The sequence below is a fragment of the Streptomyces sp. JJ66 genome (genome assembly GCF_019303495.1).
GTDB lineage: Bacteria > Actinomycetota > Actinomycetes > Streptomycetales > Streptomycetaceae > Streptomyces.
On record NZ_JAEVFI010000005.1, the window covers coordinates 57672 to 172008 of the forward strand.

Below are 114337 nucleotides of genomic sequence, written 5' to 3' on the forward strand. Positions count from 1 at the left end.
GCGGCAGACGGCCCGGTGTAGACGCCGACGGCTGCCTTCGGGCCTCCCGGCGGTGGGTTGCCCCGGCCGCCCTACCCGCAGGTACCCCGGCCGGTGCCACCGTAACAAGGGCCACCGCACGTGCGCGGGGGGAGGCAACGTGCGCGGGCAGGCGCCCGGCGTGCGGATGCCTCAGCTGGCGCGCGAGTCTGACGGGTTATCGTTTCCGCCATGGCCGTGCCCGAGCTGATCCGCATCGTCTCCCGTTCCTCCCCGATGGCCCTCGCGCAAGTGGAGCGCGTCCGGGCCGAGTTGGCGGCGCTCCATCCCGGGGTGCGCACCGAGGTCGTACCCGTCACGACGGCTGGCGACCGCTGGATGGGGGACCTGGCCAAGCTCGGCGGCAAGGGCGCGTTCACCAAGGAAGTGGACGCCACGCTGCTGGCCGGGGACGCGGACCTCGCCGTGCACTGCGTCAAGGACATCCCCGCCGATCGCCCGCTGCCCGCCGGGACGACGTTCGCCGCGTTCCTCCAGCGTGACGACGTGCGCGACGCCCTCATCCACCCCGGCGGGCTGACGCTCGACGAGCTGCCGCCCGGCACCCGGATCGGCACGTCCTCGGTGCGCCGCATCGCCCAGCTCGCCGCCTCCCATCCGCACCTTCAGTGCGTGCCGATGCGCGGCAACGCGGGTCGGCGCATGGAGAAGATGCATGCCGGGGACGCCGACGCGCTGCTGCTCGCCGTCTCCGGCCTGGAACGCATCAACCGCACCGACGTCATCACCGACATCCTGTCCGTCGATGACATGTGCCCGCCCATCGGCGCGGGCATCCTCGCGCTCCAGTGCCGTGAGGACGACGCCGGCCTCATCGACGCCGTCAGCGGCCTCGGCCACCCCGACACGCACCGCGAGGCCACCGCCGAGCGCATGTTCCTGCACGTGCTCCAGGGGCACTGCAACAGCCCCATCGCGGGGTTCGCCAAGGCCGCTCGCGGTGACCTGTCCCTGCGCGCCTGCGTCTTCACCCCCGACGGCAAGACGGTGCTCAACGCCCACGAGTGGGCCGGTCCCCTGGACCCGGCCACCCTCGGCACGTCCGTCGCCGTCGCCCTCCTCCGCCAGGGCGCCCGCCAGCTGATCGACAGCATCGCGGCCCACTGACCCCCTCCCTGGTGGCCCGTCCCAGATGTGGGCGCCATCACCCGGCCGTGGGGGAGTGCGGGGAGCCGGTCGGGTGCGCGATGCGGACGGCCGTGTCCGGACGTACCCGTCCCAGTGGTGCGGGCAGGGGCGGGGCTCCCCGCGCCCGGAGCCGGTCAGCTCCGGCACGCGGGGTAACGTCCGGGAAGCGAGCACGTCGGGATCGGGGTCAGCGTGGCGGGCGGTAACCGCTGTCCACCCCCGCGAAGCTGCTCCACCCCGCGAAGCCGCTTCACCCGGCGAAGCCGCTTCACCCGGCGAGGCTGCTTCCCGCGAAGCTGCTGCCACCCCCGCGAAGCTAGGAGTCCGCATGAGCACCCTGTCCCTGGCCGCCGTGCTCGCGGAGCCCGCGCGGCGGCGCGGGCAGCACGTCGCGCTGGTGGAGGGAGAGCAGCGCATCACCTTCGCCGAGCTGTGGCGGCAGGCGCGTACGCAGGCCGCCGCGCTGGTCCGGCTCGGTGTGCGCCCGGGCGACAAGGTGGCGCTGATGGCGCCCAACACCGCCGCGTTCCCGCGCGCCTACTTCGCGATCCTCGCCGCCGGGGCCGTCGTCGTGCCGGTGCACCTGCTGCTCACCGCCGAGGAGGCCGGGCACGTGCTGCGCGACAGCGGCGCGGGCCTGCTGCTGTGCCACACCGAGTACGCCGAGGTGGGCGGGAAGGCCGCCGCGGAGGTGGGTACGCGCGTGTACACCGTCGGCCCGCCTGCCCGGGGCGCCGTGGGTGAGGGGCGGCTGGAGGACGTCGCCGGGACCGTCGAGCCGCTGCCGACGTACCTCACCCGCGCACCGCAGGACCCGGCCGTGCTCTTCTACACCAGCGGCACCACCGGCGCGCCCAAGGGCGCGGTGCTTACCCACCTCAACCTGGTGATGAACGCGACCGTCAACGCCTTCGACGCCAACGATGTGCGCCCCCACGACATCGTCCTCGGCGCGCTGCCGCTGTTTCACACGTTCGGGCAGACCGTCGGCATGAACGCCGTCTGGCGCGGCGGAGCGACGCTGGTGCTGTTGCCCCGGTTCGACCCCGGGGCCGCGCTGGAACTGATGGTGCGCGAGGGCGTCAACACCTTCTACGGCGTGCCGACGATGTACGTGCGCCTCCTGGACGCCGCCCGCACCGCCACCGAGCTGCCCCGGCTGCGGCTGTGCATCTCCGGCGGCGCCTCGCTGCCGGTCCCGGTGCTGGAGCGGTTCACCGAGGTGTTCGGCACGCGGGTCTACGAGGGGTACGGCCTGTCGGAAACGTCACCGACCGCCGCCGTCAACCAGCCCGCGCTCGGCACCCGCGCCGGTACCGTCGGCCACCCGGTGTGGGGCGTGGACGTCGAGGTGGCCCGGGCGGAGGTGGCCGAGCGCGTCGAGCTGCTGCCCGCTGGCGAACTGGGCGAGATCGTCGTGCGCGGCCACAACGTCTTCGCCGGCTACCACGGCCGTCCCGAGGCCACCGCACAAGCACTGGTGGACGGCTGGTTCCGCACCGGCGACCTGGGCCGCAAGGACGCCGACGGGTTCCTGACCATCGTGGACCGGGCCAAGGACCTCATCATCCGCGGTGGCTTCAACGTCTACCCGCGCGAGGTCGAGGACGTGCTGCTGCGGCACCCCCGGATAGCCGAGGCAGCCGTCATCGGGGTCCCGGACGACGTGCACGGCGAGGAGGTCTGCGCCGTGCTGATCGCCGACCCCCACGCGCCCGGGCCGCCGCTCACCGCCGAGGACGTCATCACCTTCGCCCGGCCGCTGCTGGCCAGGCACATGTACCCGCGCCGGGTCGAGTTCGTCGACGCCTACCCGCTCGGCCCGAGCCACAAGGTGCTCAAGCGCGAGCTGCGGCAGCGGTTCGCGGACTGAGGGAGCGGCGTGACGGTGGGAGCACGCGAGGGTGCGGCCGAGGGCGCCGTCAGCGGTTCTCGCCGGGCACCCACAGCACGTCGCCCTGCTCCTTGTTCGCCGTCCGGGCGAGGATGAACAGCAGGTCGGACAGGCGGTTGAGGTAGGTCGCGGTGAGCGGGTTCATGATCTCGCCGTGCTCGGTGAGCGCGGCCCACGTGGACCGCTCGGCGCGGCGCACCACCGTGCACGCCTGGTGCAGCAGCGCGGCGCCCGCCGTCCCGCCCGGCAGGATGAAGCTGCGCAGCTTCTCCAGCTCGGCGAGGAACCGGTCACAGTCCGCCTCCAGCCGGTCCACGTAGGTCTGCTCGACGCGCAGCGGCGGGTACTTCGGGTGCTCGGTGACGGGCGTGGACAGGTCCGCGCCGACGTCGAAGAGGTCGTTCTGCACCCGGGTGAGCACGCTCACCACGTCCTCGGGCAGACCGCCCAGGGCGATGGCGACACCGAGGGCCGCGTTCGCCTCGTTCGCGTCCGCATACGCCGCGATGCGGGTGTCCGTCTTCGCGGTGCGGCTCATGTCGCCCAGCGCTGTCGTGCCGTCGTCGCCGGTGCGGGTGTAGATGCGCGTCAGGTTGACCATGAGGCGAGCGTAGCCCGCCGCCTCCATTCCCTCGTGTGCCGTTCGCGTCCGCCCGCGCTCCCGGCCCGGGGTCCGTCCCCGCCTCGGGCACGCACGGCTTCGCGTCACGGGCACGCTTGGCTTCGCGTCTCGGGCACGCACGGCTCACGTCCCCAGTGGACGCGGGTCAACTCCGGCACCACGCCCGGATGTCGCCGGGATGACGAGCCGATGTGATGTCCATCTGATGAGAGGTGACGCGCATCTCTTCCCCGCCCACAGCGCTCTCACGGACGCTATGGTCCCGCTGAGAGCATGCACGCGCGATGGCTATCGAGGGGATCAGCACGTTGAATGGCGCCAGGAAGCTCGCCGTGATCGGAGCCGGACTCATGGGGTCCGGCATCGCGCAGGTATCCGCCCAGGCCGGGTGGAACGTGGTACTCCGCGACGTCACCGACGAGGCGTTGGCCCGGGGCCGGGGCGGGATCGAGAAGTCGTACGCGAAGTTCGTGGAGAAGGGCAAGCTGTCCGCCGAGGACGCCGAGGCCGCGCTCGCCCGCCTCACCACCACGACCGACCTGGACGCCACCGCCGACGCGGACCTCGTCGTCGAGGCCGTGTTCGAGAAGCTGGAGATCAAGCAAGAGATCTTCCGTACCCTCGACCAGGTGGTGAAGGACGAGGCGGTGCTGGCGTCCAACACCTCGGCCATCCCGATCACCAAGATCGCCGCGGCCACCTCGCGCCCGGAGCGCGTCGTGGGCACGCACTTCTTCTCGCCGGTGCCGATGATGCAGCTGTGCGAGCTGGTGCGCGGCCTGAAGACCAGCGACGAAACCCTGGCCACCGCCCGCGCGTTCGCCGAGAGTGTCGGCAAGACCTGCATCGTCGTCAATCGCGACGTCGCCGGTTTCGTCACCACCCGGCTCATCACCGCGCTGGTGGTGGAGGCGGCCAAGCTGCAGGAGTCCGGCGTCGCCACCGCCGAGGACATCGACACCGCCTGCAAGCTCGGTTTCGGCCACGCCATGGGGCCGCTGGCCACCGCCGACCTCACCGGCATCGACATCCTGCTCAACGCGGCGAGCAACATCTACACCGAGTCGCAGGACGAGAAGTTCGCCGCCCCCGAGCGGATGCGGCGCATGGTGGACGCCGGTGACCTGGGCCGCAAGAGCGGCGAGGGCTACTACCGGTACTGACGGGGCAGACGCTCCAGCACGAGCACGGCGGGAGCCCGGGCACGGCGTGAGCCATGCCCGGGGCGGCCCGATTCCACCCCTGCCCTCACCCGGTCGGGTGGTCTCCGTATCGATTCGGGTACGCTCAGCAACTTCACTGCCTGACTCAGGGTCAGGTGTGGTGAGACATTCGGATACGCGGGTGCGCGCGGCGTGAGCGGCGTCACCGCAGCAGGGACGAGTCGTCGGACACGCACGTCACACGCAGGGCACCGGGAGCGCGTTATGCAGATCAAGGGCGACCACGCAGAGCTGACCGTCGGGGGCCGCCTCGACGTGCGCAACGCGGCGGACGCCCGCACGGTCCTGCACCGTGCTCTGGACGGCGGCAACGGTGACCTCGTGCTCAGCCTCGCCCAGCTGGACTCCTGGGACGCGACGGGCCTGGGCGTCATCATGGGCGCGCACCGCCGCGCCGGGCGCTGCGGCCGGCGCCTGGTACTGCGGGACGTGCCGGAGCAGATGCAGCGCCTGCTGGTGGCCACCCGGCTGCACCGCATCCTGGCGATCGAGGGCGAAACGCTCACAAAGCCATGACGATTCCGCCCCCGCACCGGGGTCGGGCTGCGTCGCGGCCCCATCGGCGTCTAAGGTTCCCTTCACTGCCGGGAAGGGCCCAGGGAGTACGAACGCACCGCCGATGGGGGGCTTGACCCATGCACCCGCCGACGCACCGCGGTCCTGAGGACGGCGGCGGCCGCGAGAGCCACGACAGCGGCGCTCTGGCCCGCACGGTCCAGTTGGTCGCGGGCGACTACCTGCTGACCGTCAACCCGGTCGATGGCAGCGAGGTCGAGTCCTGCCCGCCCGACCGCCGTCCCGGCCCGGCCCGGCGGCGCACCGCCGAGGCCCGCGCGGAACGCGGGCGCGCGGCCGTGCCCCCGCCACCCATCGGTGACGCCGCGCTCGACCTGCCACTCCTGGAGCGCGACGAGGAGCGTGAACGGCTCGCCCGCCTCCTGGCCCGGGGCCGTTCCGTGCGGCTGACGGGGCCCTCCGGCGCGGGCCGCACCGCGCTGCTGGCCGCCGTCGCCGCCGACTGCGCCGACCTCGCGCCCGACGGCGTCATCCAGCTCAGCGGCTACCAGCGCAGCGTCGATGACCTGCTGTGGGAGCTGTACACCGCCGTCTACGACGCCTCCCGCTACCGCCCCGAGCAGGCCGAGTTGCTGGACGCGCTCGCGGACATCGGAGCCGTCCTCCTCCTCGACGACGTGGAGTTCGGCGGCGCCGCGCTGGACGAGCTGCTTGCGGCCACGCCCGAGTGCGCCGTCCTCGCCGCCGTCACCCCGCAGGTGCCCGCCCCCTCCCCGCACGCCGACCTGGAAGAGGTGTTCCTGCGCGGCATCAGCCGCCCCGCGTGCGTGGAGCTGCTGGAACGGGCCACCGGGCGCACGCTGGCCGAGTCGGAGGCCGACTGGGCCGGTGACCTGTGGTTCGAGTCCGAAGGGCTCCCGCTGCGCTTCGTCCAGGCCGGGGCGCTGCTGCGGCACCGTGACGCGGCAGGGGCCGCCACGAGCACCGACGAGGACGCCGCCGACGCCGACACCGGTGCCGGAGAAGACGCCGACGACGCTTCCGTCCCCGCGCTGTCCGTCGCCTGCCTCACCGCCGGGCGGCTGGCCGAGACGCTGTCCCCGCAGGGCCGCGAGACGCTGCGGTTCGCCGTCGCGCTCGGCGGCGAGGTGCCGCAGGCCGCGCACCTGCCCGCCCTGCTGGACGACCAGCGGGCCGACACCGCGCTCGCCGAGCTGACCGCCGCCGGGCTCGCCACGTCCGCCGGACCCCACTACCGCCTCGCCGAGGGCGTCACCGCCCAGCTCGCCGACGCCGGGTACGCGGAGGGCACCGACGCCGTCGTCCGCACCGCGGCTCAGCACTACGCCTGGTGGGGCGCCCACCCCTCCGTGACGCCCAAGCGGGTGGCCGCCGAGTCGCACGCGGTGCTCGCCGCCCTTGCCGCAGCGCGGGCCGCCGGTGCCGCCAGCACGGCCGTGCGGCTCGCCCACACGGCGGCGCCGGTGTTCGCCGCCGCCGGGCGCTGGTCCGCGTGGGAGCGGGCGCTGACCGAGGGGCAGCAGGCGGCCGCCGCAGCGGGTGAGATCGCCGAGGAGGCGTACTTCCACCATGAGCGGGGCGTGCACGCGCTGTGCACCGGCGCGCTGGAGCGGGCGCGCACGGAGCTGGAGCGCGCCATGGAGCTGCGCGGCCGCCTCGCCGACCGCCGGGGCCAGTTCGCGGGCCGCCGCGCGCTGGCGCTGGTCGCCGACGCCTCCGGTGAGCCGCTCGCGCCGGGCCTGGACGACGAGGAACGCGCCGCCGCCGAGGCGCCCACCTCCCTCCAGCCCGCGATCGCCGTGGGCGCTCCGGCCCCGGCCCACGACACCGCGACGCTCCCGGGCCCCGTGTCCGGCACCCCGGGCCGCCGCCTGCCGCTCACCGGCCCGCGCCGCAACGTGATGGCCGCCGCCGCGGGCGCCCTGCTGGCCGCGCTCCTCGGCACGGTCCTCACGCTCACCAGCGTCTTCTCGGACGGCGAGAACGGTAACCGTGTGCAGCCGGATCGTTCCTCCAGCCAGCAGGACGCGGACGACGACGGTTTCGAGGACGTCACGCCGCCGTCCTCCGAGAACGCCGACGACTCCGGTAAGCCGGGCCCCTCCGGCTCCCCCGAGTCCCCCGACGAGGTGAGCCCCGCCCGCCCCGGAGACACCTCGTCCCCCGAGGAGCCCTCGGACGACGGCACCACACCCGACGACGGTGCACCTGACGAGACCTCCCCCACGGAAGACGACCAGGACGACACCACCACCGGCGGCTCCGGCGGCAGCGGCGGTTCGGGCGGCGCCAGCGGCGGCACCCAGAGCGGTGGGACCGGCGACGACGACAACTCCAGCGGCCCCGAGGGCCGTTTCACCGACGGCGGCTCCGACACCACGGGCGCCAGCGGGGGCACCGACGACGGCTCCCCGAGCGGCAGCTCGAACGAGGGGAGCACGGAAGGCGGCGCGGTCGGCGGTACCGACGAGGGCGGCACGGATAACGGCGGCACCGAGGGCGGCACCGACGAGGGCGGTACCGAGGGCGGCGGCACGGACGGCGACGCCGACACCGGCGGTACCGGTTCGCCCACCGCGACCGGCCCCGCCCCGGCCACCTCGCAGAACAGCAGCGCGCCCGCCTCATCGGGCGCGGCCAGCACGCCCCTGACGATCTGAGGACCGCGCGGCCCCGGTTGGTGCCCACACCGCCCACGTGGCCCGGCACGCCGGGCGGCCCGGGCGGGCGTTGCCCTCGCCCCGGAGCATGCGCCCGCCGCCCCCGCACCACGTGGGCGCACCTACGTGCCCGCCGCCGGGGTCAGCTGGCCCCACCGCAGGCGCGGCGCCCGTCAGAACAGCCGCAGCTTGTCGTCGTCGATGCCGCGCAGCGCGTTGTAGTCGAGGGTGACGCAGTCGATACCCCGGTCGGCGGCCAGGACGCGGGCCTGCGGCTTGATCTCCTGAGCCGCGAACACGCCCTTCACCGGCGCCAGATGCGGATCGCGGTTCAGCAGCTCCAGGTAGCGCGTCAGCTGTTCGACGCCGTCGATCTCACCACGGCGCTTGATCTCGACGGCCACCGTGATGCCCTCGCCGTCGCGGCCCAGGATGTCCACGGGGCCGATCGCCGTCGGGTACTCGCGGCGGATCAGTGACCAGCCGGTGCCGAGTGTTTCCATGCGGTCGGCGAGCAGTTCCTGTAGGTGCGCCTCGACGCCGTCCTTGATCAACCCCGGGTCCGTGCCCAGTTCGTGGGACGAGTCGTGCAGTATTTCTGCCATCGTGATGATCAGTTTCTCGCCCGCCTTGTTGATGACCGTCCACACCCCGCCATCGGCCTCCTTGAGGGTGCACGGAGGGGACATCCAGTTGAGGGGCTTGTAGGCCCGGTCGTCGGCGTGGACGGACACCGATCCATCGGCTTTCACCAGGATCAGCCGGGGTGCCATGGGCAGGTGGGCGGTGAGCCGGCCCGCGTAGTCCACGGAGCAGCGGGCGATGACGAGACGCATGGGCGGCACGCTACTCGACCGCCGCCTCCGGGAGCGATTCGCCCCTGCTTCTCCCCGTTCCGGCATGGCCGGTTGTGTGCGCAGCCCTATGGCCGCGTCGTCCTCCTGCCCTTACGGTAGGTGAGGGGGCCATCGCCGAACGACATCCGGAAATACGGGCGGGGCCTCTTGTTTCGTCCGTGAGGCCCCGCACCCCCGTGGGGCCGCGAGAGGAGAACCCCATGTCGCTCGACGTCTCACCGGCCCTTCTGGCACAGGCCGAGCGAGGCGAGGTCGATGAAGCGGCCTTCGTCGACTGCGTCAAGAACTCCCTCCCGTACGCCTGGGAGATGGTCAGCAGCCTCGTCGCCCGACTCCAGGTTGACGGCGGGGACTTCGCCGACAACCAGACCCCGCCACCGGACGAGCAGGCGCGCGGCCAGCTCCTGCGGGCGCTGGCCAGTGACGCGATCCGGGGCGCGCTGGAGCGGCACTTCGGGGTCCGGCTCGCCTTCCAGAACTGTCACCGCGTGGCGGTGTTCCCGCTGGACGCCTCGGCGGACCAGCGGCTGGAGCGCTTCACCTCGATACGCGGCCAGCTCCTCAACCAGTCCCCGCTGCTGCGGGACTGCTGAGGACGCCCGCGCAGCCGTCATCGCTGCCGTTATCGCTGCCGTCAGTGCTGCCGCTCCCGGGTTCGCGCCCCCAGGAGCGGCAGCACCTCGGCGCCCAGCCGGTGCACGTTGGCCTCGGTGGCCGCCAGGTCGCCGGAGCCCTCGGTCAGCAGCGCGAAGCGCCGGACGCCGGTGCGTTCGGCCGTTTCCGTCAGCCGGCGCGCGCACAGCTGGGGCGGCCCGACCGGATGCAGCGAGCACAGCAACTCGGTGTAGGCGGCCGGGTCGCGCATGGTGCGCTGCCGCCCGTCCACGGTGACGTGCGCGCCCAGCCCCTGCCGCAGCCAGCCCGGCATGGCCTTCGCCAGTGTCTCGGCGGCCTCCTCGCGGGTGTCGGCGACCTGCGCCACCCCGGCGCAGACGTGCCCGTCGGCGAGCGTGTCCGCGTCGTGCCCGGCGGCCAGCGCCTCGCGCCGCCACAGCGCCGTCAGCCGCGCCTTCTCCTCGTCCCCGCAGTGCATGCCCAGCAGCATCGGCAGCCCGCGCCGGGCCGCGAGCCGCGCCGAGCCCTCCGAGATGCAGGCGACCACCACGGGCGGCCCCGCCAGCCCGCCCAGCCCCTCCGCCGGACGCGGCACCACGGCCACCTCGCGGAACCGGTAGCGCGGCCCGTCCGCCCCGACGCGTGGTTCGCGCAGCCAGCGCAGCAGCAGGTCCAGCGACTCGGGGAAGCCCTTCTCGTACGCCTCCACGCCCGCGCCGAACACCTCCAGGTCCACCCACGGCCCGCCCCGGCCGACGCCGAGCGTGAACCGGCCGCCGGTGGTCAGGTGCAGCAGCGCCGCCTGCTCCCCGAGCGCCACGGGGTGCGTGGTCGGCAGCACGCTGACAGCCGTCCCCACCCCGATCCGCCGGGTGCGCCCCAGCAGCAGCGCCGCCAGCGTCACCGCCGACGGGCAGGTGCCGTACGGCACGAAGTGATGCTCGGCCAGCCACACAGCATCCAGCCCGGCCGCTTCCGCCGCCTCCGCTGACCGCACCGCGCGGTGCAGTGCCTCCCCCTGCCCCTGGCCAGGGAACTGGGCAGCCAGCACGAAACTCCCCACACGCATCGCCATCTGTCTCCTCGCTCGGCCGACGCGGGTCCACCCCCGACGCTCCTAACGCATGACATGTGCCAAGGGCACGGTTACGCCAGCGTTTGGTGCGATGATCAGCCCATCGGGTGACGCTCGGCGGCTTTCCCCGACGTGCGTACGCTGGGATGTGTCCGTTTCCCGCCCGGGTGACGTCCTCCTCCGGGCCGTAGGAGTGAGGTGTGCGTGTCCCCGCGTCGTAACCGTCCGCGTGGCGGGCTAAGGGCCGCCGGGTCGTCCGGCTGGGCGGCCCGGGAGGCCCAGGAAGCAGGGCGCGGCATCGGGCTGGAGAACAGCGAGAGCTGGCGCGGCGAGGAGTGGGCCGTGCGGCGGATCACCGGTGGCGGGGCGGTCAAGCCCTACCGGTGCCCGGGCTGCGACCAGCTGATTCCGCCCGGGGTGCCGCACGTCGTGGCGTGGCCCGCGCACAGCGACGGCGAGGACCGGCGCCACTGGCACGGCCCCTGCTGGACGGCGCGCGACCGGCGTGGGGTCCGCCCGCAGCGCTCCCGCAACGCGCCCCGGTACTGAGGGCGTTGCGGGAGCTGGTCAGCGCGGGCGGGCCGGGCGGCGTCAGACGCCCAGGGGCTGCCGCGCGGCGCGGCCGGACCACCGAACGCGGGCCAGCCCCCGCCGGGGTGACTCCCCGGCGTCACCCGTCACCCGTCACCCGTCACGCGTCGCGCGTGCGGAGCGTCGCGTAGCCCGCGAGCAGGGCGGCGACGGTCCAGGCGACCATGATCGCCAGGCCGCCCCACGGGCCGTAGGGGCGGTCGAGCGCGACGACGGTCATGATCATCGTCCCGGCCTGGTCAGGGAGCCACTGGGCGACGTCCCGCGCGCCGGGAATAGCGCCCAGGATCGGGCTGACCAGGAAGAACAGCGGGACCAGGATGCCCAGTGAGAGCACCGGACTGCGCAGCACCCAGGTGATACCCATCGCGAACAGCGTGATCAGCGTCAGGTACAGGCCGCCGCCGAAGACGGCGCGCAGCACGTCGGGTTCGCCGAGCGACGTCGCCAGGTCCCCCAGCAGGGCCTGGCCCGCGAAGAACGACAGGAAACTGGTGACCATGCCGACGACCAGGACGAGCCCCGTGCCCACGAGCAGCTTGGCGGCCATGAACACCCCCCGCTGCGGCACCGCCGCCAGCGAGGCACGGATCATGCCGGTGCTGTACTCGCTGGACACCAGCAGCACACCGAAGGCGATCATCGCCAGCTGACCCAGCGCCATGCCCGAGAAGCTGGTGAGCACCGGGTCGAACGTCGCCTTCTGTTCAGGGGGGAGATTGTCGTAGTTGATCTTGAACAGCAGGCTCAGGCCCATCCCGCTGAGCACGGTGAGCAGCAGGGCCAGGCCCAGCGTCCACACCGTGGAGCGGACGGTGAGGGCCTTGGTCCACTCCGAGCGGAGCACCCGCGTCAGGTGAGCCATCATCACAGCTCCTTCCGGGCGTCGGCGGTCACGTCGGCGGGTTCGGCGCCGTGGGTGTGGAACTCCACCGACTCGGCGGTGAGCCGCATGAACGCCTCCTCCAGCGACGCCTGCTGCGGGCTCAGCTCGTGCAGGACGACGCCCTGGGCGGCCGCGACCTCGCCGACGCGCGCGGCCTCGACGTCGTCGGCCTCCAGCGTCCCGTCCGCGCCGGGGGTGACGGCGATGTCCGCGCCGCTCAGCGCGTCCCGCAGCCGCTCGGGCTCCGGCGAGCGCAGCCGCACGTAGCTGCGGGAGTTCTGCTGGATGAACTCCTTCATGGACGTGTCGGCCAGCAGCCTGCCCCGGCCGATGACGATGAGGTGGTCGGCGGTCAGCGCCATCTCGCTCATCAGGTGGCTGGAGACGAACACCGTCTTGCCCTCGGACGCCAGGTGCTTCATCAGGCCGCGGACCCAGCGGATGCCCTCGGGGTCGAGCCCGTTGACCGGCTCGTCGAACATGACGATCTTCGGGTCGCCCAGCAGCGCCGCCGCGATGCCCAGCCGCTGGCCCATGCCCAGCGAGAAGCCCTTCGGACGCTTGTTGGCGACCGAGCTGAGCCCCACCAGGTCCAGCACCTCCGGCACCCGGCGTTCGGGAATGCCGTTGGACTGGGCCAGGACGCGCAAGTGGTTGCGGGCCGTCCGCCCGCCGTGCACGGACGTGGCCTCCAGCAGCGCCCCGATGGAGGCCAGGGGGTCGCGCAGCTGGCGGTAGTGCTTGCCGTCGATGCGGACGTCACCTGCCGTCGGCCGGTCCAGGCCGAGCATCATCCGCATAGTGGTGGATTTTCCTGCCCCGTTGGGCCCCAGGAAGCCGGTAACGACGCCGGGCTGAACCGTGAAGGTGAGCCGGTCCACCGCCGTCGTGCTGCCGTAGCGCTTCGTGAGCCCGTCAAGCTCAATCATGGGCATGACGCTAAACGGTCCAAGTGCCCCCTGTCACACCGGGGGTCACCTGGACCGTCTCACCGTCTTCCGCCGGCCCGCCGGGCGGGCGCGTCAGCGGGACTGCTGGGCCGGCACGTTCGTGCTGGCGTCCTCGTCCTCCTCGGCGGGCTGGCCCGACGCGGCCACGGCGGCACCGGTGAGGGTGGCCAGCATCTCGCGCACGTTGGTCAGCTGCGCGTTGATGCTGTCGCGGCGGTTGGTGAGGGCGGCCAGCTCGCGCTCGGACTCGCTGCGCACCCGGTCGGCCTTGGCGTTCGCGTCGGCGACGATGTCCTCGGCCTGGCGCTGGGCCGTCTCCACCGTCTGGCGGGCGCGGCGCTCGGCGTCCGTGCGCAGCTTCTCCGCCTCCAGCCGCAGCTGCTCGGCGCGGTGCTCGATCTCCGCGAGCCGCTTCTCGGCCTTGGCCTGGCGGGAGGCCAGGTCGCGCTCGGACTGCTCGCGGCGCTTGGCCAGGTTCGTCTCGAAGTCGGCGGCGGCCTGCGCGGCCTTGGCCCGGGTGTCCTCGAAGAGGGCGTCGGCCTCCTCGCGCTTGGACTGCGCGTCCTTCTCGGCGTCCGAGCGCAGCTGCGACGCCTCGCCCTTGGCCGTCTCGACGATGCGCACGCCCTCGTCCTCGGCCTTCGCCTTGCGGTCGGCGGCGAACGCCTCGGCGTCGTCACGCACCTGCTGGGCCGCGCTCTCGGCCAGCTCCCGGTGCTGCTCGGCGGCGCGCCGGGCCTCCTCCCGCAGGTCCTTCGCCTCCTCCTCGGCGAGGCGGAGGATCTTCTCGACGCGGGCGCCGAGCCCGGCGTATGAAGGCTCGGCGTCGTTGACCTGAGCCTGGGCGTTCTGGGTTTCGAGGTGCAGTTCCTCGATGCGCTTTTCCAGTGACGTGATGCGGGACAGGGCGCTGTCACGGTCGGCGACGAGCTTGGAGATGCGGTCGTCCACCTGCCCGCGGTCGTAGCCGCGCCGCACGAGCTCGAAGCCGAAGGGGGAGGAAGTGTCGCTCATGGGGTTCCTGTCGAAGAGACCGGTATGAGGTTCGGGGTGAGGTGTCAGACGGAATCCTAGGGGCCAAGGCGGCGTGTCATCGAGCGGATCGGCTATTGATGCGATTTCATGGGGCCCATGTGCGCTCTTTCGGGTGGCTTTCGCCGGAAGCCCGCACCGCAAGCGGAAGCCCGCTCACGCTCGGAGAGGCGCGCTTACGGCTAACTCCGGGAGGGCTTCCCACCCGAACGAGCGCCCCCGGCAGCCGCGCCCGCCTTGACGCCGCCGGAGCCGCCGCCGTCCTCGCCGCCCTCGCGTTCCCGGCCACCGCCCTTGCCGCTCTTGACGCCGCCCGGTGACTCGAAGGACTCCAGTGCCTCCAGCACATCCTGCACCCGGGAAATCTCGGCGTTGATGTTCTCCTGGCGGCGCACCAGCGTCTCCAGCTCGCGCTTGCCCTCGTCAACGATCCGTTCGGCCTCCGCCCGCGCGTCCGCCCGCAGCTGCCCGGCCTCCTTCTCCACGGCGGCCTTCTTCTGCTCGGCCTCCTTCAGCAGGCCCTCCGCCTTGCGCACCGCGGAGATGCGCGCCGAACTCGCCTCGGACTCGGCGTCCGACACCAGCTTCGCCGCCTCCTCGCGGGCCTTGGCCAACTGCTCCTCGGCGGCCTTGACCAGCTTGTCGGTGCGCTCACCGGCCGACTTCATCGCCTCCGACGCCTCCCGGCGCGCCCGCTCGTGCAGCTCCTCGACCTCGCCCTCGACCCGGGCCCGCAGCTCCTCGGTGCGCTCGCGGATGGCGCTCGCGTCCCGGCGGGCCTCCTCCAGCATGGTGTTGGAGTCGGCGCGGGCCTTCTCCACCAGCTCGCCGCACTCCGCCCGGGCCTCGTTCTCCAGCCGCTCCGCCTCCCGCCGCGCGGCGCCCACCATGGTGTCGGCCTGCTCCTCGGCGTTCGCCGCCGTGCGCACGGCCTCCTCCTGCGCCCCGGCCACCAACTGGTCGGCCTGCTCGGCGGCTTCGGCCAGCTTGCGGGACGCCTCCTGACGTGCCTCATCGCGCACCCGGTCCGCGTCCCCGCGCGCCTGGTCCGCCTCGGCCTGCGCGGTGGTGCGCAGCCGGTCGGCCTCCGCGATCGCGTCGCTGACGGTCCGCTCGGCCAGCGCCTTGGCCGCGTCGGTCTCCTCGCGGGCCTCGCGGCGCAGCGTCTCCGCCTCCCGCGCGGCGTCCCGGCGCAGCGTGGCGGCCTCCTCGTCGGCCTCCTGACGCACCGTGCGCGCCGCGTGCTCGGCCGCCGAGCGCAGACCGGCGATCTCCTCCTCGGCGCGCTCGTGCAGCCCGGCCACGGCCTCCCGCACCTGCTGGGCCTGCTCCTCGGCCGCCGCGACGAGTTCGCCCGCGCGCTGCTCCGCCTCGCTGACCAGGCGCTCGGCCTCGGCGTGCGCCTCCTCCGCCCGGCGTCGCGCCGACGCCAGCAACTCCTCGCCCTGCTCCCGCGCCTGCGTGCGCTCGCGATGCGCCTCCTCGCGGGCGTCCGCCAGCAGCTCCTCGGCCTCCCGGCGGAGCCGGGAAGCCTCATCCCGGGCGGCGGCCAGCGCCTCGGCGGCCTCGGCACCCAGCCGCTCGGCCGCCGCCTCGGCATCCGCGCGCACCCGGTCGGCGCTCTCCTGCGCGTCCGTGCGCAGCTGTTCGGCCTCCGCCGCCGCCTCGCCCCGCAGCCGCACCGCCAGCTGCTCCGCCTCGGCACGGGCCTGCGCGGCCTCCGCCGCCGCCTCCTCGCGCAGCCGCTCGGCCTCCTCCTCGGCCTGCTGCCGCAGCGTGCGGACGCGCTCGGCGGCCTCGCCGCGCAGCCGCTCCGACTCCGCGCGCGCCTCCTCACGCAGCTGCTCGGCCGCCCCACGCGCCCGGGTCAACTCCTCCTGGGCGGTGGCCAGTTTCTCCTCGGCCTCACCACGCCGCCGGTCCAGCTCCTCGGCCGCCTCCGCCGCCGTCTGCGCCGCGGCCCGCTCGGCCTCCTCGCGCAGCGTGCGCGCGGCCTGCTCGGCCTCGGAGCGCGTCTGCCCGGCCTGCTCCTCGGCACCATCCCGCAGCTCCTCGGCCTCCGCGCGGGCCCGCTCCAGCAGCTCGTCCGCCTGCCGGCGCAGGCCGGTGGCGCGCTCGATGGCCTCGGTACGGACCCGCTCGCCCTCGGCCACCGCCGCGCTGCGGGTCTCCTCCGCGTCCGCCTTGGCCTGGCTGAGCACCTCCTCTGCGGTGGACGCGGCCTGCTCGATCTGCCGCACGGCGTCCTTGCGGGCCTCCGCGCGAATGCGCTCGCCCTCCTCGACCGCCTCGGCACGCAACTGCTCCGCCTCGCCGCGCAGCCGCCGGGCCTCCTCCTGGAGTTCGGCCGTCTTGGCCCGGTACTCCTGGGTGTCCGCCTGCGCCGACCCCTTCAACTGCTCGGCGGTGTCGTGCGCCTGAGCGCGCAGCCGGTCGGCCTCCTCCTCCGCCTGCCCGCGCAGCCGTTCGGCCTCCTCGGCGGCCGCCTTCGTGGTGGCCTGCGCCTCCTGGGACGCCTTGCTGAGGATCTCCTCCGCGCTGCGCGCCGCCTCCGCGAGCTGCGCCGCCGACTCCTCCGCCGCTGACGCCCGCGCCGTCTCCTTCGCCTCCGCCACCGCGCGCTCGGACTGCGCCCGGGCGTCCGCGCGCAGCTGCTCGGCCTCCGCCTTGACGGCGTCCGCCTCCGTAGTGGCCTCGCTCACCAACCGGGCGATCTGCGCCTTCGCGGTGCGGGTGCGCTGCTCGTTCTGCGCCTCGGCGTCCGCCAGCTGCCGGGCCGCCTGCTCCCGGGCGCTCTCCAGCACCTTGTCGGCCTCCGCGCGGGCGGTGCGCAGCGCCTCGTCGGCCTCCCGCATCCGCTCCTGGGCGCCGCGCGCCGCCTCCGCGGCCTCCCGGCGGGCGGCCTCCGTCTCACTGGCGGTCGTGCTGCGCAGCCGGTCCGCGTGCTCGGTGGCCTCCTCCGCCTGCGTGGACGCGGCCGACAGCAGGCGCTCGGCCTCCGCCCGGGCCCGGCGCAAAATCGCCTCCGCCTCGGCGCGGGCTGTGAGCGCCTCCTCGTTCAGGCGGTGCCGCGACTGCTCCGCCAGCCGCCCAGCCTCCGCCCGGGCCGCGCTCAGCGTCTGCTCGGCCTCCGCGCGCGTCTCCTCCGCCAGCCGGCGGACCTGCGACTCGCTGCGGGCACGCAGCTGCTCCGCCCACGCCACGTTCTCGCCCACGTGCGACTCGACGGTGGCGCGGCGCTCGGCCAGCTCCTGGTCAAGCTGCTGGCGGCGGCGCACCGCCTCCGCGTGCAGCTCCGCCTCCAGACGCGCCTGAGCCTCCGCCTGCTCCTGGTGCAACCGCTGCGCCTGCGCCCGTGCCTCGCGCAGCTCCCGGTCCGCGTCAGCCCGCAACTGCTCGGCCTGCACCTGGGCGTTGCGCAGCAACTGCTCCGCCTGCCCGGCGAGGTTGTCGTATCCGGCCGGGCGCGCGGCGAGGGTGCGGCGCGCCTCGTGCAGCTTGGCGCGCAGCACTTCGACCTGATAGCCGAGGTCGTCGGCGTGATCGACCGCCTTGTCCCGTTCCTTGCGCAGCCGTTCCATCTCGGCTTCGAAACGCGACAGGTGGTCCTCAGGCTCGTCGTAGCGGTCGTAGCCCCGCACTGCGCGGTCCCATCCGTCCCCTGGTCGGTAAGGTGAGCTGGCTGTTCCGTGGGGAACCTCCGGAGAAATGGTGTCAGATCATCCGGGGGACGCGGAACGGGCCGGCCGCCACTCTACCGACTCGCGCCGGGTCTTAGACGCCCCGCCAAAGGGCCTTTCGCCCTCTTGACCTCGGCCGCCCCGTGTGCACGCGCGCGCGACCGCACGGGCCGGGGCGGGCCGGGCGCGTGCCCCCGCCGGGGATGATCAGCTACGGGACCAGGCTCCGGCGGTGCGGGGTGCCCGGCGCGGGGACCACGGGGCGAGCGGCTAGCGCTGGTGCTGCGCGGCGGAGGTGACCAGTTCGGTGAGGACGCCGTGGCAGTCCTTGGGGTGGAGGAAGGTGATGCGGGAGTTCATGGAACCGGTGCGCGGCTCGTCGTACAGGACGCGCACGCCCTTGCCCCGGATCGCCTCGGCGTCGCCGTCCACGTCGGCGGTGCCGAAGGCGATGTGGTGCACGCCCTCGCCGTTCTTCGCCAGCCACTTGCCGACGGCCGAGTCCTCCCGGGTGGGCTCCAGCAGCTGGAGGTAGGACGCGCCGCCGTCGTCCGTCCCGTTGATCTTGAGCATGGCCTCGCGGACGCCCTGCTCCTCGTTGACCTCGGTGTGGAAGACCTCGAAGCCGTACGTGGCCCGGTAGAACTCCACGGTCTTGTCCAGGTCGAAGCAGGCGATCCCGATGTGGTCGATACGCGTCAACATAGAACCAGGACACCGCTTCGGAGGTGGTTACGCAACGTGCGCACGGTCACACCCACGGACCGGTGACCCGGCCGCATACCGCTCAGTACATTGGCGATTAACCCTCGTTCACTTCCTTCTCCGAAGGGGCCGCAGCATGACTGGCACGACCGGCACCACCTCAGTGATCGTCGCGGGCGCGCGCACGCCCATGGGACGCCTGCTCGGCTCGCTGAAGACCTTCTCCGGGGCCGACCTCGGCGGCTTCGCCATCAAGGCCGCACTCGACCGGGCAGGGATCGGCGGCGACCAGGTCCAGTACGTGATCATGGGCCAGGTGCTCCAGGCGGGCGCCGGGCAGATCCCGGCCCGGCAGGCCGCCGTCAAGGCGGGCATCCCGATGAACGTCCCGGCGCTGACCATCAACAAGGTCTGCCTCTCCGGCCTGGACGCCATCGCGCTGGCGGACCAGCTGGTGCGCGCCGGGGAGTTCGACGTCGTCGTCGCCGGCGGCCAGGAGTCCATGACCAACGCCCCGCACCTGCTGCCCAAGTCCCGCGAGGGCTACAAGTACGGCGCCGTGCAGATGCTGGACGCCATGGCCCACGACGGCCTGACCGACTCCTTCGAGGGCGTCGCGATGGGTGAGTCCACCGAGAAGCACAACACCCGCCTGGGCATCGAGCGCGCGGTGCAGGACGAGATCGCCGCCGCCTCGCACCAGCGCGCCGCCGCCGCCCAGAAGAACGGCCTGTTCGAGGCCGAGATCACCCCGGTGGAGATCCCGCAGCGCAAGGGCGAACCCGTCGTGTTCAGCCAGGACGAGGGCATCCGTGGCGAGACCACCGCCGAGTCGCTGGGCAAGCTGCGCCCGGCCTTCGCCAAGGACGGCACGATCACCGCCGGCTCGGCCTCGCAGATCTCCGACGGCGCGGCGGCCGTCGTGGTGATGTCCAAGGCGAAGGCCCAGGAGCTGGGCCTGGAGTGGATCGCCGAAATCGGCGCCCACGGCAACGTCGCGGGCCCGGACAACTCGCTCCAGTCCCAGCCGGCCAACGCGATCCGGCACGCGCTGGGCAAGGAGGGCCTGGACGTCGCCGACCTCGACCTGATCGAGATCAACGAGGCGTTCGCCGCCGTCGCACACCAGTCGATGAAGGACCTGAAGATCGGCCCGGACAAGGTCAACGTCAACGGCGGCGCCATCGCCCTCGGTCACCCGATCGGCATGTCCGGCGCCCGGATCGTGCTGCACCTGGCGCTGGAGCTGAAGCGGCGCGGCGGCGGCACCGGCGCCGCCGCCCTGTGCGGTGGCGGCGGCCAGGGTGACGCCCTGATCGTCAAGGTGCCGGGCAAGTAACGGCGCCCGGTACGGCAGCCGGAACGACAACGCGAGCGAGGAGCGCAGGACGCATGGCGGTGGACGTCCCCCAGCTGGTGGAGCAGGCCCGCGCGGGCAGGCCCCGGGCGGTGGCCCGGCTGATCTCACTGGTCGAGGGGGCGTCCCCGCAGCTGCGCGAGGTGATGGCCGCCCTCGCCCCGCTCACCGGCAACGCCTACGTCGTCGGGCTCACCGGCTCGCCCGGCGTGGGCAAGTCCACCTCCACCTCGGCGCTGGTCAGCGCCTACCGCAAGACCGGCAAGCGGGTCGGTGTCCTGGCCGTGGACCCGTCCTCGCCGTTCTCCGGCGGCGCACTGCTCGGCGACCGGGTGCGCATGTCCGACCACGCCTCCGATCCCGGCGTCTACATCCGCTCCATGGCCACCCGGGGCCACCTCGGGGGGCTGGCCTGGGCCGCCCCGCAGGCGATCCGGGTGCTGGACGCCGCCGGGTGCGACGTGGTGCTGGTGGAGACCGTCGGCGTCGGCCAGTCCGAGGTGGACATCGCCGGGCAGGCCGACACCTCGGTGGTGCTGCTCGCGCCCGGCATGGGCGACGGCATCCAGGCGGCCAAGGCGGGCATCCTGGAGATCGGCGACGTCTACGTCGTCAACAAGGCCGACCGGGACGGGGCCGACGCCACCGTCCGCGAACTCAACCACATGCTGGGCCTGGGCGAGGCGCGCGGGCCGGGCGACTGGCGGCCGCCGATCGTCAAGACCGTCGCCGCGCGCGGTACGGGCGTGGACGAGGTCGTGGAGGCGCTGGAGAAGCACCGCGCGTGGATGGAGGAGCGCGGGGTGCTCGCCGAGCGGCGCCGGCGCCGGGCGGCCCGGGAGGTCGAGACCATCGCCGTGACCGCCCTGCGCGAGCGGATCGCCGACCTGCACGGGGACCGGCGGCTCGGCGCCCTGGCCGAGCAGATCGTCACCGGCACCCTGGACCCCTACGCGGCTGCGGACGCGCTGGTCGCCGGGGTCACCGAGAGCCGCCGCGACGGCGCGTAGCCAGCGCGGCGCGGGTCTGGCGGGCCGGGTCCGGTCCGGCGAAACGGGCCGGGGCGGTGTCGCCCCGGGGAAGTCGCCCCGGGGAAGCGGTGCTTCGCGCCTACCGGCGGTCGCGACGGGAGCGCAGGTGGTCGGCCACCGGGGTGAGCGCCTGCTGGAGCGCGGCGAGCGCCTCCGGCTTCAGCAGGTCGATGAAGTGACGCCGGACGGACTCGACGTGGTGCGGTGAGACGTCCAGCATGGTGCGCCACCCGTGCGCGGTGAGCACCGCGTACAGCCCGCGCTTGTCGGTGTCGCAGTGCTCGCGCCGCACCAGCCCGGCGCTCTCCATCCGCGTGATCTGGTGCGACAGGCGGCTCTTGGACTGGAGCGTCGCCCCGGCCAGGTCACTCATGCGCATGCGCCGGTCCTCGCACTCCGAGAGGTTGACGAGGATCTCGTAGTCGTTCAGGGTCAGCCCGAACGGCTGGAGGTCCCGCTCCAGCTGGTGCATCAGGAGCTTGCTGACGTCGAGGTAGGTGCGCCAGGCCCGCTGCTCGTCCTCGGTGAGCCAACGCGGACCGCTGTCGGTGTCCATGGCGGCGACTCTACCGATCTGTTCGGGCCCGGCCACCCGCCCGCCGCCTGTCCGACGCTCACGCCCGGCCCTCGCCCCGGCCGTGGCCCCACCCCGGGACCGTGCCGCGTCCGGGGGAGTGCCACAATGGACGTGCTTGTGCGTGGCTTCACAAGGTCCACGCAGGCCCGCGTCCCGTATCTCCCGGAAGAGGTCCCGACCCGTGGATGCCAAGACCGCCCAGGCCATGCACCGGCTGCGCCTGGTGTCCCTGCCCGAAGCCCTGTCCTTCCCCGCGCTGCTGATCTTCGGCTCGCTGCTGAGCCGGGTCTCCGACATCGACTTCCTGATGATGCCGCTGGGCATGCTGCACGGCGTGCTCTTCGTGATCTACGCCCTGTTCCTGCTGGACGTGTGGAACAAGGCGAAGTGGCCGCTCAAGCGGGTCGCCTTCTTTTTCGTGCTCGCGGTGCTGCCCTTCGGCGGGCTGTACGGAGAGCGGGTGCTGCGGCGCGAGGAGCGGGACCAGGTGGTGGCAGCCCGCGCCCGGCGCGAGGGCGTGGTGAACGCTTGATCGCCTTCCCGTGACGCCGCTGGGGGTTGGCGCAGCGCCCGGACGGGGCTGGTCGCGGCTGGCCAGTGACGCACGGCCCCCCGATCAGCGTTCCGATGTGGCCCGGCTTGGGGGCGTCACAGATCAGCTCCGCTTGAGCGTCATCCTGTCCACGTGCGCATCACCCTCCCGGCGTACCGGCCCATGCCAGGGCGCCGTGCCGTGGCCGCTGGGGGCGTGGCCGTTGTGTGCCGGCCTCGTGCTGAAGGCTGACGGCCGGGAGGAGTCACGAATGGACTAGCCCGGAAGGGGGAAACGGCCGGGCGTTACCCCGCCTGAGCGCCCGCCCGCACACCTGGGGAAAGCCCCTGACCGCCGCTCTGCCGGCCGTTCCGGGTGTGTCAAACATGCCGTGCGGTACCGGTTCACCGCGTTCGACACGGCACGGAGGGTCCCGTCTGCTGGGACTGTCGGTGCCATCGAACGTGCTGTGGAGGGACCGTGCGGCCGCAGGGCTATGACTACGAGGTCTACAGCCGTCTCGCCGGTCCGCTCACCGAGCCGGAACCGGAGTCGGAGACCCGTCCGGAACCGCGCCCGTACCGGGTGCGCTACCGCACCCTGCTGTCCACCGAACCGCACCGCCTGCGCGCGCTGACGCTGATGACGGCGGCGCCCGCGCTGTCCGCGGTGCTGCTGCTGTGGCTGGTGTGGCCCACCCACTGGACCGACCGCGCCGGAGCCCCGGGCTACCTGGTGGCCGCCGACTGGGTCATGCTCGGCTGCATCGCGCTGATCGAGCTGTTCCGCCTGGTCAACGTCGTCTCCATCGCGCACGCCACGCTCGTCGCGCGCGACCCCGTGCCCGTCACCCCCCAGCCCGGCCTGCGCGTCGCCTTCCTGACGACGTACGTGCCGGGCAAGGAACCGCTGGAGATGGTGCGCGCCACGCTCGAGGGCGCCACGCGGCTGCGGCACGACGGCCCGCTGGACGTGTGGCTGCTGGACGAGGGCGACGACGCCGCCGCCCGCGCGCTGTGCGCGGAGCTGGGCGTCCGCCACTTCACCCGCAGCGGCGTCCCGGAGTGGAACCGCGAGAGCGGCGTCCACCGGGCCCGTACCAAGCACGGCAACTACAACGCCTGGCTCGCCCAGCACGGCCACGCCTACGACGTGTTCGCCTCCGTGGACACCGACCACGTGCCGCTGCCGAACTACCTGGAACGCATGCTGGGCTACTTCCGCGACCCGGATATCGCCTTCGTCGTCGGGCCGCAGGTGTACGGCAACTACCGCCGTACGGTGACCAAGTTCGCCGAGAGCCAGCAGTTCCTCTTCCACGCCCTCATCCAGCGCGCCGGGAACCGCTACGGCGGCCCGATGTTCGTCGGCACCAACAACGCCGTGCGGGTCGCCGCCGTCCTCCAGATCGGCGGGCTGCGCGACTCCATCACCGAGGACATGGCCACCGGTTTCGAACTGCACCGCAGCCGCAACCCGGCCACCGGGCGGCGGTGGCGCTCGGTCTACACCCCGGACGTGCTGGCCGTCGGCGAGGGCCCGGAGTGCTGGACGGACTTCTTCAGCCAGCAGACCCGCTGGTCGCGCGGCACCTACGAGACCATCCTGCGCCAGTACTGGCGCGGCCCGCACCGCTTCTCCCCGGGCAAGCTGCTCAACTACTCGCTCATGCTCGCGTACTACCCGATGAGCGCCGTCACCTGGCTGCTCGGCGCGCTCAGCTGCACCCTGTTCCTGTGGCTGGGCGCCTCCGGGACGCAGGTCACCGCAGCGGTGTGGCTGATGCTCTACAGCGACGTCGCCGCCCTGCAGATCGGGCTGTACCTGTGGAACCGGCGGCACAACGTCTCGCCGCACGAACCGGAGGGCTCGGGCGGGCTGGCGGGCATGGCGATGTCGGCCATCTGCGCGCCCATCTACGCCCGCTCGGCGATCGCGGCCGTGCTGCGGCGCGACTGCGGCTTCGTCGTCACGCCCAAGGGCGGCACCGCCAGCCCCGACCGGCTCAGCACCTTCCGCGTCCACCTGATGTGGATCGGCGTGCTGGGCAGCGGACTGGCCGCCTCCTTCGTCCTCGGCCACACCCACGTCGCCATGCGCACCTGGACGGTGCTGGCCCTGCTCATCGCGCTCGCGCCGGTGGCGATGTGGAGCCTGTCCGAGTTCCGCGACAGACGCCCGCGTCCCAAGCCCCGTGACGAGCGCGAGCCCGCCCTCGTCGCCACGTCCAGTGCCAGAGCCAGTGCCAGTGGGAGCTGATGACCCATGCCCTACCGTCCCAGCCAGCAGTTCAAGAAGACCCTGATCGGCACCGGCGTCACCTGCCTGCTCGCCGGACTCAACGCACCGGCCGCCATCGGGTTCGCCCAGGAGCGGCTGCACGAGTACCGAATATCGCGCCCCGCCTATATGGCCCGGTACGGCTCCTGGGAGATCATGGACGTCCCCTCCCAGTACCAGACCAACGCCATCCACGCCGCGCTGCTGCACACCGGCAAGGTGCTGCTCATCGCGGGCTCGGGCAACAAGCAGGAACAGTTCGACGCCGGGACCTTCTCCACCATCCTGTGGGACCCGGCCGACAACACCTTCCAGCGCATACCCACGCCCGAGGACCTGTTCTGCGCCGGGCACGCCCAGCTCGCCGACGGGCGGCTGCTGGTGGCCGGGGGCACCGCCCGCTACGAGGTCCTCGACGGCGACGTGACGCGGGCGGGCGGCGCAATGCGCGTCAAGAACGAGGACCCCGACCGGCCCCGCACCCTCCCCGAGGGCACCCGGTTCCGCTCCCCGGACGGCCAGGAGTACCGCTCCACCGCCCCCGTCCTCGTCCCGCGCGCGCAGAAGACCGAGGACGAGAAGACCGGCGAGGTCACCGTCACCGCCAGCGAGGCGCAGGTGTTCGTGGAGGCCGAGAAGGGGGGTCCTGCCTACGTCACCGACCAGCCCGCCCAGTATGAGATCGTCGGCCTGAAGGGCAAGGACGCCGACAACCTCTACGGCCTCGCCGAGCAGATCAACCTCGACAAGCAGGACTTCCAGGGCATCCGTGACTCCTTCGAGTTCGACCCCGTGGCGGAGAAGTACGTCCGCGTCGATCCCATGCTGGAGGCCCGCTGGTACCCGACGCTGGTGACGCTGCCCGACGGCCGGGTGCTGTCCGTCTCCGGCCTTGATGAGGTCGGCGAGATCCTCCAGGGTGACAACGAGGTCTACGACCCCAAGACCGAGTCCTGGTCCGTGGGGCCCAAGCGCTACTTCCCCACCTACCCCGCGCTGTTCCTCATCGAGGACGGCAAACTGTTCTACTCCGGCTCCAACGCCGGTTACGGCCCCGCCGACCAGGGGCGCGTCCCCGGCATCTGGGACCTGTCGGCCAACACCTTCCGCGAGATCGAGGGCATCAAGGACCCCGACCAGCTGGAGACCTCCAGTTCGCTGCTGCTGCCGCCCGCGCAGGACCAGGAGGTCATGGTGCTCGGCGGCGGGGGAGTGGGCGAGTCGGAGAAGTCCACCGCGCGCACCGCGATCGTGGACCTCACCGAGGACAACCCGGCCTACCGCGACGGCCCCGCCCTGCCCGAGCCGACGCGCTACCTCAACAGCGTCATCCTCCCCGACGACACCGTCTTCACCACCGGCGGCTCCCGCGACTACCGGGGCCGGGGCGACAGCGACATCCTGGCCGCCCAGATCTACGACCCGCGTACCGAGACGTTCACCGAGGCCGCCGCCCCGGAAGTCGGCCGCAACTACCACTCCGAGGCGCTGCTGCTGCCCGACGGCCGGGTCGCCACCTTCGGCTCCGACCCGCTGTTCGCCGACAAGGAGGGCACGCGGCTCGGCGTCTTCGAAAAGCGCGTCGAGGTCTACACCCCGCCCTACCTGCACGGGGACCGGGCGGAGAACCGGCCGGTGCTCGGCGAGGGGCCACGGCGGCTGGAGCGCGGGGAGACGGCGACGTTCCGTACGCCGGACGCCTCCCGCGTCGCGACGGCGAAGCTGATGCGGCCGAGCGCGGTCACGCACGTCACCGACGTCGAGCAGCGCTCCGTCGCGCTCGGGGTGGAGCGCGGCTCCGGCGGGGTCACGCTGTCGGTGCCGGACGACCGGTCGCTGCTGCCCCCAGGGTGGTACATGCTGTTCGTCACCGACGAGGAGGGCACCCCGTCGGTGGCCACCTGGGTGCACCTGCCCTGACCGCCCCGGCCTCCGGCCCGGGGAGGGGCCAGCGTCCGGGGCCGGATCGCTTGGTGAGACGGGTCTGACCGGTATGTGACCGCCCGGTAGGGTCGGAAACGTGCCCAAGCCGCTGAGCCTGTCCTTCGATCCGATCGCCCGCGCCGACGAGCTGTGGAAGCAGCACTGGGGCTCCGTGCCCGCGATGGCCGCGATCACCTCGATCATGCGCGCCCACCAGATCCTGCTCGCCGAGGTGGACGCCGTCGTCAAGCCGTACGGGCTGACCTTCGCCCGGTACGAGGCGCTGGTGCTGCTGACGTTCTCACAGCGGGGCGAGCTGCCGATGTCGAAGATCGGCGAACGGCTCATGGTGCATCCGACGTCGGTGACGAACACCATCGACCGGCTCCAGCGCGCCGGACTCGTCGCCCGGCGGCCCAACCCCCAGGACGGTCGCGGCACGCTGGCCTCCATCACCGACAAGGGCCGCGAGACGTGCGACGCGGCCACCCGCGACCTCATGGCCATGGACTTCGGCCTGAGTGCCTACGACGCCGAGGAGTGCGGCGAGATCTTCGCCCTGCTGCGCCCACTGCGGATGGCGGCCCACGACTTCGAGGAGTGACCGGTCGCGGGGCGCGCCCCAGCGCCGGGGTGCGTCCGAGCCCGGGGTGCGACCCGGCGCGGGGGCGGCGCCGGAGGCCGGGCGCCGTCCGGTTACGCTCGATGGACGACGCCGCAGCCCGCGCCGGGCTGCCCGATGCGAGGAATGCTCAGTGAAGCAGAAGGTGCTGACCCGTTACCGCGTGATGGCCTACATCACCGCGGTCTGGCTGCTCGTGTTCACCGGTTTCATCGTCGCCAAGTACGGCTTCGACACCGGCGACACCATGCTGGTCTCCCAGATCCACGGGGTGCTGTTCATCATCTACGTGATCTTCGCCTTCGACCTGGGGTCCAAGGCGCGGTGGCCCTTCGGCAAGCTGCTGTGGGTGCTGGTGGCCGGGTGTATCCCGTTCGCCGCGTTCTTCGTCGAGCGCCAGGTGACGCGGGACGTCGCGCCGCTGGTGGAGGCCGAGGAGCAGCCGGTCAGCGCCTGACCACCGGCCGGGGCGCAGACCCCCGCGACCTGCGACGCTAGCCAAATACTTGGACGTCCTAGTAAATTCGTCCCATGGACGCTGACGCCATCGCAGAGGGCCGCCTTCGGTGGCAGGCCCGGTACGACGCCGCCCGCACGCGCGACGCGGACTTCACCACCCTGAGCGGGGACGAGGTCGATCCCGTCTACGGCCCGCGCCCGGGAGACTCCTACGCCGGGTTCGAGCGCATCGGCTGGCCGGGCGAGTTCCCCTTCACCCGGGGCCTGCACCCCACCGGCTACCGTGGCCGCACCTGGACGATCCGCCAGTTCGCGGGGTTCGGCAACGCCGAGCAGACCAACGAGCGGTACAAGATGATCCTGGAGGCGGGCGGCGGCGGCCTGTCCGTCGCTTTCGACATGCCCACGCTCATGGGCCGCGACTCCGACGATGCCCGCTCGCTCGGCGAGGTCGGCCACTGCGGCGTGGCGATCGACTCCGCCGCCGACATGGAGGTCCTGTTTCGCGGCATCCCGCTCGGTGACGTCACCACCTCGATGACGATCAGCGGCCCGGCCGTGCCCGTCTTCTGCATGTACCTGGTGGCCGCCGAACGGCAGGGCGTGGACCCGGCCGTCCTCAACGGCACGCTTCAGACGGACATCTTCAAGGAGTACATCGCCCAGAAGGAGTGGCTGTTCCAGCCGGAGCCGCACCTGCGCCTCATCGGCGACCTGATGGAGCACTGCGCGCGGGGCATCCCGGCGTACAAGCCGCTGTCCGTCTCCGGCTACCACATCCGCGAGGCCGGATCGACGGCCGCGCAGGAGCTGGCGTACACGCTCGCCGACGGCTTCGGTTACGTGGAGCTGGGCCTCAGCCGGGGTCTGGACGTCAACACCTTCGCCCCCGGCCTGTCGTTCTTCTTCGACGCGCACCTGGACTTCTTCGAGGAGATCGCCAAGTTCCGCGCCGCGCGCCGTATCTGGGCCCGCTGGATGCGCGACGTGTACGGGGCGAGCAGCGAGAAGGCGCAGTGGCTGCGCTTCCACACCCAGACTGCCGGTGTCTCCCTCACCGCGCAGCAGCCGTACAACAACGTGGTGCGCACCGCCCTGGAGGCCCTGTCCGCGGTGCTCGGCGGCACCAACTCGCTGCACACCAACGCGCTGGACGAGACCCTTGCCCTGCCTTCGGAGCAGGCCGCCGAGATCGCCCTGCGCACCCAGCAGGTGATCATGGAGGAGACCGGCGTCACCAACGTCGCCGACCCGCTCGGCGGCTCCTGGTACGTCGAGCAGCTCACCGACCGGATCGAGGCGGACGCCGAGAAGATCTTCGACCAGATCAAGGAGCGCGGCCTGCGCGCCCACCCCGACGGGCAGCACCCGATCGGCCCGATCACCTCCGGCATCCTGCGCGGCATCGAGGACGGCTGGTTCACCGGCGAGATCGCCGAGGCCGCCTTCCAGTACCAGCGCGCGCTGGAGAAGGACGACAAGAAGGTCGTCGGCGTCAACTGCCACACCGGCTCGGTCACCGGCGAGCTGGAGATCCTGCGGGTGAGTCACGAGGTGGAACGCGAGCAGGTGCGCGTGCTGGCCGACCGCAAGGCGGCCCGCGACGACGCCGCCGTGCGCGCCGCGCTGGACGGCATGCTGGCCGCCGCCCGCGACGGCTCCAACATGATCGAGCCGATGCTGGACGCGGTCCGCGCCGAAGCCACCCTGGGCGAGATCTGCGGCGTCCTGCGCGAGGAGTGGGGCGTCTACACCGAGCCCGCGGGTTTCTGAGACCAGCACCCCCACGGGTGACGGCCGCGGCGCACCACCCGCGCGTCGCGGCCGTCACGGCCACGGCGTTACGCTACGAGCTCGTAGCGTAACGCCGTGGCCGGGTGCCTCTTAGGTGCTTCCCCGGGCGCGTGCGCGCGACAACCACACCGCCGGGTGGGGACCCGGCACACAGCACGGCGGGAAAGGGGGAGACTGGTCCCATGCAGCCACGCAACATGTCCATGAGCGGCGTCGTCGATCTCGCCGCGGTGAAGGCGGCCGGTGAGGCCAAGCAGAAGGCGGAGGAGGCCCGTGCCCAGCGGGGGCCGTCCGCCGGGCAGCCGGGCGGCGCGCCCGGCGGCGGGCAGGTGATCGTCGATGTCAGCGAGGCCACCTTCGAGCACGAGGTGCTCCAGCGCTCCGCCGAGGCCCCGGTCGTCATCGACTTCTGGGCCGAGTGGTGCGAGCCGTGCAAGCAGCTGGGCCCGGCCCTGGAGAAGCTGGCCCGGGAGTACGCGGGCCGGTTCGTGCTCGCCAAGGTTGACGTTGACCAGAACCAGGCCCTCTTCCAGCAGTTCGGGGTGCAGGGCATCCCGGCCGTCTTCGCGGTGATCGCCGGTCAGGCGCTGCCGCTGTTCCAGGGTGCGGCCCCCGAGGCACAGATCCGCCAGGTGCTGGACCAGCTCATCGAGGCGGCCAAGCAGCAGTTCGGCATCGAGGGCGCCCCGGTGGAGCCCGGCGCCGAGGAGGCGCCCGCCGCCGAGCAGGCCGCGCCCGAGCCGCCGGCCGACCCGGCACTGGCCGCCGCCCACTCCGCCCTGGACGCCGGTGACCTGGGCGGCGCGGTGCAGGCGTACCGCAACGTGCTGTCCGGCGACCCGGGCAACATCGAGGCGAAGCTCGGCCTGGCGCAGGCCGAACTGCTGGGCCGGGTGCAGGGTCTGGACGCGAACCAGGTGCGCAAGGACGCCGCCGACCGCCCGGCCGACGTCGAGGCGCAGCTGCGCGCGGCCGATCTCGACCTCGTCGGCGGTCACGTGGAGGACGCCTTCGGGCGGCTGGTGGAGACGGTGCGCCGCACGGCCGGGGAGGACCGCGAGGCCGCCCGCGTCCGGCTGCTGGAGCTGTTCGAGGTGATCGGCGCCGAGGACCCGCGCGTCATCGCCGCCCGCGGGGCGCTGGCCCGGGTGCTGTTCTGACCTTCCCCGGGTCCGCTCCGGTCCCGGCGGCCGAACACCGCCGCTTGGGCCGGAACGGCACTCCCTATTGACATGACGACAAACAGCGGCCGTGTTTACCAAAAATTGGTAAACGCGGCCGCTGTTACTTGCGGTAAGGCGATCACGGGCGATCGTTCCGATCTCAGCCGGTAAATCCGGCTATAGCGGTACAGGCGTGCGAGCGCTGTCCGTCACCACCCCGACATACCGGAAGCGCCGCCGACACGCGGCCGTTACCGGTAAGTAACGAGCCCCTTGTGCCCGCCCCCGTCCATAGACCACGATCAGCCACGCTCGGTTCGTCCCCCGCAGCCCGGCAGCCATCCGGTGCCCAGCGGCGGCGAAGTCCCCACCGAGCGGCCGGGGCTCCCCCACCGCCCCGGCGAAGTGTGGACAGGGGGGTCTTCGCCAGCCGGCGGAGCCTGTCCCGCGGCTGTGCGCCCGCGTGCGGCCCGTGGTTGTCGCTCGGGGTCGAACGCCGCCGTACGGCGCGGTCTACGCGCCAGCCGGACCGGCGCTCCTTCCCGAGGACGTAGCACTTCTCCCATCCCCGTCCGGGCCGCCAGCCCGCTCGGAGATGTACGTCCGAGAAGGAGGAATTGCATGGAGTCCCCAGTTCAGGGCGGGACGAGATGGAAGCGGTTCGCCGTGGTGATGGTGCCGAGCCTGGCGGCGACCGCCGCGATCGGCATCGGCCTGGCCCAGGGCGCGCTCGCCGCGTCCTTCAGCGTCTCCGGGCAGTCGTTCAAGGTGACGGCTGAACGCCTGGAGGGCTCGGGGTTCGTCCAGTACGGCGCTTACGCCGACGGATACACCCTCAAGGGCGACAAGGTACGTCACCCGGTGGCCGTCTCCGGTTTCAAGACCGCGACGATCAAGAACATGTGCCAGTCCGTGGTCACGCCCGACGTGCCGCTCATCGGCACCGTCAGCATGAAGCTCACGGCGGGCACCGGCGCCGACCTGGTGGAGGCGAAGAACCTCTACCTGGACGTCGCCGAGCTCGACGCCGACGCCGAGTTCCGCAACATCGACATCGGTGTCGCGGCCAAGGACGCCAGCAAGGGTCCGGGCATGCAGCCAGGCACCGAGGGCAAGGCCAACCCGAACGGCTTCGCGCAGCAGGCCGACACGGCCGTGCTGACCGACGTGGAGCAGCGCGCGTGGTCCACCACCGCGGGCACGTTCAAGCTCAGCAACCTGAGCCTGCGCCTGCACAAGGGCACCAAGGAGTGCTACTAGGCACCCCCGGGCGGACGGGCCCCCACCCGTCCGCCCACCCCCGCCCCCCTGACCCACTCTTCGCCCGGCACTGCCGGTACCAGGGAGCTGTTTGCCATGAGCGCCGAGTCTCCGGGGCCCCGCGGCCGCTTCACCCACGGACGGCTGCGTTTCCGCGCCTGGCGGCGCGGCCGCCCCTTCTGGGCCGGACTGCTGACCCTCCTGGGCGGCCTGCCCATCGCCTACTTCCCGTACGCCAACCTCCGGCTGGGGCACCTGACGCTGACCATGGCCACCACCGCTGGCGCGGGCTCGCTGATCATCGGCGTCCTGCTGGTCACGCTGGGCCTGACCATGTGGTTCCAGCAGGTCGTGCGGGTTTTCGCGGGCGTCGCCGCGATCCTGCTGGCCCTGATCTCCATCCCCGTGTCCAACCTCGGCGGCTTCTTCATGGGCTTCTTCCTCGCCCTCGTCGGCGGCGCCCTGTCCATCTCCTGGGCCCCCGGACCACCGGCGCCCGCCGGGGGAGTGGGCAACGGTACGGACCCGCGAGACACCCTTGGCACCGACCCGGACACCGCCGCCCCCGCGCCGCACGCCGACGCCACCGCTCCCACCGCCACCGGGGAGGACGGTGACGCGGACGGCCCCCACCCCACCCGGGCCACTCTCGAAGCGAGTGGGGGGCGGTCCAGTGCGGCGTGAGGATGCGCGCGGCCGGGGCGGGGGGACAGGCCCGCGCCACGCCGCACCGAAGAAGCCGCTGCTGACGCGGGTACAGCTGCCCGGAGGCAGGACGATCGCGCTCGCCGCGATGCCCAGCGCCCTGCTCGTCGGCCTGGGACTGGCCCCGGGGCCCGCCCAGGCCGAGGACCCCGCCATCCCCTTCGCCCCCGGCCCCTGCGTCAGCCAGCCGGACGAGGCGGAGGAGGAGGAGACCACAGCCGAGAAGGACGAGACGGCAGGGCAGGCGGACCAGGGCCGGAGCGAGGACCAGCCGCAGGACGAGGACGATGCCGGGAGGCCCGGCGACGCCGGGGAGCCGCCCGCGCCCGGGAAGTCCACCGGCCCCGGAGCGAGGCCGCCCGACGGCGACGGCGAGGCACCGGAGCCGAAGGAGCCGGAGCCAAAGGAGCCGGAGCCGGAGCGGCCGGACGGCGGCGGGAGTCAGCCGGACGCCCCGGCCGCGCCCGCACCCGAGCCGCCCGCCGGGAAGGAACGCGACCCCTGGGACCCGCTGGGTATCGGTGCCGCACTGGAGGACCTGTTCGACGGCCCGTTCGACGGCCCGGATGAGCCGGAACCGGCGCGGGAGGCCCGGGCGCCCTCAGCGGAGCCGTCCGCCGGGGACGGTGCGGACAAGCCGCAGGAACCCACGGCCCGCAATCCCGTCGAGGGGGCGGTCGAGGACACCAAGCAGGCGATGCGCGACGCGGCCGCCAGGGCCGGTGCCAAGGTCGAGGAACTCGCCGACGAGGTGCAAAGTCCCGCAGCGGCGACAGCCGAGGACGCCCCCGGGGAGGCCCACGACGCCGAGGATGCCGCCCCCGGGGACGCCGCCGGCACCGAGAACGCCGCCGAAGCCGCGCAGCCGCCCGCGACGCCGGACGGCAAGACGCCCTACCCCTGCCCCACGCGCGACCCCGAGGCGCTGGCCAACGCCGAACTGGAGCCGGGCCTACCCCTGCTGGCCGACGAGCCCTGGCGCCTGGAGGCCACCAGGCTCACCCTGACCGGGCTGGACTACCACGGCATCGTGGACGTCCAGACCGCCAGCGGCACGGTCAAGAAGGCCCTGAAGTTCACCTCGGACAAGCTGGACATCAAGGACCTGCACCAGATCGTGCCGGAGCCCGGCGGACCAGCCACCCACGTCACGGGCGCCCCCGGTTCGACGTCCACGATCACCGGCGGCACGACGCTCTACACCGAGGAACTGAAGGGCAACCTGTTCGGGCTGATCCCCATCACCTTCAGCCCCGACACCCCGCCCCCGCTGAACGTCCCGTTCGCCTTCTTCACCGACGTCACCGTGATCCAGGCCGCCCAGTTCGGCGGCACGCTGACGATCCCGGGCATGCGCCTCTCCCACGACCCGCGCTAGTGCCGTGTCAGTCAGGGTTTGCCCGTCAAGGAGCGGCGTCCGGCGCGGTGCATCGCAAGGCGCCGNCGATTCGGCAACGCCGCGAGGCGCCGTGCCGGGCGGCGCGACGGGGCGAACCTTGGCTGACACGGCGCTAGCCGTCCGGCCCCTCCGTGACGCCCGCCGGGACCGCCGCGACGCCGCGCGGGCGGTGGGGAGCAGCACCCCACCGCCCGCGCGGCGTCCCAGCGGCGACGCGTTCAGCTGTCGGCGCCCAGGTGCAGGACGCGCACCATGTTCGTGGACCCGGGCACGCCGGGCGGCGAGCCGGCGGTCATGATCATCACATCGCCCTCGTTGTACCGCTGGAGCCGCAGCAGCTCGCCATCCACCAGGCCGACCATCGCGTCGGTGTTCTCCGCGTGCGGGACGACGAACGTCTCCACGCCCCAGCTCAGCGTCAGCTGGTTGCGGGTGCCCGGCTCCTCGGTGAAGGCGAGGATCGGCTGCTCGGCCCGGTAGCGGGACAGGCGCCGCGCGGTGTCGCCGGACTTGGTGAAGGCCACCAGCGCCTTCGCGCCGAGGAAGTCGGCCATCTCGGCGGCGGCGCGGGCCACCGAACCGCCCTGGGTGCGCGGCTTCTTGCCGGGCACCAGCGGCTGGAGGCCCTTGGACAGCAACTCCTGCTCCGCCGCGATAACGATCTTCGACATGGTCTTGACCGTCTCGATGGGGAACTGGCCCACCGAGGACTCCGCCGACAGCATCACCGCGTCCGCGCCGTCCAGGATCGCGTTGGCGACATCGGACGCCTCCGCGCGCGTCGGACGGGAGTTGGTGATCATGGACTCCATCATCTGCGTCGCCACGATCACCGGCTTGGCGTTGCGGCGGCACATCTCCACCAGGCGCTTTTGCACCATGGGGACCTTCTCCAGTGGGTACTCCACCGCCAGGTCGCCCCGGGCCACCATCACGCCGTCGAACGCGAGGACGATCTCCTCCATGTTCTCCACCGCCTGCGGCTTCTCCACCTTGGCGATGACCGGGATACGGCGGCCGACCTCGTCCATCACCCGGTGCACGTCGCGCACGTCCTTGGCGTCGCGCACGAAGGACAGGGCGACCATGTCCGCGCCCATGCGCAGCGCGAACCGCAGGTCGTCGATGTCCTTCTCGCTCAGCGCGGGCACGTTCACGGCCGCGCCGGGCAGGTTGATGCCCTTGTGGTCGGAGACGACGCCGCCCTCGATGACGATGGTGTGCACGCGCGGCCCGTCCACCTCCGTCACCTGGAGGGCCACGTTGCCGTCGTTGATGAGGACCGGGTCGCCCTTGGAGACGTCCCCGGCCAGGCCCTTGTACGTCGTCCCGCAGATGGTCTTGTCGCCGGGCACGTCCTCGACGGTGATGGTGAACTCCTCACCGCGCACCAGCTCGACGGGGCCCTCGGCGAAGGTGCCGAGCCGGATCTTGGGACCCTGGAGGTCGGCGAGCACGCCCACCGCGCGCCCGGTCTCCTCGCTGGCCTTGCGCAGCCGGGCGTACCGCTCTTCGTGCTCGGGCTGGGTGCCATGGCTCATGTTGAAGCGGGCCACGTTCATGCCGGTCTCGATCAGTGTCTTCAGCTGATCGAAGGAGTCGACGGCGGGACCCAGGGTGCAGACGATTTTGGAACGGCGCATGGGGCGATCCTATCGTTTTGTTTAGACACCAAACCTAGTGGGGGTGATCTGGCTCACCTGTTGGAGGTTCCTCCGGTGGACCCGGCCGCGTTTCTGTGGGCGGCGCCGACCGCGTTACCGTCCGTGTCCCCGGCGGTGGTCACCAGGGCGTACGCCTGGGTGGCGATCTCCAGCTCCTCCTCGGTGGGCACCACGGCCACGGCCACCTCCGCGCCCTCCGGCGAGATGACCCGCGGCTCCTTCGACGCGGCGGTGTTGCGCGCCTCATCCACCGCCAGCCCCAGCCCGGCCAGGCCCTCGACCGCCGCCTGCCGCACCGGCGCCGAGTTCTCCCCGACCCCGGCGGTGAACACCACGGCGTCCACCCGGCCCAGCACCGCCGTGTAGGCGCCGAGGTACTTGCGCAGCCGGTGCACGTAGATCTCGAACGCCAGCCGGGCCGCGGCGTCCCCGGCGTCCCGGCGGCGCACGATCTCGCGCATGTCGTTGTCCCCGCACAGCCCGACCATGCCGCTCTTCTTGTTCAGCAGCTCGTCGCACTCGTCCACCGACAGGCCCGCCACCCGGGCCAGGTGGAAGACCACCGCCGGGTCGATGTCCCCGGAGCGGGTGCCCATCACCAGGCCCTCCAGCGGGGTGAGCCCCATGGACGTCTCCACACACCGCCCGCCCGCGACGGCCGACGCCGAGGCGCCGTTCCCCAGGTGCAGCACGATCACGTTCGTCTCCTGAGGCTCCCGCCCCAGCAGCTGGGCCGCGCGGCGGGAGACGTAGGCGTGCGAGGTGCCGTGGAAGCCGTAGCGCCGGATACAGTGTGCGTCAGCCGTCGCCACGTCGATCGCGTACCGGGCGGCGTGCTCGGGCATCGTGGTGTGGAACGCGGTGTCGAACACGGCCACGTGCGGCAGGCCCGGGTTCAGCGCCCACGCGGTGCGGATGCCGGTGATGTTGGCCGGGTTGTGCAGCGGCGCCAGCGGCACCAGCCGCTCGATCTCCGCCAGCACCGCGTCGTCCACCACCGTCGGCTCGGTGAACCGCTGCCCGCCGTGCACCACCCGGTGGCCGACGGCGGCCAGCTCCGGGTCGTCGAACCCGTACCCGTCGGCCGCCAGTTCCCCGGCGAGCGCCTTCAGCGCGGTGGCGTGATCCGGCACCGGCCCGGTGCGCTCGCGGGCGTCCCCGCCTTGTGGCGTGTGCAGCAGCCGGGACGCGCGTTCGCCGATCCGCTCCACCAGACCCGCCGCGAGCCGGGAGCGGTCGGCCATGTCCAGCAGCTGGTACTTCACCGACGACGAGCCGCAGTTCAGCACCAGCACGCGGGTGGCCGCGCCGGGGGCGCTGGCGGCACTTCGTCCGGCCCGGCCGTCGTGGCTGTGCTGGCTGTGCCGGCTGCCAGGGCCGTCGTTGCTCCGGTTGCTCGGGTGAGACGTCAACTGAGGGTTCCTTCCTCGGCCGGGGGCGTCAGGGGGAGGGACGACGCCGACTCCTCCGGCGGCGTCAGCGGCCTCGGCGGCGTGCGCGCGGCCTGCGCCTGAATCGCGGTGATGGCCACGGTGTTGACGATGTCGCTCACCAGCGCCCCGCGCGAGAGGTCGTTCACCGGCTTGCGCAGCCCCTGGAGAACCGGGCCCACCGCGACGGCCCCCGCCGAACGCTGCACCGCCTTGTAGGTGTTGTTGCCGGTGTTCAGGTCCGGGAAGACCAGCACCGTCGCCTGCCCGGCCACCTCCGAACCCGGCAGCTTCGTCGCCGCCACCGACGGCTCGACGGCCGCGTCGTACTGGATCGGCCCCTCCACCAGCAGGTCCGGGCGGCGGCTGCGCACCAGCTCGGTGGCCTGGCGCACCTTGTCCACCTCCGCGCCGGAGCCGGAGGAACCCGTGGAGTAGGACAGCATCGCGATGCGCGGCTCCACGCCGAACTGGGCCGCGGTGGCCGCCGACTGGATCGCGATGTCCGCCAGCTGCTCGGCACCCGGGTCCGGGTTGACGGCACAGTCGCCGTAGACCAGCACCCGGTCGGCCAGGCACATGAAGAACACCGAGGAGACGATCGAGGCGTCCGGCTTGGTCTTGATGATCTCGAACGCGGGCCGGATAGTGGCGGCCGTCGAGTGCACCGCGCCCGACACCATGCCGTCCACCAGACCCTCCTGCACCATGAGCGTGCCGAAGTAGGAGACGTCGGCCACCACGTCGTAGGCCAGCTCGCAGGTAACCCCACGGTGCGCGCGCAACTTGGCGTAGACGTCGGCGAACCGCTCCCGCAGCGGAGACGTCGCCGGGTTGACGATGCGGGCGGTGGCCGCCGCCCCCTCACCGCCCCACTCGGCCTCGTCCTGCCCCAGCAACCGCAGCTCCACCCCCAGCTCGGCCGCCCGCTTGCGCACGGCCGTCTCCTCCCCGAGCAGCGTCAGATCGCAGATGTTGCGCCGCAGCAGCACCTCGGCCGCGCGCAGCACCCGCTCCTCGGTGCCCTCCGGCAGCACCACGTGCCGCCGGGCGACGCGCGAGCGCTCGATCAGCTCGTGCTCGAACATCATCGGCGTGACCCGGTCACTGCGGGCCATCGACAGACGGTCGGTCAGCTGGCGGGTGTCCACATGCGTCTCGAACAGACCCAGCGCCACCTCCACCTTGCGCGGCGACGCCGCGTTCAGCCGCCCCTCCAGCGTGGCCAGCTCGGTGGCCGTGGGGAACGAGCCCTCGGCCACGCTGAGCAGCGGCGTCCCCGGCGCCAGCCGCTCGGCCAGCGCCATCGTCTCGTTGCCCGGATGCTGGTCCAGGGTCAGCAGGACGCCGGCGAGGGGCGGCGCGCCCGCCGAGTGGGCGGCCAGCGCGCCGACGATGAGGTCCGCGCGGTCCCCGGGCGTGATCACCATGCAGCCGTCGGTCAGCGCGGGCAGGAAGGCGGGCAGCATCGCGCCGCCGAAGACGAAGTCCCGGCAGTCCCGCGCCAGCCCCGCCGGGTCGCCCAGCAGCACCTTCGCCCCGAGCGCGTCCACCACCTGCTGCACGGTCGGCGCGGACAGCGCGGGTTCCTCCGGGATGACGTACACCGGCTGCGGCAGGTGCCGCCCCAGCCAGCGCGCGGCCTCCGCCGCATGCCCGTCCCGCACCCGGTTGGCGACCATGGCCAGCACCTCGCACCCCAGCGAGGTGAACGCGTGATGGGCGTTGCGCACCTCGGCGACCACGGAATCCGCGCTGCGGTCCAGCCCCGCGACCACCACCAGCACGCCCGCGCCCAGCTCGTTCGCCAGCCGCGCGTTCAGCGACAGCTCGGCGGGCAGGTTGGTGTCCGCGTAGTCGGTGCCGAGCACCAGCACGGCCTCGAAATCGCGCGCTATCTCGTGGTAGCGGTCCACCAGGCGGGATATCAGCTCGTCCGTGCCCCGCTCGGCCTGGAGCGCGGCGGCCTCGTCGTAGCCCAGGCCCGTCATCGTGCCCTGCGGCTGGGACAGCCGGTAGCGGCTGCGCAGCAGGTCAAGCAGCGGGTCCGGGCCGTCATGGGCGAGCGGGCGGAACACCCCCACCTTGCCGACCTGCCGGGTCAGCAGCTCCATGACCCCCAAGTCGATCACCTGGCGGCCGTCGCTGCGGCCGATGCCGGATACGTACACGCTGCGCGTCACGCGAGGTCTCTCCTCGGTCGTCGATATGGCGCCGGGAAGTACCCGGTTTGACCCGGCTGTGCCTTCGACCATACTCGCGTACGCCTGCCCCCGCCGTCGCACCGGGGCCACCCCCGGGCCCCGCGCCCGCCTGTCCTTTCCCGGCCTGCCCCGGGGCCTTTCCGCGCGGTGCGGGTAGCGCTGTACGCGTGACGACGCGGGCTGGTTGCGGCGGCCGACGCGGGCCGCTCGCGGGGGCGCCGTCACGGTGCGGCCCGCCCCTCCTCTCCCGTGGTCCGGTGACGGTGCCCCGCCCCGGGCTCCTCCGCCCCTCCCGCCGTCTGGACGCGTCGCCTCCAGACGCGGGCCGTTGCCGCCGGACGCCGCCGGGTGGGGTGTCCGGGCCGCGTCCTGTGGCTGCGGTCAGCAAGCTCCCAGCGCCTGACGCCGGGGCACGCTGGCCGGGCTGGGCTGCCCTGTTTGGGGGAAGGGGCGGGGCAGGGGCAGGCTGGGATCGGCATACGGACAGGCCACCCGGCTTGCGTTCAAGGCGTGAAACAATCCCAGCGCCCAGGTTCGGACCGTCCCCGATCAGGAGAGCGATCAGCATGCGCATCGGAGTCCTCACCGCCGGCGGCGACTGCCCCGGCCTGAACGCCGTCATCCGTTCCGTCGTGCACCGTGCCGTGGCCGACCGGGGGGACGAGGTCATCGGCTTCGAGGACGGCTACAAGGGCCTGCTCGACGGCCGGTACCGCGAGCTGGACCTGAACTCCGTCGGCGGCATCCTCGCCCGGGGCGGGACGATCCTCGGCTCGGCCCGCCTGGAGCGCGGCCGCCTCGCGGAGGCGTGCGCGGGCGGCGAGGAACTCCTCGGCCGCCTGGGCATCGACGCGCTCATCCCGATCGGCGGCGAGGGCACGCTGACGGCGGCGAACATGCTCTCCCAGGCCGGGCTGCCCGTCGTCGGCGTCCCGAAGACGATCGACAACGACATCTCCGCCACCGACCGCACCTTCGGCTTCGACACCGCTGTCGGCGTCGCCACCGAGGCGATGGACCGGCTGAAGACCACCGCCGAGTCGCACCAGCGCGTCATGGTGGTGGAGGTCATGGGCCGCCACGCCGGGTGGATCGCGCTGGAGGCGGGCATGGCGGGCGGGGCGCACGGCATCTGCCTGCCGGAGCGTCCGTTCCAGGTGGACGCGCTGAGCAAGATGGTCGAGGAGCGGTTCGCGCGCGGCAAGAAGTTCGCCGTGATCTGCGTGGCCGAGGGCGCGCGCCCGGCCGAGGGCACGATGGCCTACGAAAAGGGCGTCATCGACCAGTACGGGCACGAGCGCTTCACCGGCATCGGCAACCGCCTCGCCCGCGAACTGGAGGACCGCCTCGGCAAGGAGGCCCGCCCCGTCATCCTCGGCCACGTCCAGCGCGGCGGCACCCCGACCGCCTACGACCGCGTCCTGGCCACCCGGTTCGGCTGGCACGCGGTGGAGGCCGCGCACCGAGGCGACTTCGGCATGATGACGGCCCTGCGCGGCACGGACATCGTCATGGAGCCGCTGGCCGACGCGACGCGTGAGCTGAAGACGGTTCCGCAGGCCCGCATGGACGAGACCGAAGCGGTGTTCTGACCCGCGAGGCGAGCCTGCGGTCGCGGCAGCGCGCCGGGCTCAGGCGGGCGCCTGCGGGAAGGCCGCTGCCGCGACCGCTGGGGTGGGCGCGGTCCGGCGCGCGGGCGTCCTCCGGGGGCGGGCGCCGTACCGCGCCCGCCCCGGCCCCGTCAGGGCTGTCGCTCGACGGCGTCCAGGTGGGTCCAGAAGTGCTCAGTCACCTGGTCCAGGTACTGGCGGCCGGCGTCCACGGAGTTGCTGCCGGTCTCGGTGCTGGTGTCGATCCAGCTCAGCGAGGAGAAGCTGCGCTTGTGGTACTCGTCGTGCAGCCGTTCGAGTATGCGTTCAACTGTTGACTGCTCCAGCTTCGGCAGCAGCTTGTGCACCGGCTTGACATACGCCTGCCAGCGCGAACTGGCCGCGCTGCGCAGCAGATCGGCGAGCTTTCCATGCCTGCCGGTCAACTCGATGTGAGTGCGGGCGGACAACCCGAGCACGGCCGCCAGCACCGCCGCCTGCTGGTCCGTGCCCGTCCACCGTCCACTCCGCTCGACCTCCGCGTACTGCGCCGTCGGTATCCCGGCCTGCAACGCCACGTCCGACAGCGCCATGCCCCTGACCAGCCGGTACTCGTGCAGGCTGCGCGGCTGCCCGAGCAGGTCGGCGGGCGAACACCACAGGGCACCGGCGAGCGCGGCGAGCTCGGTCTCGTCCGGGGAGCCCTCCTGAAGCTCCCAGGAGGCTATGGTCTCGGGGGTGATGCGGAGCCCGAAGGCGGCCCACATGCCGTAGGCGACGTGCGCGGGGGTCATGCCAAGTGACTCCCGCAAGCGCCGGGCCGCAGCGGCATCGAAGGGCGGACGTGCGTGCATCCGGCCACGCTAAGCACGGTCTCGCGCGGCACCCAACAGTACGTTCACCCGAATCAACAATCTGTGGCTTTCTCCATGCCGCCCACACACCGCGTCACGTTCACCGTAACCCGCCCGAGCTACCTCACGGCAGGGAATCGGCCTGAACCTGAGGCAGCCTGAGGCCGCCGTGCTGGAGCGTGACGCGCCCGGCCGCATATCGTTGAACCGTGCGGCCGCGCACCCCGCGCGGCGGGGAGGGAGCGGCACCGTGACCGTCGAACTGACCGACAGGATCGAGATGGCCGGCGAGGAACTGACCCTGGACGAGCTCTTCGAGCGTCTGGAGCGGATGCCTGTCCCCGATGGCTACAAGGTCGAGATCGTCGAGGGGTCAGTCCACATGTCGCCGCAACGTCGCACACACTGGAAGATCATCTTCAATGTGGCGCAACAGATCTCGCAACACACCGGCAGCGAAGACGATATCGATTCCGACGTACGGATCGATTTCCCCGGGCACCTCAACGGCTTCGCGCCGGACCTGACGAAGGTGCGGTCCGGTGCCGAGGCCGACGCCAGGGGCCGTTTGTCCCCCGCTGACCTTGAGTTCGTCCTCGAAGTCATCTCCAGGGGCACGGCGGCCAACGACTATGGCCCCAAGCTGCGCGTCTACGCTGCGGCGGGCGTACCCGTGTACCTGATCGCCGACCCGTATGTGGGCCGCTGCCACGTCTACACCCAGCCCAAGGACGGCGCCTACCGCAGCGAGCTGACCGTCGATTTCGGCGAACCGCTCGACCTCACCCACACGGTGCTGGGCATGACCCTCGCCACCGACCGCTTCCCCAGGGAGCGATAGCCCACCCGCGACCGACACCGGCTCCTCAACGCCTCCCCTGCCACCGAGCAGCACCGGAGCCGACGCGGTAGTGGCGACGCCGCAGACCGCCGGTACCATCGGCGCACGACTCAGCGCACGGAGCCGAGGGGAGCCCGCTGGCAGAGCCTGCCCGCAGCCTGAGAGGCGCGCCCTGCGCGAGCCGCATTCGAGGGACATGGGGAGGGACGCACATGGCTTTGGACCATGGCCAGCCAACGAGTCCAAGTGACCCGGGCGTTGCCGGGCCGTCACCCAGGGCGGACATGGCGCACTCGGAGGCCGAGAAGAAGAAGGCCGCGAAGTACATCGAGGAACACCTTGGCCCGGAGACGCGCAAGGGAGGCGTGATCGCGGACGAGGACAGCGGCGCCGTCACCGGCAGCAGGAACGCCCCCAGCACCGTCAGCGCGGGATCGCTGCGCGGGTGGGAAGTGCGCACCGGGCTCGACAGCCGCTTGGAGGAATGGCACCGGCACCTGGAGCAGCTCACGACCAGACTGACGGGAGAGCTCAACGGGCTCCGCCAGGCGAACATACTGCTCCAGGGAAACGAGCTGGACACCAGCGCAAGGTTCAGCGGCATCAACAACAACTTTCACAGCCCCATCTCCGACTTCGCCCCGCCGAGCCCTCCCGGACCGTACGCGCCGACGCACCAGCCCTATCCCACGCGCAGCCCGATCTCTGATTTCTGAGAGCTTCACCATGGCCGTTGATTACGCAACCATCATCAGCACGGACCTCTCTGGTCTGGAGACCGCGGCATCCGCATGGAGGCGGATGGGGGACAAGTTCGAGACCTTGCACGGAGATTACGCGGATCACGTCAAGGCGGCTGTGGAGTCGGAGAACTGGCTGGGACAGTCGGCCATCGGCTTCAAGACCCAGGCGGACGTAACGCAGGAGGAGTATGGGGCTGCGCGCGACGAGGCGTGGGCTGTCGCCGACTTGTTGGACGAGGCGTACGACACCCTCACGGGGCTCCAGAACCGCCTGACCGATGTGCGGGACGATGCCGTGCAAGCCGGAATGCACGTCGACTCTTACGGGCGATGCTCCGTCGACTACAGCAAACTCGAAGCAGACGAAGCGAAGCTCTACCAGAGCAATCAACTGGTCCGCCAAGAGCTGGAAGACTCCTGGACCGGAAAGATCAGCGACGCGGTCAAAGCGATCCAGGACGCCGACGAGAACGTCAAACTGGCGCTCACGGTAGACCCGGACGACCTACCGGCCGACCTCAAGGGTCTGAGGGACGGTTTTAACGGCTCCCTTCCGGGTGATGTCGGGGAGGTGAACGCCAGCCGAGCGGATGAATTGTACGCGAAAATCGCGGATGGGGGTGAGCTCTCGACTGCGGAGCGCGAAGAGCTGAACTTCCTCATGGAGCAGAACGAGGATGACCCCGAGTTCAGCCGGACTCTGCTCACCTCCGTGGGAGGCCCGGACGGTCTAATTAAGCTGCACAATGAAATCACCGATCGCGCCTACTACGAACAAGTCGACCAGAAGAAGTATTTTCTGGACCTTGATGTGCATCTTGCTAACACTCTCAAGACAGCGACCACCGTGGATGACGTGAACACCAAGGCAGATCAAGACTTCTATGATGAGTGGCGCGAAGACCTGCGAGAAGTCGGTGGCAATCTTTATGACGCGCAAGTCGTTGAAAGGCAAGGAAACGACGGGGCGCGCGGTTACCAGAGCATCGTCACGTTGATGCAGAACAGTAGCGGTTACGATCCCCAGTTCCTACACGACTTGGCGGACGATATCCGTGCAGCCGAAGATCCCGGTCAGGGCGGTGATCCTGACATCTGGGACCTAGACGGCAACTACGCTGGCGACCGGGACAAGGACGGCACCTTTACGCAGGAGCGTAGTGGATGGTTCGCGAATGATCCCTATGACGGGGTTCTGGGCATCATGGCCAATGACCCTGACACCGCCACGGCGTACTTCGATCCGGGTTCAGAACAGGGAAAAGAGCGTCTGACATACCTGCAGACGGAACGTGACTGGAACGTCGTGAACGCCTATGAGGGTGCCAAGGTTACTTACACAGTCGAGGATAAGGCGGACTTCGACAATCGCAACGGGTTCGGTGCCGCTTTGGAAGCTGCTATGACTGGCAATGTCCCCGGAACCCCAGCCCCAGAAAATTACCAGGACCACACCGAAGCGCAGACTCGCGTTCTCGAGGAAGTTGTGAAATCGTACGCGGGATTTTCTGCCGTTGACAAAACAGCCATACCGGAAAACCTTCGTCAGGACTTCGCGAATGCCTTGACTTATTACCCGACAGATCTCCATGACATCTTGGGGGTCGATGGCGACTTCTCCGGTGACTATATATCAACCGAGCCCAATGACGTGAACGTGGACCGAACTACGATGATTCAGTTCATCCGAGGTATTTCCGAGGATGGAACAGCCTTCCGCACAATTCACGACTCTCAGATGGGAATCGTTGCAGCTGGAATTTCCGGTCTGGATGCGCAGGACCTCGAACAGGGTAGTAGAGAGGCGCGCGGGGTGGCGCAGACAAGCGGGCAGGTCATGGGGGCGCTTGACTATATCAGGGCCGATGTCCTGGGGTCACATCGCGACGATGAAATAGCACAGAATAACTGGAGTAAAACATACGCTTACCATGTCGCAGGGGCTCCGGTCACTAATCTCCCAATTATTGGTGACACTTTCCAGCGCCTCATCGACATCGGCGCCGGGCAAAGCGTAGAGAATCTCAACCAAGAGGTAGCTAATAAAACCACGGAAGAACTTATCAGAAATTACGTGAGAGATGGCTACCCTCGCCTCGAAAGCATGTTCATGGCCCAGTCGGATCAAGTCGGGATTTTGGGAAAAGATGCCAGCGACTCCGATAAGCCCTTTCAGCAGGACGTGTTGGCCGAGGCCAAGAGCGAGTACTCTGCGGCTATAGGTGACGCTCAGGGCTCCACAGGGGGGAACGCATGACCGGCGCCGGTGCTGAGTCTCGTCGGCAGTGGTTGACCGCTAGTGCGGTGGTACTCGCCCTTTTGATCTTGTGCGGTGGAGTTGCATATTTTTTCTTGAACGATAAGGCTTCGGTAGATTCTGCCTCGTTCTGCAATGGCAGGCTGACGAAAGAAGCGGTATCCGTCCTGTCTGGGAGCGAAGAAGGGGAATTGACTGCCGATCTGGCCGTGTATGAAAATGTTGACATTGCGGAGGAAGGGGACGGTTACGCCGACGTCGCGTCGCGATGTGCGATACGAAAAGCAGGAGAAGATGTGGGCGAATTCGAGGTGTTCCAGGCGTGGTCATTTGGTCCCTGGCGCCCAGAACCGGTCGATCCCACATGGTACGTTCAAGAATCCCCTATCGGGTCGGGAATCAGCGGATGGACGGACGATAGGCGGGCTGAGGTATGGCTGCCCGATTCCTGTTCGAAAGCATTTGGACTTCAGGGGACACCTGTTCAGGTGCAGTTCGAGCTAGGAAGTGATTACGACACTAAATGGACTCCGGGAGATACGCGCAGACACATGGGTCAGGCGCTGATGGATTACGCTCGCGGGCTGGCCGAAGAGAAGGGGTGCGACTCGCCTGATTTCCGTTTGACGGAAAAAATTCCTGGCGCCTCTGAATTTGTTGACATGCCAGGTGAGGCTCAGTGTGGCATTCCCAGTTTTGTAGCTACTCTTCCTCATGGCCCCAAGCTTCAACAGCGGGTGGTGGGCGACATGCAAGGCAGTTGGAGTTGTGTAATCAGCGCTGGCAGTGACACGGAAGAGGTCATGGCTCCGGTGGCTTTCGCTGTGACCACCGACCAGCGCATGATCGACCGCTTTGACGCAGCCCACGCGAATGATACGAAGAACTTCAAGACGGAGCTCGTGTCGTGCGACGAGCATGATTACCTCGTGCTGTTTTCTTATGTCACGACGAAACCCGGTGACCTGTCAGAGAACGAGCAGGACGCTATCGCTCTCGCCAAGCGAGCGCTGGAGCCCCGTGACGAGCTGTACGCACGCTTTGTCGGCAGTGTTAAGCGGTCGCTGAACTGTAGTTTGTAGAGACGGCTACGCGATGCTCAGAGCCTTCTGCTCTAGCTAGCAGCACTAGTTTGATTGCCCCGCGCGTCGCCGGGACGTCACCTCGTGCGGTCATGGCACGCACGCTGGGAGGACGAAATGAAGAAGGCCGCATGAGAAGAAGGCTGCTTGTTGCTTCGGTGAGTGCGCTGCTGCTCTTGTCCGGAAGCGTTCTCTACGGTACGGGGACTATCGACCTGTGGCAAGCTGAGCGATCGCTCGAGCAAACCTGCGGCGGGCTTCCACCTCTTGCTGAAGTCCAGCAACTTCTCGGTGAAAAGGGAATACGAGGGAGGCCATTGGAGCCTGAGGAATACCCCGGTCTCACGCCGCTCGTGAGTTGCCGTCTTGCATGGTCAGGCAAACTTCCGGGGGTGGAGTTGCGTATCAGTAAGGGAGAGATCAACCCTGCTGTTCTGCGTGATATGAGACATGATTCACTGGGTTTGCCTGACGCTACTTCGGCTCCGTTCGGTGAGGGATGGCGTGGTGTGGTAACGAATGATCTAGGAGATTTTGCCTCCGCCACCGTATTGCTCAATTGCGGTGCGGGAGCACGCGATATCTGGGTCCATGGATGGGCATACGCATTCGGGTCTCCCGGGTTTGAGGAAAAAGAATACCGTGTACAGCTATCTCGTGTAGTCGGCTCTACGGCTGCATCTGCTGCCGAGAAATGGGACTGTGAACCCCCGCCAAGTTCATTGCCGGGTGACGCAGTGCCTACCCCCAATGGAGCGGACCCTGTGGAGGTGGTCGATGCCTCCGGAACTTGTGCTGGTATGGCACACCTCGCCGACTTGGCCGAGGAATTCGGGATCAAAAAAGTCTTGGAGACCGATGCTGACTCTGTCGCGCCGGTTGAGGACTGCTTTCTGTTGAACAGTGATGGGGAAAAAATCTATCGATTCACGTCCCTGTACGACGGTCTGGCCTCAACATATCGAATTGTTGACGGAATCGCGGAGAGTTCCGGAGTGGCTGACAGAGGCGTCCCCAGGTGGCTGAGCTCCACCTGCCCTTCAGGGGTCGATGGATTCCATTGGCTCACTGCGGTTGAGCCTGAATACGGAAACGGGGAAATGAAATTTCAACAGGCGGCCTTGGAGGAACTGGCCGCCAAGTCCGCCGAGCGCAAAGACTGTGCCATTGGTGAGTGAAGACTTGGAAAACCGTGCCTGCGTGAGGCTATGACGCACGTGGTACCCGTCGGTGGTCATCCGCGCTCGCGCGGCTGGGCATGCGAGCACGTGCTGTGGCCGGGACGCTATCGGCGGGTGGTCAGGAACGTTGTCCAGGCCGTGGGGGTGAAGGTCAGGGTGCCTTGGGCGGTGGCCTTCGAGTCGCGGACGTGGACGCTACCCTCCGCGCAGGCGGCAACCTCGACGCAGTCGCCGCCGCTTCCGTCGCTGTAGGTGGACTTACGCCACTGGAGCGTGGACTGGTTCTCGACGTTGCTCACTTGAACTCCTCCGCCTTCCGCAGGATCAGGTCACGCGACTCATAGGGGTCCAGAGCCTGTGCGCGGATCATGGCATACCGCTGCGTCATTTCGGAGACTTCCTCGGCTTGTGAGATCAACATTCCGCGTCGTTGTACTTCCAGGTACACCACACGACTGTGGTCGGCACGTTCGAACAGCTTCGTGGGACCTTCTGTCCCGGCGTGCTCGCCTCTGGCGCCGCACGCCATAGGTAGCACCTGCACGGTGACGTTGGGACGCCTGGACAGCTCGGCCAGGTGCAGTAGCTGATCCCGCATGGTGAGGCGGGTGCCGAACTGGCGCATCAGCGTCGATTCCTCTTGGACCAGTTCCAGGTGGGGCATGGGGTCTGTGCGGTCGAAGAGCGCCTGCCTGGTCATCCGCGCCTGTACGAACCGCTCGGCTGCGTCCGATGTGAGCGCGGGGTAAGCTCCCTTGATGACGGCCATGGCATACGCCTCGGTCTGGAACGGCCCGTCCATCACCATGTTCTGGTAGGCCGAGATGCTGAGCGCGTCGCGTTCGATCAGCGCGTAGTCGCGGAAGTGTGGCGGGAACAGATCGACGTCCAGGTACGGCAGCAACGTGACGAGGATCTTGCGGCCGTCGAACAGCACGCGATCCAGCAGGGACAGCATCTTCAACGTGACGCCGTCTTTGCACGTCTCCAGCTTGCTGATCGCAGCACCAGAGTAGTTGATCAGGCGGCCCAACTCCTCCTGTGACAGACCTCGTTCCTCCCGGGCCGAGCGCACCAGGTCAGCGATCGCCTGGCGGGTGGCAGACGCCTTTTCGCGGTGGTCGTTCTCTGGCATGAGGTTCCCCTCTCAACACGGCTCAACGTCCCGTAACTCGCGTTCGACATCCGCACAACAGGGTCACCCGTCGAGTTCGCGGCACTACTCAACGTATGCCGAAGGTCGGACAGTGGGGGCATGAATCAGGAAAGTCGTGATCCCGGCATCCCCTGGGTGCCGTTGCTGGGGTGTCAGCTGCGGTTGGCCGGGGTGTACTTCGACGCCGTGCGGGTGGCCGGGCCGCAGGGGCGGGACGTCGCGGAGCGGTTCAGCGCGCTGACCGGGGGAGATCCGGGACCGGTGGTGCTGGAGCGGGGCGGGGAGCGGGCGACGTATTTCCTCGTCGCGCCCGGGAGCGTGCGGAACCGGCGGTGGCCGGGCGGGGTGGAGCTGCTGACGGCAGCGGCGGGGCAGAACCGGCGGTGTTACGTCGGCGTGCCTGCCCTGGGCGGGCGGACGTGGCCGCTGAGCTGGTTCAGCAGGCCGACACCGGACGGGCGGCTGGTACACGCCGCGCTGTTGCACGCCGTGTTGTGCGCGATGGCGTGGGAGCGACCCCGTTGGGCGGCGTCACGCGGGAGGCAGTGAAGGGCTCGCCCCTGCCATGAAGCCGGGGGCGAGCCTCGATAGGGCCTCGGTAGCGCCTCAGGAACAGCAATTCGGCCCCGGCGTCCCCGCCGGGCAGGGCGGCTCCGGCTGGCGCATGCTCGGGGCGGGAGGTTGACCCGGGGGGCGGTCGTGGTGCGGGGAGCATGCGGAAGGGGTGTCGGTGATGGGGTGGGGTCAGCCCGCCGTGTCGTCGAGGCGGAAGCCGAGTTTCAGGCCGACCTGGTAGTGGGCGACCTCGCCGCTTTCGATGTGGCCGCGGATCTGGGTGACCTCGAACCAGTCCAGGCCGTGCAGGGTCTGCGCGGCGCGGGCGATGCCGTTGCGGATGGCGGCGTCCAGGCCCTCGTGTGAGGTGCCGACGATCTCGGTCACCCGGTAGGTGTGCTCGCTCATGGCCCGTCCTCCTGGCACGGTAGGTCGCTACCCACCCACCGTGCCCCACGGGAGGACAGGGCGCGAGTGGAACGCGTCAGGCCGGGCGGAGCCAGAGCGTGGCCAGCGGGGGCAGGTCCAGCGAAACGCTCGCCGCGCGGCCCTGGGCCGGGACGGGTTCGGCCTTCACCGGGTCCGCCGCCGCCACGCCGGAGCCGCCGTAGCGGGCCTCGTCGGTGTTGAGCACCACCCGCCAGGCCGCAGTGCCCTCCGGGACGCCGAGCCGGTAGTCGTGCCGCACCACGGGGCAGAAGTTGCTGACGGCCAGCAGCGGGGTGCCGTCGGCGGCGAAGCGCAGGAAGGCGAAGACGTTGTCCTCCCGGGCGTCGGCCTCGACCCAGGCGAAGCCGGAGGGGTCGGTGTCGCGCTCCCACAGCGCCGGGGTCTCGGTGTAGCGGGCGTTCAGGTCGCGCACCAGGTCACGGACGCCGGCGTGGTCGCCCTGGGCGGAGTAGGCCGGGTCCAGGAGCCACCAGTCGGGGCCGTGGCTCTCGGACCACTCGGCGCCCTGCGCGAACTCCTGTCCCATGAACAGCAGTTGCTTGCCCGGGTGCGCCCACATGTAGCCCAGGTAGGCGCGGTGGGTGGCGCGCTGCTGCCACCAGTCGCCGGGCATCTTGGAGACTAGGGCGCCCTTGCCGTGCACCACCTCGTCGTGGGAGATGGGCAGCACGTAGTTCTCGCTGTAGGCGTACACCATGGAGAACGTCATCTCGTTGTGGTGGTACTTGCGGTGTACCGGCTCCTTGGCGATGTACTGGAGCGAGTCGTGCATCCAGCCCATGTTCCACTTCAGGCCGAAGCCGAGGCCGCCGACGCCGTGCGGGCCCACCTGGTGGGTGGCGCGGGTGACGCCGTCCCAGGCGGTGGACTCCTCGGCGACGGTGACGACGCCCGGGCAGCGGCGGTAGACGGTGGCGTTCATCTCCTGGAGGAAGCGCACCGCGTCCAGGTTCTCCCGGCCGCCGTACTCGTTGGGCGACCACTGGCCGTCCTCGCGCGAGTAGTCCAGGTACAGCATCGAGGCGACGGCGTCCACGCGCAGCCCGTCGATGTGGAACTCCTCGCACCAGTAGACCGCGTTGGCGACCAGGAAGTTGCGCACCTCGGTGCGGCCGTAGTTGAACTCCAGCGTGCCCCAGTCGGGGTGTTCGGCGCGCTGTGGGTCCGGGTGCTCGTACAGGGCGGTGCCGTCGAAGTGGGCGAGCGCCCAGTCGTCCTTGGGAAAGTGGGCCGGAACCCAGTCCATGAGGACGCCGATGCCCGCCTGGTGCAGCGCGTCCACCAGGTGGCGGAAGTCGTCGGGGGAGCCCAGGCGGGCCGTCGGGGCGTAGTAGCCGGTGACCTGGTAGCCCCACGAGCCGCCGAACGGGTGCTCGCACACCGGCATCAGCTCGACGTGGGTGAAGCCCATCTCCGCCACGTAAGCGGGCAGTTGTTCGGCCAGCTCGCGGTAACCCAGGCCCGGGCGCCAGGAGGGCAGGTGCACCTCGTACACCGAGAACGGCGAGGCGTGCACCGCCCGCCGCGCCCGCTGCTCCAGCCAGCCGGCGTCGCCCCACGCGTACGCCGAACCCGTCACGATGGACGCCGTGTCCGGCGGGCACTCGCTGCGGCGCGCCATGGGGTCCGCGCGCAGCGTATGCGAGCCGTCGGCGCGGCAGATGTCGAACTTGTAGCAGGTGCCCTCGCCGACGCCGGGCAAGAACAGCTCCCACACGCCGCTGGAGCCGAGTGAGCGCATGGGCTGCGCGGTGCCGTCCCAGTAGGTGTAGTCGGCGGCGACCCGCACGCCCCGCGCGTTCGGCGCCCACACCGTGAACCGGGTGCCCGCGACGCCGTCCACGGTCATCGGGTGTGCTCCCAGCGCCGTCCACAGCTGCTCGTGGCGGCCCTCGGTGATCAGGTGCAGGTCCAGATCGCCGAGCGTGGGCAGGAAGCGGTAGGCGTCCTCGGTCTCCACCACCGTCTCGTCGTAGGCGGTGCGCAGCCGGTACGCGGGCACGGTGGCCAGGCCGGGCAGGACGGCGGCGAAGAAGCCGTCGCCCTCGCTCGCCAGCGCGGCCTCGCCCCGCTCGGTGAGCACTGTCACCGAGCGGGCGAACGGGCGCAGGGCGCGGACCAGCACGCCGCCGTCCACCGGGTGTGCTCCCAGCACGCTGTGCGGGTCGTGGTGCGAGCCGGCCAGCAGCCGGTCCCGGTCGGCCGCCTCCAGCGGCGGGGCGGGCGCCGGGGCGGAGGCGGAGCCGGACGCCGGACCGGGAGCCGCGGGCTGCGCCGCCGGGCGGCGCGGGGCGGGCGTCGCGGCCGGGGGAGCGGAGCGGAAGGTGTCGGGGAGCTCGGGTCGGGGGGTCACGGGAGGGTCCTCCTGGGGGATCGCGGAGCCTGCGCGAGACGGCGGATCGCGGCAAGCGGGATGGGCAGCCAGTCGGGGCGGTGGTGGGCCTCGTAGAGCACCTCGTAGACGGCCTTGTCCGTCTCGTAGGCGCGCAGCAGCGCGGCGTACTCGCGCGGGTCGCTGCCGCTCGCCTCGGCGTAGCCCGCGCAGTAGGCGTCGCGGCTGGCCTGCGCCCAGCGGCGGGAGAAGTCCGAAGCGCCGCGCTGGCAGGCCGCGTAGTCGAACGAGCGCAGCATCCCGGCGACGTCCTGGAGTACCGGTTGCGGACGCCGCCGTTCGGCCAGTTCCTTGGCCGGTTCGCCCTCGAAGTCGATGACGGACCAGGAGCCCGTGCCCTCGTCCCCGTGCGCGGTGCGCAGCACCTGTCCCAGGTGCAGGTCGCCGTGGATGCGCTGGACGACGCAGCCCTTGCCCGCGTCGGCGAGGTCGTGCACGGCGGCGAACGCCTCGCGCAGGCCCACCCGGTAGGGGCGCAGCTGCGGCACCGCGTCGCAGGCCGCCTTCAGCCGCGCCGCCATGTCCCGCGCCACCGAGGCCAGCGCGGGGCCGCGCAGTTCGGCCGTCGGCAGCGCGGTCGCCAGCGCGGTGTGCACCTCGGCTGTCGCGCGGCCCAGTGAGCGGGCGGCCGGGGTGAAGTCGGCCTCACGGTGCACGGCGTGCAGCGCGAGGCGCCAGCCGTCGCTGGACCCGGGCAGGAACGGTTGCAGCACGCCGAGGGTTACCGGGTCAGCGGCGTCCGCCTCGAACCAGGCGACGGGCGCGGGTACCCGGGTGCACCCCGTGCGGGCCAGCGCGAGGGGCAGCTCCAGATCGGGGTTGACGCCCGGGCTGACGCGGCGGAACAGCTTGAGGATGTACCGGTCGCCGTAGACCACCGAGGAGTTGGACTGTTCCGCGCGCAGCGCCCGCGCGGGGAGCCCCGGCGGGATGGTGGTGCCGCCTTCGCGGGCGAACCGCAGCGCGCTGAGGCGGCCCGGGGTGCGCAGGCGCTCCAGCAGCACGCCGGTCAGCCGCTCGTCGGTGATGGCCTCGTACACCGCGAGCCCCCGCAGCGGTCCCCACGCGGGGCGGCCGAGGAGCGCGGGTGCCAGGTGCGGGGGCAGCATGGGGCGGACGCCGAGCAGGAGTTGGTAGCAGTCGGCGTGGTCGCCCTGGTGTGCGCTCAGCAGCAGGTGCAGCAGGCCCGGGGCGGCTCCGGGGGCGGCGCACGGCAGCAGCTCGGTGGCGGCGGTCAGGGTGAGGCCGTCCAGCGAGCGTCCTTTGCCCGCGAACCACCGCTGTCTGGGGAGCCACTGCGTCAGCATCGGTTGCAGCGACCGCAACAACGCCGCGGACGCTGCGGACGCCGTGGACGCCGTGGACGCCGTGGACGCCGGGGCTCCGGATGGGTACAGGGCGGGTCCGGGTGAGGAGCTGTCCGGCTTGGCGGTCATGGCTTCCTTCCCCCGGGCACACGAGAATGTTGCGCAGAGTGTCCCGGATTGCGGCAACGGCTGTCCGGCTGTGCGGGACGTGTTTCGGGGTAATCGACCGTGTGGTGGGGTGCGGTCTGGGCCACACGGGTGGTGCTCCAGCTTCTACTTGTGCCCACGGTCGCGTTTGCGTAACCGGCTGACTCGCCTCCGTTCCGGAAATCCGGGCGCGGCTGCCCCGCGTGGGGGTTGCCCGGGCCGCCTGCGGCGGCAGGGGAGCGGGCCGGGGAGGCAGGGGTCAGGAGCCCGCCCCTGCCTCCGGTGGCGGTCCGCCGACTACGGCCCCGGTGGGGTGGGCCGGATGGGGTACTCCGGTGCCACCGACTCGCCTGGTGGCACCGGGGACGTCGGCGACAGGGGGCCTTCGGCTGACGGGGCGATGTCGGCCACCGCAGCGGGCTGCTGGCGCAGGCGGAACCAGTAGAACCCGTGCCCGGCCAGCGTCAGCAGGTACGGGAGGTCGCCGATCGCGGGGAAGCGGACGCCGCCGATCAGCTCGACCGGGTGCAGCCCCTTCCAGGTGCGCAACTCCAGCTCCGTGGGCTGCGGGAACCGGGAGAAGTTGTTGACGCACATCACGAGGTCGTCCTCACCGTCGGGTAGCCGCACCTCGCGGAGGAAGGCGAGCACCGCCGGGTTGCTGGACGGCAGCTCGGTGTACTCGCCGAGCCCGAACGCCGGGTTCTGCTTGCGGATCTCCACCATGCGCCGCGTCCAGTGCAGCAGCGACGAGGGCGAGCTCATCGCCGCCTCGACGTTGGTGACCTGGTGCCCGTACACCGGGTCCATGATCGCCGGGAGGAACAGCCGGCCCGGGTCGCAGGAGGAGAAGCCCGCGTTGCGGTCGGGGGTCCACTGCATCGGCGTGCGCACGGCGTCGCGGTCGCCGAGCCAGATGTTGTCGCCCATGCCGATCTCGTCGCCGTAGTACAGGATCGGCGAGCCGGGCAGCGACAGCAGCAGGGCCGTGAACAGCTCGATCTGGTTGCGGTCGTTGTCCAGCAGGGGCGCGAGGCGGCGGCGGATGCCGATGTTGGCCCGCATGCGCGGGTCCTTGGCGTACTCGGCGTACATGTAGTCGCGCTCTTCGTCTGTCACCATTTCGAGCGTCAGCTCGTCGTGGTTGCGCAGGAAGACGCCCCACTGGCAGCCGGTCGGGATGGCCGGGGTCTTGGCCAGGATCTCCGAGACCGGGTAGCGCGACTCGCGCCGCACCGCCATGAAGATGCGCGGCATGACGGGGAAGTGGAACGCCATGTGGCACTCGTCCCCGCCCTTGGCGTAGTCGCCGAAGTAGTCGACGACGTCCTCCGGCCACTGGTTGGCCTCGGCCAGCAGCACCGTGTCCGGGTAGTGCGCGTCGATCTCGGCCCGCACCCGCTTGAGGAACGCGTGCGAGGCCGGAAGGTTCTCGCAGTTGGTGCCCTCCTCCGCGTACAGGTAGGGCACGGCGTCCAGGCGGAAGCCGTCGATGCCCAGGTCCAGCCAGAACCGCAGGGCGGAGATCATCTCCTCCTGCACGGTGGGGTTCTCGTAGTTGAGGTCCGGCTGGTGGGAGAAGAACCGGTGGAAGTAGTACTGCTTGCGCACCGGGTCGAACGTCCAGTTGGACGCCTCGGTGTCCACGAAGATGATGCGGGCGTCGGCGTACGCCTTGTCGTCGTCGGCCCACATGTAGTAATCGCCGTAGGGGCCGCCGGGGTCGGTCCGCGACTGCTGGAACCACTCGTGCTGGTCGCTGGTGTGGTTCATCACCATGTCGATGATGACGCGGATACCGCGCTGGTGGGCGGCGTCGACGAACTCCACGAAGTCGGCGAGGTCACCGAACTCCGGCAGGACGGAGGTGTAGTCCGAGACGTCGTAGCCCCCGTCCCGCAGGGGGGACTTGAAGAACGGCGGCAGCCACAGGCAGTCCACCCCCAGCCATTGCAGGTAGTCGAGCTTGGCGGTCAGGCCCTTCAGGTCTCCGACGCCGTCGCCGTTGCTGTCCTGGAACGAGCGCACCAGGACCTCGTAGAAGACGGCACGCTTGAACCACTCGGGATCGCGGTCCCCCGCAGGGGTGTCCTCGAAGGTGTCGGGGACTGGCTCATTGACGCTCATACGATGGGTGACCCTCCGGTCGGTGAGGACGGTCGCAGGGTCAAGATGTGCGCGGGAGCCGGTGAACCGGGGCGGCCCGGCTCCAGTCGCACATAGTTGTCCCTGCCCCAGTGGTAGGTCTCGCCGGTGAGCTCGTCACGCACCGGGAAGAGCTCGGCACCGCTTTGCTGAGCCGGTGTCAGGCCGAGCTTCTCCCTGTCCAACGACACGGTCGCTTCGTGGGTGTGGTACGGATCGAGGTTCACCACAACCAGCACTGAGTCGGCGTAGGGCTCGATGCTGCGCTTGGAGTACGCGATGATCTGGTCGTTGTCGGTGTGGTGGAAGTGCAGGGAGCGCAGGGTCTGCAGCGCGGGGTGCCGGCGGCGCAGCCGGTTGAGCGTGGTGAGCAGCGGGGTGATGGTGCGGCCCTCGCGCTCGGCCGTGGCCCAGTCGCGCGGGCGCAGCTCGTACTTCTCGGAGTTCAGGTACTCCTCGCTGCCCTCGCGCACCGGCGTGCTCTCGCACAGCTCGTAGCCCGCGTACACCCCCCAGCTGGGGGAGAGGGTGGCGGCCAGCACCGCGCGGATCTCGAACGCGGGGCGCCCGCCGTGCTGGAGGTAGGCGTGCAGGATGTCGGGGGTGTTGACGAAGAAGTTCGGCCGCATGTAGGCGGCGGCGTCCCCGGACAGCTCGGTCAGGTACTCCGTCAGTTCCTGCTTGCCGTTGCGCCAGGTGAAGTAGGTGTACGACTGCTGGAAGCCGACCTGCGCGAGGGTGTGCATCATCGCCGGGCGGGTGAACGCCTCGGCCAGGAAGATGACGTCGGGGTCCGTGCGGTTGATCTCGCTGATCACCTTCTCCCAGAAGCGGACGGGTTTGGTGTGCGGGTTATCGACGCGGAAGATGCGCACGCCCTGTTCCATCCACAGGCGCAGCACCCGCAGTGTCTCGTTCACCAGGGCGCGGTAGGCCCTCAGGTTGTGGTCGAAGTGGATCGGGTAGATGTCCTGGTACTTCTTCGGCGGGTTCTCGGCGAACGCGATCGATCCGTCGGCCCGTTTGCGGAACCACTCGGGATGCTCGGTGACCCAGGGGTGGTCCGGTGAGCACTGGAGGGCGAAGTCGAGGGCGACCTCCAGGCGCAGGTCACGGGCGGTCTCCATGAAGTGGGCGAAGTCGGCGAACGTGCCCAGGTCCGGGTGGATGGCGTCGTGGCCGCCGTCCGCGGAGCCGATCGCCCACGGGCAGCCGACGTCGTGCGGGCCCGCGTCGAGGCTGTTGTTGCGGCCCTTGCGGTACGCCGTGCCGATCGGGTGGATCGGCGGCAGGTAGACGACGTCGAAACCGGCCGCGGCGATGGCGGGCAGCCGCTCGGCGGCGGTGCGCAGCGTGCCGGAGGTGGGCGCGCCGCCGTCCGCCGGGACGACGGCGCCCTCGCTGCGCGGGAACAGCTCGTACCAGGAGCCGACCAGCGCCCGCCGCCGCTCCACCTGCACCGGCACCGACCGGGACGCGGTGACCAGCTCGCGCAGCGGATGCCGCGTCAGCACCTCGGTCAGCTCGGCGCCGAGCGCGGCGGCGAGCCGGTCCCCGGCGGGCAGCGCGGTGTTGCGCAGCGCGTCCACGGCGTCCAGGACGACGGCCCGGCCCGCGTCCTTGGGCACCTCGGCGGCCGCCTTCTCCAGCAGCTGCGCGCCCTCGGTGAACGTCAGCTCCACGTCCACCCCGAGCGGCACCTTGACCTCGGCGTGGTGGCGCCAGGTCGCCACCGGGTCGCTCCACGCCTCGACGACGATCGTCCAGCGGCCCTCGGCGTCCGGCGTCACCTCCGCGCCCCACCGGTCGGTGCCGGGCGCCAGCTCGCGCATCGGCGTCCACGGCCCCGGGCGCCCGGCCGGGTCACGCAGCACGACGTTGGCGGCCACGGCGTCGTGGCCTTCCCGGAACACGGTGGCGGACACCTGGAACGACTCACCGGTGACCGCCTTCGCGGGGCGGCGCCCGCAATCGACGAGCGGTTTGACGTCCAGGACGGGGATACGACCGATCATGGGGTTCCACCTGGGGTCGAAAACGGGTGTTCCGTACTTTGTATCCGCTTGACGGGTAGCGACGGCTGTGCGGGCATGACCGCTCCTGTCCGCGTTCACTCGGCTGGGGGTCTCATCGCGCCGCAGGACTATCTGCCCAGGCGTTCGCCGCGCGATGCGCCGACATAGTGAACTACTCGTAGGTAGTCCATAACTCCGCGTACCCGGCCGACGCCGGGTCAGGCCGCCGTATTTCAGCCAGCGTTGGGCACCGCCCGGGGCGCCCACCCGTCCGCAGAACCGTTTCCGCATGTCACGGGGCGGCGGTGCCCGGCCGCGCGCGGGGCGTACGCCGTCGTACCCCCACGGATGAATCCGCACCCGGAAGCGGGGCAAAGCACGGCACGGGGCCATCCGGCGCCGCTACCTTCGACCACGTGAAGGCCATCCGTCGTTTCTCCGTACGCCCCGTCCTTCCCGAGCCCCTGCGACCGCTCAGCGACCTCGCGCGGAACCTGCGCTGGTCCTGGCACCCCGACACCCGCGAGCTGTTCCGGTACGCCGACCCCGAGGGCTGGCGGGCCAGCGGAGGCGACCCGCTGAAACTGCTCGGGTCCGTCCCGGCGGCCCGGCTCGCGGAACTGGCACAGGACCGCCGGTTCCAGCGCCGGCTGAAGCTGGGCGCAGGTGACCTGAACGACTACTTGACCGAGCCGCGCTGGTACCAGCACACCGCCGACGACCGCCCGGCCGCGATCGCCTACTTCTCGCCCGAGTTCGGCATCACCGCCGCGCTGCCGCAGTACTCCGGCGGCCTGGGCATCCTCGCCGGGGACCACCTGAAAGCCGCCAGTGACCTGGGCGTGCCGCTGATCGGCGTCGGCCTGCTGTACCGGCACGGGTACTTCCGCCAGTCGCTGTCCCGGGACGGCTGGCAGCAGGAGAGCTACCCGGTGCTCGACCCGGACGAGCTGCCGCTGGAACTGCTGCGCGAGGACGACGGCACGCCCGTGACCGTCTCGCTCACCCTGCCGGGCGGGCGCACGCTGCACGCGCATGTGTGGCGCGCCCGCGTGGGCCGGGTGCCGCTGCTGCTGCTGGACTCCGACGTCGAGGGCAACGCCCCGCGCGAGCGCGACGTCACCGACCGGCTCTACGGCGGCGGGCGCGAGCAGCGGCTGCTCCAGGAGATGCTGCTCGGCATCGGCGGCGTGCGCGCGGTGCGGGCGTACTGCCAGCTGACCGGGCACCCGGCACCCGAGGTGTTCCACACCAACGAGGGCCACGCCGGGCTCCTGGGCCTGGAACGCATGCGCGAACTGATGGCCACCGGCGTGGAGTTCGACGCCGCCCTGGAGTCGGTGCGGGCCGGGACGGTGTTCACCACGCACACCCCGGTCCCGGCCGGGATCGACCGCTTCGACCGGGAGCTGGTCGCCCGGCACTTCGGCGACGACGGCGAGCTGCCCGGGCTCCGCGCCGAGCAGGTGCTCGCCCTCGGGGTGGAAACCCCGCACGGCGGTGAGCCGGGGCTGTTCAACATGGCGGTGATGGGCCTGAGGCTGGCCCAGCGCGCCAACGGCGTCTCCCAGCTGCACGGGAGCGTCAGCCGCGAGATGTTCTCCGGGCTGTGGCCGGGGTTCGACGCCGACGAGGTGCCGATCGCCGCCCTCACCAACGGCGTGCACGCCCCCACCTGGGTGGCGCCGGAGATCACCGAGCGCACCCCCCGGCTGTCGGACCACGAGCTGTGGGACCTGCGCCGCACGCTGCGCGAACAGCTGGTCCACGAGGTCCGCCGCCGGCTGCATGACTCCTGGCGCGAGCGCGGCGCCGCCCGCGCGGAGCTGGGCTGGATCGAGCACGTGCTGGACCCGGACGTGCTCACCGTCGGCTTCGCCCGCCGCGTGCCCTCCTACAAGCGGCTCACCCTGATGCTGCGCGACCGCGACCGGCTGCGCGAGCTGCTGCTGCACCCGGACCGCCCGGTACAGCTCGTCGTCGCGGGCAAGGCGCACCCGGCCGACGACGGCGGCAAACGGCTGGTCCAGGAGCTGGTGCGGTTCGCCGACGACCCGAGGGTGCGGCACCGCATCGTCTTCCTGCCCGACTACGGCATGGGCATGGCCCAGAAGCTCTACCCCGGCTGCGACGTGTGGCTGAACAACCCGCTGCGCCCGCTGGAGGCGTGCGGGACGAGCGGGATGAAGTCGGCGCTGAACGGCGGACTCAACCTGTCGGTACTGGACGGCTGGTGGGACGAGTGGTTCGAGCCGGACTTCGGCTGGGCCATCCCCACCGCCGACGGCCCGGCAGCCGACGGACCCGGAGGGGACCCCGAACGCCGGGACGCCATCGAGGCGGCGGCCCTGTACGCGGTGCTTCAGGAGCAGATCGCGCCCTGCTTCTACGACCGGCCCGAGCGCTGGCTGGAGATGATCCGGCAGACCCTCACCCGGCTCGGCCCCAAGGTCCTGGCCGACCGCATGGTGCGCGACTACGTGCAGCGGCTGTACGCGCCCGCCGCGCAGGCACACCGCGCGCTGGACGGCGCGGACGGACACCGGGCCGCCGGTGAGCTGGCCGCCTGGAAGGCGCGGGTGCGCGCCCAGTGGCCCCAGGTCGCCGTCGATCGCGTGGAGGCGGCCGGTCCGGCGTCCGACCCGCTGGAGCTGGGCGGCTGCCTGCGGCTGCGGGTGCGGGTGGCCCTCGGCGGGCTGGAACCGGGCGAGGTGGAGGTACAGGCCGTCACCGGCCGGGTGGACCGCTCGGACACCATCACCGACCCGCAGACGGTGGTGCTCAAGCCCTCCGGACGCCCGGACCTGGCGGGCTGCTGGCTGTACGAGGGCGAGCTGGCGCTGGACCGCACCGGCCCGTTCGGCTACACCGTCCGCGTCCTGCCCACGCATCCGCTGCTCGCCGACCCGGCGGAGCTGGGGCTGGCGGCGGTCCCGCCGGAGGGCGTGGACGGCGGTGAACCGGCGGGCGTCCTCATGCGGTGACGCGCCCCGCCCCCGCCCGAGAGCCGGGTGGGCGGCCCCGGCGACCTTCCCGCCGTGGGGCGTCGCCTCCCGGCCGGAAGCCGGGGTCCGGGGGGCCGGGGCTCACTCTGTCAGGCTGTCCCGCCACGCCCGGTGCAGGGTCGCGAAGCGGCCCGTACCGGCGAGGAGTTCGGCGGGCGTGCCGTCCTCGACGACGCGCCCGCCCTCCATGACCAGCACCCGGTCGGCGATCTCCACCGTGGACAGGCGGTGGGCGATGACGAGCGCGGTGCGGTCACCGAGCACGGTGTGCAGGGCGCTCTGGACGGCCTGCTCACCGGGGATGTCCAGCGACGACGTCGCCTCGTCCAGGATCAGCACCGCCGGGTCGGCCAGCAGGGCGCGGGCGAAGGCGACCAGCTGGCGCTGTCCCGCGGAGATGCGGCTGCCGCGCTTGCGGACGTCGGTGTCGTAGCCGTCGGGCAGGGCCGCGATGAAGTCGTGCGCGCCGATGGCCTTGGCGGCCCGCTCGATCTGCGCGCGGCTCGCGTCCGGGCGGCCGATGGCGATGTTCTCGGCGACCGTGCCGGAGAACAGGAAAGCCTCCTGCGTCACCATCACCACCCCGCGCCGCAGCTCGGGCGCCGCCAGCTCGCGCAGGTCGGCGCCGTCCAGCAGGACGCGGCCGTGGGAGGGGTCGTAGAACCGGGCGAGCAGCTTGGCCAGCGTCGATTTGCCCGCGCCCGTCGAGCCGACGACGGCGACCGTCTGCCCGGCCGGGATGTGCAGGTCGAAGCGGGGCAGCACCTCGCCGCCGGTGCGGTAGCCGAAGCTGACGCCGTCGAAGTCCACCGCGCGGCCCGGCCGTCCCGCGCGCCGCTGCGGCAGCTCGCGCGGCCGGTCGGGCTCGGGCACGCCGGGCACCTGGGCCAGCAGCCCGGCGATCTTCTCCAGCGAGGCGGCGGCCGACTGGTAGGAGTTGAGGAACATGCCCAGCCGGTCGATGGGGTCGTACAGGCGGCGCACGTACAGTGCGGCGGCGGCCAGCGCGCCCAGCGCCAGCGTGCCGTCGGCGACGCGGTAGGCGCCCCACAGCACGATCGCGGCGGTGGCCACGTTGGCCGTCAGCCGCGAGGAGACGACGTAGCGGGCCATCTCCAGGATCGTGTCGCCGTTGACCTGCCCGTGCTCGCTGTTGAGCTGCCGGAACCGCGCGTCGCCTGCCGACTCCTGGCGGAAGGACTGCACCGGGCGGATGCCGTTCAGCGTCTCGGCGAACTTCACGATGACGGTCGCGATGGCCGTCGAACGCTTGCGGAACACCCGCAGCGAGCGGGTCTGGAAGTCGCGCACCAGCAGCCCGAGCGGCACGAACGACGCCAGCGCCGCAGCCCCGAGGCCCAGGTCCAGGTACAGCAGCAGGACGGCGATGTACACCACGGAGACGACGACGCCCAGCAGCTCCTGCAACCCCTCGTCCAGCAGCTCGCGCAGCGACTCGACGTCGGTGGTCGAGCGGGAGATGAGGCGCCCCGAGGTGTAGCGGTCGTGGAAGTCCACGCTGAGGGCCTGCGCGTGCCGGTAGATGCGTCCGCGCAGCTCCACCAGCACGCTCTGGTTGATGCGGGCGGCGGCGCGGACGAAGGCGTACATCAGCCCGCCGGACGCGCCCGCGCACACCGCGTAGCCGACGCCGAGCAGCACCAGCGGCCCGTGCCGCCCCTCGCGCAGCGCGGGCACCACGGTGTCGATCGCGAACGCCACCAGCAGCGGCCCGCCCTGCACGGCAGCCTGCTGGGCGAGCAGCAGCACCACGGCGACGGCGACCCGCAGCCGGTACGGGCGCAGCAGCGAGGCCAGCAGGGTGCGCGCGGCGTTCGGCGGCGCGGGGAGCACGTCGCGGTCGAACGGGTCGGTTCCCGCCTCGGTGGCGCCCGGGCCGGGCTCGGGCGGGCCGGGGGTGGCCGGGGTGGCCGTCGAGATGGTGGTCACCGTTCTCCCTCGTTCTCGCCCGCCATCAGGTGGCGGTACTCGGCGCTGGTGCGCAGCAGCTGTGCGTGCGTGCCGACGCCCGCGATCCGGCCGCCCGACAGCAGCGCGACCCGGTCGGCCAGCAGCACGGTGGACGGGCGGTGCGCGACGACCAGGGCCGTCGTCGTCGCCAGCACCTCGCGCAGCGCGGCCTCCACCTTGGCCTCGGTGTGCACGTCCAGCGCGGAGAGCGGATCGTCCAGGACCAAAAAGCGCGGCCGACCCACCACGGCGCGGGCCAGCGCCAGCCGCTGCCGCTGACCGCCGGACAGGCTCAGCCCCTGTTCGCCCACCTGGGTGTGCTCGCCCTGCGGCAGCGCGCGCACGAACGATGCCGCCTGCGCCACCTCCAGCGCCCGCCACAGCTCGGCGTCACCGGCGTCCGGGTCGCCCATGCGCACGTTGTCCGCGACGGTGGCCGAGAACAGCGTCGGCTCCTCGAAGGCGACGGCCACCATGGCGCGCAACTCCTGGCGCGGCATGCCGGAGATGTCGGCGCCGTCCACGGTGATGCGGCCCCCGGTCAGCTCGTGCAGCCGTGGGACGAGCGCCGTCAGCGTCGTCTTGCCGCAGCCGGTGCTGCCCACCAGGGCGACGGTCTCGCCGGAGCGCACGTGCAGGTCGAGTCCGTCCAACAGCGGCGGGGAGCCGGGCTCGGCGTCGGGGTAGCGGAAGCGGACGCCGGTGAACCGCAGCCCGGACCCGTCCCCGCCGCCGGTGCCCCGGCCCGGGGGCTCGGCCGGTACCGGCTCGTCAACGACCTCGAAGAAGCGGTCGGCGGCCGTGGCGGCCTCGTTGCTCATCGCCAGCAGGAAGCCGATCGACTCCACCGGCCAGCGCAGTGCGAGGGCCGTGGACAGGAACGCCACCAGCGTCCCCGCCGACATCGCGCCGTCGGCCACGCGCAGTGTGCCCAGCACCAGCGCCGCGCCGAGTGCCAGCTCCGGCAGCGTGAGGATCAGGCCCCAGATCCGCGCCAGCAGCCGCGCCTTGCGCAGCTCGGTGTCCTTCAGCCGCTCGCTGAGGGTCCGGAAGGCGCGGGCCTGGCTGCGGTGCCGTCCGAACCCCTTGATGATCCGGATGCCGAGCACGGCCTCCTCGACGACGGTCGTCAGGTCGCCAACCTGGTCCTGCGCCTTGCGTGCGGCGGCCGAGTAGTGCGTCTCGAACACCGCGCACAGCACGATCAGCGGCACGACGGGCACGAGCAGCAGCAGCCCAAGCCGCCACTCCTGGGCGAGCAGCACCCCGCAGCCCACGACGATGGTGACGCCGTTGACCAGCAGGAAGGTCAGCGGGAACGCCAGGAACATGCGCAGCAGTTGCAGGTCGGTGGTGCCGCGCGAGAGCAGCTGGCCGCTGGCCCAGCGGTCGTGGAAGGCGACCGGCAGCCGCTGGAGGTGGCGGTAGAGGTCCGCGCGCATGGCCGCCTCCACCCCGGCCAGCGGGCGGGCCACCAGCCAGCGCCGCAGCCCGAACAGCGCCGCCTCCGCGACGCCGACGGCCAGCAGCAGCGCGCCGCCCCACCACACCCCCGCCGTGTCCCCGGCCGCCACCGGGCCGTCGATGATCCACTTCAGTACCAGCGGGATGGCCAGCCCCACGACGGAGGCGACCGTCCCCACCACGGCCGCCGTCCCCCAGCGTGCCCGCACCGGACGCAGATAGGGCCACAACCTCAGCAACGACCGCACCGCGGACCGCGGCGCCTGACGTGGGTCAGCGGAAGGCGCCTCCTGGAGAACACTCATCAGGACCGAGCGTAGAGATCGCTGCTGACACCCGCATCGGTATTTCCGCCCACGCGCCTCGGCCGCCCGCCCTAGGACCGCGCGGTGGCGGCCCGCGCGCCCGCGCCGTGGCGCTGGGGCGCTGTGGAGCCGTGGCGGAGACGCACCACCATCGCCACCACCGATGGCTCTCAGGGCTCACGCACCGCCCGGTAGAGCCGCGTCGAGCGGGGCGTGACCCGCACCGGCTGCCCCGCCGGGTGCCGGGTGCCCGGGGCGTGCGGTTCCTCCGCTGCGGTGTCCACCAGCAGTTCGTAGGACTGGGCCCACGGCGGTCCCGGCAGCGGGAAGTCCACGGCGGTGGGCGCGGCGTGGAGGATGGCCAGGAAGCTGTCGTCGGCGATGGGGTGGCCGGTCTCGTCGCGGCCGGGGAGGTCGTCGCCGCAGAGGTAGAGGGCGAGGGTCTGGCGGGGGGCGTACCAGTCGGCCTCGGTCATCTCGGTGCCGCTCGCGGTGAACCACGCCAGGTCGCGCAGACCGTCGGGGCCGTGCGGGCGGCCGGTGAAGAAGGCGCGGCTGCGCAGCACCGGGTGGTCGCGGCGCAGCCGGACCAGGCGGGCCGTCAGCTCGCACAGGGCCCGCCAGCGCGGGTCCTCCAGCAGGCTCCAGTCGAGCCAGCTGACCTCGTTGTCCTGGCAGTACGCGTTGTTGTTGCCCCGCTGGGTGCGGCCCAGCTCGTCCCCGGCGACGAGCATCGGCACGCCGGTGGACAGCAGCAGCGTGGTGAGCAGGTTGCGCAGCTGGCGGCGGCGCAGGGTGGTGACGTCGGCGTCGTCACTCTCGCCTTCGGCGCCGCAGTTCCACGAGCGGTTGTCGGCGGTGCCGTCGCGGCCCGCCTCCCCGTTGGCGTCGTTGCGCTTGTGGTGGTAGCTCACCAGGTCGCGCAGGGTGAAGCCGTCGTGCGCGGTGACGAAGTTGACCGACGCGTACGGGCGCCGCCCGCCCCAGGCGTACAGGTCGCTGGACCCGGACAGGCGGTAGCCCAGGTCGCGGACGTCGGGCAGGGCACCGCGCCAGAAGTCGCGCACCGTGTCCCGGTAGCGGTCGTTCCACTCCGTCCACAGCGGCGGGAACGCGCCCACCTGATAGCCACCCGAGCCCACGTCCCACGGCTCGGCGATGAGCTTCACCCGGCGCAGCACCGGGTCCTGCGCGATGACGGCGAGGAACGGGGAGAGCATGTCCACGTCGTGCGGGGAGCGGGCCAGCGCCGCCGCCAGGTCGAAGCGGAAGCCGTCCACGCCCATCTCCTGGACCCAGTACCGCAGCGAGTCGGTGATCAGGCGCAGCACCTGCGGCTGGACGACGTGCAGGGTGTTGCCGCAGCCGGTGTAGTCGGCGTACCGGCGCGGGTCGTGCGCCAGGCGGTAGTAGCCCCGGTTGTCGATGCCGCGCAGGCTGAGCGTCGGGCCCAGCTCGCCCGACTCGGCGGTGTGGTTGTAGACGACGTCCAGGATCACCTCGATCCCGGCCGCGTGCAGCGCCCGCACCATGCGCTTGAACTCGCCCACCTGCTGCCCGCGCGTACCGGAGGCGGCGTAGGCGGCGTGCGGGGCGAAGTAGCCGATGGAGTTGTAGCCCCAGTAGTTGCGCAGGCCGCGCCGCAGCAGGTGGTCCTCGTGCGCGAACTGGTGCACCGGCAACAGCTCGACGGCGGTGACGCCGAGCCGGGTGAGGTGCCCGATCGCCGCCGGGTGCGCCAGGCCCGCGTACGTGCCGCGCAGCCGCTCAGGCACGCCGGGGTGGCGCATGGTGAAGCCGCGCACGTGCAGTTCGTACAGCACGGTGTCGGCCCACGGCGTCTTCGGGCGGCGGTCGTCGCGCCAGTCGTCGTCCGGCGGGCTGCCCGGGGGCCCGGCGGGGGCACCATCGTGCACGACGACGCCCTTGGGGACGTGCGGCGCCGAGTCGCGCTCGTCGCGCACGGTGTCGGCGCGGTGCTGGTGCGGCCAGTCCCGCACGTGGCCGTACACCTCAGCGGGCAACGCGAACTCGCCGTCCACCGCCCGGGCGTACGGGTCCAGCAGCAGCTTCGCCGGGTTCCAGCGGGCTCCGGTCCACGGGTCCCAGCGGCCGTGGACCCGGTAGCCGTAGCGCTGGCCGGGGTGCACGCCGGGCACGAATCCGTGCCAGATCTCGTGCGTCAGCTCCGTCAGCTCGCGGCGTGTCTCGCGGCCGTCGTCGTCGAACAGGCACACCTCGACGCGTTCGGCGCCCCCGGCCCATAGGGCGAAGTTGGTGCCGGGCGTGCCGTCGGGCCCGCTGCGGTAGCGGGCGCCGAGCGGCTGCGGGCTGCCCGGCCACACCTCGCGCGACGCGCCGGGGCGGGGGAGGGGCGATGACGGGCGGCCGGTTGGCGGGCTCGCCGGGGCGGCGGGTGGGCAGCGCACGGGCAGCCTCCTGCGGCTCACACGCGCGGAACCACGCGGGGCCACGGTGCGCTGGCGTGTGTGGCTCCGGTGCGCCCGGCGTCCCGTGCCGTGCGCTCGTGGTCCCGCTCCTTCCCGGGGTTCTTCCCGCTCCGGCGGCCCCGTTCACCTCGAAGCCCCGTCCGGTTCCGCCCACCGGTGACCCGGACGGCGTTAACGGGCGTTACCCTGCCGCCATGACTGTGAACCTCGAAGTCGCCGATGGCGTCGGCACCCTCCGGCTCGACCGTCCGCCGATGAACGCGCTCGACATCGCCACCCAGGACCGGCTGCGCGAGCTGGCCGAGGAGATCACCCGGCGCGACGAGGTGCGCGCTGTGGTGATCTACGGCGGTGAGAAGGTCTTCGCGGCCGGGGCGGACATCAAGGAGATGCGGGAGATGGACCACGCGGCGATGGTCGCGCGGGCCGGTGACCTCCAGGCCGCGTTCACGGCCGTCGCGCGCATCCCCAAGCCCGTGGCCGCCGCCGTCACCGGCTACGCCCTCGGCGGCGGCTGCGAGCTGGCGCTGTGCGCGGACATCCGCGTCGCGGCGGACAACGCGAAGCTGGGACAGCCAGAGATCCTGCTCGGGCTGATCCCCGGCGCGGGCGGCACACAGCGGCTCGCGCGGCTCGTGGGACCGTCGCGGGCCAAGGACCTCATCTTCACCGGCCGCCAGGTCAAGGCCGACGAGGCCCTGTCCATCGGACTGGTGGACCGCGTGGTCCCGGCCGCCAAGGTGTACGAGACGGCGCACGCGTGGGCCGCACGGCTGGCCAAGGGACCGGCGATCGCGCTGCGGGCGGCGAAGGAGTCCGTCGACTTCGGTCTGGACGCCGGTATCGACACCGGCCTGGCCATCGAACGCAACTGGTTCGCGGGCCTGTTCGCCACGGAAGACCGCGAGACCGGCATGCGCAGCTTCGTCGAGGACGGCCCGGGCAAGGCGGTCTTCCGCTAGCCCGCGGGAGTACCCCATCCCGGAACCGGGGCTTCGCCCAGGCCCCTCCCACGACTTCGGCGCCGTGGTCGCGAGGCCCAGCCCGTCTGGCCGGACCTCGCGCCCGAGCCGGACGCCAAGACGGTCCAGGGCGGCCAGCGTCCCGGGCTGGCCAGCGGACGCGCGGCAACTCGCCGACCAGGTGTCCACGAAGGAGTGCGCGCCGTTCGCCGCCGCACTCGTCCGCGCGGCGCTGGACACGTCCGTGGTGGAGGACGTGGCGGCGCGCGTCGCGGGCGGTGACGGCGGCGGGGGCTGACGTCGCGTCACCGGGTCAATTCGCCGGACTCGCCTACGCGAACGGCGAACGCACGCCATGATGGGGCCATGGCGGGAGTGGAGGAGACGGCATCCGCACAGGTGCCGGCCATCGCGGGCACGGCCGAGGACGCATCCGACTCCGGCGGCACACCGGGCTGTGACAGCGCGTCGCACCCCGAGGGCGTTCCCAGCCCCGGCGGCCCCCCGAGCCCCGAGGACCCGCAGCGCCCCGGCAGCGTGCAACGCCGCGACAGCGCGCAGGGCAACGCCCTCGACCTCCTCGGCGACCCCTCCCAGACCGAGGTCCGATTCCGCAACCGGCCGGAGTCGGCCGGCATGGCCCGCCGCCTGGCCGCCGCCGTGCTGCACGGGCAGTGGCGGCTCCCGGGCTCCGTCACCGACGACGGCGTGCTGCTGGTGTCGGAGCTGGTGGGCAACGCGGTGCGGCACACCGGCGCGCACGACTTCGGCCTGCGCATGTTCCGCCGCCGGGGCTGGATCAGGGTGGAGGTACGCGACCCTTCGCGCGGGCTGCCGTGCCTGCTGCCCATGCGGGAGCTGGACACCACCGGGCGCGGCCTGTGGCTGGTGGACAGGCTCGCCGATCGCTGGGGCGTGGACCTCCTGCCGCGCGGGAAGACCACCTGGTTCGAGATCCGCGTTCTCGACCGGTGACCTGCGCAGGCCCCCGGCAGGCACTGGGGCGTGGGTGCCTGTACACAATGGTTCCGTGGATTACGAAGCGCTGCTGGAGCACGCCAGGGCGGCGGCCCGCCCCGTGCTGGGCCGGGCCGCCCCGGCCGACTACATCCCCGCGCTGGCCCGGGCCGATCCGCAGGCGTTCGGCATGGCGCTGGCCACCGTGGACGGTGAGGTGCACGGCGTGGGCCAGTGGCGCACCCCGTTCTCCGTGCAGAGCGTGTCCAAGCTGTTCGCCCTCGCGCTGGCGCTCGCGCACGGCGGCACCGCGCTGTGGCGGCGGGTGGGACGCGAGCCGTCGGGCAACCCGTTCAACTCGCTGATCCAGCTGGAGTCCGAGCAGGGCATCCCGCGTAACCCGTTCATCAACGCGGGCGCCCTCGTCGTCACCGACGCGCTGCTCAGCCTCACCGGGGACGCGCGCGCGGCGGTGGTGGACTTCCTGCGCGAGGAGACCGGGAACCCGGGCATCTCCATCGACGCCGCTGTCGCCGCGTCGGAGGCCGGGCACGGGCACCGCAACGCCGCCCTCGCCCACTTCATGGCCTCCTTCGGCAACCTGCACAACCCGGTTGACGACGTGCTGGAGCACTACTTCGCGCACTGCTCCATCGCCGCCGACTGCCGCGACCTGGCGCTCGCCGGGGGCTTCCTCGCCCGGCACGGGCTGCGCGCGGACGGCTCCCGGCTGCTGAGCCGCAGCGACGCCAAGCGGATCAACGCGGTGCTGCTGACCTGCGGCACCTACGACGCGGCCGGGGAGTTCGCCTACCGCGTCGGCCTGCCCGGCAAGAGCGGGGTGGGCGGCGGCATCCTGGCGATCGTGCCCGGACGCGGCGCGGTGTGCGCGTGGAGCCCGGGCCTGGACGCCGTCGGTAACTCGGTGGGCGCGACGGCCGCGCTGGAGGACTTCACCGAGCGCTCGGACTGGTCGGTGTTCTGACGGGCCGGGGTCCTCACGGTCCTCCGTCGGCGTCGTCCAGCCCTTCGTCCAGGGCGAGCGCGGCCATGATGAGCGCCACGTGGGTGAAGGCCTGGGGGAAGTTGCCGAGCTGCTCGCCGGTGGGGCCGATCTCCTCCGCGAAGAGCCCGACGTGGTTGGCGTAGGTGAGCATCTTGTCGAACGCGTAGCGTGCCTTGCCCAGGCGGCCCGCCTGGGCGAGCGCGCTCACGTACAGGAAGCTGCACAGGGAGAACGTTCCCTCCTCGCCCCGCAGACCGTCGGGGGAGGCGGCGGTGTCGTACCGGTGCACGAGGCTGTCGGAGACGAGTTCGGCCTCCATGGCGTCCAGCGTCGTCAGCCAGCGCCCGTCCCCCGGGGAGAGGAAGCCCACCGCGGGCATCAGCAGCAGCGAGGCGTCCAGGACGTCGCTGCCGTAGTGCTGCACGAAGGCCCGTCGGCGCGGGCTGAAGCCCCGTTCCATGATCTGTCGGAAGATCGCGTCCCGGGCGGCTGTCCAGCCGGGGACGTCGGCGGGCCGGGCCAGCTTGGTGGCCAGGCGGATGCCCCGGTCGAGGGCTGTCCAGCACATCAGGCGGCTGAAGGTGAAGTCCTGGCGGCCTCCCCTGGTCTCCCAGATGCCCTCGTCAGGACGGTCCCAGGACCGGGCGAGCCAGTCCAGGAGCGCGCTCAGGTGGCGCCAGCCGTCGTACCCGGCGAGCTGGGCGTGGTCGCCCGTGCCGCTGAGCGCGTAGGCCAGCTCGCCGTAGATGTCGAGCTGGAGCTGTCCGGCGGCGTCGTTACCGATGCGCACCGGGGCCGAGCCGCGGTACCCCTCCAGATGGCCGAGCGTCTCTTCGGCCAGCTGGGGGTCTCCGTCGACGCGGTACAGGACCTGGAGGGGTTCGCCCGTCGTCGTCTCGCCGGTCGCCAGCCGCGCCGCGAGCCAGTGCCGGAACGCCTCCGCCTCCTCGTCGTAGCCGAGGTCCAGCAGGGCCCGCACGGCGAGGGAGGCGTCGCGGACCCAGGTGTAGCGGTAGTCCCAGTTGCGCTCCCCGCCGAGCTGCTCGGGCAGGCCGGTGGTGACGGCCGCGACCGGTGCTCCGGTGGGCGCGTAGGTCATCAGCTTGAGCGTGATCGCGGAACGGCTCACCATCTGCTGCCAGCGTCCCCGGTACCGGCTGCGCCGTACCCAGCGGTTCCAGTAGTCGTACGTCGAGGCGAACGCGTGCTGCACGGAGCGCCCGGTCGGCGGGGCCGGAGGTTCGGCGTGGGGGGTGTCGCACACGGTCAGCACGGCGGCGGCCCGCTCGCCGTGCCGCAGCGTCAGGTGAGCCAGGACGTCGCGCTCCTCGCGCCGCAGCTCCACGGGAACCGCTGCGGGACCCCGGACGTGCAGGAAGGCCGCGCTGTCCGGGGCCGTGAAGTGGGCCGTGTCCTGGGTGAGGGTGAGGTGGTGCGTCCCGCGGCCGTAGTCGAACCGGGGGCGGCAGGCGAGCCGGAAGCGGACCGTGCCCCGGGTGGCCCGCATGATCCGGATGACGTGGTGCTGGTCTTCTGGCGCCTCGGCCTCGCCCAGCGGCATGAAATCGACGACCTCGCCGACGCCCTCCGGGGTCAGGAACCGCGTCACGAGAATCGCCGTGTCGGCGAGGTAGAGCTGCCGCGTCGTCGCGCCGGGTGCCTCGGGGGAGAGGGCGAAGCAGCCGCCCCGCTCGTGGTCGAGGAGTGCCGCGAACAGGCTGGGCGAGTCGAACCGGGGGGCGCACAGCCAGTCGAGCACGCCGTCGGACGAGACCAGTGCGGCGGTCCGCAGGTCGCCGATCAGGCCGTGGTCCGCGATCGGCGGGTAGCGGCGCATGGCGCTCCCTTCGACGCTCACCGGCCCTTCGCGCGCCGGTCCCTCTCACGCTAGGACGGCAGCCGTCGTCCCGCATGCGCGGTCACCCTTCGTGGTGGGCGGACGTGCCGAATGCGCCGGGCGCTATTTCAATGGTGGAGGTGATCGCGAGGCTCGCGCGGGAGCTTCGCTGGCAGCCGTGGCCGGGGCCGGCCGCGACCTCGACCGTCCGGGAGGGCATGGTGCCGCCATCAGCACAGCGTCCGGCGGCCCGCTCCCCTCGCGGAGCGGGCCGCCGTCCCTCCCGTGGAGTGCTGTACCGGACCGGCGCCTGGTGCGCGCGGCACTGCGTGACGGTCCTCGCCGTGTGGCTGGCCGTAGCGGTGGGGGTGCAGGTGCTGGACCGGGCGTTCGGCGGTGACTACTCCGACGACTTCACCCTGCCCAGCACGCAGTCCTACGCGGGCTTCCAGGTGCTTCAGGAGCATGAACCCTCGGCGGGCGGCTACAGCGCGCAGATCGTCCTGCACGACGACGAGCCGCTCCCGGACACCGGCGGACCGGTCGGGACGGCGGTGACGCGGCTGGAAAAGCTGCCGCACGTGCTCGGTGCGCGCAACCCCCTCACCGCCGGGCAGGACACGGCCGTGGGCCCGCTCTCCCCGGACGGGAAGACGGCGTACATCACCATGCGGTTCGACGTGCAGCCGTCCACGCTGGGCTCGTCCTACCTCGATGGGGTGGACTCGGCGGTCCAGCCCATGCGGGCGGCGGGGGTGCAGGTGGAGTACGGAGGTCCCCTGGGCGATCTGGCCCGGCCCCAGGCCGACGACCGGCGCAGCGAAGCCATCGGTTTCGGTGCGGCGCTGATCGTGCTCCTGCTGGGCTTCGGCAGTCTGCTGGCGGCCCTCATGCCCCTGGTGGCAGCGTTGATCGCGGTGGCCTGCGGGCTCGGGCTGCTGGGGCTGCTCGCGGCGGCCTCCACCTTCGCGACGGTCTCACCCACGCTCGCCACCATGATCGGGCTGGGCGTCGGCATCGACTACGCCCTCTTCCTGATCACCCGGCACCGCCAGCTGCTCATGGACGGCCGGGGACCGGCGGTCGCGGCTGGCCTGGCGGCGGGGAACAGCGGGCGGGCGGTCGTGGTCTCCGGCTGCACGGTGATCATCGCGCTGTCCGGGCTGTGGGTCTCGGGGGTGAGCTTCATCGGGAAGCTGGGGCTGGCGGCCGCCGTCACGGTGATCACGGCGGTCCTGGGGGCGCTCACCCTGGTGCCCGCGCTGCTCGGGCTCGCGGGCCGTTCGGTCGACAGGTTCCACGTCCGGCGCCCGGTGGCCGAGGCGGAGGCGGCTGGCGGGGGTGCTGGTGCCGATGTCTCCGGCGGCGCCTGGCAGCGCTACGCGCAGACCATGGAGCGGCGCCCGTGGTGGTTCCTGGGGTCGGGAGCCGTGGTCTTGGCCGTCCTGGCGATCCCGCTGTTCTCCATCCAGCTCGGCCACATCGACGACGGGGCCGACCCCACCTCCTTCACCGACCGGCGTGCCTTCGACCTGATGTCCTCCGCCTTCGGCCCGGGCTCCAACGGCCCGCTCACCGTGGTCATCGACCAGACGGACGTACCGTCCGCCGACCGCGCGTCGCTGGGCTCCGACGTCCAAGACGCGCTGGCCGACGTACCGGACGCGGCCCTGATCACGCCGCCGCAGCCGTCCGGGGACGGTGACGTGCTGATCGCGACGGCGTACTCCGACGCGGCTCCCCAGGACGAGCGGACCACGGACCTGGCCAACCGCCTCGTGGACGAGGTTCTCCCGCAAGCGGTCTCGGGCACCGGCGCCCGGACCTACGTCACGGGCACGACGGCCGCCCAGGTGGACTTCCTGGAAACGGTCTCCAGCCGCCTGCCACTGATCATCGCTGTCGTGGTCTGCCTGGCCTTCCTCGTCATCCTGACCGTCTTTCGCGGCGTACTGGTCGCGGTCAAGGCCGCGGTGCTCAACGTGCTGTCCATCGCGGCCGCCTACGGGGTGGTGGTCGCGGTGTTCCAGTGGGGCTGGGGCGGGCAGGCGCTCGGCGTGGGCGGCACCGTGCCCATCGAGAGCTACGTACCGATGATGATGTTCGCGATCGTCTTCGGTCTCAGCATGGACTACGAGATCTTCCTGCTGTCCCGCGTGCGCGAGGCGTGGCTGCGCACCGGCGACGCCCAGGCGAGCGTGGCCCACGCGCTGAGCATCACCGGACGGGTCATCACCTGCGCGGCCCTCATCATGACCACCGTGTTCGCGGCCTTCATCCTCACCGACACCATCGTGGTCAAGATGCTCGGGCTCGGACTGGCCGTGAGCGTGCTCATCGACGCGACCGTCGTCCGGCTGCTCCTCGTACCGGCCGCCCTGACCCTCCTCGGCCGGGCCGCGTGGTGGGCGCCGCGCTGGCTTGACCGGGTGCTCCCGCACCTTGACCCCGAGGGCGCCGAAGACGAACCACCGGCGGCGCCCATGGCCGGGCGGGCCGCGCCGGGCGGGCCGGGTGCGGCGGGGCGCTGACGGGTCCGGCGGGCACCTGGTCAGGCAGGGAGGCCGGGGGAGCCGCCGGGGCAGGCGGGGGAACGCTGTGGGGAGCCGCCCGGGCAGGCTTACTCCGCAGCGTCGTCCTGCCCCACGCGATGGCCCGACCGGCCCGGGGTCACCGGCCCCGCCGGTTCGTCATCGCGCGGCGGCGGCGGTCGTTGCACAGCAGGCACTTGCCCCAGCCGGGCGGCAGTGGGTCCTCCTTATCCCCGTACAGCGGGTCCACCGCGCCCATCGGGTGCTCGCGGCAGCCCGTGGTGCCGCCGTGCGGCGCCTGAAGGGACCGCACGGCGCCCAGCGCGCGCTGTAGCGCGTCGGCCACCTCCGCCAGCTGGTCCGCGGGCGGGGCGGTCTCGAAGCCGAAGGCGATGTCGGACGCGGTACTCAGCGCGTTCTGCAGCTCCCGGACCTCTGCGTAACTCATGCCCGAAGGCTAGCCGCCGCCCCTGACAGGGACCGCGGGCACCAGCACCCGCACCGCGTCCGGCACCACCTCGGCGCGTACCGGCAACAGGCCCAGCGGCTCGCCGTCGGCGTAGGCCCGCATGTCCGGGGTGTGCAGCGTCAGGCTGCGGGCGTGGAACGTGCGCACCAGCGGATGGGTGACGTGGGTGCCCCGGTAGATGCGCGGGAAGGCCCGCACCAGCTGGCCCCGTCCGGCTGGCCCGACGACGGTGACCGACAGCCGCCCGTCGTCCGGCTCGGCGTGCGGGCAGATGCGCATACCGCCGCCGTAGGTGGTGGTGTTCCCGACGGCCACCAGGACGGCCTCGAACTCCTCGCGCGTGCCGCCGTCTGTCTCGACCGTGAACGGCAGCGGACGCAGCAGGCCCAGCTCCATGAGGATGGCGAGGTTGTAGCGCAGGCGGCCGCGCGGCCAGGCCAGCCGGTTGGTGCGGTCCGTTACCAGGGAGTCGAAGCCACTGGTCAGCACCGTCCCGAACCAGTGGGTGCGGCCGCCGTCGCCGAGCGAGGTGCTGCGGCCCAGGTCGAGGGCGCGGCGGGTGCCGCGCAGCACGACATCGGCGGCGGCCTGCGGGTCCTTGCCCGGGATGCCCAGGACGCGGGCGAAGTCGTTGCCGGTGCCGGTGGGCAGCACGGCCAGGGCCGTGTCCGTCCCGGCCACCTCCTGGAGCGCGAGGTGCACCATGCCGTCACCGCCCGCTACGGCCAGCACGTCGGCGCCCGCCCGCACGCAGGCGCGCGCCTTCTCGCGTGCCTCGCGCAGGTCGCGCCCGGCCACCACGTCCACCTCGACGCCCGCGGCGAGCAGGTGCCGCGCGGCCCGGGAGGCGACGTCGGCGCCCCGGCGTCCGCCCGCGGTGGGGTTCACCAGCAGCGCGACCCGGCGGGGCGCTCCGACGGGTTCCGGCGTCACGCCCGCTCCCCGGGGATGAGCTTGCCAGGGTTGAGGATGCCTGACGGGTCCAGTACGCCCTTCACGGCGCGCAGGATGTCCACGCCCAGCGGGCCGACCTCGGCCTCCATCCACGGCCGGTGGTCGGCCCCCACGGCGTGGTGGTGCGAGATGGTGCCGCCGCACGCGGCGATGGCGTCACCGGCGGCCTGCTTGGCGGCCCGCCAGCGCGCCAGCGGGTCGGGGCCCGCGACGGCGGCGACGGTGAAGTAGAGCGAGGCGCCCTCGGGGTAGACATGCGAGATGTGGCACAGCACCACCGGCGGTCTGCCCGCCGGGGTGCTCAGTGCGCCGGTGAGCGCGTCGGTGACCGCCTGCCGCAGCGCGGGCAGCGCTGACCAGGTGGTGGCCGTCTCCAGCGTCTCGGCGAGGACACCCGCGTCCAGCAGGGCGTCGCGCAGGTAGGGCCCGGAGTACCGGCTGTGCCGCCACTGCGCGACGGGTCCGGAGCCCAGCTCCGTGCCGCCCGCCGCCCGCAGCGTGCGCGCGGACAGCTCCCGTACGGCATCGGCCTGCTCGGCGGTGCCCTCGTGTGCGACGACGGCCAGGCACCCGGCGGCGGCCTGCGTGCCGGAGAGCGCGGCGTTCACGAACGTCTCCGTCTCGTCGGACAGCCGCACGAGCGTCGGTCGCGCGCCGCCCTGCGCGAGGGCGCGCAGGGCCGCCGTGCCGGCCGCGAAGTCGGGGAAGGACCAGGCTTCGTCGCGCACGGTCTCGGGCAGCGGACGCACCCGCAGCGTCACCTCGGTGATGACGCCGAGCGTGCCTTCCGAGCCGAGCAGCAGGTGCCGCAGGTCGGGTCCGGCGGCCGAGCCGGGCGCGCGGCCCAGTTCCAGCGTGCCGCGCGGGGTGGCCACCCGCAGCGAGAGCACCATGGCGTCGAACCGCCCGTACCCGGTGGAGGACTGGCCCGCCGAGCGGGTGGCCGCGTAACCGCCGATGGTGGCGTACTCGTAGCTCTGCGGCTGGTGGCCGAGCGTCAGCCCGTGCGCGGCCAGCAGCTCATCGGCCTCCGGCGTGCGCAGCCCGGCGTGCAGCGTGGCGGTGCGGTCCACGGCGTCCACCGCCACGAGCCGGTCCAGCCGCCGCAGGTCGAGCGCGACGGCGGCGCCGAACCCACCGCGCAGCGGCTCCACCCCGCCGACGACGCTGGTGCCGCCGCCGAACGGCACGACGGCGACGCGGTGTCCGGCGCACGCGGCGAGCACCGCGGTCACCTCGTCGTGCGTGCCGGGCAGGACCACGGCGTCCGGCGCGCCGGCCACGTCACCGGCACGGCGGCGCAGCAGGTCGGGCGTGGACTTGCCGCCGGTGTGCCGGATGCGCACGGCCGCCTCGGTGACGACGTGCTCCGCGCCCACGGCGTCGGTGAGCGCGGACCGGGCGGCATCCGGCAGCGCGCTCGGCGGCAGCTTCAGTTCCGCCTCGGGCGTGCGCGGCGCGCCGGCGGGCTCGGCGCCGAGTACGTCCGCGAGCAGCGCGCGGACGGGCTCGGGCAGGGCAAAGGCCCGGGCGGGGTCGCCCCAGGCGTTCCAGGACATGGCGCCGACTCGGCGGCTCGGAGCTGTCATGCGTTACAGTCTTGCACATGGTGTCAATCAGTAACGAGGGTGCGGACGGGGACTCCGGCGGCGAACCGGCGCCGGGGGACCCCGCCGGCCCGCGCCCCGGCCCCACCGCCGACCGGGCCGCCCACCCGAGCCCCGGCCCGTCCGCCGACTCCTCCCCGGACGCGCCCGCCGACCCCATCGCCGACGCGCTGCTCGACGCGGCCTACGCGTCCATCGCCACCTTCGGGCTGCGCCGCCTCACCCTCACCGACGTCGCCCGCCGCGCCGGGGTGAGCCGCCCGACCATCTACCGGCGCTGGCGCGACATCGACACCCTCCTCGGCGACCTGCTCACCCGCGAGATGCGCACCGTCCTGCTCGCCGCCGTGCCGCGCGCCACCGCCGAAGGCCACGACGCCCGCACCCGCCTGGTCGCCGGTGCCGCCTGCGTCCTCGAAGGGCTGCGTGCCCACCCGCTGATGGCCCGCATCCTCGACACCGAGCCCGAAACGCTGGTCACCTACACCTTCCAGCGGCTCGGCTCCAGCCAGCGCGATGCCCTCGCCTTCACCGAGGAACAGATCCGCGCCGGACAGACCGACGGCTCGATCCGCGCGGGCGAACCCGCCGAGCTGGCCCGCCTGGTGCTGCTGCTGGTGCAGACCGCCGCCCAGTCCTGGCGCCTGGTGGACGACGTGCTGCCCCTTGCGCAACTCACCCGCGAAGTACGGCACATGCTCGACGCCTACCTGAGCCCGCAACCCGGGGAGCCCGCATGACCCACCCCGCGGCCCACCCCGCCGCCTCCCTCAACGCCGCCCGCCGCACCCGCGAGCTGACCCACCTCGCCGACCACCCCGACGTGGACCTGCTCGTCGTCGGCGGCGGCGTCACCGGCACCGGTATCGCGCTGGACGCCGCCACCCGTGGCCTGAGCGTCGTCCTGGCCGAGAAACACGACCTCGCCTTCGGCACCAGCCGCTGGAGCTCCAAACTCGTGCACGGCGGCCTGCGCTACCTGGCCACCGGCCAGCTCGGCATCGCCCACGAAAGCGCCCGCGAACGGCACCTCCTGCTCGCCCGCACCGCCCCGCACCTGACCCGCGCCCTGCCCATGCTGCTGCCGCTGCACGCGAGCGTCACCCCCGCGCAGGCGGCGCTGACCCGAACCGGGTTCCTGCTCGGGGACGCCCTGCGGCTGTCCGCCGGAACGCGCGGCACCCTGCTGCCCGCCGCCCGCCGCGTCTCCGCCCGCCGCGCGCTCCAGCTCGCCCCCGGCCTGCGGCCCTGCGGACTGCGCGGGGGCCAACTCGCCTACGACGGCCAACTCGTGGACGACGCCCGCCTCGTCGTCGCCCTCGCCCGCACCGCCGCCGCCCACGGCGCCACCATCCTCACCCGGCTCGGCGCCACCGCACTGCGCGGCGACGGCGCCATCCTGCGCGACGAACTCACCGGCGAGCGCGTGCGGATACGCGCCCGGGCCGTCGTCAACGCCACCGGCGTGTGGGCCGATCAGCTCGTCCCGGACGTCCGGCTGCGCCCCAGTCGCGGCACCCACCTGGTCCTCCCCGGTCACCTGTTCGGGGGCCTGCGCACCGCGCTGACCATCCCCGTCCCCGGCGACCCCAGCCGCTTCACCCTCGTCCTGCCCCAGCCCGACGGCCGCGTCTACCTCGGCCTCACCGACGAACCCCTCAGCGGCCCCACCCCCGACGTGCCCGCCGCCCCCGAAAGCGACATCGCCTTCCTGCTGGAGGTGGCGAGCAGCGTGCTCGCCACAAAGCTGCGCCGCTGTGACGTCACCGGCACGTTCGCGGGCCTGCGTCCCCTGCTCGACGCGGGTGGCCCGCCCGGACGCAGCGCCGACCTCTCCCGCCGCCACGCCGTGCTCACCTCTCCCGGCGGCGTCCTCACCGTCGTCGGCGGCAAGCTGACCACCTACCGGCGCATGGCCGAGGACGCCGTGGACGCCGCCGCCGCCAACGCCGCGCTGCGCGTCGGACCGTGCCGCACCAAGCGCCTGCCGCTGGTGGGCGCCGCCTCCCCGGCCGCGCTGGCCCGCGTCCCCGCGCCCGCCCGCCTAGTCGCCCGCTACGGCACCGAGGCCCCGGCCGTGCTCGCCGAGGCCGACGGCCGCCCCGACCTGCTGGAACCCCTGGCCACCGGCGTCACCGGCGCCGAACTGCGCTGGGCCGTCCGCCACGAGGCCGCCCTCGACGCCGCCGACCTCCTGGAACGCCGCACCCGCCTCGCCCTCGTCCCCACCGACGCCACCACCGCCCACCACGCCGCCCGCGCCGCCCTGCTGGAGTGACCACCAGGCACACTGATGTGCCGACACCCTCAGGCGCCGCTGCTCCTGGCGTTTTTGCTCACACCCTGGTTTGCGGTCCGCCCCGAGCTGGCAGAAGCAGACCCGGCACTCGGTGGCGTGAGTTCGCGTCGGCGGTGAACGCGGCGGCTCAGAGCGTCCCGATGACCGTGAGGGTTCCCACCGGCAGCAGCAACATCCACTGGGGTAGCCGAAGCAGCGGCCGTGACCAGCCCACGGTGAGGGTGCCGACCAGGAAGGCCGCCGTGTACGCGACGTAGTGGGCGGCGATGAACAGCGCGAGCGGAACATTCGGTTCGGCGCGCAGCGCGAGCACGATGAGGGCCACGGCACTGAGCAGCAGGTCCACGGTGACGAAGTGCCACACCACGTGCAAGGTGCGCCTCGGTTCAGCCTCCATGGAGCTGCCGAGCAGCGGACGCACCACGTCCCGGCCGCCGGCGATGACATGGATGAGGGTGGTCGCCGCCGCGAGGCTGCCAGCAGCGAAGAGCCAGCCGTTCAACGGGTCTCGATTCCCTTGGTCACGAGTGCGGCGATGCGCTGGGCCAGCTCGCGGTCCGGCCGTTCGCCGAGGATTCCGAGGTGGAAGAAGACGGCGCCGACCAGGGTGTCCAGGAGGAGGTCGGCGGGTACGGCGGCGACGGTCTCACCGCGCTCCGCCGCCCGGCCGAACACGCTCAGCAGGCGCTCCTTGGCGGGCATGAGGAACGTGGCGCGAATCCGGTCCCGCAGCGCGGGGTCGGCGGCGAAGTCGGCCAGCACGCCGGGCAGCGCCGCAGCCGCCGCCGGTGTGCTGAACTCGTCAACCAGCCCCTGCACCAGCACGGTTACGTCATTCTCGATGGTGCCGGTGTCGGGCACGGGCGCGGTGTCGGTGACAGTGAAGACCGCCTCGTACACCAGCTCGGCCTTGCCCGACCAACGCCGGTAAACGGTGTCCTTGCCGACACCGGCCCGCGCGGCCACGGCATTGATCGACGTGGCGTCATATCCCACCTCAGCCACCAGCTCGGCGGCAGCGGTGACGATGGCGGCGTGGGACCGCTCATCTCGTGGGCGCCCTCGCGGGGCGGGAGAAGAAGTCACCGCTCCTGTTTACCATACGGGTCTACCTGTATGGTAAATAGCTCGGGGCTGAGTGCGCGCCAGGAGAGCGGGAACGCCAGGCTTGTGGCCGCCAGGACCGACGAGCTGACGGGACAACGCTCGAAGGCCGCCCCGCCAGCGAGTGAGGTCAGGAGTGGCGTTCGGCGGTGTACTGGGTGAAGGTTTCCCAGACAGCCGGGGTGACGGCGAGCGGGCGTCGCTGAGTGTCCTTGGAGTCGCGGACGAAGACGGTGCCAGGTCGCTCTGCGACCTCGACGCAGTTGTCCCCACCTCCGCCGCTGTAGCTGCTCTTGAACCAGGTCAACTCGGTGCTCATAGCGCTCCTCGCATCCGTTCCAGCAGGCTCCGGGTGTCCTGATGGCTCAGAGCCTGTGAGCGCATCTTGCCATAGCGCTGGAGCATGGCACTTACCGCGCGACCGTTGGTGATCAACAAGCTCGTCTCATGCCCCTCGACGTATCCGACCCAGCGACTTTGCTCTGAATCTGACAGCGTTTCGGCGAGGTACATAGCGCCTTCAAAACCGCAGTGGTCTGGCTGGTGGGTGGGCATGACCTGGATCTCGACGTTCAGGCGCTCCCCTTGCTCTAGCAGATGGCTCAAGAGGCTGCGGGTCACATCGGGGCCGCCAAGTTCACGGTCGAGCAGCGCTTGCTCAATGATGAAACTGAAGGCTGTGTTGGGACGGTCGGCGATCAACTGCCCCCGGGCGAGCCGCGCGGCCGTCTGCTTCTCGATTTGAGCTTCGGTCATCGGCGGGAAGTGCCGATTGAAGATCGCACGGATGTAGGGTTCCGGTTGCAACATTCCAGGAACAGCACGGCACTCGTACGCATATAGCGTCACAGCCTCCTCTTCGATGCCTGCCCAGTGTTGGAACCAGGAAGCCAGACCGACCTTCCGAGTCAGACTCTGGACTGCTGCGTTCAGAACCCGTGTTGCCGTGGGGCCAAGCACTGGCCCCACACGCTGAAGAAGACGAAGCGGCGGGAACCGCTTTCCCTGTTCGATCTTGGCGATGTAGGTGGCGGAGTACATGACCCGGGGGGCGAACTCTTCCTGTGTCAGGTGCGCTTCCTCACGCAGGGCCTTCAGGACCGCCCCAAAGGTCTTGAGACTGTCGGAGACTTCCGCTTCACTGTTCGAGTCGTCACCCGCGTACTTCGCTGTCATGTGCCATCCACCCTCCGGCGCTGTGCCGTACGGCCCGTACGACCTGACTTATCGTCACGCGAGGTCACGCGTCCAGTCCAGTGGGTCAACTGGTACAACGACTTCTGGGTGGGTGCTGTCCCTGTCGCCGAATAGGTTCGGCATCCGACGCTGTACGGCATGACGGGACTTCAACCTTCCTCGCTCGCCAGCCTTTCCGACTTCGATCAGCGGTTCTCCGCCACACCGCGCGGGGCGCGACTGGCCCGGCTGCTGGCCGCCTGCCAATTCGAAAGCTGGGGTGTGCCACGCGGCAGCCGTGCCTTCGAGGCCGCCACGCTGGTGGTGGCGGAACTGGCGTCGAACGCCGTTCTGCACGGCCGCGTTCCCGGACGGGATTTCGCGCTGCACCTGGCTCACGACTGTGCGGGCGGCGTCGTGCGGATCGAGGTGTCCGACACGCACCCCGCCACCCCCCTCCGCACGTGTGCCGACGCTGACGAGGAGCACGGGCGCGGCCTCCAGCTCGTGGACGCCCTCACCCTGCGCTGGGGCGTACGCGAACGCAGCGGCCCCGGCAAGACCGTCTGGGCCGAGTGCGCCCTGCACGAGGTGTAGGAGAGGTATCGCTCATGCTTCACAAGGGGCTGTGAAACGATTTACCGTTCCGGGCGTGGCAGTGGTGTTCAACCACGAGTGCCTGGCGATCTTCCGCTCGGTCGCGGGCAACGGCGGCCTGGACGTCCTCGGCGAACGGGAGCACCAGGCTACTCCCTTCTCCGGCCGCCGATTCCCTCGCAGCGGCTGTGGGCGCTCGCTCCAGCACCCGGTACACCGTTGCCCGGATGACGGAATAGACAGCGCTGAAAGACACGAAAGTGCTGGTCAGGGTCTATCCCCTAGCACTCGATGATGTTCACCGCGAGGCCGCCGCGGGCGGTCTCCTTGTACTTGACGGACATGTCGGCGCCGGTGTCCTTCATCGTCTTGATCGCCTTGTCCAGGGAGACGTGGTGGCGGCCGTCGCCGCGCAGGGACATCTTCGCGGCGGTCACCGCCTTCACCGCGGCCATGCCGTTGCGTTCGATGCACGGGATCTGGACGAGGCCGCCGACCGGGTCGCAGGTCAGGCCCAGGTTGTGTTCAATGCCGATCTCGGCGGCGTTCTCCATTTGCTCCGGGCTGCCCCCCAGCACCTCGGCGAGGCCGCCGGCGGCCATGGAGCAGGCGGAGCCGACCTCACCCTGGCAGCCGACCTCGGCGCCGGAGATGGAGGCGTTCTCCTTGAACAGCATGCCGATGGCCCCGGCGGCCAGGAGGAAGCGGACGACGCCGTCCTCGTCGGCGCCGGGCACGAAGCGCGTGTAGTAGTGCAGGACGGCCGGGATGATGCCCGCCGCGCCGTTGGTGGGGGCGGTGACGACGCGGCCCCCGGCGGCGTTCTCCTCGTTGACGGCCATCGCGTAGAGCGTCACCCACTCCATCGCGTGGGCCTCGGCGTTGCCCTCGGTACGCAGCATGCGGGCGGTCTTCGCGGCGCGGCGACGCACCTTCAGGCCCCCGGGGAGGATGCCCTCCTGGCTGCTGCCCCGGGCCACGCACTCCTGCATGACCTGCCAGATCTCCAGCAGACCGGCACGGATCTCGGCCTCCGTGCGCCACGCCTTCTCGTTCTCCAGCATCAGTGCCGAGACCGACAGACCGGTCTCCTGAGTGAGGCGCAGGAGTTCGTCGCCGGTGCGGAACGGGTAGCGCAGCGGGGTGTCGTCCAGCTTGATGCGGTCCTCGCCGACGGCGTCCTCGTCCACGACGAAGCCGCCGCCGACCGAGTAGTACGTCTTCTCCAGCAGCGGGCGCCCGTCGGCGTCGTAGGCGAACAGCGTCATGCCGTTGGCGTGGTAGGGCAGCGAGCGGCGGCGGTGCAGGATCAGGTCGGTGTCGGCGTCGAAGGCGATCTCGTGGCTGTCGCCTATCTCGGTGGCCAGCAGCTTCAGCCGGCCCTCGGTGCGGATGCGCTCGACCCAGGCGTCGGCCTGCTCGACGTCCACGGTGCGCGGGGAGTGGCCCTCCAGCCCGAGGAGGACGGCCTTGGGCGTGCCGTGTCCGTGTCCGGTGGCGCCGAGCGAGCCGAACAGTTCGGCGCGCACCGAGGCCGTCTGTGCCAGGACGCCGTCGTTCTTCAGGCGGACGGCGAACATCCGGGCGGCGCGCATGGGGCCGACGGTGTGCGAACTGGACGGGCCGATGCCGATGGAGAACAGGTCGAAGACGGAGATGGCCACGGTGCGGACTCCCTGTCAGCTCGTGGGTGGAGCCGGTTGGTGGTCGAGTACATGGGGAAGAGGGCCGGGCCGCCTGCGCGAGGGGTGGGCGCGGGCGGCCCGGCGGGGGCTTACGCGCTCAGCCCGGGGTACAGCGGGTGCTGGTCGGCGAGCGCCGAGACGCGGGTGGCGAGCGCCTTGGCCTTGTCCTCGTCGAAGTCGGGCAGCAGCGCCTCGGCGATGATGTCGGCGACCTCGCGGAAGTCGTCGTCGCCGAAGCCGCGAGTGGCCAGGGCCGGGGTGCCGATGCGCAGCCCGGAGGTGACCATCGGCGGACGCGGGTCGTTCGGCACCGCGTTGCGGTTGACGGTGATGCCGATCTCGTGCAGCCGGTCCTCGGCCTGCTGGCCGTCCAGCTCGCTGTCGCGCAGGTCCACCAGGACCAGGTGCACGTCGGTGCCGCCGGACAGGACGGAGACGCCTGCCGCGACCGCGTCCGGCTGCGTCAGCCGCTCGGCGAGCAGCTTGGCGCCGGTCAGCGTGCGCTGCTGGCGCTCCTTGAACTCCTCGGAGGCGGCGATCTTGAAGGAGACCGCCTTCGCCGCGATGACGTGCTCCAGCGGTCCGCCCTGCTGGCCGGGGAACACCGCCGAGTTGATCTTCTTCGCGTGCTCGGCCTTCGACAGGATCACGCCACCGCGCGGCCCGCCCAGGGTCTTGTGCGTGGTGGTGGTGACGACGTCGGCGTGCGGCACCGGGTTGGGGTGCAGCCCGGCGGCGACCAGACCGGCGAAGTGCGCCATGTCCACCATCAGCAGCGCGTCCACGGCGTCGGCGACGCGGCGGAACGCGGCGAAGTCCAGCTGACGCGGGTAGGCGGACCAGCCCGCGATGATCAGCTTCGGCCGGTGCTCGCGGGCGAGGCGCTCCACCTCGTCCATGTCCACGAGCCCGGTCTCGGCGTCCACGTGGTAGGCGACGACGTGGTACAGCTTGCCGGAGAAGTTGATCCGCATGCCGTGGGTGAGGTGGCCGCCGTGGGCCAGGTCCAGACCCATGATCGTGTCACCCGGCTTGAGCAGCGCGAACATGGCCGCGGCGTTCGCGGAGGCGCCGGAGTGCGGCTGCACGTTGGCGGCCTCGGCGCCGAACAGCGCCTTGATCCGCTCGCGCGCGATGTCCTCGACGACATCGACGTGCTCGCAGCCGCCGTAGTAGCGGCGGCCGGGGTAGCCCTCGGCGTACTTGTTGGTCAGCACCGAGCCCTGGGCCTGGAGCGCCGCGATGGGCGCGAAGTTCTCGGAGGCGATCATCTCCAGGGTGGACTGCTGGCGGTGGAGTTCGGCGTCAACGGCGGCGGCGACGTCCGGGTCCACCTCGTGCAGGGAACTGTTCAGAAGCGACATGGGGTCCTCGGGGAAGTTCCGCAGGGAAATCCGGGCAGGGAGTTGAGCGGGCCAGGTCCGGACGGGGGCGCCAGGTCCGGACGCGGGAACGTCCGGACGCGGCGCGGGTCCGGCGGGCGGGCGTGGCTCAGGCGCCGGTGAACTCGGTGTAGGCGGCGGCGTCGAGCAGGTCGTCCGGCTCGTCGGTGACGCGCACCTTGAACAGCCAGCCGCCCTCGAACGGGGCCGAGTTCACCAGGCTCGGGTCGTCCACGACGTCCTGGTTGGTTTCGGTGACCTCACCGGTGACCGGGGAGTACAGGTCGCTGACCGACTTCGTCGACTCCAGCTCGCCGCAGGTCTCGCCCGCGGTCACCGTGGCGCCGACCTCGGGCAGGTCCACGTAGACGACGTCGCCGAGCGCGTTCGCGGCGTGCGCCGTGATGCCGACCGTCGAGACGCCGTCCTCGGCGGCCGACAGCCACTCGTGTTCCTTGCTGTAACGCAGCTGCTCAGGGTTGCTCATGGTGCGGATTCTCCCGGATGAGGAAGGGCGGGGTGGGAAACGGGGTGTCCGGGCGGGCGGAGCGGGCCGCTCGCGCCTGGACGCGGGGCTCAGCGTTCGCGCTGGTAGAAGGGCAGCGCGACGACCTCGTACGGCTCGTGCCTGCCCCGGATGTCCACGGCCACACCCGGCGTGCCCGGCGCGGCGTGCGCGGAGTCGAGGTAGGCGATCGCGATCGGCTTGCCGAGGGTGGGGGAGGGGGCGCCGGAGGTGACCTCGCCGATCTGCTGGCCGCCAGCGTCCACCACCGGGAAGCCCGCGCGCGGCACCCGGCGGCCCTCGGCGACCAGGCCGACCAGCGTGCGCGGCGCCTGCGCCTGGGTGCGCTCGGCGGCGGCTCGCAGCGCCTCGCGGCCCACGAAGCGGCCGTCGTTCGACGTCTTCTCGAACTTCACGACCCGGCCCAGCCCGGCGTCGAACGGCGTCGTGGCGCGCGTCAGCTCGTGCCCGTACAGCGGCATCCCGGCCTCCAGGCGCAGGGTGTCGCGGCAGGACAGGCCGCACGGCACCAGCCCGGCGTCCTGGCCCGCGTCCAGCAGCGCCTGCCACAGCCTCGGTGCGTCAGCGGGGGCGACGAACAGCTCGAAGCCGTCCTCGCCGGTGTAGCCGGTGCGCGCGATGAGCGCCTGGACGCCTGCGACGGTGCCGGGCAGACCGGCGTAGTACTTCAGCCCGTCCAGGTCGGCGTCGGTCAGTCCCGCGAGGATGCCCGCCGCCTGCGGCCCCTGCACGGCCAGCAGCGCGTACGCCTCGCGGTCGTCGCGGACGGCGGCGTCGAACCCGGCCTGCCGCTCGCTGAGCGCGTCCAGCACTACCTGGGCGTTCGCGGCGTTGGCGACGACCAGGAACCGGGGTGCGTCCTGGTCGGTGAGGCGGTAGACGATCAGGTCGTCCAGGATGCCGCCACGCTCGTCGCAGATCATGGTGTACCGGGCGCGGCCGGGCTTGAGGGCGCTGAAATTGCCGACCAGCGCGTAGTCCAGCAGCTCGGCGGCCTGCGGGCCGGTGACGGTGATCTCGCCCATGTGGGAGAGGTCGAACAGCCCGGCGCGGGTGCGCACGGCCTGGTGCTCGTCGCGCTCGCTGGCGTAGCGCAGGGGCATGTCCCAGCCAGCGAAGTCGGTCATCGTCGCGCCGAGGGCGCGGTGCACGGCGTCCAGCGCGGTGCGGCGCGGCGCGGCAGGCTCGGTGCGCTCGGCGTTCTGCGCGGTCCCGGGCAGTTCGGCGTTCTCGGACAGGGCGTCAGACATTCAGGGCTCCCAGACAGGGCGGACACGTCCTCCCCATCTGTCATCGAAAACCTGAGAGGTTCGCCACAGGCCCACTCGGACTACGGCTTGCACCTTGGGTGGGCCGGACCCGGTAGCCGGGCCGGCCGCTTTTCAGATCTGCCTCGCGCGCACGGTATCGGGGCCTGAGAGATTCAAGGGAGGACTTGCTCCTTCGGCGCCCCGCGCCCCGGGTGACCAGGGCGGCGGGGACTCTCCCGTGCGGGCTCGAACGGCCGGTATGAAGTTCGCGGGCTCATCATTGCACGGGAAGCGGGCGGTGGGGGAGTCCGGCCGGGACGGGCTTTCCCCGGCCCGGGTTCGCTGGGTAGCCGCAGGGAACCGGAGCGTATCGAACGGTCATCATAGGAATGGCTGGGCGCCGTACGGTGCGCGGCTCCGGGGAGGGAGAGACGGCATGATCCGGCACGAGGCCCAGGTCCCGGCAGCATCCGGCGCGAGGGCGGCATCCCAGCCGGCGGCGCCAGCCGAAGCGGAGGTGCCATCCAAGCCGGTGGCGCCAGCCGAGCCGGTGGCGCCAGCCGAGCCGATGGCGAGGGCTCAGCCGGCGGTGGCAGCCGAGCTGACCGTGACGGCCCTCGGCGGGTCCGGGGCCGGACCCGGACCTGGGGCTGGCGCGTCGCCCGGCACGGGGGGTGCCGACGCGGCCCCCGCACCCATCCGTGACCTGCGTGCCGAGTCGGGACTGCCCGCGCTCGGCTTCCCGCCCGGAGACCGGGTGGTGGTCTCCGGGCTGCCGGGCAGCGGCAAGTCCACCCTGATCCGCGCCCTCACCGCGTGCCCGGAGGCCGAGGCGATACGGGTGGACTCCCAGGAGGTCCGCGAACGCTGGGAGGGCCGCCTGCCGCCCCGGCTGCCGTACGCCGTCTACCGGCCCGTGGTGCGGCTGGACCACTACCGGCGGCTGCGGCGCGCGCTGCGCACGGGCTCCAGCGTCGTCGTCCACGACTGCGGGAACCTGCCGTGGGTACGGCGCTGGCTCGCCCGCGACGCCCGCCGCCGGGGCCACCGGCTGCACCTGGTGCTGCTGGACGTCCCGGCCACGGTGGCGCTCGCCGGGCAGGCGGAGCGCGGGCGCACCGTCTCCGGGCACGCCTTCGCCCTCCACCGCCGCGCGGTGCGGCGGCTGCTGGACGAGCTGGAGGCCGGGCGCCTGCCCGCGGGCTGCGATACGGCGGTCCTGCTCACCCGTCCCGCGCCGCCGCCGGTACCCGCGCATCCCGCGCCACCGCCACCGCCAGCGACCGGCGGGTGACCGGCGGCTGCGGGGCCGCCGCTGGCGAACCCGCAGACCCGCCCGCTGGCCCGGTCGCTGCCGCTGCCGCTGGCCGGGCCGCCAGCCGCCCGCTGGCCTGCCGGTACGCGTCAGCGCGTGGCCTGGGCGGGACCGGCCAGCGCGGACATCACCGCGTTCAGCCGCTCCAGCACGGCGTTCGCCGCGTCCTGGGTGCGCTGCGGCTCGCGGGCCACGGAGTTCTCGAACAGCACGTTGACCGCCTGCTCCAGCTCGTCCAGTGCGGTGTGCGCCGCCGCGCCGTCCTCCGCCTGCGGCTGCCAGTCCTCTACCTCCACTTCCTCCCCGTCCACGGTGACCGAGGTGCCGGTGGGACCGGTGGTGAGGGCCGGGACCGCGTCCGCACAGACGGGGATGGGCAGGGTGGGGTAGGTGATGCCGATGTCCGGGAGCTGCACGGGCAGGCAGGTCGGGGCGGTGGTCTGGGCGCCCGCGCCGGACTGCGGCGCGCTCACCGACCACTCGCCGAAGTCGATCAGCCACGCGTCCTTGGCGTTGTTCCATTCGACCCGCACACCGTCCGCTCCGCCGACCTCCACGCTCTGCGGCGTGGGCGCCACTCGTGCGCGGTGGCCCCCGGGCGTCCGCGCGCCGTCCCTCAGCGTGCGCCGCAGATCGCGCAGGTTCTCCCGGACCTCGCGCCGGTGGCCGGAGACCGCCGACGTGGACAGTTCGCCGCCCGGCGCCCGCGCGACGTCCTCCACCAGCTCGGAGACGGCCGAGATCAGCTCGCCGAGGTAGTCGAGCTGACGTGCCTGGGCAGCCAGGGCGCGGGAGTCGGGGAGGGCGGTGGCGGGGAGGGCAGCGGCCGGGACGGCGGAGTCGGCGGCGGGACGGTCGGCGGGTCCCGCTCCGGCGACGCCGACGAGGGTGAGGGTCACGGTTCCGGCGAGGGCGGCGGAGGCCGCACCGAAGGCGACCTTGCGAGCGCTGAGCATGAGTACGGCTCCTGACGAGATCTCCGATAGGTCTCCTCCACGCTCTGACCTTCCATCACACTCCGCAACCGCAGATGTGCCCAGGGTGCTCATCCGGGTTACCCGGCCACTCGCGCGGAGAGGTGGCACCCCGGGCTCCGTCCACCCCCTGACGCGCCGTTAACCAGGCCGTTCGTCCGGCGTCAGCGCGCGGACGGAGGCGGCGGGCGGGGAGTGGTTGCGTTCCGGGAGCCCGGGGCGGGCACGCATCCCGCGTGCACCTGGGGGGCCGGGGCGTGGCGGCCAGGGTTATCGTGCCGGGCATGACCGTGCCCGAGCAGTACCCGCCCTCGCCGCTCCCGCACCCGCCCCACGGCGGCGGGGGGTGGCCGGGCAACGAGCTGGAGCAGACGCTCGCCGTGTCCGTGGGCGTGCCGGGAGCGGGCGGACGCCTGCTGGAGGTGCTGGGCCGCAGCAGCGTCTACGTGCCGCTGCCCGAGGGCGGCGGCCCGGACAGCCGGGATCTGAACCTGCCGACGGTCGAGCTGGAGGGCGCCGCCTACGTCCCCGTCTACAGCTCGCAGGAGCAGCTGCTGCACTGCGTGCGGATGGCGATGCCGTTCGCGGTCGTGCCGGTGCGCGAGTTCGTGCGCGGGCTGCCGCCGCACGTCGGAGTGGTGGTGAACCCGGAGGGCACGGTGGCGGTGCCGCTGCCGCCGGAGGCCGTCGCGGAGCTGGCCCGGGAGCCGGAGGGCGTGCCCGGTGTGCCGCGCGGCGCGCGGATGCGGCTGTACGAACCCGACTGGCAGGACGACCCGGTGGACTTCCTCACCGCCGCCGCCGCCGAGTTCACCGGCCTGCCGCACGTCCGTGCCGCGCGCCGGGGGCTGGCCAGCGCCGAGGGTGATCCGCCCGCCCTGTTCGTCGGCGTCGAACTCGACCTGCTGGAGCCAGCCGCGCGAGCCTCCGCGCACGACGCGCTGGCCCGGGCGCTGGCCGGACGCGCACTGCGCTGGCCGGTGCAGCTGATCCTCATGGACGCGGCACCGCAGGACCCGGTGGTGAGCTGGCTGCGTGAGTGCGTGCGCCCCTTCTACACCCGTCCGCACTGAGTACAGTGGCGGGTTGGTCTGGGTAGGGGCGCGGCGGTGGCTGAGTAACCGAGGTCATGCCGGGGCGGGCTCGTAAGCTGGTTGGATGTCGGGGAGCACGGGCCGGGCCCGGGGTGGGACGGAAGCGGAGAAGGGCGGCGGACGTGAGCGCGGGTCAAAGCGTCGAGGAGCTGCTGCGCCAGGTCTCACCTGCCCGCGATGACCGGTACGCCGCCTACGAGGAACTGCTGCGCGTGCTGGCCGACGCCCCGCTGTGGCTGCTGCTGTGGCGGGGGCACGCCGCTGATCCGCAGGCCCGGTACGCGCGCATGGACGTGGCCGGACACGGCTACGTACCGTGCGTGACGTCGCCCCGGGAGCTGGCCGTCTCCGGCTGGACGCGGGGCCACGAGGTCGCCTCCGGACGCGAGATCGCCGGGGGCCTCTACCCGGCGCACCACGGGCTGTGGCTCAACCCGCACGGCCCGGGCGGCGGCTTGGGCGTGCCGTGGCTGGACCTGCGCCGCGTCTCCGCCGGGCTGGACCGGCTGCCCGCCGGGCCGCTGCGGATCAGCGAGCCCGTCGTGCGGGCGCAGCAGTTCTACGCCCAGCTCACCCACGAGGCGCAGCGCTCACCGGCGGTGCGCAGCCTGCGCCGCGCCTGGGTGCGGCCCGCGCACGGCACCGCCTTCCTGGCCATCGGCGTGGACTGCTACGACACCGGGCCGCAGGCCCTGCACACGGCGACGGCCCTCGTGCGGCAGGCGGCGCACGCGGCACCGGACGGGCTGCCGGTCGCCGTCGTCGCCATGACGGACCCGCACGACCCGGTGGCGATGTGGCTGCGCGCGCACGGCCGCCCGTTCTTCGACCGCGACGCGCGGCTGACCGCCCCGCACGGCGCTGCCCCGTCCCCGGTCCCGCAGCACGGCTACGGCTACCCGGGCACGTACTGACGCCCCCGCGTCCTGCCTGCGGCGCGCGTCCCGCCCGGGGCGCGCTTTCGGCTCGCGGCGCGCTTTCGGCCTGCGGCAGGCCAGCACCGTGGCGGCGCGGTGGCCGCCCGGCACGCCGTCCACCGGCCCGGAGCGGGGCTGGTCTCAGCTCGGTATCACCGGCATGCGGACGGTTCACACCTCTATGGATGCACAGTAATGTGCGGGCGACCAGCATCTGTTGCACCACCATGACCCCTGAGGTGGACCATGCGTAGAACCAGATCCAGGGTCGTTCAGGCCGTATCGGCCACCCTTGCGGTCGGACTCGTCACCGCCGGATGCGCCAGCGAACGCGACGGCGAGAGCGGCGGAGGAGACACCTTCGTATTCGGCGCCGCGGGCGACCCGGCTTCCCTGGACCCGGCCCTGGCCAGCGACGGTGAGACGTTCCGGGTGACCCGCCAGGCGTTCGAGGCGCTGATCGAGCACGAGCCGGGCGGCACCGAACTCGTCGGCGGGCTCGCGGAGTCCTGGGAGAGCAACGAGGACGGCACCCAGTGGACGTTCACGCTCCGCGACGGGGTCACGTTCCACGACGGCGAGAAGCTGACCGCCGAGGCCGTGTGCGCCAACTACGACCACTGGTTCAACTGGACGGGCACGTACCAGAACAAGGCGGTCTCCTACTACTGGCAGACGATCTTCGGCGGCTTCGCGGACAACGAGAACGAGGACACCGCCGAGCCCAACTACGCGGGCTGCACCGCGCAGGACGAGCTCACGCCCGTCATCGAGGTGAAGGAAGCCTCCGCCAACCTGCCCGGCGGTTTCTCGCTCCAGGCGCTGGCCATCCACTCGCCGAAGGCCATCGAGGCGTACCAGAAGGAAGAGGCCACCGGCGAGGGCGACGCGATCAACTACCCCACCTACAGCCAGGAGGCGGGCACGGTCGCGGGCACCGGCCCGTTCGAGATCAGCGAGTGGGACAAGGGCAACAAGGAGATCACCCTCAAGCGTTTCGACGACTACTGGGGTGACAAGGCGGGCGTCGATTCCCTCGTCTTCCGCACGATCTCCGAGGAGAACGCCCGCCGCCAGGCGCTGGAGGCCGGGAACATCCACGGCTATGACCTGGTGGCGCCCTCGGACGTGAAGTCCCTGGAGGACAAGGGCTTCCAGGTGCCGGTGCGCGGCGTGTTCAACATCTTCTACCTGGGCTTCTCGCAGGAGGCCAACGAGGCGCTGGAGAAGAGGGAGGTCCGCCAGGCGCTCACGCACGCGATAGACCGGCAGAACGTCGTGGACACCCAGCTGCCCGACGGCGGCGTCGTGGCCACTCAGTTCATGCCGGACACGGTGGACGGCTACTCCGAGGACGTCACCACCTACGCGTACGACACCGACAAGGCCACCTCGCTGCTGGCGGACGCCGGCGCGGAGAACCTCGCCGTTGACTTCTGCTACCCCACCGAGGTCACCCGCCCGTACATGCCCGCCCCGGCGGACATGTACGAGCTGATGAAGGCCGACCTGGAGCGGGCCGGGGTCACCGTGAACCCCAAGCCGATGAAGTGGGCGCCGGACTACCTGGACGCCACCGAGAGCGGTACCTGCGACCTGCATCTGCTGGGCTGGACCGGTGACTTCAACGACGGCTACAACTTCATCGGCACCTGGTTCAGCGGCTACGACAAGCAGTGGGGCTTCCGCGACGACGAAATCTTCGACGCCATGAAGACGGCGGAGAGCGAGCCGGACGTCACCCAGCGCACGAAGCTGTACCAGCAGGCGAACGAGCTGATCATGGACTACGTTCCGGGCGTCCCGATCTCCTCCTCGCCCCCGTCCATCGCGTTCTCCGCCGACGTCAACCCGCCCACCGTCTCCCCGCTGACGCAGGAGAACTTCGGCGAGGTCACCTTCAAGTAGACACGCACCGCGCGTGAGGTCCGCCCGGCCACGACACCCAGGTGGCCGGGCGGACCTGTCTCAGCCAGCCCCGTAAGACCCCAAAGAAAGGGGGCATCACCGGGTGTTGCGACTCGTCGTCCGAAGACTGCTGCAACTCGTGCCCACGCTGCTTGGTCTGTCGGTCCTGCTCTTCGTATGGCTCAACCGCCTGCCCGGCGGCCCGGCCGCGGCCATGCTGGGGGAGAAGGCCACCCCGGCCGACGTCGCCCGCATCGAGGAGGCACTCGGGCTGGACCAGCCCGTGTACGTGCAGTACGCCAAGTTCCTGGCCCGCCTGGGCCGACTCGACCTGGGCACGTCCACGATGACCGGACAGCCCGTGTGGGAGGAGTTCACCCGGGCTTTCCCGGCCACCGTCGAGCTGGGGATCAGCGCCATGATCCTCGCGATCGCCGTCGGCGTCCCCCTCGGCTACTTCGCGGCCCGGCGCCGCGGCGGCTGGCTGGACGTCACCGCCGTCTCCGGCTCGCTGCTGGGCATCTGCGTCCCGGTGTTCTTCCTCGCCTTCCTCCTCAAGGCGGTCTTCGCGGTGCACCTGGGCTGGTTCCCCAGCTTCGGCCGCCTGACCACCGGCCTCAACGCCACCGAGGTCACCGGCTTCTACGTGCTCGACGGCATCCTGACCGGCGAGTTCGACGCCACCTGGGACGCGATCCAGCACCTGGTGCTGCCCGCTGTCGCCCTGGCGTCCATCCCGCTGGCCATCATCGTGCGCATGACGCGGGTCAGCGTGCTGGAGGTGCTCGGCGAGGACTACGTGCGCACCGCCGAGTCCAAGGGCCTGCGCCAGTCCACGGTGCGCGGCCGGCACGTCCTGCGCAACGCGCTGCTGCCCGTCGTCACCGCGATCGGCCTGCTCACCGGCGGCCTGCTCTCGGGCGCGGTGCTGACCGAGTCCGTCTTCGCCTTCGGCGGCATCGGCTCCTTCATCAAGGAAGCGATCGACGCCCGCGACTACCCCGTGCTCGTCGGCTTCATCATGTTCATCGCGCTGGCCTACGTCGTGATCAACCTTCTCGTGGACCTGGCCTACAGCATGATCGACCCGAGAGTGCGGGTGCACTGATGAGCACCAAGACAGACAAGATCGACCGCCTCGCGGAGCTGACGGCCACCGCCGAGGTCTCCACCGGCAACAGCCTGTGGGTGGAGGCGTGGCGGCGGCTGCGGCAGAGCAAGATGGCGATCATCGGTGCCAGCATCATCGCGGTGTTCGTGGTGCTGGCCGTCATCGGCCCGTGGATCGCGCCCTACGATCCGACGGCGCAGCTGTGGCGCGGTGAGGTGTTCACCAACCGCAACCTCTTCGTCGGCCCGCGCGCCGAGAACTGGCTCGGCCTGGACCACCTGGCGCGCGACGAGTTCTCCCGCCTGCTCATCGGCGCGCGGCAGACGCTGCTCGTCGGCATCGTCGCCACGCTGCTCGGCTTCAGCGTCGGCGCGCTGATCGGCGGCACCTCGGGAGCCGCCGCCACGCTGGGCGGCAGGCTCGGCCAGCGCATCGACACCGTCGTCATGCGCGTGATCGACATGATGCTGGCGCTGCCCTCGCTGCTGTTGGCCGTCACCATCGCGGCCGTCCTGGGGCAGTCGCTGACGACGGTGATGATCGCCGTCGGCGTGGTGCAGATCCCGATCTTCGCGCGGCTGCTGCGCGGCGCGATGCTCGCCCAGGGCGGCAAGGACTACGTCATCGCCGCGCAGGCGCTCGGGGTGCGCAACCGGCGCGTGGCGCTCGGACATGTGCTGCCCAACTCGCTGAGCCCGGTCATCGTGCAGGCCACACTGAGCCTGGCCACCGCCATCATCGAGGCCGCCGCCCTGTCCTACCTGGGCCTGGGCAACCCGGACGCGTCCGAACCGGAGTGGGGCGTGATGCTGGCGCAGGCCCAGGAGTACTTCGACAGCGCGCCGATGCTCGCCGTCTACCCGGCGCTGGGCATCATCATCACCGCCCTCGGCTTCACCCTGCTGGGCGAGGCGTTGCGCGAAGCCCTCGACCCGAAACTGCGGAGCTGATGACATGCCGTTGCTTTCCGTGGACGAACTGACCATCACCTTCGCCGGACGCGGCCAGCGCGACGTGCGCGCCGTGGACGGGGTGTCCTTCGCCGTGGACCAGGGCCAGGTGGTGGGCCTGGTCGGCGAGTCGGGGTGCGGCAAGTCCGTCACCTCGCTCGCGCTGATGGGCCTGCTGCCCAGGCGCGGTGTGACGCTCGGCGGGCGCGCCGACTTCGAGGGCACCGACCTGCTGACGCTGCCGACCTCCCGGATGCGGGACCTGCGCGGCAAGCAGCTGGCGATGATCTTCCAGGACCCGCTGTCCTCGCTGAACCCGGTGGTGCCCATCGGCGTCCAGGTCACCGAAATCCTCGCCCGGCACCGGGGCATGAAGGGCGAACCCGCCCGCAAGGAGGCCGCCCACCTGCTCGACCGGGTCGGCATCCCCGACCCGGCACGGCGCCTGAAGGAGTACCCGCACCAGCTCTCGGGCGGCATGCGCCAGCGCGCGCTCATCGCCATGGCGGTGGCCTGCGCGCCGCGCCTGCTCATCGCCGACGAGCCGACCACCGCCCTGGACGTCACCATCCAGGCGCAGATCCTGGAACTGCTCCGGGAGCTGGTCGAGCAGGAGGGCACCGCCCTGCTGATGATCACGCATGACCTGGGCGTGGTGGCGGGCCTGTGCGAGCAGGTCAACGTGCTGTACGCGGGCAAGGTGGTCGAATCCGCCGGGCGGCGCGCCCTGTTCGAGGCGCCCACCCACCCGTACGCGCACGGTCTGCTGGGCTCCATCCCCCGGCTGGACGCGCCGCGCGGCGAGAAGCTGAAGCCCATCCGGGGTTCCATCAACGACCGCATCGACTGGGCGGACGGCTGCGCGTTCGCCCCGCGCTGCGACGCCTACACGCTGGAGTGCCTGACCGGCACGCCGGAACTGACCGAGCCGCACACGCCGGGACACCAGGCCCGGTGCGTCAACCCGGTGCCGCCCGCCCGTGGCGTCACCAGCCCGCTCACGACGGAGGCCGCCGGATGAGCCTGCTGGAACTGGACAGGGTGAAGGTTCACTTCCCGGTCAAGAAGGGCATCGTCTTCGACCGTACGGTCGGCTACGTCTACGCCGTAGACGGGGTGTCGCTGTCGGTGGCCGCCGGGCAGACCTACGGGCTGGTCGGCGAGTCCGGCTGCGGCAAGACGACGCTGGGCCGCGCGATCCTGCGCCTGGTGGACATCACCGAGGGCGCGGTCGTCTTCGACGGCACCGACCTGGCGCGGCTGCCCGGCGAGGAGATGCGCCGCCACCGGCGCCGCCTCCAGATGGTCTTCCAGGACCCGCTGGGCAGCCTCAACCCACGGCAGAACATCGAGACGATCCTCGCCGAGGGCATGACCGCGCACGGCATCGGCGCGAACGCCGCCGAACGCCGCGAGCGGATCAAGGAGATCCTGGCCCGGGTCGGGCTGCCCACGGGTGCGCTCTCCCGCTATCCACACGAGTTCTCCGGCGGGCAGCGGCAGCGCATCGGCATCGCGCGGGCGCTGGTGTTGGAGCCGGACGTCATCATCTGCGACGAGCCGGTGTCCGCGCTGGACGTCTCCATCCAGGCCCAGGTGCTCAACCTGCTGGAGGAGTTGCGGGAATCCCTCGGCCTGACCTACGTCGTCATCGCGCACGACCTGGCCGTGGTGCGGCACATCTGTGACGTCATCGGCGTGATGTACCTCGGCTCCCTGGTGGAGGAGGCCCCCAGCGACCTGCTGTACGCGCAGCCCCGGCACCCCTACACGCGTGCGCTGATGTCGGCGGTGCCGGTGCCGGACCCGGTGGTGGAGGACGCCCGCGAACGCATCCTGCTCACCGGCGACCTGCCCTCCCCGGCCAACCCGCCCACCGGCTGCCGCTTCCACACCCGCTGTCCGTGGAAGCGGCAGACGCGGTGCGCCACCGAGCGGCCCGAGCTGCGCGACGTGGGCGGCGGCCACCGCGTGGCGTGCCACTACGCGGAGGAGATCGCGGCCGGGACGATCACGGTGCCCGACGAGCGCAAGGCCCCGGCCCAGCTGTCGCCGTGACCGCGCGGCGGGCCTGACCGCAGGGGCTGCCCCTCACCCCGTTTCTTGCTCCTCGTGGCTGCGGGAGCGGGGGAGGGACACCCCCCAGTACATCGCGGCCAGGCGCAGGGCCAGGACGACGGCGGCCGAGACGACGGCGGCCGGGCCGGGGCCGACGTCCAGCCAGTCCAGCGTCAGGTAGCACAGGGCCCCGGCGAAGGCGGCCGTGGCGTACACCTCCTCGCGCAGCAGCAGGGGCGGCAGCTCGCCGCACAGCACGTCGCGCACCACCTCGCCGGTGACGCCGGTCAGCACCGCGAGGATCAGCACGGCCAGCGGCGTCACCCCGGAGTCGATGGCCGCGCGGGCACCGATGACGGTGACGACGGCGAGCCCGACGGCGTCCACCAGGAGCAGCGCGCGGTGCGGCAGCGACCAGAACCGCAGGTAGGCCATGGTGACGACGCCGACGGTGGCGATGACGGTGAGCAGCACCCAGTCCTGCGTCCAGTACAGCGGGTTGCGGTCGAGGATGAGGTCGCGCAGGGTGCCGCCGGAGACGCCCGCCGCGAAGGCGAGCACCAGGCCGCCGAAGGGGTCCATGTTGGCGCGGTGCGCGGCCAGCACCCCGCTCGCGGCGAAGGCGGCGACGCCCACCAGGTAGAGCACGTGGAGCATGGGTCCGATCATCCCACCGCACGAACCTACCGGCGGGTAATAAGTTGGTTGTACGGTGCCCTCATGACTCAGGCACAGGTGCCGCCGCCCGCCGGGCAGGCCGCCACCGGCGACAGCGCGTTCGCCCACACGTTCCCCAGTGAGTTTGACCGCGCCACCCGCGTCCAGCGCGAGGAGCCCGGCGTCTACACCGCCGACCTGTCCGCCGGGTGGGCCATCGGCGACGCGCTCAACGGCGGCTACCTGCTCGCCGTCCTCGGCCGCGCGCTGAGCGCCGCGCTCACCCACCCCGACCCGTTCACCGTCACCGCGCACTACCTCACCGCGACCCGGCCCGGCCCGGCCGTGATCCGCACCCAGCCCGCCCCCGCCGGGCGCACCCTGTCCGCCGGGTCCGCCACCCTGCTCCAGCGCGACGAGGACGGCACCGAGGTCGAACGCATCCGGGTACTGGCCACCTACGGCGACCTCGCCGCACTGCCCGGTGACGTCCGCACCTCGGCGACCCCGCCCGCCATGCCACCGCCACAGCGGTGCGTGAGCGCGGGCGATCACCCCGACCCCGCGCAGGTCCCGGCCATCGCCGAGCGGCTGGAGCTGCGCCTGGACCCGGCCACCCTCGGCTGGGCGCTGGGTGAGCCCAGCGGACGCGGCGAGATGCGCGCCTGGTTCGCTCTGGCCGACGGCCGCGACCTCGACCCGCTCGCGCTGCTGCTCGCGGTGGACGCGCTGCCGCCCACCGCGTTCAACCTCGGCCTGCGCGGCTGGGTGCCGACCGTGGAGCTGACCGCCCACGTCCGCTGCCGCCCCGCGCCCGGCCCGGTGCGCGTGGCGCTCACCACCCGCAATCTGGCCGGGGGCTTCCTGGAGGAGGACGCCGAGGTCTGGGACAGCGCCGACCGGCTGGTCTGCCAGTCCCGCCAGCTGGCACGCGTGCTGACGGGGTGACCCGCTAGCGGTTCGCGCCCTGCGCGCGCACGGTGCTCGCGATCGTCGCCGAGCCGACGACGCGCGTGCCGTCGTACAGGACGACCGCCTGGCCGGGGGCGACGCCGCGCACCGGCTCGTGGAACGTCACGCGCAGCTCGCCGCCGGCCGGTTCCGCCGTCACCGGCGTCTCCGCGCCGTGCGCGCGCAGCTGCGCGGTGTACCGGCCCGGGCCGCTCGGCGCGGTGCCGCACCAGCGGGGACGGATCGCGGTGAGCGCCGTGACGTTAAGCGCCTCGGCCGGGCCGACGGTGACGGTGTTGTCCACCGGGGAGATGTCCAGCACGTAGCGCGGCTTGCGGTCCGGTGCGGGGCGGCCGATGCGCAGGCCCTTGCGCTGGCCGATGGTGAAGCCGTACGCGCCCGAGTGGCTGCCGACCTTCTCGCCCTCCTCGTCCACGATGTCACCTTCGGCGGTGCCCAGGCGGCTCGCCAGGAAGCCCTGGGTGTCGCCGTCCGCGATGAAGCAGATGTCGTGGCTGTCCGGCTTCTTGGCCACCGCCAGCCCGCGCCGCTCGGCCTCCGCGCGGATCTCCTCCTTCGTCGCCCGGGTATCGCCGAGCGGGAACATCGCGTGCGCGAGCTGCCGGTCGTCCAGCACCCCGAGCACGTAACTCTGGTCCTTGGCCACATCGCTCGCCCGGTGCAGTTCCCGCGTGCCGTCCGCGCGCCGCACGACGGTGGCGTAGTGGCCGGTGCACACGGCGTCGAAACCCAGTGCCAGCGCCTTGTCCAGCAGCGCCGCGAACTTGATCTTCTCGTTGCACCGCAGACACGGGTTGGGCGTGCGGCCCGCCTCGTACTCGGCGACGAAGTCGTCCACCACGTCGGCCCGGAAGCGCTCGGCCAGATCCCACACGTAGAAGGGGATGCCGATCACGTCGGCGGCGCGGCGGGCGTCGCGCGAATCCTCCAGCGTGCAGCAGCCGCGGGCGCCGGTGCGGAAGGACTGCGGGTTCGCCGACAGGGCCAGGTGGACGCCGGTGACGTCGTGCCCGGCCTCGGCCGCGCGGGCCGCGGCGACCGCCGAGTCCACACCACCGGACATGGCGGCCAGTACGCGCAGGCGGGCGGGGGGAGCGGTGGAGTCAGTCATAGCGCTTCCAGGGTACGGTGCCTTGCCGAGCGCGCTCGTCCCGGAGCGGCCCCGACCGCCCCTCACGCGCGGGCCGCGCGCGGCGAGCCCGAACGCGGCCCGCCGGGACGGAACCGGCCCGCCCTCCCGCGCGGGTCACGGCGGCCGTCCTCGTGCGGGCTCTGCCCGGGTTCCCGAACGCCGTCCGAGAGGCGGCTTTCCGCCCGCGTCCGTGGAACCGGTCCTTGCCGGACCGCGTTAAGAGGGGGAACGACGCTCACCACCGCAGCAGGGGGACGCCGCATGACCGCAGGGCCCGACCAGCAGCGCGGAGTCAGCCGACGGGCTCTGCTGCTCGGCGGCGGCGCCGCTGTGGCGCTCGGCGGGGCCGGATACGCGTACCGGGACGAGCTGCGCGGCCTGTGGTACTCGATGCCCGGCAACGCGCTACCGCGCACCGAGGGCGAGGTGGACTTCCCCGGCGCCGAGTGGGTCGCCGCGTCCGGCGCCAACTGGCGGCTGGCCAGCCGACCGTACGACTACACCATCGACCGCGTCGTCATCCACGTGATCCAGGGCAGCTACGCCGTGGCGCTCAAGGTGTTCACCGACCCCGGCCACGGCGCCGCCACCCACTACGTGGTGCGCACCTCCGACGGCCAGGTCGCGCAGGCGGTACGGGAACTGGACGTCGCCTACCACGCGGGCAACCGGTCCTACAACGAGCGCAGCATCGGCATCGAGCACGAGGGCTATGTGGACAACCCGGAGGACTTCACCGACGCCATGTACCGAGCCTCCGCCACCCTGACCGCCGACATCTGCGACCGGTACGGCATTCCGAAGGACCGCGAGCACATCGTCGGGCACAACGAGGTGCCGGGCGCCACCCACACCGACCCCGGCCCGCACTGGGACTGGGAGCGCTACCTGCGCATGGTGCGTGACGCCCGGCCGGTGCCGCGCCCGCCGGAGCCCCAGGGGCCGTCCGGCGGGCCGTCCAGCACTCCGGTCAGCGGGTGACCCGCCGACTTCTCCGCTGATCCGTCAGTTGAACTGCCTGTTGAACTCCTGCTCACACTCGTCGATCTCCGCCTGGGTCTCCGCCTGCTGCAAGCAGTCGGTGAGGTTGGAGAACTCCTCGCTGCTGAACAGGGCGATACCGGCGATGAGCACGATGACCGAACCAATGATCGCCACGGCACCCAGCACCAGGCCGATGATCGACATACCGCCGTTCGTCGCCTCACCGCGCTTCTTGCGCCGCCAGCCCAGGATGCCGAAGATCACCGCCAGCAGACCGAGCAGGATGCCGCCGATCGCGGTCCAGAACAGCAGCACGGCGATGATGCCGAGCACCAGCGCGGCGATGCCGAAACCGTTCTTCGGGCTCGGCGGCGGGCCGCCGTAACCCTGACCGCCGTACCCGCCGGGGCCCGGGCCGTACGGGTCGCCGGGGCCGCCCGGGCCGCCGGTGCCGCCGTCGCCGTACCGGGGCGGTCCGCCCTGGCCGCCGCCCGGGTAACCGTAGCCGCCCCCACCGGGGCCAGGGTCCTGCGGACCGGTCCCGCCGCCCGGCCCCTCGGCACCGCCATGCGGGTCCTTCGGCCCCCCGTAGCCCGGGTTCTGGCCGTAGGGGCCGGGGTCCTGCGGGGGAGGAGGGTTCGAGCTCATGGTGCTTCCCTTCGACAACATCGGCTATCACCGTGATCGCGTTTCGTCTACCCCGCAAGGCAGCGGACGTAACGGATCACCCGCGCGTACGGGTGCGCGCACCGGCGCCGGTCAGCTCAGACCGGCGCTGCGGGCGCGCTCGACGGCCGGACCGATCGCCTCGGCCAGCACCGCCACGTCCGCCCGCGTCGAAGTGTGCCCCAGCGAGAAGCGCAGTGTGCCGCGCGCCAGTTCGGGATCGGCGCCGGTGGCCAGGACGACGTGACTGGGCTGCGCGATGCCCGCCGTACACGCCGAGCCCGTCGAGCACTCGATGCCCTGGGCGTCCAGCAGGAGCAGCAGCGAGTCCCCCTCACACCCGGGGAAGGCGAAGTGCGCGTTGGCCGGGAGCCGCCCGGCCGGGTCCGGGTCGCCGCCCAGGACGGCGTCGGGGACGGCCGCGCGCACCGCCGCCACCAGCGCGTCCCGCAGCGCCCCCACCTCGCGGGCGAACCGCGGCTGCCGGGCCGCGGCCAGCTCGGCGGCCACCGCGAACGCCGCGATCGCCGGGACGTCCAGCGTGCCCGACCGCACGTCCCGCTCCTGACCACCGCCGTGCAGCAGCGCCTCGGGCTTCAGCTCGCGCCCGAGTACCAGCGCGCCGATCCCGTACGGGCCGCCCGCCTTGTGCCCGCTGACGGCCAGCGCGGACAGGCCGCTCGCGCCGAAATCCACCTCGCTCTGGCCCAGCGCCTGCACGGCGTCGCAGTGCAGCGGCACCGCGAACTCCCGGGCCACCCCGGCCAGCGCGGACACCGGCTGCACCGTGCCGATCTCGTTGTTCGCCCACATCACGGTGGCCAGCGCGACGTCACCGGGGTCGCGGGCTATCGCGGCGCGCAGGGCGTCGGGCTCGACGCGCCCCACCGAGTCCACCGGCAGCCACTCCACACGGGCGCCCTCGTGGTCGGCCAGCCAGTGCACCGCGTCCAGCACGGCGTGGTGTTCCACCGGACTCGCCAGCACCCGGGTGCGCCTGGGGTCCGCCGCCCGCCGGGACCAGTACAGGCCCTTGACAGCCAGGTTGTCGGCCTCCGTACCGCCCGAGGTGAACACCACCTCGCTGGGCCGGGCACCCAGCGCCCCGGCCAGCCGCTCCCGGGCCTCCTCGACGGTACGGCGCGCCCGGCGCCCGGCCGCGTGCAGGGAGGAGGCGTTTCCGGTGCGCGTGAGCTGCTCGCCCAGCTCCCATACCGCCTCCGGCAGCATGGGCGTGGTGGCGGCGTGATCGAGGTAGACCATGGTCCGGTCAGTCTAATGAGCCGCGCGCGGTGCTCGGCGCCTCCGGGCCCGCCGCGAGCGGTACGGCTACCCGCGGGCTGGCAGGGTGGGCGCGGGGCCGGTCAGCAGCGGTGCGAACAGGTCGCCGTGGGCCTCGACGCGCTCCAGCACGTCGGCGATGGTGCGGGCCAGCTCCGCGCCCTCCGCGCCCGCCGCGACCTCGTCCCAGGTGAGCGGCGCCGAGACGAACGCCGAGCGTCCCCGGGCGCGTGCCGTGTAGGGCGCGGCTGTCGTCTTCGCCGCGCTGTTCTGGCTGTGGTCGATGAACACCTTGCCCGGCCGCAGCGCACGGTCCATGCGGTGCAGCGCCAGCGTGGGCAGCTCCCGCTCCGCCCGGGCCGCGAGCCGCCGGGCATAGGCGCTCACCGCCTGGGACGAGGCCGGTTCCAGCGCCGCCAGCAGGTGCAGCCCCTTGCCGCCGGAGGTCTTCGGCCACGCCTGAAGCCCGTCCTCGGCCAGCCGCTCACGCAGCCACGCGGCGACGGTGCAGCACTGGGCGATGGTCGCGGGCGGCCCCGGGTCCAGGTCCAGGACCAGCCGGTCGGCGCGGGCGGGGTCGTGGGCGCGCCACTGCGGCACGTGCAGCTCCGTCACCAGGTTCGCCGCCCACATCAGCGACGGCAGGTCGTCGATGACCACCTGCCGCCCGGTCATGCGCCGGGTGCGCGGGACCTCGGCGACCCTCACCCACTCGGGCGTGCCCGGCGGCACGTTCTTGGCGAAGAACACGCCGCCCTCGGCTCCGTCCGGATAGCGCAGGAAGCTCAGCGGCCGCCCGGCCAGGTGCGGCAGCAGGGCGGGAGCACACGTGGCGTAGTAGTGCAGCAGCTCGCCCTTGGTGGTGCCGTCCGGGTAGAGCACCTTGTCCAGGTTGCTGAGGGCCAGCTGTCGGCCCGCCACGTTCGTCACAGGCGGCATACGCTGATAATCCCATGAAGTATGCGCAAGAGGTGACATAGCGGACCCGTGGGCGGTGGTCCGTGAGCGGTCCGGCGCCCGGCGAGGAGTGATGACGTGCGGTCCATCTGGAAGGGCTCGATCTCCTTCGGGCTCGTCAGCATCCCGATCCAGCTCTACGGCGCCACCGAGAACCACGCGGTGAGCTTCCACCAGGTGCACACCGCCCACGACTGCGGCGGCCGCATCCGCTACCGCAAGGTGTGCGAGACCGAGGACGTCGAGGTGCCGCCGGAGGAGATCGGCAAGGGGTTCACAGCGGAGGACGGCACCACCGTGCTGCTCACCGATGAGGACCTGGCGTCCCTTCCGCTGCCCACCGCCCGCACCATCGAGATCCTCTCCTTCCTCCCCCTGGCCGAGATCGACCCGATCCAGCTCGACCGCGCCTACTACCTGAGCACCGAGACCACGGCCGCGGCCAAGCCCTACGTCCTGCTGCGCGAGGCGCTCCAGCGCAGCGGCAAGGCGGCCGTCGCCAAGTTCGCCCTGCGCGGACGCGAGTCCCTGGGCCTGCTGCGCGCCCTGGACGACACCCTCGTGCTGCACTCCATGCTCTGGCCCGACGAGGTCCGCTCCGCCAGCGGCCTCGCCCCCTCGGCTGACGTCTCCGTCCGGGACGCGGAACTGGACCTCGCCGAAACCCTCATGGACTCCCTCGGCGACCTCGACTGGGAGGACCTGCACGACGAGTACCGGGCAGCGGTGCAGGAGCTGGTCGAGGCCAAGCAGGAGGGCCGCACACCCGAGGAGGCGCCCGCCGAACCGCGCGGAGGCAAGGTCATTGACCTGATGGCCGCACTGGAGACCAGCGTCGCCGCCGCCCGCGAGGCCCGGGGGAGCGCGGGCAGCGGCGAACGGGAGCCCACGGAGTCCGCCACCGTCACCCACCTCAGGCGTGCGGCGGAGCCGGGGGAGAAGAAGTCCGCGCGAAAGACAGCATCGGATGCGGATGCGGATGCGGGGGCGGGCACAGCGCCGAAGTCAGCATCGAAGAAGGCCACCGCGAAGAAGGCGACGACGGAGAAGAAAACCACCGCCAAGAAGGCGGCCAAGAAGAAGTCCACGGCCAAGAAGACGACGGCGAAGAAGACCACCGCGAAGAAGACGGCAAGCCGCAAGCGCGCATCCTGACCCGCCGCCGCACCAGCACTGCCACGCGTCAGCACTGCCAGAGGAACACCGCCCGCGCGCACGCCTCGCAGGCGAAGGTGTAACCACTGCCGCCCCCGCCGAAGTTGGCGGAGGTGCGGTGATCCCGCCCCTCCTCCCACTGGGCGACGAACGGCATCACCTCGCCGCACCCCGGGCAGTCGGGCGTTTCCTCCCCCTGCACCCACTCCGGTTCCCCGCCCCGCTGGCCCAGCACCTCACGCACCGGCCGCTGGTTCTCCTTCGCCCACTCGGTGGACGCGTCGAAGTAGGTGGCGGCCTCCACGTCCACGCACGCGACCCCGGACACCTCACCCAGCCGCGTCACGCCCTCATCCGGCGGCGCGACCGGGGCCAGCTCCTCCCCGGGCCAGAGGAAAGCCCGGTTCCCCCCGGCCCACGGGTCCCACTCCTCGCACTGCCCGGGCTGGTTCTGGCACATGAACACCGTCAGCACCGTCCCGCTGGCCAACGGCAGCTGCGACAGGAACTGCATCGCTCCACCGCACGTGGCACACTCCGGCCACGCGAACCCCGCCGGCGCCAACGGCACCCCACCCGTCCGCACCCCCACCGCGTCCGGCGCCACAGCCCCGGCATACGTCATCAACGTGATCACGGCCACAGGGTAGCCCTACGGCTCCCGATGAGGCGTTGGCACGGCAGGCCGCCGTGGGTGGTGACGGGCGAGACCGAAAAGCCTGCATAGTGCCTGCGCTGCTGCGAGATGGAAAGCATGACCGCGATCACGAGCCGGGATGTCCCGGAGCAGACACTCAATGCCCTGAAAGTCCGCGCCGCGCAGGCGGGCACGTCGCTCCAGGGGTATGCCCAGGAGCTTCTCTCCCGGGAAGCCGCCAAGCCCACCCTCGCGGAGATGGCCGCGCGCTTGGAGCGAGGAACCCGGACCGAGCTCAGCACAGCCGACGTTCTCGACGCCATCGAGGGCGGGCGGGAACGCCGTTGATCGTCATCGACTGTTCCAGTAGCTGCCCCGTGTGCCGGTCTGGCCTTCCCGGTGCCTGCTTCAGGTGACGTTGGGCACGGCTCAGGAACCGGGCCGGTGGGTGAGGTGGGCGAGGAAGGAGCCCCACCCGGCGGGCGTCACGAGGAGGCGCGGGCCGTCGCTGACCTTGGAGTCCCGGACCGCCACCGTGTTCGGCACGTTGACGGCCACCTCCACGCACTCCCCGCTGCCAGTGCTGTAGCTCGACTTGAAGAACACAAAACTGGGCACGTGCTCACAACTCCTCGCGAAGGCCATCGATCAGAGCCAGGGAATCGTTCGGGGCGAGCGCTTGCCTGGCGGTGCGATCGAAGAATATGCGGTACCTGGAGCTGTCGTCCTCGTTCTCCACCCACACCGTGGACCCGATCGTATCCGAGTGGACGACATCGGCCGCCTCCTCCGCCGCGAAGCCGATGATGGTGAAGGAACTGCCAGCACAGGCATGCGCGCCAGCCTGGAAGGGAAGTACCTGAAGCCGCACGGTGGGGAGCGCGGCAACTTCCAGAAGGTGGGCCAGCTGGGCGCGCATCACCTGTGGGCCGCCAATGAGCTGACGCAGAGCCGCCTCCCACACCACTGCGTACACTTGCAGAGGACTCTCGTCGCGCAGGCGACGTTGGCGTTGCAACCTGACGTCTACCATGCGCTCGATCTCGTCGGGGTCCTCCCAGGCCCCTTCGCCCGCTACGAGGGCGCGCGCGTACTCGGCGGTCTGGAGCAAGCCTGGGATGCATGCCAACTGCCAGGTGCGTACGTGACTCGCGGCGTCTTCCATGGCGATGTACTCGCTCAGCGATCCCGAGTTCGGCAGGTGCTGCCACCATCCCCTCGCCTTGCGGCGTTCGCGGTCCAGTCTGGCGAGATTGAGCAATGAGGCGACCAGCGCGGGGTCTTCCACTCCGTAGAAGTCACACAGCGCCCGTACATCAGGGTCGCGGATGGGTACCCACCCGCGCTCCATCTTGACGACCTTCGTAGCCGTGGCGCTGAGCGCCCCGGCTGCCTGCTGCTGGGTTCGTCCGACGGCGTCTCGGAGCCGAAGCAGCTCGTTGCCGAGCTTGCGGCCGAGGACGGTGGAGACCCGGTTCCCTTGCTGTGCCCGCTGGTTCACGTCAGCAGTGTGCCTTGTGGGTCCGGCCGAGTCGAATCGTTCGGGGAAGATATTCTCAAAGACCATTGCTCCCGAATAGATATGCAGCTACCTTGCGTGGTGTCAGAGTCACCCACCGGTAAGTGGGTTGGCTGCCGTCACAGTTGCCTACTTCGAGAGGTTGGGCAGTCATGGACGCACTACGGCGCCCTGCGGGTGGGATCGAACGCGAGGACCAGTTGGACTACACGCCGTATCCGGGGAGCGTGCAGTTGGCGCGGCGGCGGGCGGCGCGGCTGGTGGGAGAGTGGGGGCATGCCGGACTCGCGGGGGACGCGGCGGTCATCGTCAGCGAACTCGCGTGCAACGCGCTGCTGTTTGGCTGCCTACCCGGACGGCATTTCCGAGTGCGCCTGATGTTGACGGCGCTGACGCTGCGCATCGAGGTCAGCGACCCACGGGGCGAGCGGCAGCCCAGGCCACGTAAGGCGGCTGACGATGAGATGTTCGGGCGTGGCCTGCTCATCGTGGAACACCTGGCCGCCCGCTGGGGCGTCACGCCGCGCACGGTGGGCAAGACGGTCTGGGCCGAACTGGACCTCCGCTGACCTGTGCGGAGTTCAGTGCGGCTTCCCGTCGTTGCCGTCCTACTCGATCTGACGACAGTCCGCGGGATCGCCTGCGCGTTGAGAGCCCGGTTCGTAGAGTGACGGGCCGCAGACGGAAGGAACGCTCCCAGATGCGTCCACAGCGCTTCGAAACCTTCGTCCTGGAACTCGCCCAGAGCAATCCTCAGGTCGGTGCAACCACCACTCTGCGGGACAGCGGTGACACCACCTACCCCTACGGCCTGTCCGTGAAGCTGGAAGGACGGGACGTGCGGTACCAGTTCATCGCCCAGCCCCGCGACGGCGACCGGTACGACGAGCCGGAGAACGTCACCGAGGCCGAGCGGCCGTTCCACCCGGATGCGGTGCCCGCCGCCGGGCTGCCGGAAGAGCAGTTCATGGCCGGGCTGGTGGGCCGTTCCGGCTCTCCGGAACTCCTCGACGTCACCGTGTGATCTCCCCGGCCGGGCAACCGCCCGGGGCACGACGGGGTCACGTTCTTCTTCGCCAGCACGGCGAGGATTTACGCCCGCGTCATCCGCTGAGGCACGGTGAGCCGACCGGGCACTGCGTGCGCGCACCGCCCCGTCCGCGGTGCGCTGGGCGGGGCGGCGACGGCGCAGGTCGGGGTTATTGCTTGTGCTCGGCCTGGAACATCCAGTGGTGCTTTTCCAGGTCGCCCGTGAGGGTGATGAGGATGTCCTCGGTCACCGGGTCCGCCTTGCCGGCGGCGGCCATGCGTTCGCGCATGCGGCGGACGACGGTCTCCAGGGCGCTGGTCATGGTGGCGACGGCGTCGGTGTCCTGCTGCCAGCCGTCCACCACGTGGTCGATGCCGCTGTCCTCGGCCACGGTGCCCACCCGGCCGTCCGGTGCCAGGCCGAGGGCTGAGGCGCGTTCGGCGACCGTGTCGGAGTACTGGCGGGCGGTGTCCACCACCTCGTCGAGCTGGAGGTGGACGGTGCGGAAGCGCGGGCCCACCACGGTCCAGTGGATCTGCTTGGCCACCAGGGAGAGGTCCACGAGATCGACCAGCGCGCCCTGTAGCGCCTCACCGACCACCTTGAGGTCCTGCTCCGGCAGGGTGCTCTTCACGGTGTACATCCGCCCACCTCACTCCTTGCTCGCACGTTGCTTTGCGCGGCTATGCGCCTTTCCGTCCACGCGGGTACCCAGGTCCGCCGGGCTCACGCCACCGCGACGGTGGCGGGGGCGGCGAAGGCCGTCTCCAGCCGGGCGAAGTCCTCCAGGCAGCGCCCGGTGCCCACGGCGACGCAGGTCATCGGCTCGTCGGCGACGGTGACCGGCATGCCCGTCTCGCGCGAGAGGCGGTCGTCCAGGCCGTGCAGGAGGGCGCCGCCCCCGGTCAGGACGATGCCGCGTTCCATGATGTCGCCGTACAGCTCGGCCGGGCAGGCGTCGAACGCCCCGCACACGACATCGACGATGGCCTGTACCGGCGGCTCGATGGCCTCGTGGATCGCCTCGCTGTCCAGCTGCACCGTCTTGGGCATGCCGGTGACCTTGTCGCGGCCCCGGATGACCATCTGGGCGTCCGTGCCGAGCGTCATCTTGATCTGCTCGGCGGTGCGCTCGCCGACGGTGATGGTGTGCTGCTTCTCCACGTAGGCCGCGATCGCCGCGTCCAGCGCGTCACCGGCGACGCGGGAGTGGCGGGCGACGACCATGCCGCCCAGCGAGATGACGGCGACCTCGGTGGAGCCGCCGCCGATGTCCACGACCATGGACCCGCACGGCTCGTACACCGGCAGTCCGGCGCCGATCGCGGCGGCCATCGGCTCCTCGATCAGGTGCACCGAGCGCGCGCCCGCCCGGGAGGTGGCCTCCAGCACGGCCCGGCGTTCGACGCCGGTCACCCCGCTCGGGGTGCACACGACCACGCGTGGCGCCCGGCTGCGGCTGCGCCGCGCCTTGGTGATGAAGTGCCGCAGCATGCCCTCGGCGGCCTCGTAGTCGGAGACGACGCCGCCCCGAAGCGGCCGGGTGGCGACGATGGTGCCCGGGGTGCGGCCCACCGCCTCGCGCGCCTCGTGCCCGACGGCGAGCACGTGGCCGGTGCGGGAGTCAACAGCCACGACAGACGGCTCGTTGAGAACGATGCCGCGCCCGCGGGCGTACACGAGGGTGTTGGCGGTGCCCAGGTCTATGCCCAGGTCGCGGGTGCTGAAGGTCATGTTGGTCATGGACGTGACTCCACGTGTTTTCCGGTGATGTGTGCTGTACGTGACGCCTTGTATCGAATTCTCACCAGTTCGGGGAGCGCTGCCACCGGACGGGCGCACCCGTGCGGCAATCGGGGCACAGGGCGCGTCGCCGCCCGGCCCGGAGGCCGTCCTAGGGTGGCCGTATGGCAACGCATCTGATCACCGGCGCGGGTTCCGGCATCGGCGCCGCGCTCACCCGCGCGCTGCTGGCGCGCGGCGACGCCCTGTGGCTGCTCGCCCGGGACGCCGGACGCGCCCGGCAGCTCGCGCAGGAGTTCACCCCGGCCGCCGAGGCCGCGGGCGGCGCCGTCCACACGCTCGTGGGCGACCTGGCCGACCCCGATCGCCTGTCCTGGGCGTTCGGGCACCAACAGCTGCCCGGCGAGCTGGACTCGGTGGTGCACAGCGCTGGCGTCTGCGACCTGGGCGAGGTCGGGGAGCTGACGCCCAAGGTGTGGCAGGCGACACTGGCCGCGAACCTCGTCGCCCCCGCCGAGCTGACCCGCCTGCTGCTGCCTCAGCTGCGCCTGGCCCGGGGCCACGTGGTGTTCGTCAACTCCGGGGCCGGGCTGCGCGCCAACCCGCAGTGGAGCGCCTACGCCGCCAGCAAGCACGGGCTGAAGGCACTGGCCGACGCGCTGCGGGCGGAGGAGTCGGGCCACGGGGTGCGGGTCAGCAGCGTCTACCCGGGGCGGACGGCGACGCCGATGCAGGAGAAGGTGCACCGGCAGGAGGGCAAGGCGTACCGGGAGGAGGCGTGGATGAGCCCGGAGTCGGTCGCCCGCACGGTGCTCACCGCGCTGGACCTGCCGCGCGGCACCGAGATCACCGACCTCAGCGTCCGCCCCACCGCCTGACACCGGCCGTCCGCCCGCCCCACCGGCTGACACCGGCCGCCGCTGCCCGACCGGCTGACACCGGCCGCCGCTGCCCGACCGGCTGACACCGGCCGCCGCTGCCGCGTGCCACCCGCACGCCGCTGTCCGCACGTCCCCTGCTCGCCCGCTGCCGGGCAGGAGCGGGCCGCGCGCTGACCTCGTGGGACGGCCGTCCCCGCGCGCTCGTAGGCTGCGGGGGTGAGCGGAAACGAGTCGAGGTTCAGCTGGGGGCCGGGCGCGGCCAGCGGCGTCGGGTCCATGCCGGGGACGGACGCGCGGGAGGCGGCGCGTACGGTGACGGGCTCCCTGGAGCCGCCCGTGCACCTGCCGCACCTGCCGGAGCTGCCCGCGCGCGGCCCGGGCGCGGACCTGATCGGACGCACCACCGGGCTGCTGGTCGAGCTGTACGCGCACCTGGAGCCCAGCGGGTGGCGGATCAGCGACCGGCCCGGGCGCGACACCCGGCGCGCGCGGGCCTGGCTGGGTGAGGACCTGGACGCGCTGGAGGAGTTCACCCAGGACTACGCGGGCGCGCTGAAGGTCGCCGTCACCGGTCCGTGGACGCTTGCGGCCATGCTGGAGCGGCGCAGCGGCGAGGCGATGCTCGGTGACGCCGGTGCCTGCCGCGACCTGACGGCCTCGCTGGCCGAAGGCGTGCGCGCCCACCTGGCCGAGCTGCGCCGCCGGGTGCCCGGGGCACGCCCGGTGCTCCAGCTGGACGAGCCCTCGCTGACGGCCGTGCTCACCGGGCGGGTGCCGACCGCCAGCGGCTACCGGACCCACCCGGCGGTGGACCGCGCGGTGGTGCGCGACGGGCTGGCGGAGCTGGTGGCCGCCGCCGGGGACGCGCCGGTCGTGGTGCACTCCTGCGCCCCGGACGTGCCGTTCGCGCTGCTGCGCCGGGCGGGCGCCACCGGCGTCTCCTTCGACGCCGCACTGCTCACCGAACGTGACGACGAGGCGATCGGTACGGCGGTCGAGGGCGGTACCGCGCTGTTCGCGGGTGTCGTGCCCGGCGCCGGGGCGAGCGGCACGGCATTGTCAGACCCGGCCGGTAGCGTCATGGGTGTCAGGTCGTTGTGGCGGCGGCTGGGGCTGTCGCCCGGGCTCCTCGCGGAGTCGGTGGTGATCACCCCGGCGTGCGGTCTGGCGGGCGCCTCACCGGCATATGCCCGTGAGGCGCTGGCGCACTGCGTCCGCGCGGCGAGATCGCTCGCGGACAACCCTGAGTGACGGGTCAGGGTGACGGGTCTGGCGAACAGATCTTGGGCAGACGGGCGGGGGCTGCGGCCCCGGGGACGGAGGAGGAGACGGTGGCTGCCGAACAGCGGACGAGTGTGCCCGCCGAGGTGCGGGAGGAGCACAAGCGCCTGGCGGAGCAGGTGGACGAGCACCGTTTCCGGTACTACGTGAAGAGCGCCCCCGTCGTCTCCGACGCTGAGTTCGACCGCCTGCTGCGGGAGCTGGAGGCGCTGGAGGAGCGGTACTCCGAGTTGCGCACGCCGCAGTCGCCCACCCAGCAGGTGGCGGGGCGGTACGAGACGGAGTTCACCGAGGTCGCGCACCGGCAGCGCATGCTGTCGCTGGACAACGCCTTCGACGACGCGGAGCTGGCCGCCTGGGCCGAGCGCATCGCCCGCGAACTGGGTGAGGTGCCCTACCACTTCCTGTGCGAGCTGAAGATCGACGGCCTGGCCGTCAACCTCACCTATGAGCACGGCAGGCTCACCCGCGCCGCCACGCGCGGGGACGGCCGCACGGGTGAGGACATCACGCCGAACGTGCGCACCATCGCCGGTGTTCCCGAGCGGCTGCACGGGGAAGGCGTGCCGGATCTGGTGGAGATCCGTGGCGAGGTGTTCTTCCCCATGGAGCGGTTCGAGGAGCTGAACGCCCGGCTGGTGGCGGAGGACAAGCCGCCGTTCGCCAACCCGCGCAACGCCGCGGCCGGTTCGCTGCGCCAGAAGGACCCGCGGGTGACGGCGACCCGCCCGCTGCGCATGCTGGTGCACGGTATCGGCGCGCTGGAGGGCCTGAGCCTGGCCCGGCTGTCCGAGGCGTACGAGCTGCTGCGCGGCTGGGGCCTGCCCACTCCCGAGCACAACCGCCTGGCCGGTTCACTCGAAGAGGTGAGGGAGTTCATCGCCGACTCCGGCCGCAGACGCCACGCGCTGGGCCACGAGATCGACGGCGCCGTGATCAAGCTGGACGAGATCCCGTTGCAGGGCCGCCTCGGCTCCACCTCGCGCGCGCCGCGCTGGGCCATCGCGTGGAAGTTCCCCCCGGAGGAGGTCAACACCAAGCTGCTCGACATCCGGGTGGGGGTGGGCCGTACCGGCCGGGTGACGCCGTACGCCGTCGTCGAGCCGGTGACGGTCGCGGGCAGCGAGGTGGAGTTCGCCACGCTGCACAACCAGGACGTGGTCAAGGCCAAGGGCGTGCTGATCGGTGACACCGTGGTGCTGCGCAAGGCGGGCGACGTCATCCCGGAGATCCTGGGCCCGGTGGCCGACCTGCGGGACGGCAGTGAGCAAGAGTTCGTCATGCCGGAGCGCTGCGATGAGTGCCACACGCCGCTGGCGCCGTCCAAGGAGGCGGACGTGGACATGCGCTGCCCCAACGCCCGCTCCTGCCCGGCCCAGTTGCGCGAGCGGCTGTTCTACCTCGCGGGCCGCAAGTGCCTGGACATCGAACACTTCGGCTACGTCGTGGCCACCGCGCTCACCCAGCCCGTCGAGCCCGACCAGCCGCCGCTGAAGGACGAGGGCGGCCTGTTCGACCTCACCGTCGATCAGTTGCTGCCCATCAGGTCCTACGTGATCGACCCGGACAGCGGCCTGCCCAAGCGGGACCCGGAGACGGGCGAGGAGAAGATCGTCACGCTGTTCGCCAACCAGGAGGGCGAGCCGCGCAAGAACACCCTGGCGATGCTGGAGAACATCAAGGCCGCCCGCGAGCGGCCGCTGGCCCGCGTCATCACCGGGCTGTCGATCCGGCACGTCGGCCCGGTCGCCGCCGAGGCGCTGGCCCGCGAGTTCGGCTCCATCGACCGCATCGCCGAGGCCAGTGAGCAGGAGCTGGCGGACACCGAAGGCGTCGGCCCGACCATCGCCGCCTCCCTCAAGGACTGGTTCGCCGTTGACTGGCACCGCGACATCGTCGAGCGCTGGCGGGCGGCGGGCGTGCGGATGGCCGAGGAGGGCGGTGCCGAGCGCGGCCCCCGCCCGCTCGAT

At 71.9% G+C, this 114337-nt stretch carries 96 protein-coding genes, 1 pseudogene and 1 riboswitch (1 of these 98 running past the window's edge); of the genes and pseudogenes, 51 read left to right on the forward strand and 46 right to left on the reverse strand.

Going from position 1 to position 114337, the window contains the following annotated elements:
- The first annotated feature begins 210 nt into the window (after positions 1 to 210).
- Both hemC and JJV70_RS05070 read left to right on the forward strand, forming a co-directional pair.
- Entirely contained in the window at positions 211 to 1146 is a 936-nt protein-coding gene (gene hemC, locus JJV70_RS05065; protein WP_219046489.1) for a hydroxymethylbilane synthase, read from the forward strand.
- Between the two features lie 349 nt (positions 1147 to 1495).
- On the forward strand, positions 1496 to 3040 hold the full coding sequence (locus JJV70_RS05070; RefSeq protein WP_219046490.1) for a long-chain fatty acid--CoA ligase: 1545 nt from the start codon (positions 1496 to 1498) through the stop codon (positions 3038 to 3040).
- A 49-nt stretch (positions 3041 to 3089) separates the two neighbouring features.
- On the opposite strand, the gene JJV70_RS05075 is transcribed toward JJV70_RS05070, so the two are convergent.
- Complete coding sequence (locus JJV70_RS05075; RefSeq protein ID WP_219046491.1) at positions 3090 to 3662, reverse strand: cob(I)yrinic acid a,c-diamide adenosyltransferase; 573 nt, start codon at positions 3660 to 3662, stop codon at positions 3090 to 3092.
- Between the two features lie 305 nt (positions 3663 to 3967).
- Here JJV70_RS05075 and JJV70_RS05080 point away from each other — a divergent pair, with 305 nt between their 5' ends.
- The 3 genes from JJV70_RS05080 (at position 3968) to JJV70_RS23145 (ending at position 8103) form a co-directional block, all read left to right on the forward strand.
- Positions 3968 to 4846 (forward strand): 3-hydroxyacyl-CoA dehydrogenase family protein, encoded by an 879-nt coding sequence (locus JJV70_RS05080; RefSeq protein ID WP_219046492.1) that lies wholly within the window; start codon positions 3968 to 3970, stop codon positions 4844 to 4846.
- A gap of 264 nt (positions 4847 to 5110) precedes the next feature.
- The gene (locus JJV70_RS05085; RefSeq protein WP_219046493.1) at positions 5111 to 5422 is read left to right on the forward strand and encodes an STAS domain-containing protein; all 312 of its coding nucleotides are present in this window, start codon (positions 5111 to 5113) and stop codon (positions 5420 to 5422) included.
- A 119-nt stretch (positions 5423 to 5541) separates the two neighbouring features.
- The gene (locus tag JJV70_RS23145; RefSeq protein WP_219046494.1) at positions 5542 to 8103 is read left to right on the forward strand and encodes an ATP-binding protein; all 2562 of its coding nucleotides are present in this window, start codon (positions 5542 to 5544) and stop codon (positions 8101 to 8103) included.
- Between the two features lie 173 nt (positions 8104 to 8276).
- Here JJV70_RS23145 and nucS read toward each other — a convergent pair whose 3' ends face one another.
- Positions 8277 to 8939: an endonuclease NucS gene (nucS, locus tag JJV70_RS05095; RefSeq protein ID WP_219046495.1), complete on the reverse strand. Its 663-nt coding sequence runs from the start codon at positions 8937 to 8939 to the stop codon at positions 8277 to 8279.
- A gap of 221 nt (positions 8940 to 9160) precedes the next feature.
- On the opposite strand from nucS, the gene JJV70_RS05100 reads away from it, so the two are divergent.
- Complete coding sequence (locus JJV70_RS05100; RefSeq protein WP_219046496.1) at positions 9161 to 9553, forward strand: SCO5389 family protein; 393 nt, start codon at positions 9161 to 9163, stop codon at positions 9551 to 9553.
- 41 nt (positions 9554 to 9594) lie between these two features.
- On the opposite strand, the gene JJV70_RS05105 is transcribed toward JJV70_RS05100, so the two are convergent.
- Positions 9595 to 10644, reverse strand: coding sequence for an LLM class flavin-dependent oxidoreductase (locus JJV70_RS05105; protein WP_219046668.1), 1050 nt, complete (start codon positions 10642 to 10644; stop codon positions 9595 to 9597).
- A 210-nt stretch (positions 10645 to 10854) separates the two neighbouring features.
- Between JJV70_RS05105 and JJV70_RS05110 the strand changes: the two genes are divergently transcribed.
- Positions 10855 to 11199, forward strand: coding sequence for an ATP/GTP-binding protein (locus tag JJV70_RS05110; protein WP_219046497.1), 345 nt, complete (start codon positions 10855 to 10857; stop codon positions 11197 to 11199).
- Positions 11200 to 11341: 142 nt separating this feature from the next.
- On the opposite strand, the gene JJV70_RS05115 is transcribed toward JJV70_RS05110, so the two are convergent.
- The 5 genes from JJV70_RS05115 to mce form a co-directional block, all read right to left on the reverse strand.
- A complete protein-coding gene (locus JJV70_RS05115; RefSeq protein ID WP_219046669.1) occupies positions 11342 to 12106 on the reverse strand; it encodes an ABC transporter permease in 765 nt (254 codons plus the stop codon).
- A 2-nt stretch (positions 12107 to 12108) separates the two neighbouring features.
- Positions 12109 to 13056 carry an ABC transporter ATP-binding protein gene (locus tag JJV70_RS05120; RefSeq protein ID WP_219046498.1) on the reverse strand — a complete coding sequence of 316 codons (948 nt, stop codon included), beginning with the start codon at positions 13054 to 13056 and terminating at the stop codon, positions 12109 to 12111.
- 93 nt (positions 13057 to 13149) lie between these two features.
- Positions 13150 to 14091, reverse strand: a complete 942-nt coding sequence (locus tag JJV70_RS05125) for a cellulose-binding protein (protein ID WP_219046499.1) — start codon at positions 14089 to 14091, stop codon at positions 13150 to 13152.
- A gap of 200 nt (positions 14092 to 14291) precedes the next feature.
- Positions 14292 to 17750 carry a polarized growth protein Scy gene (gene scy / locus JJV70_RS05130; RefSeq protein ID WP_219046500.1) on the reverse strand — a complete coding sequence of 1153 codons (3459 nt, stop codon included), beginning with the start codon at positions 17748 to 17750 and terminating at the stop codon, positions 14292 to 14294.
- 309 nt (positions 17751 to 18059) lie between these two features.
- On the reverse strand, positions 18060 to 18494 hold the full coding sequence (gene mce / locus JJV70_RS05135) for a methylmalonyl-CoA epimerase (protein WP_219046501.1): 435 nt from the start codon (positions 18492 to 18494) through the stop codon (positions 18060 to 18062).
- A gap of 136 nt (positions 18495 to 18630) precedes the next feature.
- On the opposite strand from mce, the gene JJV70_RS05140 reads away from it, so the two are divergent.
- Together JJV70_RS05140 and meaB are read left to right on the forward strand one after the other, a co-directional pair.
- Complete coding sequence (locus JJV70_RS05140; protein WP_219046502.1) at positions 18631 to 19833, forward strand: acetyl-CoA C-acetyltransferase; 1203 nt, start codon at positions 18631 to 18633, stop codon at positions 19831 to 19833.
- 53 nt (positions 19834 to 19886) lie between these two features.
- The gene (gene meaB / locus JJV70_RS05145; RefSeq protein ID WP_219046503.1) at positions 19887 to 20861 is read left to right on the forward strand and encodes a methylmalonyl Co-A mutase-associated GTPase MeaB; all 975 of its coding nucleotides are present in this window, start codon (positions 19887 to 19889) and stop codon (positions 20859 to 20861) included.
- Between the two features lie 100 nt (positions 20862 to 20961).
- Here meaB and JJV70_RS05150 read toward each other — a convergent pair whose 3' ends face one another.
- A complete protein-coding gene (locus JJV70_RS05150) occupies positions 20962 to 21438 on the reverse strand; it encodes a MarR family winged helix-turn-helix transcriptional regulator (RefSeq protein ID WP_219046504.1) in 477 nt (158 codons plus the stop codon).
- 202 nt (positions 21439 to 21640) lie between these two features.
- Between JJV70_RS05150 and JJV70_RS05155 the strand changes: the two genes are divergently transcribed.
- The 10 genes from JJV70_RS05155 to JJV70_RS05200 all read left to right on the forward strand — a co-directional run bounded on the left by JJV70_RS05155 (position 21641) and on the right by JJV70_RS05200 (position 33575).
- The gene (locus JJV70_RS05155) at positions 21641 to 21991 is read left to right on the forward strand and encodes a DUF3817 domain-containing protein (protein ID WP_219046505.1); all 351 of its coding nucleotides are present in this window, start codon (positions 21641 to 21643) and stop codon (positions 21989 to 21991) included.
- 480 nt (positions 21992 to 22471) lie between these two features.
- A complete protein-coding gene (locus JJV70_RS05160; RefSeq protein WP_219046506.1) occupies positions 22472 to 24250 on the forward strand; it encodes a glycosyltransferase family 2 protein in 1779 nt (592 codons plus the stop codon).
- A 6-nt stretch (positions 24251 to 24256) separates the two neighbouring features.
- Positions 24257 to 26191, forward strand: a complete 1935-nt coding sequence (locus JJV70_RS05165) for a kelch motif-containing protein (protein WP_219046507.1) — start codon at positions 24257 to 24259, stop codon at positions 26189 to 26191.
- 100 nt (positions 26192 to 26291) lie between these two features.
- On the forward strand, positions 26292 to 26798 hold the full coding sequence (locus JJV70_RS05170; protein WP_219046508.1) for a MarR family winged helix-turn-helix transcriptional regulator: 507 nt from the start codon (positions 26292 to 26294) through the stop codon (positions 26796 to 26798).
- A 151-nt stretch (positions 26799 to 26949) separates the two neighbouring features.
- The gene (locus JJV70_RS05175) at positions 26950 to 27273 is read left to right on the forward strand and encodes a DUF3817 domain-containing protein (protein WP_219046509.1); all 324 of its coding nucleotides are present in this window, start codon (positions 26950 to 26952) and stop codon (positions 27271 to 27273) included.
- A gap of 74 nt (positions 27274 to 27347) precedes the next feature.
- Entirely contained in the window at positions 27348 to 29048 is a 1701-nt protein-coding gene (locus tag JJV70_RS05180; RefSeq protein ID WP_219046510.1) for a methylmalonyl-CoA mutase, read from the forward strand.
- A 203-nt stretch (positions 29049 to 29251) separates the two neighbouring features.
- Positions 29252 to 30229, forward strand: a complete 978-nt coding sequence (locus JJV70_RS05185) for a tetratricopeptide repeat protein (protein WP_219046511.1) — start codon at positions 29252 to 29254, stop codon at positions 30227 to 30229.
- A gap of 624 nt (positions 30230 to 30853) precedes the next feature.
- Positions 30854 to 31492, forward strand: a complete 639-nt coding sequence (locus JJV70_RS05190; RefSeq protein ID WP_219046512.1) for a DUF6230 family protein — start codon at positions 30854 to 30856, stop codon at positions 31490 to 31492.
- 96 nt (positions 31493 to 31588) lie between these two features.
- Positions 31589 to 32176 carry a DUF6114 domain-containing protein gene (locus JJV70_RS05195; RefSeq protein ID WP_219046513.1) on the forward strand — a complete coding sequence of 196 codons (588 nt, stop codon included), beginning with the start codon at positions 31589 to 31591 and terminating at the stop codon, positions 32174 to 32176.
- Positions 32166 to 33575, forward strand: a complete 1410-nt coding sequence (locus tag JJV70_RS05200; RefSeq protein WP_306823404.1) for a hypothetical protein — start codon at positions 32166 to 32168, stop codon at positions 33573 to 33575. Before JJV70_RS05195 ends, JJV70_RS05200 begins: the two co-directional genes overlap by 11 nt.
- 239 nt (positions 33576 to 33814) lie before the next feature.
- Here the strand turns inward: JJV70_RS05200 and pyk are convergent, their stop codons facing one another.
- From pyk to pta, 3 genes are all read right to left on the reverse strand, one after another.
- Positions 33815 to 35239 carry a pyruvate kinase gene (pyk, locus tag JJV70_RS05205; protein ID WP_219046515.1) on the reverse strand — a complete coding sequence of 475 codons (1425 nt, stop codon included), beginning with the start codon at positions 35237 to 35239 and terminating at the stop codon, positions 33815 to 33817.
- 53 nt (positions 35240 to 35292) lie between these two features.
- Complete coding sequence (locus tag JJV70_RS05210; protein ID WP_308294694.1) at positions 35293 to 36555, reverse strand: acetate kinase; 1263 nt, start codon at positions 36553 to 36555, stop codon at positions 35293 to 35295.
- Positions 36556 to 36668: 113 nt separating this feature from the next.
- Entirely contained in the window at positions 36669 to 38873 is a 2205-nt protein-coding gene (gene pta, locus JJV70_RS05215) for a phosphate acetyltransferase (protein WP_219046517.1), read from the reverse strand.
- 587 nt (positions 38874 to 39460) lie between these two features.
- On the opposite strand from pta, the gene JJV70_RS05220 reads away from it, so the two are divergent.
- Positions 39461 to 40486 carry an ATP-dependent 6-phosphofructokinase gene (locus JJV70_RS05220; protein WP_219046518.1) on the forward strand — a complete coding sequence of 342 codons (1026 nt, stop codon included), beginning with the start codon at positions 39461 to 39463 and terminating at the stop codon, positions 40484 to 40486.
- Positions 40487 to 40635: 149 nt separating this feature from the next.
- On the opposite strand, the gene JJV70_RS05225 is transcribed toward JJV70_RS05220, so the two are convergent.
- On the reverse strand, positions 40636 to 41277 hold the full coding sequence (locus JJV70_RS05225) for an XRE family transcriptional regulator (RefSeq protein WP_257573415.1): 642 nt from the start codon (positions 41275 to 41277) through the stop codon (positions 40636 to 40638).
- A gap of 310 nt (positions 41278 to 41587) precedes the next feature.
- Here JJV70_RS05225 and JJV70_RS05230 point away from each other — a divergent pair, with 310 nt between their 5' ends.
- The 5 genes from JJV70_RS05230 (at position 41588) to JJV70_RS05250 (ending at position 47438) form a co-directional block, all read left to right on the forward strand.
- Positions 41588 to 42178, forward strand: coding sequence for a Uma2 family endonuclease (locus tag JJV70_RS05230; RefSeq protein ID WP_219046520.1), 591 nt, complete (start codon positions 41588 to 41590; stop codon positions 42176 to 42178).
- Positions 42179 to 42462: 284 nt separating this feature from the next.
- Positions 42463 to 42894, forward strand: a complete 432-nt coding sequence (locus JJV70_RS05235) for a hypothetical protein (RefSeq protein WP_219046521.1) — start codon at positions 42463 to 42465, stop codon at positions 42892 to 42894.
- 85 nt (positions 42895 to 42979) lie between these two features.
- The gene (locus JJV70_RS05240) at positions 42980 to 45178 is read left to right on the forward strand and encodes a DUF6571 family protein (RefSeq protein WP_219046522.1); all 2199 of its coding nucleotides are present in this window, start codon (positions 42980 to 42982) and stop codon (positions 45176 to 45178) included.
- The gene (locus JJV70_RS05245; RefSeq protein ID WP_219046523.1) at positions 45175 to 46260 is read left to right on the forward strand and encodes a hypothetical protein; all 1086 of its coding nucleotides are present in this window, start codon (positions 45175 to 45177) and stop codon (positions 46258 to 46260) included. The genes JJV70_RS05240 and JJV70_RS05245 overlap by 4 nt, the downstream gene beginning before the upstream one ends.
- A 92-nt stretch (positions 46261 to 46352) precedes the next feature.
- Complete coding sequence (locus tag JJV70_RS05250; RefSeq protein ID WP_219046524.1) at positions 46353 to 47438, forward strand: hypothetical protein; 1086 nt, start codon at positions 46353 to 46355, stop codon at positions 47436 to 47438.
- Between the two features lie 107 nt (positions 47439 to 47545).
- Here the strand turns inward: JJV70_RS05250 and JJV70_RS05255 are convergent, their stop codons facing one another.
- Both JJV70_RS05255 and JJV70_RS05260 read right to left on the reverse strand, forming a co-directional pair.
- Positions 47546 to 47740 carry a DUF397 domain-containing protein gene (locus tag JJV70_RS05255; protein ID WP_219046525.1) on the reverse strand — a complete coding sequence of 65 codons (195 nt, stop codon included), beginning with the start codon at positions 47738 to 47740 and terminating at the stop codon, positions 47546 to 47548.
- Positions 47737 to 48576 carry a helix-turn-helix transcriptional regulator gene (locus JJV70_RS05260; RefSeq protein ID WP_219046526.1) on the reverse strand — a complete coding sequence of 280 codons (840 nt, stop codon included), beginning with the start codon at positions 48574 to 48576 and terminating at the stop codon, positions 47737 to 47739. The genes JJV70_RS05255 and JJV70_RS05260 overlap by 4 nt, the downstream gene beginning before the upstream one ends.
- 120 nt (positions 48577 to 48696) lie before the next feature.
- On the opposite strand from JJV70_RS05260, the gene JJV70_RS05265 reads away from it, so the two are divergent.
- The gene (locus JJV70_RS05265) at positions 48697 to 49146 is read left to right on the forward strand and encodes a hypothetical protein (protein WP_219046527.1); all 450 of its coding nucleotides are present in this window, start codon (positions 48697 to 48699) and stop codon (positions 49144 to 49146) included.
- 195 nt (positions 49147 to 49341) lie between these two features.
- Here JJV70_RS05265 and JJV70_RS05270 read toward each other — a convergent pair whose 3' ends face one another.
- The 5 genes and pseudogenes from JJV70_RS05270 to JJV70_RS05285 form a co-directional block, all read right to left on the reverse strand.
- Complete coding sequence (locus JJV70_RS05270) at positions 49342 to 49560, reverse strand: dodecin (protein WP_219046528.1); 219 nt, start codon at positions 49558 to 49560, stop codon at positions 49342 to 49344.
- Between the two features lie 76 nt (positions 49561 to 49636).
- Positions 49637 to 51955 (reverse strand): 1,4-alpha-glucan branching enzyme, encoded by a 2319-nt coding sequence (glgB, locus tag JJV70_RS05275; RefSeq protein WP_374227249.1) that lies wholly within the window; start codon positions 51953 to 51955, stop codon positions 49637 to 49639.
- Positions 51952 to 53430: a phosphotransferase gene (locus JJV70_RS22475; protein WP_257573416.1), complete on the reverse strand. Its 1479-nt coding sequence runs from the start codon at positions 53428 to 53430 to the stop codon at positions 51952 to 51954. Before JJV70_RS22475 ends, glgB begins: the two co-directional genes overlap by 4 nt.
- 432 nt (positions 53431 to 53862) lie before the next feature.
- Positions 53863 to 55575, reverse strand: a pseudogene (gene treS / locus JJV70_RS05280) (maltose alpha-D-glucosyltransferase); the annotation flags it as partial.
- On the reverse strand, positions 55572 to 57608 hold the full coding sequence (locus JJV70_RS05285; protein WP_219046529.1) for an alpha-1,4-glucan--maltose-1-phosphate maltosyltransferase: 2037 nt from the start codon (positions 57606 to 57608) through the stop codon (positions 55572 to 55574). The pseudogene treS and the gene JJV70_RS05285, both read right to left, overlap by 4 nt.
- Positions 57609 to 58024: 416 nt before the next feature.
- Here JJV70_RS05285 and glgP point away from each other — a divergent pair, with 416 nt between their 5' ends.
- A complete protein-coding gene (glgP, locus tag JJV70_RS05290; RefSeq protein WP_219046530.1) occupies positions 58025 to 60592 on the forward strand; it encodes an alpha-glucan family phosphorylase in 2568 nt (855 codons plus the stop codon).
- 102 nt (positions 60593 to 60694) lie between these two features.
- Here the strand turns inward: glgP and JJV70_RS05295 are convergent, their stop codons facing one another.
- The 3 genes from JJV70_RS05295 to glgX form a co-directional block, all read right to left on the reverse strand.
- Positions 60695 to 62563 (reverse strand): ABC transporter ATP-binding protein, encoded by a 1869-nt coding sequence (locus JJV70_RS05295; RefSeq protein WP_219046531.1) that lies wholly within the window; start codon positions 62561 to 62563, stop codon positions 60695 to 60697.
- Positions 62560 to 64353, reverse strand: a complete 1794-nt coding sequence (locus JJV70_RS05300) for an ABC transporter ATP-binding protein (RefSeq protein ID WP_219046532.1) — start codon at positions 64351 to 64353, stop codon at positions 62560 to 62562. Before JJV70_RS05300 ends, JJV70_RS05295 begins: the two co-directional genes overlap by 4 nt.
- A 170-nt stretch (positions 64354 to 64523) precedes the next feature.
- On the reverse strand, positions 64524 to 66698 hold the full coding sequence (gene glgX, locus JJV70_RS05305; RefSeq protein WP_308294696.1) for a glycogen debranching protein GlgX: 2175 nt from the start codon (positions 66696 to 66698) through the stop codon (positions 64524 to 64526).
- Between the two features lie 299 nt (positions 66699 to 66997).
- Here glgX and JJV70_RS05310 point away from each other — a divergent pair, with 299 nt between their 5' ends.
- From JJV70_RS05310 to JJV70_RS05320, 3 genes are all read left to right on the forward strand, one after another.
- Positions 66998 to 67765 (forward strand): enoyl-CoA hydratase/isomerase family protein, encoded by a 768-nt coding sequence (locus JJV70_RS05310; RefSeq protein ID WP_219046533.1) that lies wholly within the window; start codon positions 66998 to 67000, stop codon positions 67763 to 67765.
- A 366-nt stretch (positions 67766 to 68131) separates the two neighbouring features.
- Complete coding sequence (locus JJV70_RS05315; RefSeq protein ID WP_219046534.1) at positions 68132 to 68740, forward strand: ATP-binding protein; 609 nt, start codon at positions 68132 to 68134, stop codon at positions 68738 to 68740.
- Between the two features lie 55 nt (positions 68741 to 68795).
- Positions 68796 to 69707 (forward strand): glutaminase, encoded by a 912-nt coding sequence (locus tag JJV70_RS05320; protein WP_219046535.1) that lies wholly within the window; start codon positions 68796 to 68798, stop codon positions 69705 to 69707.
- Positions 69708 to 69720: 13 nt separating this feature from the next.
- On the opposite strand, the gene JJV70_RS05325 is transcribed toward JJV70_RS05320, so the two are convergent.
- A complete protein-coding gene (locus JJV70_RS05325) occupies positions 69721 to 71565 on the reverse strand; it encodes a glycoside hydrolase family 15 protein (protein ID WP_219046672.1) in 1845 nt (614 codons plus the stop codon).
- Positions 71566 to 71783: 218 nt separating this feature from the next.
- Between JJV70_RS05325 and JJV70_RS05330 the strand changes: the two genes are divergently transcribed.
- Complete coding sequence (locus tag JJV70_RS05330) at positions 71784 to 74096, forward strand: MMPL family transporter (protein WP_219046673.1); 2313 nt, start codon at positions 71784 to 71786, stop codon at positions 74094 to 74096.
- Between the two features lie 139 nt (positions 74097 to 74235).
- Here JJV70_RS05330 and JJV70_RS05335 read toward each other — a convergent pair whose 3' ends face one another.
- The 3 genes from JJV70_RS05335 to JJV70_RS05345 are packed head-to-tail and all read right to left on the reverse strand — an operon-like array spanning position 74236 to position 77108.
- Positions 74236 to 74544 (reverse strand): hypothetical protein, encoded by a 309-nt coding sequence (locus tag JJV70_RS05335; protein WP_219046536.1) that lies wholly within the window; start codon positions 74542 to 74544, stop codon positions 74236 to 74238.
- 9 nt (positions 74545 to 74553) lie between these two features.
- Positions 74554 to 75498: a diacylglycerol kinase gene (locus JJV70_RS05340; protein ID WP_219046537.1), complete on the reverse strand. Its 945-nt coding sequence runs from the start codon at positions 75496 to 75498 to the stop codon at positions 74554 to 74556.
- The gene (locus tag JJV70_RS05345; RefSeq protein ID WP_257573419.1) at positions 75495 to 77108 is read right to left on the reverse strand and encodes an FAD-binding oxidoreductase; all 1614 of its coding nucleotides are present in this window, start codon (positions 77106 to 77108) and stop codon (positions 75495 to 75497) included. Before JJV70_RS05345 ends, JJV70_RS05340 begins: the two co-directional genes overlap by 4 nt.
- Positions 77109 to 77125: 17 nt before the next feature.
- Here JJV70_RS05345 and JJV70_RS05350 point away from each other — a divergent pair, with 17 nt between their 5' ends.
- Positions 77126 to 77866 carry a TetR/AcrR family transcriptional regulator gene (locus JJV70_RS05350; RefSeq protein ID WP_219046538.1) on the forward strand — a complete coding sequence of 247 codons (741 nt, stop codon included), beginning with the start codon at positions 77126 to 77128 and terminating at the stop codon, positions 77864 to 77866.
- Positions 77863 to 79404, forward strand: a complete 1542-nt coding sequence (locus JJV70_RS05355; protein ID WP_219046539.1) for a glycerol-3-phosphate dehydrogenase/oxidase — start codon at positions 77863 to 77865, stop codon at positions 79402 to 79404. Before JJV70_RS05350 ends, JJV70_RS05355 begins: the two co-directional genes overlap by 4 nt.
- A gap of 148 nt (positions 79405 to 79552) precedes the next feature.
- Here the strand turns inward: JJV70_RS05355 and JJV70_RS05360 are convergent, their stop codons facing one another.
- From JJV70_RS05360 to JJV70_RS05375, 4 genes are all read right to left on the reverse strand, one after another.
- Positions 79553 to 79927: a hypothetical protein gene (locus tag JJV70_RS05360; protein ID WP_219046540.1), complete on the reverse strand. Its 375-nt coding sequence runs from the start codon at positions 79925 to 79927 to the stop codon at positions 79553 to 79555.
- Complete coding sequence (locus JJV70_RS05365) at positions 79924 to 80511, reverse strand: TetR/AcrR family transcriptional regulator (RefSeq protein WP_219046541.1); 588 nt, start codon at positions 80509 to 80511, stop codon at positions 79924 to 79926. Before JJV70_RS05365 ends, JJV70_RS05360 begins: the two co-directional genes overlap by 4 nt.
- A gap of 148 nt (positions 80512 to 80659) precedes the next feature.
- Positions 80660 to 80848 carry a DUF397 domain-containing protein gene (locus JJV70_RS05370; RefSeq protein ID WP_219046542.1) on the reverse strand — a complete coding sequence of 63 codons (189 nt, stop codon included), beginning with the start codon at positions 80846 to 80848 and terminating at the stop codon, positions 80660 to 80662.
- Complete coding sequence (locus JJV70_RS05375; RefSeq protein ID WP_219046543.1) at positions 80845 to 81705, reverse strand: helix-turn-helix transcriptional regulator; 861 nt, start codon at positions 81703 to 81705, stop codon at positions 80845 to 80847. Before JJV70_RS05375 ends, JJV70_RS05370 begins: the two co-directional genes overlap by 4 nt.
- Before the next feature lie 159 nt (positions 81706 to 81864).
- Between JJV70_RS05375 and JJV70_RS05380 the strand changes: the two genes are divergently transcribed.
- Positions 81865 to 82302 (forward strand): ATP-binding protein, encoded by a 438-nt coding sequence (locus tag JJV70_RS05380; protein WP_219046544.1) that lies wholly within the window; start codon positions 81865 to 81867, stop codon positions 82300 to 82302.
- A gap of 281 nt (positions 82303 to 82583) precedes the next feature.
- Here JJV70_RS05380 and JJV70_RS05385 read toward each other — a convergent pair whose 3' ends face one another.
- From JJV70_RS05385 to gcvT, 4 genes are all read right to left on the reverse strand, one after another.
- Positions 82584 to 83966, reverse strand: a complete 1383-nt coding sequence (locus JJV70_RS05385) for an L-serine ammonia-lyase (protein ID WP_219046545.1) — start codon at positions 83964 to 83966, stop codon at positions 82584 to 82586.
- 110 nt (positions 83967 to 84076) lie between these two features.
- Positions 84077 to 85351: a serine hydroxymethyltransferase gene (gene glyA, locus JJV70_RS05390; RefSeq protein ID WP_219046546.1), complete on the reverse strand. Its 1275-nt coding sequence runs from the start codon at positions 85349 to 85351 to the stop codon at positions 84077 to 84079.
- Between the two features lie 127 nt (positions 85352 to 85478).
- The gene (gene gcvH, locus JJV70_RS05395) at positions 85479 to 85856 is read right to left on the reverse strand and encodes a glycine cleavage system protein GcvH (protein WP_219046547.1); all 378 of its coding nucleotides are present in this window, start codon (positions 85854 to 85856) and stop codon (positions 85479 to 85481) included.
- An 89-nt stretch (positions 85857 to 85945) separates the two neighbouring features.
- A complete protein-coding gene (gcvT, locus tag JJV70_RS05400; RefSeq protein WP_219046548.1) occupies positions 85946 to 87145 on the reverse strand; it encodes a glycine cleavage system aminomethyltransferase GcvT in 1200 nt (399 codons plus the stop codon).
- A 142-nt stretch (positions 87146 to 87287) separates the two neighbouring features.
- A riboswitch (glycine riboswitch) is annotated at positions 87288 to 87394 on the reverse strand.
- A 319-nt stretch (positions 87395 to 87713) separates the two neighbouring features.
- Here gcvT and JJV70_RS05405 point away from each other — a divergent pair.
- Complete coding sequence (locus tag JJV70_RS05405; protein WP_219046675.1) at positions 87714 to 88439, forward strand: AAA family ATPase; 726 nt, start codon at positions 87714 to 87716, stop codon at positions 88437 to 88439.
- A gap of 110 nt (positions 88440 to 88549) precedes the next feature.
- Here JJV70_RS05405 and JJV70_RS05410 read toward each other — a convergent pair whose 3' ends face one another.
- Positions 88550 to 89416 (reverse strand): hypothetical protein, encoded by an 867-nt coding sequence (locus JJV70_RS05410; protein WP_219046549.1) that lies wholly within the window; start codon positions 89414 to 89416, stop codon positions 88550 to 88552.
- Between the two features lie 302 nt (positions 89417 to 89718).
- Between JJV70_RS05410 and JJV70_RS05415 the strand changes: the two genes are divergently transcribed.
- The 7 genes from JJV70_RS05415 (at position 89719) to JJV70_RS05445 (ending at position 97472) form a co-directional block, all read left to right on the forward strand.
- Positions 89719 to 90507 carry an enhanced serine sensitivity protein SseB C-terminal domain-containing protein gene (locus JJV70_RS05415; protein WP_219046550.1) on the forward strand — a complete coding sequence of 263 codons (789 nt, stop codon included), beginning with the start codon at positions 89719 to 89721 and terminating at the stop codon, positions 90505 to 90507.
- 143 nt (positions 90508 to 90650) lie between these two features.
- Positions 90651 to 91442, forward strand: a complete 792-nt coding sequence (locus JJV70_RS05420; protein WP_308294689.1) for an enhanced serine sensitivity protein SseB C-terminal domain-containing protein — start codon at positions 90651 to 90653, stop codon at positions 91440 to 91442.
- 249 nt (positions 91443 to 91691) lie between these two features.
- Complete coding sequence (locus tag JJV70_RS05425; RefSeq protein ID WP_219046552.1) at positions 91692 to 93353, forward strand: ABC transporter substrate-binding protein; 1662 nt, start codon at positions 91692 to 91694, stop codon at positions 93351 to 93353.
- A 103-nt stretch (positions 93354 to 93456) separates the two neighbouring features.
- The gene (locus tag JJV70_RS05430) at positions 93457 to 94461 is read left to right on the forward strand and encodes an ABC transporter permease (protein ID WP_219046553.1); all 1005 of its coding nucleotides are present in this window, start codon (positions 93457 to 93459) and stop codon (positions 94459 to 94461) included.
- Entirely contained in the window at positions 94461 to 95414 is a 954-nt protein-coding gene (locus JJV70_RS05435; protein WP_219046554.1) for an ABC transporter permease, read from the forward strand. The genes JJV70_RS05430 and JJV70_RS05435 overlap by 1 nt, the downstream gene beginning before the upstream one ends.
- Before the next feature lie 4 nt (positions 95415 to 95418).
- A complete protein-coding gene (locus tag JJV70_RS05440; RefSeq protein ID WP_219046555.1) occupies positions 95419 to 96435 on the forward strand; it encodes an ABC transporter ATP-binding protein in 1017 nt (338 codons plus the stop codon).
- Positions 96432 to 97472 (forward strand): ABC transporter ATP-binding protein, encoded by a 1041-nt coding sequence (locus JJV70_RS05445; protein WP_219046556.1) that lies wholly within the window; start codon positions 96432 to 96434, stop codon positions 97470 to 97472. Before JJV70_RS05440 ends, JJV70_RS05445 begins: the two co-directional genes overlap by 4 nt.
- Before the next feature lie 33 nt (positions 97473 to 97505).
- On the opposite strand, the gene JJV70_RS05450 is transcribed toward JJV70_RS05445, so the two are convergent.
- Positions 97506 to 98129, reverse strand: coding sequence for a trimeric intracellular cation channel family protein (locus tag JJV70_RS05450; RefSeq protein WP_219046557.1), 624 nt, complete (start codon positions 98127 to 98129; stop codon positions 97506 to 97508).
- A 63-nt stretch (positions 98130 to 98192) separates the two neighbouring features.
- On the opposite strand from JJV70_RS05450, the gene JJV70_RS05455 reads away from it, so the two are divergent.
- A complete protein-coding gene (locus JJV70_RS05455) occupies positions 98193 to 99077 on the forward strand; it encodes a thioesterase family protein (protein ID WP_219046558.1) in 885 nt (294 codons plus the stop codon).
- 4 nt (positions 99078 to 99081) lie between these two features.
- Here the strand turns inward: JJV70_RS05455 and mnmA are convergent, their stop codons facing one another.
- Entirely contained in the window at positions 99082 to 100212 is a 1131-nt protein-coding gene (mnmA, locus tag JJV70_RS05460; protein ID WP_219046559.1) for a tRNA 2-thiouridine(34) synthase MnmA, read from the reverse strand.
- 282 nt (positions 100213 to 100494) lie between these two features.
- Here mnmA and JJV70_RS05465 point away from each other — a divergent pair, with 282 nt between their 5' ends.
- A complete protein-coding gene (locus JJV70_RS05465) occupies positions 100495 to 101214 on the forward strand; it encodes an N-acetylmuramoyl-L-alanine amidase (protein WP_219046560.1) in 720 nt (239 codons plus the stop codon).
- Between the two features lie 24 nt (positions 101215 to 101238).
- On the opposite strand, the gene JJV70_RS23150 is transcribed toward JJV70_RS05465, so the two are convergent.
- From JJV70_RS23150 to ligD, 3 genes are all read right to left on the reverse strand, one after another.
- Complete coding sequence (locus JJV70_RS23150; RefSeq protein WP_219046561.1) at positions 101239 to 101865, reverse strand: DUF4190 domain-containing protein; 627 nt, start codon at positions 101863 to 101865, stop codon at positions 101239 to 101241.
- A 111-nt stretch (positions 101866 to 101976) separates the two neighbouring features.
- Complete coding sequence (locus JJV70_RS05475) at positions 101977 to 103146, reverse strand: cysteine desulfurase family protein (protein ID WP_219046562.1); 1170 nt, start codon at positions 103144 to 103146, stop codon at positions 101977 to 101979.
- 66 nt (positions 103147 to 103212) lie between these two features.
- Positions 103213 to 104103, reverse strand: a complete 891-nt coding sequence (gene ligD, locus JJV70_RS05480) for a non-homologous end-joining DNA ligase (protein ID WP_219046563.1) — start codon at positions 104101 to 104103, stop codon at positions 103213 to 103215.
- A gap of 96 nt (positions 104104 to 104199) precedes the next feature.
- Between ligD and JJV70_RS05485 the strand changes: the two genes are divergently transcribed.
- A complete protein-coding gene (locus JJV70_RS05485) occupies positions 104200 to 105276 on the forward strand; it encodes a Ku protein (RefSeq protein ID WP_219046564.1) in 1077 nt (358 codons plus the stop codon).
- Between the two features lie 28 nt (positions 105277 to 105304).
- Here the strand turns inward: JJV70_RS05485 and JJV70_RS05490 are convergent, their stop codons facing one another.
- Positions 105305 to 105790, reverse strand: a complete 486-nt coding sequence (locus tag JJV70_RS05490) for a hypothetical protein (RefSeq protein ID WP_257573422.1) — start codon at positions 105788 to 105790, stop codon at positions 105305 to 105307.
- Between the two features lie 240 nt (positions 105791 to 106030).
- Between JJV70_RS05490 and JJV70_RS05495 the strand changes: the two genes are divergently transcribed.
- Positions 106031 to 106261: an antitoxin gene (locus JJV70_RS05495; protein ID WP_219046565.1), complete on the forward strand. Its 231-nt coding sequence runs from the start codon at positions 106031 to 106033 to the stop codon at positions 106259 to 106261.
- Positions 106262 to 106342: 81 nt separating this feature from the next.
- On the opposite strand, the gene JJV70_RS05500 is transcribed toward JJV70_RS05495, so the two are convergent.
- Both JJV70_RS05500 and JJV70_RS05505 read right to left on the reverse strand, forming a co-directional pair.
- A complete protein-coding gene (locus tag JJV70_RS05500; RefSeq protein WP_219046566.1) occupies positions 106343 to 106531 on the reverse strand; it encodes a DUF397 domain-containing protein in 189 nt (62 codons plus the stop codon).
- Between the two features lie 4 nt (positions 106532 to 106535).
- Entirely contained in the window at positions 106536 to 107414 is an 879-nt protein-coding gene (locus JJV70_RS05505) for a helix-turn-helix transcriptional regulator (protein ID WP_308294690.1), read from the reverse strand.
- A gap of 170 nt (positions 107415 to 107584) precedes the next feature.
- On the opposite strand from JJV70_RS05505, the gene JJV70_RS05510 reads away from it, so the two are divergent.
- Together JJV70_RS05510 and JJV70_RS05515 are read left to right on the forward strand one after the other, a co-directional pair.
- On the forward strand, positions 107585 to 108001 hold the full coding sequence (locus JJV70_RS05510; protein WP_219046568.1) for an ATP-binding protein: 417 nt from the start codon (positions 107585 to 107587) through the stop codon (positions 107999 to 108001).
- A gap of 131 nt (positions 108002 to 108132) precedes the next feature.
- Positions 108133 to 108456 carry a hypothetical protein gene (locus JJV70_RS05515; RefSeq protein ID WP_219046569.1) on the forward strand — a complete coding sequence of 108 codons (324 nt, stop codon included), beginning with the start codon at positions 108133 to 108135 and terminating at the stop codon, positions 108454 to 108456.
- A 175-nt stretch (positions 108457 to 108631) separates the two neighbouring features.
- Here the strand turns inward: JJV70_RS05515 and JJV70_RS05520 are convergent, their stop codons facing one another.
- Positions 108632 to 109105, reverse strand: a complete 474-nt coding sequence (locus tag JJV70_RS05520; RefSeq protein WP_219046570.1) for a Dps family protein — start codon at positions 109103 to 109105, stop codon at positions 108632 to 108634.
- 83 nt (positions 109106 to 109188) lie between these two features.
- Positions 109189 to 110196: a rod shape-determining protein gene (locus JJV70_RS05525; protein WP_219046677.1), complete on the reverse strand. Its 1008-nt coding sequence runs from the start codon at positions 110194 to 110196 to the stop codon at positions 109189 to 109191.
- A 173-nt stretch (positions 110197 to 110369) separates the two neighbouring features.
- Here JJV70_RS05525 and JJV70_RS05530 point away from each other — a divergent pair, with 173 nt between their 5' ends.
- From JJV70_RS05530 to ligA, 3 genes are all read left to right on the forward strand, one after another.
- Complete coding sequence (locus JJV70_RS05530) at positions 110370 to 111083, forward strand: SDR family oxidoreductase (RefSeq protein WP_219046571.1); 714 nt, start codon at positions 110370 to 110372, stop codon at positions 111081 to 111083.
- A 279-nt stretch (positions 111084 to 111362) separates the two neighbouring features.
- Entirely contained in the window at positions 111363 to 112337 is a 975-nt protein-coding gene (locus JJV70_RS05535; RefSeq protein ID WP_219046678.1) for a methionine synthase, read from the forward strand.
- Between the two features lie 80 nt (positions 112338 to 112417).
- On the forward strand, positions 112418 to 114337 hold the 5' portion of the coding sequence (gene ligA, locus JJV70_RS05540) for an NAD-dependent DNA ligase LigA (protein ID WP_219046572.1). 282 nt of this gene lie beyond the right edge of the window; only the first 1920 of its 2202 coding nucleotides appear in the window; its start codon is at positions 112418 to 112420; the stop codon falls past the right edge of the window.

Excerpts from the sequence above, each read along its gene's own strand:
- hemC (WP_219046489.1), top strand. The coding sequence starts at position 211 with ATGGCCGTGCCCGAGCTGATCCGCATCGTCTCCCGTTCCTCCCCGATG.
- JJV70_RS05070 (WP_219046490.1), top strand. The coding sequence starts at position 1,496 with ATGAGCACCCTGTCCCTGGCCGCCGTGCTCGCGGAGCCCGCGCGGCGG.
- JJV70_RS05075 (WP_219046491.1), bottom strand. The coding sequence starts at position 3,662 with ATGGTCAACCTGACGCGCATCTACACCCGCACCGGCGACGACGGCACG.
- JJV70_RS05080 (WP_219046492.1), top strand. The coding sequence starts at position 3,968 with ATGGCTATCGAGGGGATCAGCACGTTGAATGGCGCCAGGAAGCTCGCC.
- JJV70_RS05085 (WP_219046493.1), top strand. The coding sequence starts at position 5,111 with ATGCAGATCAAGGGCGACCACGCAGAGCTGACCGTCGGGGGCCGCCTC.
- JJV70_RS23145 (WP_219046494.1), top strand. The coding sequence starts at position 5,542 with ATGCACCCGCCGACGCACCGCGGTCCTGAGGACGGCGGCGGCCGCGAG.
- nucS (WP_219046495.1), bottom strand. The coding sequence starts at position 8,939 with ATGCGTCTCGTCATCGCCCGCTGCTCCGTGGACTACGCGGGCCGGCTC.
- JJV70_RS05100 (WP_219046496.1), top strand. The coding sequence starts at position 9,161 with ATGTCGCTCGACGTCTCACCGGCCCTTCTGGCACAGGCCGAGCGAGGC.
- JJV70_RS05105 (WP_219046668.1), bottom strand. The coding sequence starts at position 10,644 with ATGCGTGTGGGGAGTTTCGTGCTGGCTGCCCAGTTCCCTGGCCAGGGG.
- JJV70_RS05115 (WP_219046669.1), bottom strand. The coding sequence starts at position 12,106 with ATGGCTCACCTGACGCGGGTGCTCCGCTCGGAGTGGACCAAGGCCCTC.
- JJV70_RS05120 (WP_219046498.1), bottom strand. The coding sequence starts at position 13,056 with ATGATTGAGCTTGACGGGCTCACGAAGCGCTACGGCAGCACGACGGCG.
- JJV70_RS05125 (WP_219046499.1), bottom strand. The coding sequence starts at position 14,091 with ATGAGCGACACTTCCTCCCCCTTCGGCTTCGAGCTCGTGCGGCGCGGC.
- mce (WP_219046501.1), bottom strand. The coding sequence starts at position 18,494 with ATGTTGACGCGTATCGACCACATCGGGATCGCCTGCTTCGACCTGGAC.
- JJV70_RS05140 (WP_219046502.1), top strand. The coding sequence starts at position 18,631 with ATGACTGGCACGACCGGCACCACCTCAGTGATCGTCGCGGGCGCGCGC.
- meaB (WP_219046503.1), top strand. The coding sequence starts at position 19,887 with ATGGCGGTGGACGTCCCCCAGCTGGTGGAGCAGGCCCGCGCGGGCAGG.
- JJV70_RS05150 (WP_219046504.1), bottom strand. The coding sequence starts at position 21,438 with ATGGACACCGACAGCGGTCCGCGTTGGCTCACCGAGGACGAGCAGCGG.
- JJV70_RS05165 (WP_219046507.1), top strand. The coding sequence starts at position 24,257 with ATGCCCTACCGTCCCAGCCAGCAGTTCAAGAAGACCCTGATCGGCACC.
- JJV70_RS05180 (WP_219046510.1), top strand. The coding sequence starts at position 27,348 with ATGGACGCTGACGCCATCGCAGAGGGCCGCCTTCGGTGGCAGGCCCGG.
- JJV70_RS05185 (WP_219046511.1), top strand. The coding sequence starts at position 29,252 with ATGCAGCCACGCAACATGTCCATGAGCGGCGTCGTCGATCTCGCCGCG.
- JJV70_RS05190 (WP_219046512.1), top strand. The coding sequence starts at position 30,854 with ATGGAGTCCCCAGTTCAGGGCGGGACGAGATGGAAGCGGTTCGCCGTG.
- JJV70_RS05195 (WP_219046513.1), top strand. The coding sequence starts at position 31,589 with ATGAGCGCCGAGTCTCCGGGGCCCCGCGGCCGCTTCACCCACGGACGG.
- pyk (WP_219046515.1), bottom strand. The coding sequence starts at position 35,239 with ATGCGCCGTTCCAAAATCGTCTGCACCCTGGGTCCCGCCGTCGACTCC.
- JJV70_RS05220 (WP_219046518.1), top strand. The coding sequence starts at position 39,461 with ATGCGCATCGGAGTCCTCACCGCCGGCGGCGACTGCCCCGGCCTGAAC.
- JJV70_RS05225 (WP_257573415.1), bottom strand. The coding sequence starts at position 41,277 with ATGACCCCCGCGCACGTCGCCTACGGCATGTGGGCCGCCTTCGGGCTC.
- JJV70_RS05235 (WP_219046521.1), top strand. The coding sequence starts at position 42,463 with ATGGCGCACTCGGAGGCCGAGAAGAAGAAGGCCGCGAAGTACATCGAG.
- JJV70_RS05240 (WP_219046522.1), top strand. The coding sequence starts at position 42,980 with ATGGGGGACAAGTTCGAGACCTTGCACGGAGATTACGCGGATCACGTC.
- JJV70_RS05245 (WP_219046523.1), top strand. The coding sequence starts at position 45,175 with ATGACCGGCGCCGGTGCTGAGTCTCGTCGGCAGTGGTTGACCGCTAGT.
- JJV70_RS05250 (WP_219046524.1), top strand. The coding sequence starts at position 46,353 with ATGGCACGCACGCTGGGAGGACGAAATGAAGAAGGCCGCATGAGAAGA.
- JJV70_RS05260 (WP_219046526.1), bottom strand. The coding sequence starts at position 48,576 with ATGCCAGAGAACGACCACCGCGAAAAGGCGTCTGCCACCCGCCAGGCG.
- JJV70_RS05265 (WP_219046527.1), top strand. The coding sequence starts at position 48,697 with ATGAATCAGGAAAGTCGTGATCCCGGCATCCCCTGGGTGCCGTTGCTG.
- JJV70_RS05270 (WP_219046528.1), bottom strand. The coding sequence starts at position 49,560 with ATGAGCGAGCACACCTACCGGGTGACCGAGATCGTCGGCACCTCACAC.
- JJV70_RS22475 (WP_257573416.1), bottom strand. The coding sequence starts at position 53,430 with ATGACCGCCAAGCCGGACAGCTCCTCACCCGGACCCGCCCTGTACCCA.
- JJV70_RS05285 (WP_219046529.1), bottom strand. The coding sequence starts at position 57,608 with ATGATCGGTCGTATCCCCGTCCTGGACGTCAAACCGCTCGTCGATTGC.
- JJV70_RS05300 (WP_219046532.1), bottom strand. The coding sequence starts at position 64,353 with ATGAGTGTTCTCCAGGAGGCGCCTTCCGCTGACCCACGTCAGGCGCCG.
- JJV70_RS05310 (WP_219046533.1), top strand. The coding sequence starts at position 66,998 with ATGACTGTGAACCTCGAAGTCGCCGATGGCGTCGGCACCCTCCGGCTC.
- JJV70_RS05315 (WP_219046534.1), top strand. The coding sequence starts at position 68,132 with ATGGCGGGAGTGGAGGAGACGGCATCCGCACAGGTGCCGGCCATCGCG.
- JJV70_RS05325 (WP_219046672.1), bottom strand. The coding sequence starts at position 71,565 with ATGCGCCGCTACCCGCCGATCGCGGACCACGGCCTGATCGGCGACCTG.
- JJV70_RS05330 (WP_219046673.1), top strand. The coding sequence starts at position 71,784 with ATGGTGCCGCCATCAGCACAGCGTCCGGCGGCCCGCTCCCCTCGCGGA.
- JJV70_RS05335 (WP_219046536.1), bottom strand. The coding sequence starts at position 74,544 with ATGAGTTACGCAGAGGTCCGGGAGCTGCAGAACGCGCTGAGTACCGCG.
- JJV70_RS05345 (WP_257573419.1), bottom strand. The coding sequence starts at position 77,108 with ATGACAGCTCCGAGCCGCCGAGTCGGCGCCATGTCCTGGAACGCCTGG.
- JJV70_RS05350 (WP_219046538.1), top strand. The coding sequence starts at position 77,126 with ATGGTGTCAATCAGTAACGAGGGTGCGGACGGGGACTCCGGCGGCGAA.
- JJV70_RS05355 (WP_219046539.1), top strand. The coding sequence starts at position 77,863 with ATGACCCACCCCGCGGCCCACCCCGCCGCCTCCCTCAACGCCGCCCGC.
- JJV70_RS05370 (WP_219046542.1), bottom strand. The coding sequence starts at position 80,848 with ATGAGCACCGAGTTGACCTGGTTCAAGAGCAGCTACAGCGGCGGAGGT.
- JJV70_RS05375 (WP_219046543.1), bottom strand. The coding sequence starts at position 81,705 with ATGACAGCGAAGTACGCGGGTGACGACTCGAACAGTGAAGCGGAAGTC.
- JJV70_RS05380 (WP_219046544.1), top strand. The coding sequence starts at position 81,865 with ATGACGGGACTTCAACCTTCCTCGCTCGCCAGCCTTTCCGACTTCGAT.
- glyA (WP_219046546.1), bottom strand. The coding sequence starts at position 85,351 with ATGTCGCTTCTGAACAGTTCCCTGCACGAGGTGGACCCGGACGTCGCC.
- gcvH (WP_219046547.1), bottom strand. The coding sequence starts at position 85,856 with ATGAGCAACCCTGAGCAGCTGCGTTACAGCAAGGAACACGAGTGGCTG.
- gcvT (WP_219046548.1), bottom strand. The coding sequence starts at position 87,145 with ATGTCTGACGCCCTGTCCGAGAACGCCGAACTGCCCGGGACCGCGCAG.
- JJV70_RS05405 (WP_219046675.1), top strand. The coding sequence starts at position 87,714 with ATGGCGAGGGCTCAGCCGGCGGTGGCAGCCGAGCTGACCGTGACGGCC.
- JJV70_RS05410 (WP_219046549.1), bottom strand. The coding sequence starts at position 89,416 with ATGCTCAGCGCTCGCAAGGTCGCCTTCGGTGCGGCCTCCGCCGCCCTC.
- JJV70_RS05415 (WP_219046550.1), top strand. The coding sequence starts at position 89,719 with ATGACCGTGCCCGAGCAGTACCCGCCCTCGCCGCTCCCGCACCCGCCC.
- JJV70_RS05425 (WP_219046552.1), top strand. The coding sequence starts at position 91,692 with ATGCGTAGAACCAGATCCAGGGTCGTTCAGGCCGTATCGGCCACCCTT.
- JJV70_RS05435 (WP_219046554.1), top strand. The coding sequence starts at position 94,461 with ATGAGCACCAAGACAGACAAGATCGACCGCCTCGCGGAGCTGACGGCC.
- JJV70_RS05440 (WP_219046555.1), top strand. The coding sequence starts at position 95,419 with ATGCCGTTGCTTTCCGTGGACGAACTGACCATCACCTTCGCCGGACGC.
- JJV70_RS05445 (WP_219046556.1), top strand. The coding sequence starts at position 96,432 with ATGAGCCTGCTGGAACTGGACAGGGTGAAGGTTCACTTCCCGGTCAAG.
- JJV70_RS05450 (WP_219046557.1), bottom strand. The coding sequence starts at position 98,129 with ATGCTCCACGTGCTCTACCTGGTGGGCGTCGCCGCCTTCGCCGCGAGC.
- JJV70_RS05455 (WP_219046558.1), top strand. The coding sequence starts at position 98,193 with ATGACTCAGGCACAGGTGCCGCCGCCCGCCGGGCAGGCCGCCACCGGC.
- mnmA (WP_219046559.1), bottom strand. The coding sequence starts at position 100,212 with ATGACTGACTCCACCGCTCCCCCCGCCCGCCTGCGCGTACTGGCCGCC.
- JJV70_RS05465 (WP_219046560.1), top strand. The coding sequence starts at position 100,495 with ATGACCGCAGGGCCCGACCAGCAGCGCGGAGTCAGCCGACGGGCTCTG.
- JJV70_RS23150 (WP_219046561.1), bottom strand. The coding sequence starts at position 101,865 with ATGAGCTCGAACCCTCCTCCCCCGCAGGACCCCGGCCCCTACGGCCAG.
- JJV70_RS05475 (WP_219046562.1), bottom strand. The coding sequence starts at position 103,146 with ATGGTCTACCTCGATCACGCCGCCACCACGCCCATGCTGCCGGAGGCG.
- ligD (WP_219046563.1), bottom strand. The coding sequence starts at position 104,103 with ATGCCGCCTGTGACGAACGTGGCGGGCCGACAGCTGGCCCTCAGCAAC.
- JJV70_RS05490 (WP_257573422.1), bottom strand. The coding sequence starts at position 105,790 with ATGCAGTTCCTGTCGCAGCTGCCGTTGGCCAGCGGGACGGTGCTGACG.
- JJV70_RS05495 (WP_219046565.1), top strand. The coding sequence starts at position 106,031 with ATGACCGCGATCACGAGCCGGGATGTCCCGGAGCAGACACTCAATGCC.
- JJV70_RS05510 (WP_219046568.1), top strand. The coding sequence starts at position 107,585 with ATGGACGCACTACGGCGCCCTGCGGGTGGGATCGAACGCGAGGACCAG.
- JJV70_RS05515 (WP_219046569.1), top strand. The coding sequence starts at position 108,133 with ATGCGTCCACAGCGCTTCGAAACCTTCGTCCTGGAACTCGCCCAGAGC.
- JJV70_RS05520 (WP_219046570.1), bottom strand. The coding sequence starts at position 109,105 with ATGTACACCGTGAAGAGCACCCTGCCGGAGCAGGACCTCAAGGTGGTC.
- JJV70_RS05525 (WP_219046677.1), bottom strand. The coding sequence starts at position 110,196 with ATGACCTTCAGCACCCGCGACCTGGGCATAGACCTGGGCACCGCCAAC.
- JJV70_RS05530 (WP_219046571.1), top strand. The coding sequence starts at position 110,370 with ATGGCAACGCATCTGATCACCGGCGCGGGTTCCGGCATCGGCGCCGCG.
- JJV70_RS05535 (WP_219046678.1), top strand. The coding sequence starts at position 111,363 with ATGCCGGGGACGGACGCGCGGGAGGCGGCGCGTACGGTGACGGGCTCC.